109 protein-coding genes and 6 pseudogenes (2 of these 115 cut by a window edge) are annotated in these 115,343 nt (G+C 28.2%); 65 read left to right on the top strand and 50 right to left on the bottom strand.

Annotated features, from left to right (window positions below; all coding sequences use genetic code 11):
• The 13 genes from QZ306_RS00610 to QZ306_RS00670 all read left to right on the top strand — a co-directional run.
• Positions 1-465: the 3' portion of a hypothetical protein gene (locus tag QZ306_RS00610; protein ID WP_295159626.1), read on the top strand. It extends 237 nt beyond the left edge of the window; 465 of the gene's 702 nt are visible here — the last part of the coding sequence; the start codon falls outside the window, past its left edge; it ends in the stop codon at positions 463-465.
• Positions 466-477: 12 nt separating this feature from the next.
• Positions 478-660, top strand: coding sequence for a hypothetical protein (locus QZ306_RS00615; RefSeq protein ID WP_295159629.1), 183 nt, complete (start codon positions 478-480; stop codon positions 658-660).
• Positions 626-1,078 carry a hypothetical protein gene (locus tag QZ306_RS00620; protein WP_363322634.1) on the top strand — a complete coding sequence of 151 codons (453 nt, stop codon included), beginning with the start codon at positions 626-628 and terminating at the stop codon, positions 1,076-1,078. Before QZ306_RS00615 ends, QZ306_RS00620 begins: the two co-directional genes overlap by 35 nt.
• On the top strand, positions 1,075-1,458 hold the full coding sequence (locus QZ306_RS00625; RefSeq protein ID WP_295159632.1) for a hypothetical protein: 384 nt from the start codon (positions 1,075-1,077) through the stop codon (positions 1,456-1,458). The genes QZ306_RS00620 and QZ306_RS00625 overlap by 4 nt, the downstream gene beginning before the upstream one ends.
• Before the next feature lie 9 nt (positions 1,459-1,467).
• The gene (locus QZ306_RS00630; protein WP_295159634.1) at positions 1,468-1,644 is read left to right on the top strand and encodes a hypothetical protein; all 177 of its coding nucleotides are present in this window, start codon (positions 1,468-1,470) and stop codon (positions 1,642-1,644) included.
• 71 nt (positions 1,645-1,715) lie between these two features.
• Positions 1,716-1,904: a hypothetical protein gene (locus QZ306_RS00635; protein WP_295159637.1), complete on the top strand. Its 189-nt coding sequence runs from the start codon at positions 1,716-1,718 to the stop codon at positions 1,902-1,904.
• A gap of 1 nt (position 1,905) precedes the next feature.
• Complete coding sequence (locus tag QZ306_RS00640; protein WP_295159639.1) at positions 1,906-2,220, top strand: hypothetical protein; 315 nt, start codon at positions 1,906-1,908, stop codon at positions 2,218-2,220.
• Between the two features lie 42 nt (positions 2,221-2,262).
• Positions 2,263-2,484, top strand: a complete 222-nt coding sequence (locus QZ306_RS00645) for a hypothetical protein (protein WP_295159641.1) — start codon at positions 2,263-2,265, stop codon at positions 2,482-2,484.
• Positions 2,481-2,648, top strand: coding sequence for a group-specific protein (locus QZ306_RS00650; protein WP_295159644.1), 168 nt, complete (start codon positions 2,481-2,483; stop codon positions 2,646-2,648). The genes QZ306_RS00645 and QZ306_RS00650 overlap by 4 nt, the downstream gene beginning before the upstream one ends.
• A gap of 72 nt (positions 2,649-2,720) precedes the next feature.
• Positions 2,721-3,647 carry a site-specific integrase gene (locus QZ306_RS00655; protein WP_295159647.1) on the top strand — a complete coding sequence of 309 codons (927 nt, stop codon included), beginning with the start codon at positions 2,721-2,723 and terminating at the stop codon, positions 3,645-3,647.
• Between the two features lie 192 nt (positions 3,648-3,839).
• Positions 3,840-4,037, top strand: a complete 198-nt coding sequence (locus QZ306_RS00660; RefSeq protein WP_295159651.1) for a hypothetical protein — start codon at positions 3,840-3,842, stop codon at positions 4,035-4,037.
• On the top strand, positions 4,030-5,025 hold the full coding sequence (locus QZ306_RS00665; RefSeq protein WP_295159654.1) for an ATP-binding protein: 996 nt from the start codon (positions 4,030-4,032) through the stop codon (positions 5,023-5,025). The genes QZ306_RS00660 and QZ306_RS00665 overlap by 8 nt, the downstream gene beginning before the upstream one ends.
• A gap of 2 nt (positions 5,026-5,027) precedes the next feature.
• Entirely contained in the window at positions 5,028-7,433 is a 2,406-nt protein-coding gene (locus QZ306_RS00670) for a S8 family peptidase (RefSeq protein WP_295159657.1), read from the top strand.
• 45 nt (positions 7,434-7,478) lie between these two features.
• Here QZ306_RS00670 and QZ306_RS00675 read toward each other — a convergent pair whose 3' ends face one another.
• Both QZ306_RS00675 and QZ306_RS00680 read right to left on the bottom strand, forming a co-directional pair.
• Positions 7,479-7,703, bottom strand: coding sequence for a DUF6290 family protein (locus QZ306_RS00675; protein WP_295159660.1), 225 nt, complete (start codon positions 7,701-7,703; stop codon positions 7,479-7,481).
• 567 nt (positions 7,704-8,270) lie between these two features.
• Positions 8,271-8,474 carry a hypothetical protein gene (locus tag QZ306_RS00680; RefSeq protein WP_295159662.1) on the bottom strand — a complete coding sequence of 68 codons (204 nt, stop codon included), beginning with the start codon at positions 8,472-8,474 and terminating at the stop codon, positions 8,271-8,273.
• Between the two features lie 260 nt (positions 8,475-8,734).
• Between QZ306_RS00680 and QZ306_RS00685 the strand changes: the two genes are divergently transcribed.
• Positions 8,735-8,902: a hypothetical protein gene (locus QZ306_RS00685; RefSeq protein WP_295159665.1), complete on the top strand. Its 168-nt coding sequence runs from the start codon at positions 8,735-8,737 to the stop codon at positions 8,900-8,902.
• A 57-nt stretch (positions 8,903-8,959) separates the two neighbouring features.
• On the opposite strand, the pseudogene QZ306_RS00690 reads toward QZ306_RS00685, so the two are convergent.
• Positions 8,960-10,822: pseudogene (locus tag QZ306_RS00690) on the bottom strand (terminase large subunit).
• A gap of 221 nt (positions 10,823-11,043) precedes the next feature.
• Positions 11,044-11,450, bottom strand: a pseudogene (locus tag QZ306_RS00700) (P27 family phage terminase small subunit).
• A 78-nt stretch (positions 11,451-11,528) separates the two neighbouring features.
• Between QZ306_RS00700 and QZ306_RS00705 the strand changes: the two are divergent.
• Positions 11,529-12,068, top strand: a pseudogene (locus QZ306_RS00705) (phage portal protein); the annotation flags it as partial.
• Positions 12,069-12,190: 122 nt separating this feature from the next.
• Here QZ306_RS00705 and QZ306_RS00710 read toward each other — a convergent pair.
• Positions 12,191-13,885, bottom strand: a complete 1,695-nt coding sequence (locus QZ306_RS00710) for a DNA repair helicase XPB (protein WP_295159670.1) — start codon at positions 13,883-13,885, stop codon at positions 12,191-12,193.
• Between the two features lie 52 nt (positions 13,886-13,937).
• On the bottom strand, positions 13,938-14,630 hold the full coding sequence (locus QZ306_RS00715) for a tetratricopeptide repeat protein (RefSeq protein ID WP_295159673.1): 693 nt from the start codon (positions 14,628-14,630) through the stop codon (positions 13,938-13,940).
• A gap of 185 nt (positions 14,631-14,815) precedes the next feature.
• Between QZ306_RS00715 and QZ306_RS00720 the strand changes: the two genes are divergently transcribed.
• Positions 14,816-15,856: a hypothetical protein gene (locus tag QZ306_RS00720; RefSeq protein ID WP_295159675.1), complete on the top strand. Its 1,041-nt coding sequence runs from the start codon at positions 14,816-14,818 to the stop codon at positions 15,854-15,856.
• Between the two features lie 92 nt (positions 15,857-15,948).
• Here QZ306_RS00720 and QZ306_RS00725 read toward each other — a convergent pair whose 3' ends face one another.
• Positions 15,949-16,695: a hypothetical protein gene (locus tag QZ306_RS00725; protein WP_295159678.1), complete on the bottom strand. Its 747-nt coding sequence runs from the start codon at positions 16,693-16,695 to the stop codon at positions 15,949-15,951.
• Between the two features lie 30 nt (positions 16,696-16,725).
• A complete protein-coding gene (locus tag QZ306_RS00730) occupies positions 16,726-17,379 on the bottom strand; it encodes a hypothetical protein (protein WP_295159680.1) in 654 nt (217 codons plus the stop codon).
• A 221-nt stretch (positions 17,380-17,600) separates the two neighbouring features.
• Between QZ306_RS00730 and QZ306_RS00735 the strand changes: the two genes are divergently transcribed.
• Genes QZ306_RS00735 through rsmA form a run of 4 tightly spaced genes read left to right on the top strand, consistent with a single transcriptional unit; the run spans position 17,601 to position 20,899 of the window.
• The gene (locus QZ306_RS00735) at positions 17,601-17,906 is read left to right on the top strand and encodes a hypothetical protein (protein WP_295159681.1); all 306 of its coding nucleotides are present in this window, start codon (positions 17,601-17,603) and stop codon (positions 17,904-17,906) included.
• Positions 17,907-17,917: 11 nt separating this feature from the next.
• Complete coding sequence (locus QZ306_RS00740; RefSeq protein ID WP_295159683.1) at positions 17,918-18,352, top strand: tetratricopeptide repeat protein; 435 nt, start codon at positions 17,918-17,920, stop codon at positions 18,350-18,352.
• The gene (locus QZ306_RS00745; protein WP_295159687.1) at positions 18,349-20,070 is read left to right on the top strand and encodes a hypothetical protein; all 1,722 of its coding nucleotides are present in this window, start codon (positions 18,349-18,351) and stop codon (positions 20,068-20,070) included. Before QZ306_RS00740 ends, QZ306_RS00745 begins: the two co-directional genes overlap by 4 nt.
• Positions 20,060-20,899: a 16S rRNA (adenine(1518)-N(6)/adenine(1519)-N(6))-dimethyltransferase RsmA gene (rsmA, locus tag QZ306_RS00750; RefSeq protein ID WP_295159690.1), complete on the top strand. Its 840-nt coding sequence runs from the start codon at positions 20,060-20,062 to the stop codon at positions 20,897-20,899. The genes QZ306_RS00745 and rsmA overlap by 11 nt, the downstream gene beginning before the upstream one ends.
• On the opposite strand, the gene QZ306_RS00755 is transcribed toward rsmA, so the two are convergent.
• Positions 20,900-21,451, bottom strand: a complete 552-nt coding sequence (locus QZ306_RS00755) for a hypothetical protein (RefSeq protein ID WP_295159692.1) — start codon at positions 21,449-21,451, stop codon at positions 20,900-20,902. It abuts the gene before it with no gap.
• A gap of 145 nt (positions 21,452-21,596) precedes the next feature.
• Here QZ306_RS00755 and pyk point away from each other — a divergent pair, with 145 nt between their 5' ends.
• The 3 genes from pyk to QZ306_RS00770 all read left to right on the top strand — a co-directional run bounded on the left by pyk (position 21,597) and on the right by QZ306_RS00770 (position 25,037).
• Positions 21,597-23,030, top strand: coding sequence for a pyruvate kinase (gene pyk, locus QZ306_RS00760; protein WP_295159695.1), 1,434 nt, complete (start codon positions 21,597-21,599; stop codon positions 23,028-23,030).
• A 162-nt stretch (positions 23,031-23,192) separates the two neighbouring features.
• On the top strand, positions 23,193-24,584 hold the full coding sequence (locus tag QZ306_RS00765) for a sodium-dependent transporter (RefSeq protein ID WP_295159698.1): 1,392 nt from the start codon (positions 23,193-23,195) through the stop codon (positions 24,582-24,584).
• A 36-nt stretch (positions 24,585-24,620) separates the two neighbouring features.
• Positions 24,621-25,037 carry a PaaI family thioesterase gene (locus QZ306_RS00770; protein WP_295159700.1) on the top strand — a complete coding sequence of 139 codons (417 nt, stop codon included), beginning with the start codon at positions 24,621-24,623 and terminating at the stop codon, positions 25,035-25,037.
• A 189-nt stretch (positions 25,038-25,226) separates the two neighbouring features.
• Here QZ306_RS00770 and QZ306_RS00775 read toward each other — a convergent pair.
• A pseudogene (locus tag QZ306_RS00775) lies at positions 25,227-25,843 on the bottom strand (PD-(D/E)XK nuclease family transposase).
• A gap of 30 nt (positions 25,844-25,873) precedes the next feature.
• Positions 25,874-26,368, bottom strand: a pseudogene (locus QZ306_RS00780) (ankyrin repeat domain-containing protein); the annotation flags it as partial.
• 185 nt (positions 26,369-26,553) lie between these two features.
• On the opposite strand from QZ306_RS00780, the gene QZ306_RS00785 reads away from it, so the two are divergent.
• The 3 genes from QZ306_RS00785 to QZ306_RS00795 all read left to right on the top strand — a co-directional run bounded on the left by QZ306_RS00785 (position 26,554) and on the right by QZ306_RS00795 (position 30,411).
• Positions 26,554-28,149: a potassium/proton antiporter gene (locus tag QZ306_RS00785; protein ID WP_295159702.1), complete on the top strand. Its 1,596-nt coding sequence runs from the start codon at positions 26,554-26,556 to the stop codon at positions 28,147-28,149.
• A 2-nt stretch (positions 28,150-28,151) separates the two neighbouring features.
• Entirely contained in the window at positions 28,152-28,736 is a 585-nt protein-coding gene (locus tag QZ306_RS00790) for a phosphoglycerate mutase family protein (protein WP_295159705.1), read from the top strand.
• A gap of 121 nt (positions 28,737-28,857) precedes the next feature.
• A complete protein-coding gene (locus tag QZ306_RS00795; protein WP_295159707.1) occupies positions 28,858-30,411 on the top strand; it encodes a hypothetical protein in 1,554 nt (517 codons plus the stop codon).
• A gap of 1 nt (position 30,412) precedes the next feature.
• Here the strand turns inward: QZ306_RS00795 and QZ306_RS00800 are convergent, their stop codons facing one another.
• Positions 30,413-31,249: a glycosyltransferase family 2 protein gene (locus QZ306_RS00800; RefSeq protein ID WP_295159710.1), complete on the bottom strand. Its 837-nt coding sequence runs from the start codon at positions 31,247-31,249 to the stop codon at positions 30,413-30,415.
• A 118-nt stretch (positions 31,250-31,367) separates the two neighbouring features.
• Entirely contained in the window at positions 31,368-31,925 is a 558-nt protein-coding gene (locus QZ306_RS00805) for a hypothetical protein (protein ID WP_295159712.1), read from the bottom strand.
• 194 nt (positions 31,926-32,119) lie between these two features.
• On the opposite strand from QZ306_RS00805, the gene kdsA reads away from it, so the two are divergent.
• From kdsA to QZ306_RS00820, 3 genes are read left to right on the top strand one after another with little or no spacing between them, the layout of a single operon-like run.
• The gene (gene kdsA, locus QZ306_RS00810; RefSeq protein WP_295159715.1) at positions 32,120-32,935 is read left to right on the top strand and encodes a 3-deoxy-8-phosphooctulonate synthase; all 816 of its coding nucleotides are present in this window, start codon (positions 32,120-32,122) and stop codon (positions 32,933-32,935) included.
• Positions 32,936-32,972: 37 nt separating this feature from the next.
• A complete protein-coding gene (locus QZ306_RS00815; RefSeq protein ID WP_295159720.1) occupies positions 32,973-33,653 on the top strand; it encodes a spore coat protein in 681 nt (226 codons plus the stop codon).
• A complete protein-coding gene (locus QZ306_RS00820) occupies positions 33,643-34,017 on the top strand; it encodes a GIY-YIG nuclease family protein (RefSeq protein ID WP_295159723.1) in 375 nt (124 codons plus the stop codon). Before QZ306_RS00815 ends, QZ306_RS00820 begins: the two co-directional genes overlap by 11 nt.
• A 109-nt stretch (positions 34,018-34,126) precedes the next feature.
• Here the strand turns inward: QZ306_RS00820 and QZ306_RS00825 are convergent, their stop codons facing one another.
• Both QZ306_RS00825 and QZ306_RS00830 read right to left on the bottom strand, forming a co-directional pair.
• Positions 34,127-34,339, bottom strand: a complete 213-nt coding sequence (locus tag QZ306_RS00825; protein WP_295159726.1) for a (2Fe-2S)-binding protein — start codon at positions 34,337-34,339, stop codon at positions 34,127-34,129.
• A 70-nt stretch (positions 34,340-34,409) separates the two neighbouring features.
• Positions 34,410-34,940, bottom strand: coding sequence for an HdeD family acid-resistance protein (locus QZ306_RS00830; protein ID WP_295159729.1), 531 nt, complete (start codon positions 34,938-34,940; stop codon positions 34,410-34,412).
• Between the two features lie 145 nt (positions 34,941-35,085).
• Between QZ306_RS00830 and rsmH the strand changes: the two genes are divergently transcribed.
• Complete coding sequence (rsmH, locus tag QZ306_RS00835; protein WP_295159732.1) at positions 35,086-36,000, top strand: 16S rRNA (cytosine(1402)-N(4))-methyltransferase RsmH; 915 nt, start codon at positions 35,086-35,088, stop codon at positions 35,998-36,000.
• Between the two features lie 2 nt (positions 36,001-36,002).
• On the top strand, positions 36,003-36,344 hold the full coding sequence (locus QZ306_RS00840) for a septation ring formation regulator EzrA (RefSeq protein ID WP_295159734.1): 342 nt from the start codon (positions 36,003-36,005) through the stop codon (positions 36,342-36,344).
• A 49-nt stretch (positions 36,345-36,393) separates the two neighbouring features.
• Here QZ306_RS00840 and hprK read toward each other — a convergent pair whose 3' ends face one another.
• The 12 genes from hprK to QZ306_RS00900 form a co-directional block, all read right to left on the bottom strand.
• Complete coding sequence (gene hprK, locus QZ306_RS00845; protein WP_295159737.1) at positions 36,394-37,350, bottom strand: HPr(Ser) kinase/phosphatase; 957 nt, start codon at positions 37,348-37,350, stop codon at positions 36,394-36,396.
• On the bottom strand, positions 37,350-37,814 hold the full coding sequence (locus QZ306_RS00850; RefSeq protein ID WP_295159739.1) for a PTS sugar transporter subunit IIA: 465 nt from the start codon (positions 37,812-37,814) through the stop codon (positions 37,350-37,352). Before QZ306_RS00850 ends, hprK begins: the two co-directional genes overlap by 1 nt.
• Before the next feature lie 32 nt (positions 37,815-37,846).
• Positions 37,847-38,626: a ribosome-associated translation inhibitor RaiA gene (gene raiA, locus QZ306_RS00855; protein ID WP_295159742.1), complete on the bottom strand. Its 780-nt coding sequence runs from the start codon at positions 38,624-38,626 to the stop codon at positions 37,847-37,849.
• A 19-nt stretch (positions 38,627-38,645) separates the two neighbouring features.
• Entirely contained in the window at positions 38,646-39,935 is a 1,290-nt protein-coding gene (gene rpoN / locus QZ306_RS00860) for an RNA polymerase factor sigma-54 (RefSeq protein WP_295159745.1), read from the bottom strand.
• Positions 39,928-43,212 (bottom strand): DUF4132 domain-containing protein, encoded by a 3,285-nt coding sequence (locus QZ306_RS00865; protein WP_295159748.1) that lies wholly within the window; start codon positions 43,210-43,212, stop codon positions 39,928-39,930. Before QZ306_RS00865 ends, rpoN begins: the two co-directional genes overlap by 8 nt.
• 76 nt (positions 43,213-43,288) lie before the next feature.
• A complete protein-coding gene (locus tag QZ306_RS00870) occupies positions 43,289-44,125 on the bottom strand; it encodes a hypothetical protein (protein ID WP_295159750.1) in 837 nt (278 codons plus the stop codon).
• Positions 44,126-44,191: 66 nt separating this feature from the next.
• Positions 44,192-44,995 carry an ankyrin repeat domain-containing protein gene (locus tag QZ306_RS00875; RefSeq protein WP_295159753.1) on the bottom strand — a complete coding sequence of 268 codons (804 nt, stop codon included), beginning with the start codon at positions 44,993-44,995 and terminating at the stop codon, positions 44,192-44,194.
• A 115-nt stretch (positions 44,996-45,110) separates the two neighbouring features.
• A complete protein-coding gene (locus tag QZ306_RS00880) occupies positions 45,111-45,842 on the bottom strand; it encodes a uracil-DNA glycosylase (protein ID WP_295159756.1) in 732 nt (243 codons plus the stop codon).
• A 115-nt stretch (positions 45,843-45,957) separates the two neighbouring features.
• Positions 45,958-47,739 (bottom strand): DNA mismatch repair endonuclease MutL, encoded by a 1,782-nt coding sequence (gene mutL, locus QZ306_RS00885; RefSeq protein ID WP_295159758.1) that lies wholly within the window; start codon positions 47,737-47,739, stop codon positions 45,958-45,960.
• Positions 47,740-47,829: 90 nt separating this feature from the next.
• Positions 47,830-49,218, bottom strand: coding sequence for a short-chain fatty acid transporter (locus tag QZ306_RS00890; RefSeq protein ID WP_295159761.1), 1,389 nt, complete (start codon positions 49,216-49,218; stop codon positions 47,830-47,832).
• A 49-nt stretch (positions 49,219-49,267) separates the two neighbouring features.
• Positions 49,268-49,939, bottom strand: a complete 672-nt coding sequence (locus QZ306_RS00895) for a 3-oxoacid CoA-transferase subunit B (protein WP_295159763.1) — start codon at positions 49,937-49,939, stop codon at positions 49,268-49,270.
• A gap of 17 nt (positions 49,940-49,956) precedes the next feature.
• A complete protein-coding gene (locus tag QZ306_RS00900) occupies positions 49,957-50,604 on the bottom strand; it encodes a CoA transferase subunit A (RefSeq protein ID WP_295159765.1) in 648 nt (215 codons plus the stop codon).
• 412 nt (positions 50,605-51,016) lie between these two features.
• On the opposite strand from QZ306_RS00900, the gene QZ306_RS00905 reads away from it, so the two are divergent.
• The 12 genes from QZ306_RS00905 to QZ306_RS00960 all read left to right on the top strand — a co-directional run bounded on the left by QZ306_RS00905 (position 51,017) and on the right by QZ306_RS00960 (position 65,649).
• Entirely contained in the window at positions 51,017-52,204 is a 1,188-nt protein-coding gene (locus QZ306_RS00905; RefSeq protein WP_295159768.1) for an acetyl-CoA C-acetyltransferase, read from the top strand.
• Positions 52,205-52,450: 246 nt separating this feature from the next.
• Complete coding sequence (locus tag QZ306_RS00910; RefSeq protein WP_295159771.1) at positions 52,451-53,227, top strand: enoyl-CoA hydratase-related protein; 777 nt, start codon at positions 52,451-52,453, stop codon at positions 53,225-53,227.
• Between the two features lie 39 nt (positions 53,228-53,266).
• Entirely contained in the window at positions 53,267-54,109 is an 843-nt protein-coding gene (locus QZ306_RS00915; protein WP_295159773.1) for a 3-hydroxyacyl-CoA dehydrogenase NAD-binding domain-containing protein, read from the top strand.
• A gap of 168 nt (positions 54,110-54,277) precedes the next feature.
• Positions 54,278-54,652 (top strand): group III truncated hemoglobin, encoded by a 375-nt coding sequence (locus QZ306_RS00920; RefSeq protein WP_295159776.1) that lies wholly within the window; start codon positions 54,278-54,280, stop codon positions 54,650-54,652.
• Between the two features lie 191 nt (positions 54,653-54,843).
• On the top strand, positions 54,844-55,731 hold the full coding sequence (locus QZ306_RS00925) for a DUF58 domain-containing protein (protein WP_295159779.1): 888 nt from the start codon (positions 54,844-54,846) through the stop codon (positions 55,729-55,731).
• Positions 55,732-55,735: 4 nt separating this feature from the next.
• Entirely contained in the window at positions 55,736-56,536 is an 801-nt protein-coding gene (locus QZ306_RS00930) for a DUF4037 domain-containing protein (RefSeq protein WP_295159782.1), read from the top strand.
• Positions 56,537-56,645: 109 nt separating this feature from the next.
• On the top strand, positions 56,646-57,665 hold the full coding sequence (pheS, locus tag QZ306_RS00935; RefSeq protein ID WP_295159785.1) for a phenylalanine--tRNA ligase subunit alpha: 1,020 nt from the start codon (positions 56,646-56,648) through the stop codon (positions 57,663-57,665).
• 55 nt (positions 57,666-57,720) lie between these two features.
• On the top strand, positions 57,721-60,144 hold the full coding sequence (gene pheT, locus QZ306_RS00940; protein WP_295159788.1) for a phenylalanine--tRNA ligase subunit beta: 2,424 nt from the start codon (positions 57,721-57,723) through the stop codon (positions 60,142-60,144).
• 22 nt (positions 60,145-60,166) lie between these two features.
• A complete protein-coding gene (locus tag QZ306_RS00945) occupies positions 60,167-60,565 on the top strand; it encodes a phosphoribosyltransferase (RefSeq protein WP_295159791.1) in 399 nt (132 codons plus the stop codon).
• Between the two features lie 127 nt (positions 60,566-60,692).
• The gene (uvrC, locus tag QZ306_RS00950) at positions 60,693-62,537 is read left to right on the top strand and encodes an excinuclease ABC subunit UvrC (RefSeq protein ID WP_295159794.1); all 1,845 of its coding nucleotides are present in this window, start codon (positions 60,693-60,695) and stop codon (positions 62,535-62,537) included.
• A 305-nt stretch (positions 62,538-62,842) separates the two neighbouring features.
• Entirely contained in the window at positions 62,843-64,879 is a 2,037-nt protein-coding gene (gene obgE, locus QZ306_RS00955; RefSeq protein ID WP_295159797.1) for a GTPase ObgE, read from the top strand.
• 212 nt (positions 64,880-65,091) lie between these two features.
• On the top strand, positions 65,092-65,649 hold the full coding sequence (locus QZ306_RS00960; RefSeq protein ID WP_295159799.1) for a flavodoxin domain-containing protein: 558 nt from the start codon (positions 65,092-65,094) through the stop codon (positions 65,647-65,649).
• 103 nt (positions 65,650-65,752) lie between these two features.
• On the opposite strand, the gene QZ306_RS00965 is transcribed toward QZ306_RS00960, so the two are convergent.
• Positions 65,753-66,523, bottom strand: coding sequence for an HAD-IIA family hydrolase (locus QZ306_RS00965; protein ID WP_295159802.1), 771 nt, complete (start codon positions 66,521-66,523; stop codon positions 65,753-65,755).
• A gap of 223 nt (positions 66,524-66,746) precedes the next feature.
• On the opposite strand from QZ306_RS00965, the gene QZ306_RS00970 reads away from it, so the two are divergent.
• Positions 66,747-68,690, top strand: coding sequence for a hypothetical protein (locus QZ306_RS00970; protein WP_295159804.1), 1,944 nt, complete (start codon positions 66,747-66,749; stop codon positions 68,688-68,690).
• Between the two features lie 1,297 nt (positions 68,691-69,987).
• Positions 69,988-70,644, top strand: coding sequence for a hypothetical protein (locus QZ306_RS00975; RefSeq protein WP_295159807.1), 657 nt, complete (start codon positions 69,988-69,990; stop codon positions 70,642-70,644).
• Between the two features lie 61 nt (positions 70,645-70,705).
• Here QZ306_RS00975 and QZ306_RS00980 read toward each other — a convergent pair whose 3' ends face one another.
• Positions 70,706-71,713: an aldose epimerase family protein gene (locus tag QZ306_RS00980; RefSeq protein ID WP_295159809.1), complete on the bottom strand. Its 1,008-nt coding sequence runs from the start codon at positions 71,711-71,713 to the stop codon at positions 70,706-70,708.
• A 60-nt stretch (positions 71,714-71,773) separates the two neighbouring features.
• Positions 71,774-72,169, bottom strand: a complete 396-nt coding sequence (locus tag QZ306_RS00985; protein WP_295159813.1) for a secondary thiamine-phosphate synthase enzyme YjbQ — start codon at positions 72,167-72,169, stop codon at positions 71,774-71,776.
• A gap of 198 nt (positions 72,170-72,367) precedes the next feature.
• Here QZ306_RS00985 and QZ306_RS00990 point away from each other — a divergent pair, with 198 nt between their 5' ends.
• The 4 genes from QZ306_RS00990 (at position 72,368) to QZ306_RS01005 (ending at position 77,702) form a co-directional block, all read left to right on the top strand.
• Complete coding sequence (locus tag QZ306_RS00990) at positions 72,368-73,756, top strand: TldD/PmbA family protein (protein ID WP_295159816.1); 1,389 nt, start codon at positions 72,368-72,370, stop codon at positions 73,754-73,756.
• Positions 73,756-75,111: a TldD/PmbA family protein gene (locus QZ306_RS00995; RefSeq protein WP_295159819.1), complete on the top strand. Its 1,356-nt coding sequence runs from the start codon at positions 73,756-73,758 to the stop codon at positions 75,109-75,111. The genes QZ306_RS00990 and QZ306_RS00995 overlap by 1 nt, the downstream gene beginning before the upstream one ends.
• A gap of 62 nt (positions 75,112-75,173) precedes the next feature.
• Positions 75,174-76,355 carry an ATP-binding protein gene (locus QZ306_RS01000; protein ID WP_295159822.1) on the top strand — a complete coding sequence of 394 codons (1,182 nt, stop codon included), beginning with the start codon at positions 75,174-75,176 and terminating at the stop codon, positions 76,353-76,355.
• Between the two features lie 3 nt (positions 76,356-76,358).
• Entirely contained in the window at positions 76,359-77,702 is a 1,344-nt protein-coding gene (locus QZ306_RS01005) for a sigma-54 dependent transcriptional regulator (protein ID WP_295159825.1), read from the top strand.
• Between the two features lie 89 nt (positions 77,703-77,791).
• Here QZ306_RS01005 and QZ306_RS01010 read toward each other — a convergent pair whose 3' ends face one another.
• Positions 77,792-78,256 carry a PTS glucose transporter subunit IIA gene (locus QZ306_RS01010; protein WP_295159828.1) on the bottom strand — a complete coding sequence of 155 codons (465 nt, stop codon included), beginning with the start codon at positions 78,254-78,256 and terminating at the stop codon, positions 77,792-77,794.
• A gap of 220 nt (positions 78,257-78,476) precedes the next feature.
• Between QZ306_RS01010 and nagE the strand changes: the two genes are divergently transcribed.
• Positions 78,477-79,931, top strand: coding sequence for an N-acetylglucosamine-specific PTS transporter subunit IIBC (gene nagE / locus QZ306_RS01015; protein WP_295159831.1), 1,455 nt, complete (start codon positions 78,477-78,479; stop codon positions 79,929-79,931).
• Between the two features lie 107 nt (positions 79,932-80,038).
• On the opposite strand, the gene QZ306_RS01020 is transcribed toward nagE, so the two are convergent.
• Positions 80,039-81,322, bottom strand: a complete 1,284-nt coding sequence (locus QZ306_RS01020) for a galactokinase family protein (RefSeq protein WP_295159834.1) — start codon at positions 81,320-81,322, stop codon at positions 80,039-80,041.
• 237 nt (positions 81,323-81,559) lie between these two features.
• Here QZ306_RS01020 and QZ306_RS01025 point away from each other — a divergent pair, with 237 nt between their 5' ends.
• Positions 81,560-83,416 carry a methyl-accepting chemotaxis protein gene (locus QZ306_RS01025; protein WP_295159837.1) on the top strand — a complete coding sequence of 619 codons (1,857 nt, stop codon included), beginning with the start codon at positions 81,560-81,562 and terminating at the stop codon, positions 83,414-83,416.
• Between the two features lie 54 nt (positions 83,417-83,470).
• Here the strand turns inward: QZ306_RS01025 and QZ306_RS01030 are convergent, their stop codons facing one another.
• A complete protein-coding gene (locus tag QZ306_RS01030) occupies positions 83,471-84,997 on the bottom strand; it encodes a phospholipase D-like domain-containing protein (RefSeq protein WP_295159840.1) in 1,527 nt (508 codons plus the stop codon).
• 235 nt (positions 84,998-85,232) lie between these two features.
• Between QZ306_RS01030 and QZ306_RS01035 the strand changes: the two genes are divergently transcribed.
• The 4 genes from QZ306_RS01035 (at position 85,233) to purB (ending at position 89,692) form a co-directional block, all read left to right on the top strand.
• Positions 85,233-85,796, top strand: a complete 564-nt coding sequence (locus tag QZ306_RS01035) for a ribosome assembly cofactor RimP (protein ID WP_295159843.1) — start codon at positions 85,233-85,235, stop codon at positions 85,794-85,796.
• A gap of 50 nt (positions 85,797-85,846) precedes the next feature.
• Entirely contained in the window at positions 85,847-87,337 is a 1,491-nt protein-coding gene (gene nusA / locus QZ306_RS01040; protein WP_295159846.1) for a transcription termination factor NusA, read from the top strand.
• 14 nt (positions 87,338-87,351) lie between these two features.
• Positions 87,352-88,263, top strand: a complete 912-nt coding sequence (locus QZ306_RS01045; protein WP_295159849.1) for a class I SAM-dependent methyltransferase — start codon at positions 87,352-87,354, stop codon at positions 88,261-88,263.
• Between the two features lie 136 nt (positions 88,264-88,399).
• The gene (purB, locus tag QZ306_RS01050; RefSeq protein WP_295159852.1) at positions 88,400-89,692 is read left to right on the top strand and encodes an adenylosuccinate lyase; all 1,293 of its coding nucleotides are present in this window, start codon (positions 88,400-88,402) and stop codon (positions 89,690-89,692) included.
• Positions 89,693-89,744: 52 nt separating this feature from the next.
• On the opposite strand, the gene QZ306_RS01055 is transcribed toward purB, so the two are convergent.
• Complete coding sequence (locus QZ306_RS01055; RefSeq protein ID WP_295159855.1) at positions 89,745-90,782, bottom strand: RluA family pseudouridine synthase; 1,038 nt, start codon at positions 90,780-90,782, stop codon at positions 89,745-89,747.
• Positions 90,783-90,950: 168 nt separating this feature from the next.
• Entirely contained in the window at positions 90,951-92,768 is a 1,818-nt protein-coding gene (gene pepF / locus QZ306_RS01060; protein ID WP_295159858.1) for an oligoendopeptidase F, read from the bottom strand.
• A 202-nt stretch (positions 92,769-92,970) separates the two neighbouring features.
• Between pepF and QZ306_RS01065 the strand changes: the two genes are divergently transcribed.
• From QZ306_RS01065 to QZ306_RS01075, 3 genes and pseudogenes are all read left to right on the top strand, one after another.
• Complete coding sequence (locus tag QZ306_RS01065) at positions 92,971-93,312, top strand: hypothetical protein (protein ID WP_295159861.1); 342 nt, start codon at positions 92,971-92,973, stop codon at positions 93,310-93,312.
• A 55-nt stretch (positions 93,313-93,367) separates the two neighbouring features.
• Positions 93,368-93,695, top strand: a pseudogene (locus QZ306_RS01070) (bifunctional metallophosphatase/5'-nucleotidase); the annotation flags it as partial.
• 47 nt (positions 93,696-93,742) lie between these two features.
• Entirely contained in the window at positions 93,743-93,865 is a 123-nt protein-coding gene (locus QZ306_RS01075; RefSeq protein ID WP_295159864.1) for a hypothetical protein, read from the top strand.
• Positions 93,866-93,980: 115 nt separating this feature from the next.
• Here QZ306_RS01075 and QZ306_RS01080 read toward each other — a convergent pair whose 3' ends face one another.
• The 8 genes from QZ306_RS01080 to mgtE form a co-directional block, all read right to left on the bottom strand.
• Complete coding sequence (locus QZ306_RS01080; protein WP_295159866.1) at positions 93,981-94,952, bottom strand: NAD(P)-binding domain-containing protein; 972 nt, start codon at positions 94,950-94,952, stop codon at positions 93,981-93,983.
• 58 nt (positions 94,953-95,010) lie between these two features.
• Entirely contained in the window at positions 95,011-96,924 is a 1,914-nt protein-coding gene (gene gyrB, locus QZ306_RS01085) for a DNA topoisomerase (ATP-hydrolyzing) subunit B (protein ID WP_295159869.1), read from the bottom strand.
• Between the two features lie 156 nt (positions 96,925-97,080).
• A complete protein-coding gene (locus QZ306_RS10630; protein ID WP_363322628.1) occupies positions 97,081-98,253 on the bottom strand; it encodes a DUF4132 domain-containing protein in 1,173 nt (390 codons plus the stop codon).
• Between the two features lie 192 nt (positions 98,254-98,445).
• Positions 98,446-98,826, bottom strand: a complete 381-nt coding sequence (locus QZ306_RS10635) for a BspA family leucine-rich repeat surface protein (protein WP_363322629.1) — start codon at positions 98,824-98,826, stop codon at positions 98,446-98,448.
• Positions 98,827-98,929: 103 nt separating this feature from the next.
• The gene (recF, locus tag QZ306_RS01095; RefSeq protein ID WP_295159872.1) at positions 98,930-99,997 is read right to left on the bottom strand and encodes a DNA replication/repair protein RecF; all 1,068 of its coding nucleotides are present in this window, start codon (positions 99,995-99,997) and stop codon (positions 98,930-98,932) included.
• A gap of 169 nt (positions 99,998-100,166) precedes the next feature.
• Positions 100,167-101,348 (bottom strand): methionine adenosyltransferase, encoded by a 1,182-nt coding sequence (gene metK, locus QZ306_RS01100; protein ID WP_295159875.1) that lies wholly within the window; start codon positions 101,346-101,348, stop codon positions 100,167-100,169.
• A 205-nt stretch (positions 101,349-101,553) separates the two neighbouring features.
• Entirely contained in the window at positions 101,554-101,694 is a 141-nt protein-coding gene (locus QZ306_RS01105) for a hypothetical protein (protein ID WP_295159878.1), read from the bottom strand.
• A 68-nt stretch (positions 101,695-101,762) separates the two neighbouring features.
• Positions 101,763-103,118 carry a magnesium transporter gene (gene mgtE, locus QZ306_RS01110; RefSeq protein ID WP_295159881.1) on the bottom strand — a complete coding sequence of 452 codons (1,356 nt, stop codon included), beginning with the start codon at positions 103,116-103,118 and terminating at the stop codon, positions 101,763-101,765.
• A 138-nt stretch (positions 103,119-103,256) separates the two neighbouring features.
• Here mgtE and pfkA point away from each other — a divergent pair, with 138 nt between their 5' ends.
• Both pfkA and QZ306_RS01120 read left to right on the top strand, forming a co-directional pair.
• Positions 103,257-104,237 (top strand): 6-phosphofructokinase, encoded by a 981-nt coding sequence (gene pfkA, locus QZ306_RS01115; protein WP_295159883.1) that lies wholly within the window; start codon positions 103,257-103,259, stop codon positions 104,235-104,237.
• Positions 104,238-104,264: 27 nt separating this feature from the next.
• Positions 104,265-104,996, top strand: coding sequence for a WecB/TagA/CpsF family glycosyltransferase (locus QZ306_RS01120; protein WP_295159885.1), 732 nt, complete (start codon positions 104,265-104,267; stop codon positions 104,994-104,996).
• Here QZ306_RS01120 and QZ306_RS01125 read toward each other — a convergent pair.
• From QZ306_RS01125 to QZ306_RS01140, 4 genes are all read right to left on the bottom strand, one after another.
• Positions 104,989-106,029, bottom strand: a complete 1,041-nt coding sequence (locus QZ306_RS01125; RefSeq protein WP_295159887.1) for a tetratricopeptide repeat protein — start codon at positions 106,027-106,029, stop codon at positions 104,989-104,991. The genes QZ306_RS01120 and QZ306_RS01125 overlap by 8 nt on opposite strands.
• A gap of 23 nt (positions 106,030-106,052) precedes the next feature.
• On the bottom strand, positions 106,053-106,952 hold the full coding sequence (locus QZ306_RS01130; protein ID WP_295159890.1) for a hypothetical protein: 900 nt from the start codon (positions 106,950-106,952) through the stop codon (positions 106,053-106,055).
• A 126-nt stretch (positions 106,953-107,078) separates the two neighbouring features.
• A complete protein-coding gene (locus tag QZ306_RS01135; RefSeq protein WP_295159891.1) occupies positions 107,079-107,936 on the bottom strand; it encodes a DUF368 domain-containing protein in 858 nt (285 codons plus the stop codon).
• Positions 107,937-108,028: 92 nt separating this feature from the next.
• On the bottom strand, positions 108,029-108,412 hold the full coding sequence (locus tag QZ306_RS01140) for a RidA family protein (RefSeq protein ID WP_295159893.1): 384 nt from the start codon (positions 108,410-108,412) through the stop codon (positions 108,029-108,031).
• Positions 108,413-108,604: 192 nt separating this feature from the next.
• Here QZ306_RS01140 and aroE point away from each other — a divergent pair, with 192 nt between their 5' ends.
• Together aroE and aroD are read left to right on the top strand one after the other, a co-directional pair.
• The gene (gene aroE, locus QZ306_RS01145) at positions 108,605-109,453 is read left to right on the top strand and encodes a shikimate dehydrogenase (RefSeq protein WP_295159896.1); all 849 of its coding nucleotides are present in this window, start codon (positions 108,605-108,607) and stop codon (positions 109,451-109,453) included.
• A gap of 24 nt (positions 109,454-109,477) precedes the next feature.
• Entirely contained in the window at positions 109,478-110,248 is a 771-nt protein-coding gene (gene aroD, locus QZ306_RS01150) for a type I 3-dehydroquinate dehydratase (protein ID WP_295159899.1), read from the top strand.
• Positions 110,249-110,304: 56 nt separating this feature from the next.
• Here aroD and QZ306_RS01155 read toward each other — a convergent pair whose 3' ends face one another.
• The 3 genes from QZ306_RS01155 to QZ306_RS01165 all read right to left on the bottom strand — a co-directional run bounded on the left by QZ306_RS01155 (position 110,305) and on the right by QZ306_RS01165 (position 112,711).
• On the bottom strand, positions 110,305-111,120 hold the full coding sequence (locus tag QZ306_RS01155) for an amino acid ABC transporter substrate-binding protein (protein ID WP_295159901.1): 816 nt from the start codon (positions 111,118-111,120) through the stop codon (positions 110,305-110,307).
• A gap of 174 nt (positions 111,121-111,294) precedes the next feature.
• Complete coding sequence (locus QZ306_RS01160; RefSeq protein ID WP_295159904.1) at positions 111,295-112,077, bottom strand: amino acid ABC transporter ATP-binding protein; 783 nt, start codon at positions 112,075-112,077, stop codon at positions 111,295-111,297.
• The gene (locus tag QZ306_RS01165) at positions 112,061-112,711 is read right to left on the bottom strand and encodes an amino acid ABC transporter permease (protein ID WP_295159906.1); all 651 of its coding nucleotides are present in this window, start codon (positions 112,709-112,711) and stop codon (positions 112,061-112,063) included. Before QZ306_RS01165 ends, QZ306_RS01160 begins: the two co-directional genes overlap by 17 nt.
• A gap of 298 nt (positions 112,712-113,009) precedes the next feature.
• Between QZ306_RS01165 and QZ306_RS01170 the strand changes: the two genes are divergently transcribed.
• The 3 genes from QZ306_RS01170 to QZ306_RS01180 all read left to right on the top strand — a co-directional run.
• Positions 113,010-113,441 carry a PepSY-like domain-containing protein gene (locus QZ306_RS01170; protein ID WP_295159909.1) on the top strand — a complete coding sequence of 144 codons (432 nt, stop codon included), beginning with the start codon at positions 113,010-113,012 and terminating at the stop codon, positions 113,439-113,441.
• 323 nt (positions 113,442-113,764) lie between these two features.
• On the top strand, positions 113,765-114,769 hold the full coding sequence (locus QZ306_RS01175; protein ID WP_295159912.1) for a C45 family autoproteolytic acyltransferase/hydolase: 1,005 nt from the start codon (positions 113,765-113,767) through the stop codon (positions 114,767-114,769).
• A 47-nt stretch (positions 114,770-114,816) separates the two neighbouring features.
• A protein-coding gene (locus QZ306_RS01180; RefSeq protein ID WP_295160009.1) for a DUF4132 domain-containing protein crosses the window boundary here: on the top strand, positions 114,817-115,343 show its 5' portion. The gene runs 877 nt beyond the window's last position; 527 of the gene's 1,404 nt are visible here — the first part of the coding sequence; it begins with the start codon at positions 114,817-114,819; the stop codon falls past the right edge of the window.

A 115,343-nucleotide genomic window follows, 5' to 3' on the forward strand; every position in this document is an offset into this window, starting at 1 on the left:
AAAGGTTATTTAAAAATAAAAATAGCTACAGAATACAAAGATAAAAAAGTTATAAGAAAGGGACTTGCCTATGACTTTGCCAATCTTAAAAATAAAATAGAAGAGCTGAAAGAAGAGGATAAAAGACTTCAAAATCTTGAAGCTCCTGTTACTGCGATATATGATGAACCTAGCTTGTTTAATGAAGATGTAGATGATAATCCGATTTATCCTGCAAAACTTTTAACAGATGATAAAGAGATAAAAGAGATAAAACTTCAAAATGAGTTTTTAGAAAAGTTCAAAAAATTGTATGAAGAATTATTGTTTGAGAAATTAGACTACTCGGCAAGAGCTCCTTATAAAATGCATTTAATAAATATCTTCAAAAACAGAGTAAATAATAATATTGATAATGCATTAGAAATTATAAAAAATGCCTTCTATAAATTACCTGTAAATAAAAAATATGATATGAAACTTTAAGACTTAGTAAAAATGGCTTTATGCCAAAAAAATGAAAGTCCAAAAAATAACATCAATAAAGAAAATAAAATACAGGAAGAAAATAAAAAATATCAAATCCCCAGCGGTCTTGATAAATTAAATTATTTATTAAATGAATTAGAGAAAGGAGGAAACATAAATGAAGCGTATGCTAAAATTGCAGACTGCGGATAGCAAATACTGTCTTCAAAGCTATAAAAAGCATTTAGAAAAACTGAAGAAAACAGCAAGTGAGGGAAAAGATCCGCACTGCACAAAATGCGATGAATACGGATTTGTAAAAACTACTAATTCAGAAATATTTTCTTCTAGAAAAAATCTAGTGCCTATTATGTGTCACTGCGTAAGCGATGAGAAAAGCAAAATAGAAAGAAAAATTGAAGCGCTTGAAAAAATAATAAAAAAATACAATGATGTGTTTGACGGCTTAGACTGCTGTATTACATTAGATATTTTTGCATACAGATTTAATAAAAGAACGCTTACTATAAGCAAAAAAGAAGATATACCTACAAATGTATTTTTAACTATGATAGATAAAGCAATAATGAAAAAACGAGAATTAGAAAATATGAGAGGCAATAAAGAATGAGAGAGTTAAACTTTATAGAAGATAACGGCTTATTCGGTATAACTTTTAAGTCAGATGATAAAAATGAAGCTAGTACTGTTATGAATGCTATACAGAGGTTTATATCAAAAAATAGCTGTAATGAAATAAAGGGAGAGATACAAATACAAAAAGAAATTGATAAAATAGAAAATAAATCTTTTGAAGAAACATTAAAAGAAAACAATGAGATAATATCTTTCAGAGAAGATGAAGAACAGTCTAATTATAGAATAGATGAGGAGAATGAAGAAGATCCATTAAGTTCAGGTGTAGATGAAGATAATATAAACAGATGGGACTTTGATACAGACGGTGATAAAGCAGATGAAGACGGTAATAAATTTCTTTTTGATGATTGAGGTTTATAAATGAAAGATATTATAATATTTGATAATACAAAAGAAAATCAAAATATTGGAAAAATCAAAGGCAGCTATGATGATATTTTAATAGGATATACAACGCTTATATGTCAAACAGCTATAAAGAGTAAGAAAAAAACCTTAAGATGTTGTTTTGGATATATTGTATACAATCAGAAATAATAAAGAAAGTTTATACAAGTTTATGAAAAAGAAAAATAAAAAGTCTTTAGAAACTGATGAAGGATTTAAATATGATTTGTAATATATGCAAAAAAAATTTTGATGAATTGCCAGAAACAACTATTCAAATTGAGTATAAAACTAAAGATGGAAAAGAAGGAAAAACAAAAGAAAAAGAATTAAATATATGTGAAGATTGTATTTTAGAAATAGCAAAGTCTGGAGTTCCTACAACAATTAAGTTTGAAGATGAGGTATGAAATGAATATTAATAAATATACTTTTAAAGAAAAGAGATTAATATCTAAAACATTCTGTAAATTATTTTTTACTTATGGAAAAGATATTGCTGTTCTAAGTTATAAGAAAGATAAAAGTATAATATTTGCTTTTACTGTTAGTAATTTTTATCCTAATAGCAAAAGCAGAGATTTTAATATAGCTTATGAAAGAGAGAAAAAGAGATTTTGTTTATATTCAAAATCATCTAAAAAACTATGTTCAAATAATAACTTAAATGAAATTATATTTTATATAAATAAAATACAAAGAAAAAAAGTTAATAATAATGATTAAAGCGTTATTAATTATAATGATGTAAATGATGAGTTCAGAAGAATGAATGATATTTTAGGTGTATTAAAATATAAATATAAAAATATTAATGTTAGTTATAAAAAAGTAATACCAAAGGCACGCACCAATAGGTGCCTACTTGGCAGCAGCGAAAATAAAAATGAACTGTTTGTAACTATTAATAATGAAAGATTAGAGTGTAATCATAGTTTAGAGTTTTATATGCAGACAGTAGGAAATATATTGAATAAGGTTATAAAATGATAGTTTATCAAATAGGTTCTATAATTTTTACAATATTCGGATTGATGTCCATTTGTATAAGTATCACATCAAAAAATGAAATCGCTAAGGCTTTTTATTTACTTTGTTTCTTTTTATCAAATATTGCTGCTTTGCTTTGTGATATAGTAATAAAATTAAATTAGGAGTTATAAAAGTTTATATTCTTTTTTATATAGTATAGACAAAAGTCTTTTATTATATTTTAAGGTATAAACATGGCTTCTAAAAAAAATAATAAATTAATAATACAAAATAGTAATATAATAAGCCAAGAGCAAGCAGAAATTCTTTACAAACAAGCTAACTATTTAAATATACTTGACTATATGAAAGAAGAGCAGCTTATAAAGACAATAGATTATGAGAGAGAGAAAGAAAACTTTTTTAAGCAATGTTCAAAAACAAAAAGCAGTCACACAAAAAGACAATATAAAAATGGACTTAAAAAACTAGAAGAATACTGCACTATGAATAATAAGAATATTTTATTTATTAAAGCCAGAGAAGCTGATGATTTTATAACAGAAGTTAATTCAAGCGAGCTTTCTAATTTAAGCATACGCGCTTTAGTTTCTTCCTGTTCATCTTTTTTTTCATTTTTAGAAAGGAGATATCCTTTTATGAAAAATCCTTTTCGAGGTACAAAAACTCGTCCGCCTGTGAAAAATAAAAAAAGACTTGAAGTACCTACTAAAAAAGAAATTGAATTAATAATAAAAGATATATCTGATCCGTTGGTAAAGATGTCCATCATTTTTATAATGGAATGCGGTGTGCGTGTCGGAGCTTTATCTAAACTAGAAATAAGAAATAATAAATATTATTCATATTCGAAAGGCAAGGAAATAAGCTGGAAAGTTACTGATAAAACTATTAGAGAATTAAAAAGATATAAATTAAATATGGTACATCCATTTATAAATAAAAGCTCTGAAGTTATTAGAAATGTATTTTATAGAAGTTCAAAGCGTTTATATGAACAAGGCAAAATAAAAGCTGCTTATTCAATTCATGATATAAGGCATTATTTTGCAGTAACTTTATATAAAAAAACAAAAGATATAGAACTTATCAGACAGGCATTAAATCATAGCAGTATAGCTATAACAGGAATATACTTAAAAAGTTTGGAGGTAGAATAATATTCTATAGTTGCGATAATTCTTGTTATAGTTTGATTGTTCATATTTTTTTATCCTATTTTTTGATAAGTATTATTATAACTATATATATTTTAATTGTCAACCTTATTCATACATCTTTTATTGAATAAAGTGGACTTTTTCAAATAAATGCTATATACTATAATTATATCAAATAAAAAGGATATCTTTATGCCAAGAGGTGGAGCTAGAAAAGGAGCTGGTAGGAAAATACAAGGTCGTGAAAAGGCTGACATAAGAGTTATGTTTAGACTCACCAAAGAAACGTATAATCTTATTAATACTTATGCTCAGAAAGAAAATTTAAGTGTTGGGCAGTACGTGCGAAATTTTACTATAAGAAATATTAAGAAGGTACATAATGAATAATACAGATATAATAAAAGATATTATTATATCATATAAAGAACGTGATGATAATAAATTTATAAATACGGTAAATAGATATATAGAAAAAGAAAAATTAAAAAAACATAATTCTGTAGTAAAAGAATTGGAACAATTATTAAACAATAAAAGTTTTGTAACAGAAAAAAGATTTAAAGAAACTGTTCCAATTCCAAGAGATTCAGAAAAAGGTTTTCAATTATTAGAAATTAAAAATTATGATTATTCTTTAGATGATTTAAAAGTAGAAAAAAATATTATGAATCAGCTATTACAAATAATATCAGAATTCAAATATTCAGATGTACTTGCAACTTATAATATGTCATATAAAAATAAAATACTATTATGTGGTCCTCCAGGTACAGGTAAAACTTTTACTGCTCAAATTATTAGTTCAGTTTTAAACATTCCATTAGTATATATAAGATTTGATACAATAATATCTTCTTATTTAGGAGAAACAGCAAATAATCTAAAAAAAGTATTTGATTTTTTGGAAAGTGATGTTTGGATTGTACTATTTGATGAATTTGATATTATTGCTAAAAATAGAGATGATTCACATGAACATGGAGAAATAAAAAGGGTTGTTAATAATTTTCTTCAAATGATGGATAATTTTAGTGGAGATAGTATTATATTTGCTGCTACAAATCACCAACAATTATTAGATCCAGCTATATGGAGAAGGTTTGATGATATAATTTATTATGATTTACCTAATGATAAAACTAGAAGAGAGCTATTTGATAAATATATAAAAATTATAAAAAGAAAAGATAATATTAATATGGAAGAATTAGTAAAAAAATCTAAAGGACTTTCAGCATCCGATATCAAAATGATAGTTACAGAAGCTATAAAAATATCAGTAATTAATTCCAAAGATGAAATAGATAACAATACTATTAACTTATCATTGAATAAATTTTTAAAGAGAAATAAAATTAGAAATGGTAAAAAATAATTATGAAAAAAGAAGAATATGAACATATAAAAATAGAAGCTACAAATTATATATTTGATAGAGATAAACATACTTTCGGAAAAGAAAAAATTGTGCGAACATCTACTGAAAAAAAATCTTTTTCAGAATCAAACATAAAAAATATAGAAAATATTATTTCTAATGCAAAATCTATAAAGGAATTAATGAATTACAATGATAATAATTTAATTTTTTGTATTCATTTAAAAAAAGATGCTTATTTAAAATCAATAGAAGAAGATTTAAATAATAGAGATATAGATATAATATCATCATATAAAAATAGCACAGGAATACAGATAATAGTAATAAATAAATCAAATTTAGATAAATTAAAAAAATATATAATTTCATATGGAAATGAAATAAATAAATATGATAATATCAATTACATAGATAGCATTGTTCCAATAACAAAAGAAGAAAAATTAGGTCATAGTCTAAAAGAAAAAAAATTAATTAATTATGAATATGTAAATATAGAACTATGGTTAGATAAATATTCCCAAGATGAGTTCAATGAAAAAATAACTATTATTAAAAATAACATTAAGGATAAAAATTGTAGAATTTCTGATAGTTTTTTATGCAAATCATTTGCAATTTTAAGAGCATATATTAATAATGATACATTAGAAAAGATTATAGATTTTCCTTATATAGCTTTTATGGATAGACCTAATTATTCATATATAAATATACACGAATACAATAATAATGTAGATATACAAAAACTTAATATAGAAGAACCACCTTATAATGCTACAGGAATATTGATTATAGATTCTGGTATAGTTTCTAATCATCCACTATTGGAAAAATGTGTAGGTGATGAAAATAATTTTCAAAATAATGAAAAAGAAGAAATGGACAAAGCTGGACATGGAACTTCTGTAGCAGGTTGTGTTGCTTATGGAGATGTAAAAGAATGTATAGAAAATAAATGTTTTATACCTTCAAATTATGTGTTTTCTGCTAAAGTTATGTATTCAGAAAAAGATTTTCATGGAAAATTACATGCTAAATATGATCCAGAAAAATTACTAGAACATCAATTTTATGATGCTATGGAATATTTCCTAAATAATAATTCAAATAATATAAAATGTGTAAATATATCCATAGGAGATAGTGATGATAGTGATATTAAATCTAAACAATTTCCTTTAGCTGCTTTAATTGATGAATTAGCATTAAAATATAATAAAACTGTTTTTGTTATATCTTCTGGAAATAAAGATCCTAGAGAAATATATGATTCTATAAGTGATATAAAAAATAATTATCCTAAATATTTACTAGAAAGTAATTTTAAAGTAATTAATCCTGCTACATCAGCATTGTCTATAACTGTTGGTTCAATATCAAATGACATAACTATACATAAAAATGGATATAATGATCATGTAGCTGAAAAAATAAAAGATCCGATAGCGACAAAAAATCATCCTTCTATATTTTCAAGAACTGGTGATCCAATAAACGATACTATTAAACCAGAATTAGTGGATTATGGAGGTAATATGATTCTATATTATGAAAATGGTCGTATACGTGAGGACATAGGAGGTAAATTAATATTATTAAATAATAATCTTGATAAATTATTTAAATATGATTATGGTACTAGTTTTGCAGCAGCAAAAGTATCTCATATAGTTGGAAAAATAGCTAATAAATTTCCAAATGCATCTTCTAATTTTATAAGAAATATATTATTGTCTGGAGCTGATTATCCTGATTTTTATACTGATGAAAAAGATTTAATTGGTAATTTTAAAAAAATCATTGGTTATGGATTACCTAATTACGAAAGAAGTATTAATTCATACAATAATCGGGTTTTATTATATGATGAAAGTTCTATAAAAATAGATAACTTTAAAATTTATACTATTAATGTACCAGATATATTTTTTAATACAAAAGGAAATAAAAAAATTATTATTACACTTACTTACAATCCAGAAACTAGAAAAACTCGTTTAGAATATTTTTCAAATAAAATGAAATGTTATTTATATCATTCTATAGATTCTAAAATAATATTTGAAAAGATGAGAAAAAAAGAAAAAAAGAATGGAGAAATAAATAATGATATTGAAGAAATAAATAATGGTATTAATAAATATGAAATAAAAATAAATAATAAAACTAAAATAAGTAATGGATGTAACCAAAAATATGTTATAGAATATACTGATAGAAAAAAGAACATTCCATCTTCTCCTATTCATATAGTACTTTTAAATGAAAATAAATGGTTGAAAGATATTGAGTTTGAACAAGATTATTGCATATCTATAATATTTGAACATCAAGAAGAGATAGATTTATATAATCAAATAAAACTTCAAAATAGAGTTAGAACTAAAATTAAATATTAAAATTGTTGCGATAACACCAATTATCGCAACACCTATAATTAATAATTATATATTTAATTCTTTTAATACAGCATCTCTAATATATTGAGATACACTGACATTTTTCTGCTCTGCTTTTTCTTTTATTAAAAGCTGTTCTTTTTCACTAACACGCATATATAATTTAATGTCAAGTCTATCTTCTATTATTCTTTTTCTTCCAGCACCTTTACGAGCTCCACCTGTATTTGCTCTAGCACCGCCTCTATTATCTTTTTTCTTTACTTCCATTTTTATTTCCTTTATTAAATAAAATTATTAATATTGTTATATTAAGACATAATGTAATAATAGAAATTATTGCCGTTATTGTTGAAAGCATACTTGACACCTCATATAATTTATATATAATAGTAAGTATGGAAGTTCAGGAGCCAAGCTACCAACTTGACTCCCTTTCATAATCAATCAAAGGTTTTAATCTTTAATTGATTTAACTACGATTATAATAGCAGACACTAAATTAATAACCGCAGTTATGAAAGTTAGAACTTCCATTTTTACCTCCTTAACTTTAAGGATAAAATTATTATACCATTTCTGATGATTTTGTCAATACTTTTTCTACAAAAAATAAATAATTTTTTAATTTTTTTTATATCAAGAATATAACTAATTTATATATTTGCTTGGCGGGGGTGGGTAAAATCCTTACAGACTTTCAATCTGTGCAACGAGTGGCTAGTCTTCTGTGCATGGCGATAACTTTTTTATTAGGGGGGTATCAATGTCATTTTTCTAATTCTTTAATTTTATTTTCTAATTCATCAATTCTTTTTACAGTTTCTTCTAATTCTTCTACTCTTTTTTTAATTTCTGCATTTCACTGCCTTTTTCCTCGTATTCTTTTTTAGCTTTTGCAACACAAGCCTGCACAAAACCTCCAAATGTAGAATTGGAAAAGTTAGAAGGATCAGCTTTAGCTTTTTCAACCATTTTAACAATCCATCTGTATAAATCCTGATTAAAATTAATTGTTATGCTATTTCTTGAATCCTGCATTTTAAAAACCTTATTTGTATTTTTGTTTATAATTATAGTCTTTTTATTAAATTTTAAAATTAAAATAGTCATTTTAAACTTATGACTTAAAAATAATCTTGTTTTGTTTGAAAAGAACTTACTATCTTTTGGCATCAAATATGCACTGTGTGACAGAGTTATTGTCACATAATAAATAAAAAGAGGTAATTAAAGAGGAAATATTAGAAACTAATAAAAAAACAGACGGACAAATAATATCTTCTTTCAGAATATACAGCATGAGAGCAGATACTAATACAAGCGATGATATTATAAATAATTATGCTGATTTTTTAGAATTATCAGCAAGATTTATGAGAAAAGAAATGAGAGAAAAAATAAATGAATTATTAGGTTATTATATAATAAAGACAGAAACAGAAATAGACAATTTGAAAGTATCATAAACCTTTTTTAATTATTTATTAATGGATACTTTATATATAATATATAAAGTATCCAGATTATAAGGTAAATACACCTTCACTTTCATAAATACTTTTAGTATCTTCAAAATGATTTTTAATCACTCTATGAAGAGCCATAATAGAGGCTGCAATTCCATCTATTCTTTTATATGATCTTCTTCTGTCAGGCTTAACAGGCAGATAATTATCTCTGCCATCCGTTTTTACTTCACAGCAGCTTATCATCCAATTAAGAACTGCATTATTACCATGTAAGAGTTTTCGTTCATCTATAGTTTTTTCAAATAAAGAAGTTCCTTCAGATAAACCGCCGACAGCAAAAGACTGCCTAACCTGTTCCATTTTGAAGCCCTCGCTTTCTAAGTGTGTTACTATTTCAATAGCTTTCCAAGGGTCGTATGCTATTTCTATAATTTCAAAATCTCTGGCATCTTTTAATATTGAAGCTTCTATTACATCAAAATCTATTATATCACCGCTTGTTAAAGTAATTAAACCTTTAGATGCCCATAATTCATAAGGTACTCTGTCCTCTTTAGAACGCTGCCTTATATTTTCTTTAGGCATAAAGAAGCGGGGCAGAAGTATATACGGACCATTATCAACAGAATCAAAACATAAAACATAGGCTGCTATATCTCTTGTAGTTGCTAAATCCAAACCGATGCAGGCCTTTCTGCCTTTCAAGTCATTTATATTTATATTTTGATGTGAATAAGATTTAATCCATCTTTCAGAAGATATCCAAACCTCGCTAGCCTGTGTCCAAACATTCAAGTTTTTTGTAAGTATATCAGTTCTTTGAATAGGTTTATCTAATCCTTCCAATAGCCTAGATTTTATATAACTGTCTTTTACAGAAACATTTATATTAGGATTAGCCTGAAAAATAATTTTATTTATTAATTCTTCCTGCTTTGAAATATCTTTTATTTGTTTCAAGCGTACAGCCTCGTTATAATCTCCTGCCGATTCTTTTAAATCGGCAGGCACTCGGCTTTCCGCTTTATTTAATTTATTTAATTTTTCTTTATATTCAGACATAAATACCCAAATATCATTGATGTCGTCAGGCTCATATATTATTGTAAAATATTCATCATTATTTAATGAACCTTGTAATACTTGCTTAGCATATTCATATTCAGAAAAACATACTGAAGATTTATCAAATCCAGCAGTTGTGATTATAAAAGTAAGAGGCTGCCTTCTAGCTCCCATACCAGATTCCAGAACATTTAAAAGTTCATTATCAGGATGCGCATGGTATTCATCTACTATAACAAGATGAGGATTTAAACCGTCTTCAGTGCTGCTGTCCTGTCCTAATGGTTTTGATTTTGATGCAGTATCTTTTTTCTTTGTAATTGTAGAAGTTTGTTTATATGTAATAGCTTCTTTATTTAAAGCTTTTGCTTTTCTTATCTGCCTTTCGCTTTCACTCCATGCAATTTTTGCTTGATCTTTTTTAGTAGCTATATAGTATATTTCAACTCCAGCCTCTGCAGGACTATCGCAGAAAAAACAGTAATTACCAATGCCAGATGTAAAAGTAGTTTTTCCATTTTTTCTGCTTACCTGAACATAAGCCTTTTTAAATCTTCTTAAATTATTTTCCTTTCTCCTCCATCCGAATATGCTTGCTATTATAAACTGTTCCCAAGGCTCTAGTATAATATTATGATTTGCCTATTCTCCTTTTGTATGTACTAAAGATTGAATAAAAGTAATAGGACGTTTAGCTTCATTATCATCAAAATAAAAAGGATAATCATTATCGCCTTTGGCGTTAGATTTTTCTATATCATCCAAATGCCTTTTCACAGATAAAAAGGCAGCTTGACATACTGGCAGTTCTTTATTTATAACTTTATTGATATATTCTTCATAAGTATACATATTATTGTTATCATTCACCGAATAGGTGCCTTGCCTACGGCACGCAGAGCGTCGGCAAACCTGCCTATAATTAGATTTATACGCTGTATAAATCTGGCAGGTTTTCATTCCTTATATATTTAACCATTTATCATTTTTTCAAGCGGATCATCCTCTTTATTTATATATAAAATAAACTCGCCTAAAAGCTCTTAATTTTACAATCAAGAGGCTCGTTTATTTTATTCGCTAAGCATCTTAGAAAGTATATCTTCTTCCTCCACAGTGTCAGGAGCAGGAACTTTCTTTTTTGAAGCAGGAGTTAAACCGAACTCGGTAAGCATTTTTGTATATGCCGTTATAGCTTTGTGATATGCTAAATATTCGCCCATAGTTTGAGAGTTTTTACCAGCTAAATATCCTGTATAGAACCTCCTTCATTAATCATAGCCTCATAAAGATTCATAGCATCACCATAATGCAGGCATAAAAGCTCAAAAGCTGATATGTCAGCAGGTCCGAGCATATTTTTTTCAGCGAAAACAGGTGCAAGTTCTTCCCACTTTTTTAGAGAATACCCATAAAAATATTCTGGCGGAGTTGGTATTATAACAGCTTTTTTCGGCTTATTTTTGGCTTTATTGGGCATTCATACTCCTAACAGTATATTTTAGTTAAAAATCTACATTAATAATAAGTAATATAATATTTTATAATCATTGTACTTTTTTCTAACGGTGTTAAAAAAGTCACTATTATTTCTCATCCTGCAAGATTTAATGCAGATGCTAAAAAGAACTTAAAAGAGAGTTTCAGAGAGGCTTGGGAAAAAGATATTGTAGTTCTTGAAGAAGACATGAAAATAGAGCCTGTAACGATGAACTTGTCAGATGCTCAGTTTTTAGAAAGCAGAAGATTTTCAGTAGAAGAAATATGCAGGGTGTTTCGGGTACCTCCTCATTTAATAGGTGATTTAAGCAGAAGTACAAATAATAATATAGAACATCAAAGTATAGAGTTTGTAACGCACACAATAAGACCGTGGTGTGTTCGTATAGAAAAAGCATTGAATGGATATTTATTAAATAATTCAGAGAAGAAAAAATATAATATAGAGTTTAATTTGGATGGGCTTTTGAGAGGTGATACTCTTACAAGACAGCAAGCAAATCAAATAAAATTAAATAATGGTGTTCTTACTAGAAATGAATGGCGGATACTGGAAAACCTTAATGAAGTAGAAGATGAATACGGAGATGAGTATTTCTGCAATAATAGAATCTGAAAATATAACAAAGCTAAAAAGAGGCAGTAAATAAATACTAAATTATAAAAATTACGTGCTTGCAATTTTTATTAAAAATAAAAGTATTCTTAAAAATAAAAAAATTAATTATTAAATTCAAGTTCTTCAAATGAATCTTTATCTAATAATTCATAATGATATCCCTGTTCTGTAAGAAACAATTGTCTTTTATGAGCAAAATCTTCCTCTTTTGTATCGGTTGTAATAATAGAAAAGAAATAGCTTTTATTTTCTCCTTTTTTAGGACGCAAAACCCTTCCGAGTCTTTGGGCTTCTTCCTGTCTTGAGCCGAAAGTACCTGAAATTTGTATTAAAACATTTGCATCTGGTAAGTCAACAGCTAAATTGGCAACTTTGCTCACTATAAGTATGTTGATTTCACCCGTTTTGAACTTTTTATATATAATATCTCTTTCGCTTTGGGGAGTTTTTCCTGTAATTATTGTATATCCCGTTCTTTTTTTCATTTCATTTAATTGATCTAAATACTGACCTATTATAAGTATGTTTTTTCCTTCAAGCTTTTCTATTATCTTTTTAACTACAGTATATTTTAATATATTTTCACTTGCTATTCTAAATTTTAATTTATCGCTTGACACAACATAATCGGATCTATGTATTTCATCTAATGGTATTCTTATATCATAGCAATATGCCTCAGCAATAAATTTCTTCTCCTCAAGTTCGCGCCATGGTATATCAAATTTTTTTGGTCCTATAAGACAAAACACATCTTTTTCAAGTCCATCTTCTCTTACAAGGGTTGCAGTAAGTCCGAGTCTCCTCATACTTTGAATTTCACTTGTAAGTTTAATTATAGGGGCTGGCAGCAGATGAACCTCATCATATATAATAAGCCCCCAATTATGCCTGAAGAATAATTCAAAATGTATAAAAGGGGATTCTTTATTTTTTCTGTATGTTAAAATTTTATAAGTTGCTATAGTAATCGGTTTTATTTCCTTATTAAGTCCGTTATATTCTCCTATATCTTCAGCAGGAATATCAGTTTTATCTAATATTTCATCTCTCCATTGCCGGCAGGCTGTAACGCCCGTAACTATTATCAAAGTTTTTGTCTGAGTTTTATGCATTGCGGCTATGCCTACAATAGTTTTTCCAGTACCGCATGGAAGAGCTATTACGCCTGCACCTCCTTTAGGTTCGCCGTTTGCATAAAATGCTTCAACAGAGTTTTTTTGATAATCTCTAAGTTCAAATTCTTCTCCGTTTGATAATAGTTTTTTTCTCATATTAAATTGATAAGGTTCTCCTATTTTATACCCTGCCAAATCCTGAACAGGATATCCTATATTTATAAGAGCCAGTTTTATATGTCCTCTGTATGTGGAATCTATTTCTAATTTATTATTATTAATTTCAGTTTTTATATATTTTGACATCAGTTTATAATGCATTATTTCGTCTATAATATTTTTATCTTCGCTTATAAGATAGTATTTTTCATCTTCTTTTATTATTTTTATTCTGCCGTATTTTTCAATACTGTTTTCTATTTGCTTAACAATATTTTTAGGTATTTCATAAACTGTATATTTTTTTAAGAAGCTTATAATTTGTTCCGAAGTATAGTTTAGGCTTGCAGCATTCCATAAAGATACTAAAGTTATTCTGTAGGTATGTATATATTCGGGGCTTTTTATTAATTCTGCAAATACCAGCATAAAATTTCTAATTTCTTCAAAATGTTTTGTACTTACATCTAATAGAATAGTACCATCGCCCTGAACTATGATAGGAGCATTTTTATTCAATTTTGTTTCCTTAAAATATTAAAAAATATTGATAACAAATATTTTTTATCTATTAATAAACATTATTTTCTATTAATGAAATAGTTTCTCTAAATAAATCTAAATACTCAGTATTATTCGTATTTTGAATAATCCAAGACTTTAATGCATTCAAAGCTTTTGTTTTATCATTATTTGCTAAATAAATATCGGATAATGTTAAAGTTGCCTGAGCAAGCAGATAACTTTTAGGATATGCCTTAATAAAATTCTCTAAAGTGGAGGCAGCTTTTTTATAATTAGTTAATTCTATCTGAGTATTAGCCAGATTATAAATAGCCGTTTCCTGCAGATAAAATCCTCTTGAATTTGCAACTTCCTGATAATATTTTTCAGCTTCATTGAAATTATTTATATCATAATAAACGGAGCCTAAAGCATAGGCGCTTCTTAATTTTAGTTTTTTTCCTTTAGCGCCGTTATATACCTTTTGAAATCTTGAAGTTATATCTATTATCAAAGCAGGATCATTTAGCTGTTCTATCGGTAATTCATAATTTTGATATATATTATACAAAGCTAATGCAGATTCAAATTCAGAGTTTACAGCAGAATCCATGCTTTCTATATTAGCTTTATAAATTAAAATACCTCCTATCAGGACTATTATTAATATAAAAGCCGATATGAATATTATTCTGTTATTATATATATATGCAAATATTAATTCTGCATTTTTCTGCATTTTTTTTGTATTTTCAGACATAAATATCCTCTTAAAAAGATTTTATTAATTTAGGATATTAGATTATAATAATTAAATATAAAAAAATCAAGCATTTATTTTAATAATTATTTTCCATTTTATATGTCAAATTATTTTGCTATTGTTTATTATATAGGTTATTATATAATAACATTTATATTTTTAAGCGGGTATGATAAATAATTATGTGTCCACAAGAATTAAACTCTGATGATGAAGTTTTAGCTGTTAAAATATTAGCGGAATACAGTGATCTGAATGAATATGTATATATAGTGTTTTTTATAGATAAATATAATAATAACTTAGTAGATATTGCATTTATTATTTCAAACGATTATAAAATGCTTAATTTTTTAAATGCATATACCGATTTAGTGGAATTATATAAACATATTAAAATTTACAATAAATTAAATGAAAACAATAGCATCGCATATTACAATAAATTTAATGATGTTCTTTTGAATATCTTAAGCGAAGATAAGAATATTAACAATATTATAATATATAGCAGCGGAAATAATAAAATTTCAACAATTGATATATTTTCAGGAAGTATTAATAAATTTATGGATTTTCATATAGGCACATTTGATATAGATACTAAAACTATAGATATTAGTACTCTTAATTCTGCTGTGGAAGATATTAATAAGGAAGTTGAAAATTCAAAATCTGTAAATATGGCATACGGCAATAAAGACGGACAGTATGAATATGGAGAAGAAGCCTTAGAGAATCAGGCTCCTGCCTATAAGTTAATTAATGCTTCTTTTGTGGTAGATCCTATATCAGGTAAATCTATTAATGATATAGTGCCGGGAGATAAGGTTATAGTCAGCATTAATTCTAATACAGTGGAAGAAAATATAATATATCTTGAGCTTAACGGAAAAAAAGATAAATATTCCAGATATTTAGTTCCTGCTGAAGTATTGGAAAAGCATGTTGAAGATAAATTAATTAAAATATTATTAAAATTGATAGAGGGTTACTGCTGTTTAATAGAAGAAATAGAGCCTATTAAATTAAAATTATTTAATGTTCCTAATAAGGATATTCCAGCTGATTCTGATGCGGAAAAAAATGATAATGCAGAAAAGTCTTTATTTGAGAAGACATTTGCAAAAATTAATACTTTTAAATTAATAATGTTCGGATTGGGGGCTATTATAATATTTCTTTTTATAGCAATAATATATGTATTCTTTATACAAGTATAAAAAAGTTATTACTTCTGTTATGCTTCTATGTCAGCTGTAATCAGTTTTAACTGCCTTATTTTACTTTATGCTTTTTTGTTTCTATACTTTTATTATTTTTTTGTGCTTTTTTGAAAATAACCTGACAGGTCAATCGGAGTTTCTTCAAGCCAAGATGACATAATGCATTCGTATTTTCCTTTGCTTTTGCTTAATTTGTATATTTGATATTCTATTCTGTCTTTTCTGCCTTCTACTTTTTCTCTTGATTCTACAAGCATTTCATATATTCCGTCTCCGTCAATATCCTCAAATATATTGTCCATCTGCATAATTACTGAACTTTTCATAGAATTAATTTCTTTATAAAAAGATATATCCGCTATAAATTTAATACTTGACGCATCTATTCTAAACATATACATGTATATATCTCTGTCATTTCCGTTATCATTTATAATATAATATTTTATAATTCCTACCTCATCTTTTTTATCATAGAAATTTTCTAAATCTACAGCAGCATTATTTCCCAATTTATCCGTTTTGTATGAAAACTCTTCATTATCTTTATTATATATGAAAATTATATCTCCTTGAGAAGAAGATGCTAAAGCTATAAGTTCGTTTCCGTTTTTAGGCAGTATATCAGCAATAACTATTGAATATACTTTATATCCTTTGCCTTCTAAATTCGATTTTATATTTTCTGCCTGTATATAATCTTCATTATTTATATTTCCGCTTTTATAGTATACAATCTCTCCGTTATTTGAAAGATTAAATAAACTCTGCACATTAATGGCGTAAATAGGTATGGCTGATATTGATAATGCTATAATTAATAATATTTTTTTCATAATTTTAATATCCGTTTTAATTTTTTATTTTTAATAAGTTTTTATATTGTTAAATTCAATTTCGGAGTTTACTTTTCCGTCTGAACTTTTATATTTAATTGTTTTTGGAAGAGTATAATTACCTATTTCCTGATATAAAATATTTACATCATATATTTTAGAGTTTTTATTATAATATTCCGCCCTTTTTATTATTAAAGCGTCTTTATCTGCAGTGTAAGTTACAATATAATTATCGTTTTTGCCTTTGGCTCTTAAAGTAATTTTGTATTCATCTCTTTTATCTTCTATATTTTCAAATGTGAATTTTTTTGACAGAGATGAATAAGTATTATTATTTCCGACTAAAGCATAAAATCCCACTGTTTCCAAAGCCCCTTCAAATACAGAAAACATATTTCTATAGAAACTGTCTACATTTTCAAGTATTATTGTCGGTTTTGCCCCTTTCTCAAAAGTAAATTTTAATTTTATATCCTCTTTTGTTTTAGAATAGCTCTTAGCAGGAATAGTATCTATTTGTTTTTGTACTATTTTGCCGTCTATATATGCCTCAAATTTTTTAGGATATATTAAAGAATATTTTTCTTTTATTTGATTATATATTTCCTGAAAATTTTTATCATTGTTTTGAGAATACAGACTGCAATATAATATAATTATTATTAGAAATATTTTTTTCATATATATCCTTATATATCCTTAAAGTTTATTTTCGTAATATTTTTATTTATCAATAATAAAAAAATAATTTCTATATTTTTTACTATTTTTATTAAATAGAGTTATATATTTTTTATTATATACAGCATATACTGCAATGTAAATATACAATCTTGACTTTAATTATAAAGTTTGTTATACTTTTAACATAAAATAACAAATATAATTTATGGTAAGTATTTATGAGCGAAGAACAAAATGAACAATTGTCAGAAATAGGCATTTATTGCGCTAATTGCCGTTATTGCGTATTGTTTAGAAAAGCAAGCGGTATAGAAGGTAATCAATATCTGCTTAGAGTAAAATGTGCGCAGGAGCAATGGCGTAAAAAGCTTGGCGAAGAAAAAATGTACAAGTATTTTACGGTGGCTAGAAGAACAGTTGAAAAGTGCGACGATTATAAAGAAATGGGAGATTTAAGGAGTTTTCTTAAGGCTTTGCGTAAGAGTCTGCCAGTACGCGATGAGGTATATACTGTAAAGAAATAGTGGATTTTTTAGTGAAAAAAGGTTTTATTTTTTTAGTTATTTTTATTTTTTTATTAATTTCATGCGCTTCATCAGTTAAGATTTCACTTGAAGAAGAGAGATACCCTAAAATAATAGCTGAAAAAGCATATACGGAATTTGGTAATAAAAACTATAAAAATGCTGTGGCTTATTATCAGTACATAATAGATAATTTTGATAGAGATAATTATGCCAAAGATATAGCTTGGGCTTATTATGAAATAGGTTTCTGCTATTACTATCAGAATAAGTATAATGAAGCTTTAGATTATTTTAATATAGTAATAAATGATTTTACAGTTTTACCTCCTAGAATTTTGGCTCAAAAAGTTATGCTGGATATTTATGAAAAGAAGCCTAATTTGAAGCCTTTAGAGATAATAGAAGAGGATATAGAAGTTATTGAAGAAAATACGGACTCATGAAAAAAGAACATAATATTACTTTGTCTATTATATTAAGTTTTTTGATGCTTAGTATTATAAGTATAATTGCCATACTCATAATATATGTTTTATATACCAAAGGAGAGAATAGAAATTACTCTTTAACAACTTATATATTATATAGTTTAATATTTTATAAAAACTATATGCCGTATATAATTTCATTATCAGTTTATCTTTCATTTTTTAAATCTAAATATTTATATCAAGAAAGCATATCAAAAGTTATAGCTGTTCCGATTGCAGTTATTGTATTATTAGTATGTTTTTATTCAGTTTATGATTATTATTTTACAAATTTTTTTATGTCAAATCTTAAAAATCATAATATGATAAGAGACTCGAAGGTATATTATGAATATGAACTCAAATTAAAAAATGAAGCTTATGAAAGAGCCAGAAAGCAAATGCTTGACGGAAATTTAGATGAGGCATATAATCTTGCAGAAAATGCTTTATTTTATGATAAAAATGACGGAAACACATTGCTTTTAATAAAAACTATACAAGAAGAAAAAATGAAAAGATATAATAGTATTCATCAAAATGAAATCAGCAATATAAATAATTTAGTTAATCTCGGATCCAGAGAGTTTAGTTTGTCTAATTATGATGCAGCTAATATGCATTTTAGAAAAGTGCTTGAAATTGATAAAAATAATCCTTTAGCACTTTACTATATGAATAAAATAAGTATAGCTGTAAATAAAAAACCTTTGTATTATGGAAATACTACCGAAGAAATATCTGTATACGGAAGATTATCCGAAACTATTAACTTATATGAAAGCGGGTATTTTTGGAAGGCTTATGATAATATTTCCAAGCTTTATTTGAAAGCTCCTAATATTGCTGAGATAAATAATTATTATTCTATTATAAGAGATGCTATAAGCAGGTATGACTTTTTTATTAGAGAGGCACAAGATGTGAGGGATGCCTATATTGATAATCCTTATTTATTAAATTCTTCTTCATTTAATTATAACGGAATTAATTTAATGCTTGGAAAAAATATTTTATTGTCTTCTTCAAGCAGTGCTGTTTTTAAAAATAGTTTATATATGTTTGATATATCTATTATTGAATTTAATGATGAATTGAAAATTGTAAGATCCGATAATTTTTTATTCGGCAAGATAGCCGATTCTTACAATTCATCTAATAATATTAAAAATATAATATTAAAGGTACATTTTGATAAAAATAAAAATGAATATATTTATAATGATGCCGACAGCAGGATTATACCTATTAATATATCATACAGTACAATTGATGTTATTAAAAATTATGCCTATATAAATTTAAAATATATAAGCCTGCCTGATTTATATACATTAAAGAATGAAATAACTAAATTCGGATATTCAGATAAAAATATTAATTTAGAGATTTTAATCAAAGATATAGAACCTATAACTTATTTATTATTATTTATTATAATATCATATTATTCTTTCAGATTCAGACTTTCTACAGCTACGGAAGAATTTCATCTTTATAATAAAGTTACGGGAGTAGTAGGAACTTTACTGCTTACTTTAGTATACAGAGTTTTTATAAATTATATAGGTGTCTTAGCGTTAATTCTATCGCATATTACAATAGGAATTATTATTATAGTTTCTTTATCTTTATTTTTGATATTATTTGTTATATTCCAGATGGCAAGAATTTCCAGAGATGTTAGATAATTTATATTCCAAAAAAGAAGTTATAGAATATTTAAAGTATAAATCAATATTTCCAAATAAAAACAGAGGTCAGAATTTTTTATGCGACCGCAACATTGCATATAATATTGCAAATACGGTGCCTAATAATATGTCAAGAAGTAAATATGCATTGGAGATAGGAGGAGGACTTGGAGCTTTAAGCAGCATGCTTAATGATATATATAAAGAAAATCTTACCATAGTGGAATATGATAATGCTTTATATAATCATTTAACGGAAAAATTTAAAAATATAATTCATAAAGATATATTAACAGTAGATATATCAAATTCTGTAAATAAATATGATATTTACGGCAATATACCTTATAATATAGCAAGTCCTATAATGGAATGGCTTTTAGAAAAATCTTATTGTAAATGGAATTATGCTGTATTTATGGTTCAGAGTGATTTTGCATACAGGCTTACTGCAAAAGAAAATACGGAAAATTATTCGGCACTAACTTTATTTGCAAATTTTATGTCTTATGTTAAAGTTGAATATAATATTTCTAAAGATGTTTTTTATCCTATTCCTAAGGTTGCATCATCTATTATAAGTATTTTACCAAAGGAAGCTGATATTGATATAATAAAAATATTTAAAAATGTATCAAAAACTTTATTTCATAATAGAAGAAAAACTGTAAAAAATAACTTTATTAATTCCCCGTATTTAAGTATAGATAAAGAAAAAATAGACGAAATATTAAAAAGAGCAGATATAGATTCTAATATAAGGGGAGAAACTTTAAATATAAATAAAGTTAAAGAACTCTCTTATATAATAAAAGAATATATTTAATTACAGATTTGTATTATTTTCTATTATTCTTACAGACTTAATAATATTATTTATCTCTGTACCGTCTTTTTGGCTGTTTGCATTATACATGCACATTATCTGAAGTATGCCGTTTTCATGCAGCATTAAAAATGATTTATGATAAGTTTTATTCGGTCCGTAATAGAAACTGCTTAAAATCTGATAAGAATTAGGCATATCTTTATATATTTCTTCAGAAACCAGCTTAAAATCTTTTACAGCATTATGATTTTTAAGTCCGTTTATCACATTGTTTTTTGCATTTTCTAAATTTATTATTCCGCTGTATGCGCTTTTGTATTTTGTATATACTATTGTATATATTGCCGTTCTTCTTTCAGCTCCGTAAGATTCATTAAACGCTACTGTATTATCGGCTGCTACTGTATTATTTAAAAATCCGGGGGTAAAATCTTCGGGTACATCTATAGCTATATTAGTTATAGTGATAGTTTTATTTTTTTGACCGCAGGAAGATAATGAAAATATTATTATTAATAGTATTGATATATTAATAGCAGCTTTATTCATACCGTTATTATATATTATAATATATATTTTTAAAGTATATTTTTTTATAAAAATTAAAAAATATTCTTACATTGTTTTATTATTTATTATATATATAATAAATAAAATCAGAGTAAATTAATATAAAATAAAAAGGGAAAATAAAATGAGAAGAACTAAAATAATAGCTACTTTGGGACCTAGATGGTCAGATGAGTATATTGTAAAAAAAATAATAGAAAACGGCGCCGATGTATGCAGATTAAATTTTTCATTCGGAACTTATGAAGAGCATTTAAAAAGAATCAATATAATAAGAAAAGTTTCAGACGATTTAAAGAAGCCTGTTGCAATACTTGCCGATTTGCAGGGTCCTAAAATAAGAATAGGCAAATTAAAAGAACCTATAACTGTAAAAGAAGGCGATATTGTAAAATTAAGCGGATATAAAGAAACAAATGATGACAGCATAATTCCTACAACACATTCCAACATAGCCCATGATGTAAAAAGCGGTTCAATGCTTTTAATAGCCGATGGTACTATACAGTTAATAGTTGAATCAAGCGATGAGGCTTCAAAGCTTGTTGTATGCAAAGTTATAACAGGAGGCAGTATATTAAGCAGTAAAGGAATTAATTTACCTGGGGCTCATGTAACAACAGAAGTTTTAACCGAAAAAGATGTAAGCGATGCTTTATTTTCAGCTGAGAATGGAGTTAATTATTTAGGTATGAGTTTTGTAAGATGCGCTGATGATGTTGTAAGACTTAGAAAAATATTAGATGATAATAATTTTCATAATGTAGGTATTATATCAAAAATAGAAAATACAGAATCATTAGAAAATTTAGAAGATATAATAAAGCATTCTGACGGTGTTATGGTGGCTCGCGGAGATTTAGGCGTTGAAATACCTTTCGGAGAGGTTCCTGTTTGGCAGAAAAAAATATTGAAAATGGCTAATGCTATGGGTAAAATTACAATAATAGCAACGCAGATGCTTGAAAGTATGACTAAAAGTCCTGTACCGTCAAGGGCTGAGGCAAGCGATGTTGCCAATGCTGTTTTAGATGAAAGTGATGTTGTAATGATGTCTGCAGAAACTGCTTCTGGAGATTATCCTATAGAATCAGTTAAAGCTATGGTTTCTATAATCAAAGCCGCTGAAAAATCCGCCGTTAAAACTTCTCATAATAATATTGCTTATATTGATACAGGAGTAAATGATGCTTTATCGGACAGCGCTTCTTATTTATCATACTGTTTGGATAATAAAGTTATTATTGCCCTTTCAAAATCGGGGCATACCGTTAAAAATTTATCTAAGAAAAGACCCAAAACTCCTATTGTTTTTATGTCTGCCGACCCTGATTTATGCCGCAGACTTGCTATATGCCATAATGTTTATACAATACTTATGCCTGAAGATTTAAATTTTAGTTCAGGTATCAGTCATGGCGGACAGATTGATATACTTGAAGATACTTTAGTTAAGCATAATTTGGCTTCTCATGGAGATACCGCTATACTTGTCAGCGGAAGCAAATGGCAGGGAAGATGGCAGGAGAACAGTGTTCGTGTTGTAATTATACACTGATTTTTATATTTTTTATATAAAATATTTTTTGTTTCAAATGTTTTGTTTTATCATATTTTACGCATTAAAAAATATAACAAAACAAATAATATTTTTATTACTGCTTGAAGTAATATATTAATAATGTATAATATTTTTATTAATTATTTCGGAGTTATGAATATGCATATTGAAAAAAGAGAGAAGCTTTCTAACAGGCTTGGTTTTCTGCTTGTATCTGCAGGATGTTCCATAGGTCTTGGAAATATATGGAGATTTCCTTATATTACAGGAAAATACGGAGGAGCTCTTTTTGTTCTTATATATTTAATTTGTTTAGCCGCAGTCGGTATTCCTATACTTATTATGGAGTTTAGTATAGGAAGGGGAGGTCAGAGGGATATAGCAGGTTCCTACAGGGTATTAGAGCAAGAAGGTTCTAAATGGCATTTAATAGGTTATATTCAAATGCTTGGCTGCTTAATACTTATGATGTTTTATACAAGCGTTACAGGCTGGACAATTACTTATTCTTATTATATGGCATCTGGTTCAACTTTAGGATTAGGTCCTAACGGAACGGAGCAATTTTTTGCCGATATGCTTTCTAATCCGAAAATTATGATTTTTAGCTTATTTATAGCCGTATTTTTAGGTACGATTATATGTTTTAAAGGTCTTCAGTCGGGAGTTGAGAAATCATCAAAATTTATGATGTCTTCATTATTTGTTATAGTGATAGTACTTATTATAAGGTCTGTAACTTTAGATGGAGCATTAGAAGGAATAAAGTTTTATCTGCTTCCAGATTTATCAAAAATGTTTAAAGGAGAAATAAAAAATTTTTTTGAAGTCGTTTATGCTGCGGTAGGGCAGGCATTTTTCACATTGGGGATAGGCATAGGCAGTATGACCATATTCGGAAGCTATATAGGAAAAGAAAAATCAATAACTAATGAGTCTGTGATAATAGTTATGCTTGATACATTGATAGCTTTGCTTTCAGGTCTTGTAATATTTCCCGCATGCTTTGCTTTCGGAGTAAATCCTGGAGAAGGGCCGGGACTTGCTTTTGTAACATTGCCTAATATATTCGATTCAATGCCTCTTCCGAGATTATGGGGCACATTATTTTTTATATTTTTATCTATGGCGGCTTTAACTACCGTTGTTACAGTATTTGAAAATTTAATTGCATTCACTATGTCGGAGTTTAAAATAGAGCGTAAAAAAGCTTCGGTTATAGTTGGAATAGCTGTATTTATATGTTCGCTTCCTACAGCTTTGGGATTCAATATTTTATCTTTTATACAGCCTATGGGTAAAAATACAAGTTTTTTAGATTTATTTGATTTTATAGTAAGTTATAATTTAGTGGAGCTCGGAGGAATATATATTATAGTATTCTGTGTATCTAAATACGGTTGGGGATGGGATAACTTTTTATATGAGGTTGATTTAGGAAGCGGTATAAAGTTTCCTAAACGGTCAAGAGTTTATGTAACATATATTCTTCCTGTAATATTATTTGCTATGTTTATTATAAATTATATATATAAGTTTTTTATTAATTAATAAATAAAAGTTTTTAATTAAGGAGTTAATATCAATATGAGTAATGAAGAGATGATAAAAAAAATAAAAAGCAGATTTAAATCTCAGGATTTTTTATCTTTTGTCGGAATGGAGCTTGAGCATATAGAGAAAGGCAAAGTTTCGATATCATGCAGAAATAAAAAAGAATTTTCTCAATATTTAGGATATATGCATGGAGGTATGGTTGCTTCATTAGCTGACACGGCGGGAGGTCATGCAGCCGCAACTATGCTTGAAGACGGTTATAAAATAGTAACTTCGGAATTAAAAATTCACTTTTTAAAGCCCGTTGTTTCAAAAAAGATAATAGCCACAGGAGAAGTTATAAGTGCTGGAAAGAAGCTTATTATAGTTGAGTCTGCTGTAAGAGATGAAGAGTCCAATATGCTTGCAAAAATGATTGCTACTATGTTTGTAATAGAGCCGTCTTAAAATTATAATTTTATAAAAATTTCAGCATTATTATTTTGCTTATGCTTTTTAGTTGTTTTGGTATTATTATTTTCAGGCTGTTCTATTTTTTGCAGGAAATTATTAAAATTTGAATAATTTTTTTATTTCTTATTTATTTATAAAAAAATTATTCACATAAAGTATCTGATAAGTAAACTTATCAGATGTTCATAATTTTTTTATTTCTTCTGTGCTTAATCCTGTTAATTCGCTTATTAGGTTTATATCCATATCTTTATTTTTCATATTTTTAGCCAAAGAATATTTTTATTTTTTTTACTCATTTTTCAATTCCTTCTTCAACCCCTTCTTTTCTTTCTCTTCTTAAACATTATTTCCTGACCATATAGAAAAGCCTCTCTGTCATAGTATTCCTGCATAGTTTTCTTACTCGGAAGTGAATAATTCATATTTTTCTATTACTTTATTCATAATAGGATTTACCTCCTTTAATTTAGTTATAACTTTTTCTAAATCATCTGTAGTAAAAAATTCAACCCAAGATAATATATAAATTCTTTTCAAAAAAAATCTATTTCCAAATATCTGAAACTCTATAATTATTTTTTTATTATCTTTAGTTATAGCTTTTACATCTAAAATAGATTTTTTAAGTTTTCATTTTCTTTTAAATTGTAAGGATTTAAAATTTCTAAATTAGAAACTTGTTCTAATACCATATTATATAATACAGCATTAACTATATTTTCTAATATATCCTCATTACCTTTATTAGCAAAAAGAAATCTTATAAAATAATCATTTAGTACATTAATTTTTGTTATATAAATATAATACAAAAATAATATAAATTATCAAAAATTAAAAATAATATGCTGTTTAACATAGTTATATATTTTCAAATAATATTCCAAATTGCTAGGATTATTTAAATTATGAAGTGCTGATTTATCATCATTTTCTATAACAATATCCATAGCTGTTTTTCCTTCATTATTTTTAATATTATAATCAGCACCCATATTTACAAGTACTCCTAAAATACCATAATTTGTACATTGTACAGCAAGTATTAATGGAGTATATCCGTTATTATTTTTTTTATTTACATCAGCACCGTTTTTTATCAAATAATAACAAACATCTGTTCCAAACACAGCTTTACTTACCAAATATGTTAAAGGAGTATAGCCGTATCCGTCTTCTAAATTTATATCAGCACCCTTTTCTACTAAAAATTTAACCATTGTCTTATCATTCCTAGCAGCAGCTAAACCAAGAGGTGTAATTTTATCATATTGTTTATTCAAATCTGTATCATCTTTTATAAGTTTTTCTAATGCTTTCATAAAATTATATAAAATTTCTATATACAGATTATTAATTTATTTAAATGATATAAGCGAGTTTATAGCTTGCAATAATAAAAAATAAATATTGTTGATAAAGATTATATTTTTTGTATAATATAGCATACAGAAAATATTTATATTACTGTCTAATTAAGTTTTTTAGTTTATATATCGGGTTTTTTATGAATGTATCAATACTGCTTTCTTCTATAATAATTATTCTTTGTATAATAGTCAGTAAAATTTCAACCAAAGTGGGAGTTCCGTCTCTCCTGCTTTTTTTAATTTTAGGTATGGTATTTGGTACTGACGGACTTTTAAAAATAGAATTCAGCAATTATAAAGTTGCAGAGCAGCTATGCACTATAACATTAATATTCATTATATTTTACGGCGGATTCGGAACGAATTGGCAGGCTGCAAAACCTGTTGCAAGTAAAGCTTTTCTTTTATCTTTTATAGGCACATTTATAACATCTATGATAACAGGAGTTTTATGTTATTATATTCTTAAATTCGGTTTTTTTGAAAGTTTTTTAATAGGATCTGTTATAGGATCAACAGATGCCGCTTCGGTGTTTTCAATACTTCGTTCCAGAAATTTGAATCTTAAAGATGGTTTAGCTTCATTATTAGAGCTTGAAAGCGGAAGCAATGACCCTATGTCATATATGCTTACTGTTATATTTTTGGGACTTATAGGAAAAACCTTAACTAATCCTTTATCTATTATATATATGGTTTTTGCTCAGATAGTTTTTGCTTTGCTGATTGCCGCATTTGTATCATTTATGGCTTATAATATGCTTAAGAGATTTAGATTTCCTGTAAGCGGACTTGATACTATATTTGCGCTTGCGGTGGCTCTGCTTTCATATTCTCTTTCTTCAACTATAGGAGGAAACGGATATTTAACAGTTTATATAGTAGGAATAGTTCTTGGAAACAGCAATATTAAAAATAAGGTTACTTTGGTGCATTTTTTTGACGGAATCACAGGACTTATGCAGATGGTGCTTTTCTTTATGCTTGGTCTTTTATCCTTCCCTTCAAGAATGTTTAATATTGCGCCTACTGCAATATATGTGGCATTATTTATAACATTTGTGGCAAGACCTATAGCAGTATTTTCAATATTAACTCCATTTAAAATCTCATTAAAAAAACAGCTTCTTGTTATGTGGGCAGGACTTAGGGGAGCTGCTTCCATAGTATTTGCAATATTTGTTATAGTGAATGACAATTCCGTCAGTTATGATATATTTCATATAGTATTTGTTCTTGCTATTATATCTGTATTATTTCAAGGGACATTATTGCCCGTTATAGCTAAAAAACTTGATCTTGTAGATTCAGGAGAAAATGTACTTAAAACATTCAATGACTATGTTGATGATTCGGATATGGAGCTTATACAGGTGAAGATTCCTAATAATCATCATTGGGTGGAAAAACCTATAATGGAAATAGATCTTCCTGAGGAATCAATTATTGTAACAATAGAAAGAGGAGATGATACTATTATTCCTCATGGAAATACTGTTATTGAAAGGGGAGATATTGTTATACTCAATGCTAAAAGAACAAAATATTATGATATGAGTTTAAAAGAGATACATATTAATAATAATCATCCTTGGAAAGATAAAGAATTAAAAGATTTAAATCTTCCGAAAAATAATCTTATAGTTATGATAAAAAGAGAAGGCGGAAGCGTTATACCTAGGGGAAATACTCTTATTAAAGATAAAGATATTGTATTAATTAAAGAGGTGTAAATATGCATATAATTAAAGAGACAGCCCAAAATAATAAAAAAAAAGCTTTAGCAATCATAGAAGAGCTTAATATTTACAATGCTTTTAAAAATATTGGGGCAAGAGTAAATCTGATAGGTTCTTTGAAGATGGGGCTTTTAATGAAAAATAAAGATATAGATTTTCATGTATATACTTTTCCTATTGATATTCAAAAAAGTTTTTCGGCGGTATCAAATATAGCTTTAAATAAAAAAATAGAAAAGGTATCATATAATAATTTAATAGATACTGAAGAGCATTGCATAGAATGGCATTTATTTTATAAAGATTATGATATGAATGATATTTGGCAGATAGATATAATACATATATTGCAGGGTTCTTATTATGACGGATATTTTGAAAAAGTTGCAGATGATATAATAGGTATGCTTAACGAAGAAAAAAGAAATATAATATTAAAACTTAAATATGAAACTCCTGATAATATGAAAATAGCATCAATGGAATATTACAAGGCTGTATTAAAACATAATATCAGTACATTTGATGAGTTTATAAAATGGAGGGATAAGCAAAACTTTAAATGCATAATAGATTTTTAAATATATGATTGCTGTAATCTATAATATATTTTTTATATGAAAAATTATTAAATATATAAAAAATATAGTTTTAATATTTAATAAAGTGAAGTATAATATATCGTGATTACTTGGACTATTTATGAATAATAAAAAAATTACGGCTAATATATCAATACTGCTTTTAATCATATCCGTCTGCCTGACTGTTTTCACAAGGATTTATTCTTTTCCTAAGGCAGGAACGGATTTTATAGATTTTCTTACTCATTTTTATGATATGAAAAAGCATTATGACAATAACACAATTCCTAAAGTAGGCGCCAGATTTCAAATGGGACCATTAACTCAGGAAATAGCTCCCCGTGTTCCCGGAGGTTTTTTCTATCTGTATTATTTAATATGCTATAAATTAGCCGATGAAAATATAGAATTGGCAAGGGTATTTAATTTTATTACAATGTTTCTGCCTGCAGTTATATTTTTGTTATGGGTTTATAAGAGATTCGGACTTTCCGTAATGTCTGTATTATCAGTATTAACATTATTTAATATATATTTTGTATATACCAATAATATATTTTATAATCCTAATATAACGCTTTCTTTCTCTTTTCTTCTTATACCTCTGCTTGGAGAATATATTGCGGGAGATAAACCGTATATTCCTGCTATTATGTTTTTTCCTTTGCTTGCCTTGATGGGACAGGCGCATTTTGCAGTTTACTATGGTATTGTTCCTGTAATAATTGTATATCTTATTATAAGATACGGATATACTGTCAGAAATATCAAGGCTATTTCTGCGGGTGTTATTTTAGCATTTTTAACATATTTGCCTTATTTGGTATATGAAATAAGAAACGGTTTTTATAATACAAATAAGATGATTAATTTTTCATCAAAAAGCGATTTAAGGCATGTATTTCCTTTTCCTCAGGTGCATTCTTTACTGATGTTTCCTACTAATGAGTTTTCAGTAATGTATCATGCAAATAATTTTAAAAAAATAATGAGTTTTTATTTAAATGATAATCCTTTTTATATATTTACATTAGCCGTACTTATAATATCTGTAATAATTGTATTTGCAGCTTTTTTATATTCTGTTATAGATCTTTTTAAAAATAAACATTTAAGATTTGATTCAAAAAATAATGATAAATCGCTGATGCTTATAAAAGAATTGATGCTAATATATTTATTATATTTTCCCGTAACCATAGCTGTAACATTTTTATTCAGAGGAATATCTGGTCAGTTTAGATACCATTTCGGGGCTTTTGCATTATCTTTCATACCTATGATTTATTTATTATATAATTTAAATATTAATTTAAAATATAAATATATTAATTACATTTCAATATTTTATATACTGAGTGCATTGGCTATGACTTTTAATATAATTATATTTTATAAAAATTATCAGGAGCCTTATAAATGGAAAAGCTATATTGATACCGTTCGAAATATATCTGATGATGCGGCGGGAGAACAATTTATTATAGAGAATGGTTCTCATAGTTTTAGTTTGATGGGATTTGTTTACAGTAAAAACGGTTGGAATGAAGCTACTAATAATGCGCATATTATTTATTATTTAGAAAAATCTGAAAATAATACAAATATAATTAATTTGCCTATTGTATCAAGCAATAATATTTATATTGTTTATAAAAAAATACTGCAGTAATTTATTTTTTATTTTTATAAACATTTTCTTTTTTTGATATATTAAATTTTGAAAGTATATAAACTGCGCCTATTAGAAATCTTATAAAATACATTGATATTGAGTAAATAGGGCGGGATAATAATTTTTTATATTTTCCGTTTTCTATGTACACACCTATATATCTGTAGAATATACCGAATTGTTTTTTAGCGGTTTCATCATGTCCCCATTTTTTGAAGTAGTTATCAAAGTTTGATGCATAATAGCTTTTTTTTATGATGTATTCTTTTAATGTATGATTTTCATGATGATATAGCGGAGATTTTATTATGGATACTTCTCCGATATGTCTTATCCGTCTGTCAATATCCCAATCTTCAGTGCCGTTTAAACTTAAATCAAAGCCTCCTATTTGCATAAAGCTTTCTCTTCTGAAAAACCTTACAGCATCTATTACAGTGGCATCATAAAAAGAACGTTCAAAGCTTCTTACTCTGTTAAAAAAACTGCTTCCGTATATTTTCTCAGGTATATATACAGCTTTCACATTTTTATTATTTTCAAAAATCTCCAAGCATTCTGTAATAACATTTTCAGATAAAGTCATATCAACATCTAAGAATCCTATTATTTCTCCGCCTGAGATTTCAGCTCCGTAGTTTCTCTGAGCCGAGCGTTCAGGACCTTTTATAAAAGTTTTTACTCCTAATGATTTTGCTATCTCTACAGTTTTATCGTCTGAGTTATTGTCTACTAATATTATTTCGGTATCTTTATAATTTGAATCTTTTACGGCATTGATGCAATTCTCTATAAAATTTTCAGAGTTCTTTGTTGTTATTATTATGCTTACCATTTATTTTAATTGTCTAAAGATATTTATTTATGATTAAAAAAATTAATATATAAGTTTTTTTATATATTATGAAAATAAAAAACAAGAGGTATGCCTGCCCCTTGTTTTTTATAAATAATTAATTGTTTTTAGCTCTCCAAGTTTCTTTTTCAAACTCACCTTGTATAGGTATCAGAGATTCGTCTAAATCTATTTTTAATACCGCATTAAAATTATTAGTGGCCATCATCTGAGCTGCAAATCCCACTATTACAACTATTTCACAGTCGCTGAAATGTTTTTTAAGATTATTCATAAGCTCATCGGTTACTCCGTTAGGATCTTTTACCATCTGCATGCCTAATTGCGATAATAATTGTTCTTTTTCATCTAATTTAAGATTTTTAGGATCATCTCCTATTGCTTTTAAATCTCTTATAAAAAATAATGAGCAAAGCATACAGCCGTTAGTTGTGGATACGGAATGAGCCAGTATCATAGCGGCTCTTTTTCCTACAACTTCGGCTAATCTTTCAAAAGAAATATACCACCCCATAAATGCTTCATAAGTGGCATAATCGTTTAATAATGCTTTTTTCATATTTGTAACACTTCCGCTTTTTTTTAATTGATAATCGAAAGCCTCTTTTACTTTACCCTGAGCTTCTTCATATTCCATAAATTTAACTCTAGACATAATTAAATACTCCATTTTTTAATTAACACTAATATTTAAATATATAATGATTTCTAAAAATAAATAATGTTTAATTCAGTATAACATATATTATTAATAATATAAATACTTTATTCAGTAAAAAATATTTATTTTATTGACTTTAAGTATTAATATTATATTATATCATTTATAATTATTTTAAGGATAATATAATGATTTTTGATTATAAAGGCATAACTAATAAAAATAAAGATTTGATATTTGTTGCAGGTCCATGTGTTATAGAAAGCGAGGATATGACAATGTCTATAGCAAAGAAACTTAAAGAAATAAAAGATAAATTAAATATACAGCTTGTATTAAAAGGCAGTTTTGATAAAGCAAACAGAACATCTATTTCATCTTTCAGAGGCTTGGGAATTAAAGACGGATTAGCCATACTTAAAAATGCGGGCAAAGAATTTAGTCTGCCTACTTTGACAGATATACATATTCCGAAAGATGCAGAAGAAGCCGCCGAATATGTTGATTTTCTGCAGATACCTGCTTTTTTATGCAGACAAACAGATATGCTCAGAGCGGCATGCGAAACTGGAAAGGCTGTTAATGTAAAAAAAGGTCAGTTTATAAGCGGATATGACTGCAGATACATAGCTGATAAATGTTCTGATGCTGTTAATGAAAAAAGATTTTTTTTATGCGAAAGGGGTACTATGTTCGGATACGGAAATTTAATTGTTGATATGAAGAATATTGAAATAATGAAAAATTATGCTCCTGTCATGTATGATGCCACGCATTCTCTGCAGATGCCATCCGCCGATAACGGAATATCTGGAGGGGCTAGGGAATTCATACCAGCTTTACTTAAAGCAGCAGTCTCTTTGGGAATAGATGCCGTATTTATGGAAGTGCATCCTAGTCCTGATAAAAGCCCTTCCGATTCGGGTACAATATTTGATTTAAATAAAGCTGAAGAATTATGGTCTCAGATAATAAAAATTAATGCTTTGGTGAAGAATATATAGAATATAATTAATATCTGCTTCCTATAAAATTGAAATTATGAAAAAAATAGTTATTATACTTGCATCAAGACTTGGTTCTACAAGACTTCCTCAAAAGGCATTAAAGAAAATGGCGGATTGCGATACTATGCTTGAACTTATAATTAAAAGATTGAGAAGTTCAAAAAAAGCTCATAATGTTGTAACGGCCACGGAAAATAAATCTTATAATGCCTTTAAGAATATATTTGATAAATTGAAATGCGGATATTTTGTAGGAAGCGAAAATGATGTTCTTGACAGATATACAAAAGCTGCGGAAAAATTTAATGCCGATATTTTAGTTCGCGCTACTGGAGACAATCCTTTAGTGAGTATAAAAGCATTGGATATGATTATTGATTACCATATAGAAAAAAATGCCGATTTAAGTCATTATAATTTGCTTCCATACGGCAGCGGGGTTGAGGTGATAAATTATGATGCTTTGAAATTTGCTAATGATAATTCCGAAGATGCTTTTGAACATGAGCATATAACACAGTATCATTATAGAAATCCTGATAAGTTCAAAATAGAAAATCCAAATGCGGCGGAAAATTTTGCTATGCCTGAACTTAGAACTACAGTTGATACTATGGAAGATTATAATAATGTATGCAGAATTTTTGAAAAATATAATAATGACATATATGTTGATATTGATACTGTAATAAGCGACATAAAAAATGGAAGATAATAAAGTCTGGTATGTTTATATAATACTTTGCGAAGATAATTCATATTATACGGGAATTACAAATAATCTTATAAATAGATTTAATAAGCATTCCAATGGAATTGGGGCTAATTATACTAAAGTTCATAAACCTTTGAGATTTTTATCCGCTTGGAAAGTTGAAAATATTAATATTGCATTGAGTATAGAACATTATATAAAAAGTAAGGATAAAAGTATAAAAATTTTATTTACCGTTAATAACAGGCTTCTTAAAAATTATTATATAAAATATATGAGAACTAAAAAACGCTTCAATTCAAAAATAAGTATCAGAAGCGTAAGTAAAAAAGACATAGATAAAATAAATAGTTCTTTTATGTAGTTAATTATTTTAATAAAAAGCGGTTTTTTATTTATGCTGTACTTCTGCAGGCCTTTAACCTTAAGGCTATGCAGCTTGCAGTAACTTTATTATTGCTGAGTAAAAATTATTATTCCTTTATTCTTATATTTCCAGTCTTCTTGTATTCGGCAAGTAAATCTTTTATATCTCCGCGGCAGCTCCAGCATGTTATTCCTGCTTTAGTTCTATGCATAACATCTTCTAAAGTTTCTAATTTATTGTCTTTTATGGCATTTATAATTTCTTTGTACTTTATATTTTTGCAGAAGCATAAAGTACTTCTTGAAGTTTTTTCAAGCATAAATTTCTCCAGGCTATATTAATAATTTGATGTATTTTAACAGAATTCTCAATAAAATCAATATTTTATTTTATATTTGAAAAAATTTACCGTAGGCAAACCATAACTGAAGCGTTATAATTCCATAAAATATTAATCCCAAACCTAATATTATACTTACATAAATAGTACCCAATATAGGATTAAATGTTAAAATAACACCTGCAATCAAAGTGAGTATTCCGCTTATCATTGAAAGTCCCCATTGATTATATCCGAATTTTTTCAGTTCAATGGAAGATGATATTGCAACAACTCCTCTTACTATAACAAAAAATGCCGCCATATAGGGTATGAAGGCTCCGCTTATTTTTAAATTAGAGACAATAATGATTCCGCATACTGCAGATACTATTCCATCTAATAATATTAAAGTTGAGCCCGATTTATGCCGCATGCTGAAAAAATAAAATATTGAACTTATCCCAGAGAATATTGCCAATAAACCTATTATATATGCTATCATTAAAACCGTTTCTGCAGGATTAAACATTGTGGCTATTCCTGATATTATTAATAATATTCCAAATATTAACCATAAAACTCTTCCTAATTTTCCCATAATATAAATCCTTTTTATAAAAATTTATAATAAATGATAATGAAATACATTAAAAATGTCAATATGAAAATAAATAATTTGAAATATTTTTTTAATAAAATTATACCTAATCAAATTAATTATAATTGTTCCGATAATATCAGTAATGAGCGGAGATGTTAAATTAAATATAGTTCATACTCCTGTTATGATTAAAGAAGTTTTAAGCTTTATTCCTGAAAATGCAAAAATAGCGGTAGATGCTACATTAGGAGAGGGAGGGCATACTAAAGCTATGCTTGATTCAAATCTTGAAGTTCATAGTTTTGAAAGAGATACTGTGATACTTGATATAGCTAAAAGGCGTCTTAAAGATTACAGAGGTTTTCATTATTATCATAATACTTATGATAAAATGACGGAATGTCTTGACAGCAGAGTAATAGGCAATACAGATTTTATGATTTATGATTTAGGAGTATCTTTATTTCATTTTAAAAAAGCAAAAAGAGGTTTTTCTTTTAGAGATGATGCTCTTCTTGATATGAGGCTTGGTATTAATGATAAAAGCGCTTATGATATTATTAACGGATACAGTAAAGAGGAGCTTGAGAGGGTATTTAGAGATTACGGAGAAATTTATAATGCTGAAAAAATGGCAGGAATAATAGTTAGGGAAAGAAGTAAAAGAAAAATAGAAACTTCAAAAGATTTGGAAAATATTATATTTCATAATACCGATAAAAACCATAGATATGGAAAAATTCATCCTGCGACTTTGATTTTTCAGGCAGTAAGAATAGAAGTTAATGATGAGATTAATATATTGGCAAAATCTATATTGAATATACCTAATATACTTAAAAATAAAGGTGTTGTTGTTATAATAAGCTATCATTCTTTGGAAGACAGAATAGTAAAGAGATTTTTTAAAGAAAATGAAAAAACTAAAAATAAAGACGGTATATTTAAACTGCTAAATAATAAAGTTAAACTTCCGACAAGTGAAGAAATAAAATTAAACCCCGCAAGCAGAAGCGCAAAAATGAGGGTGGCTCAGAAATATGATGCTTTGGAGTAAATATGAATAATAAAGATACTGAAAAAATATATAAAGAAAAAAAAACATATTCTATAGGTTCTGTTTTTATTGTTATTGTATTATTTATAATAGTAATAAGTATTTTTACTTTTGCAAGAAATGTTAAAGCTAATGAGATACTTATAGAGATATATAATTTAGACAGAGAAATAGAATATTTAGAGAAAGAGTTGAAAGTATTAAGCGCTGAAGAGGCTGAATATTCTTCTCCGAACAGATTTATAGAAACGGCTATAATAAATGGATTTATATCGGTAAGCGGTGATAATAATGATATATTGTATTTAAAAATAGAAAATAATGATAAAATTAAAGACGATTAATTAAAAATATACTTAAATTTTTATAAAAAATATTATTGGCTTCATACAATTATCTTTTTGAACCTCTTTTCTTTTCTATTTGATCTATCAATGCTTTATCTAATTCTTTAGCGCTGTTATATCCCATTTGCTTTAATCTGAAATTTTTAGCGGCTGTTTCTATAAGAATGCATATATTTCTTCCCGAACGCACAGGTATTTTTTGATAAGGAACATCTGTATTTAATATACTGTATGTTTTATCAAACAATCCCATTCTGTCATATTGCTCATCATCTTTCCAATGCTCAAGCTCTATTATTAAATCTAATCTTTTTTTATCTCTGATAGCACTCATGCCTAAAAGCCTACTTATATCAACAACTCCTATACCTCTTACTTCCATATTATGTCTTATGAATTCATTTGTTCTTCCTATTATTCTTCCGTTTTTTAACTTTTTAAACTCTACTATATCATCGGATATAAGTCTATGACCTTTTGATATAAGCTCTAATGTGGCTTCGCTTTTTCCAACGCCGCTTTTTCCTAGTATTAATACTCCGACACCGAAAACTTCAACAAACCCGCCATGTATGGTGAAAGATTCTAAGAATTCTTCTTCTATAAGAATTTCTATAGCTCTGATAATATCTGATGTTTTTAATTCGCTTATTATAACGCAGATATTATTTTTTTTGGCAATTTCTAAAAATGATTCAGGAGGATTTATATTATAAGTGAATATGCATATGGGTATTTTATAGCTAAGCATTTCCTCTAATACATCTGTTTTTTTTTCTTCATCAAGCGTAATGATATAGTTAGCCTCTCCCTTTCCTAATATTTGTATTCTCTGATATGCAAAATCTTTAAAGTATTTGAATAATACCATACCAGGTCTGTTTATGTCATAACCTGTTATTTCATTTTCCATACCTGTGAATCCTGTTAATCGTCTTATTTTTAAAATGTTATTTTGATTTTCATTAAGTTCAAGGAATTTTTCCACAGTAATTTTAGGCATTATATTTTCATTTCCTCTTTAGCAATAAGCTCCATAATTTCCTCAGGTTTTTCAACATTAATTATTTTTTCTAAAAAATGAGGATTATCTCTAAGTATTTTAGCAATAGCAGTAAGAACTTTTAAATTTTCGCTTGCGGAAGATTTAGGAGCAAGAAGCATAAAAACGGCAAACACCTTTTTCTTATCAACAGATTTATAGTTAATACCATTTTTTATTGTAGCCACGCTGAGAATAATATTTTTCACAGCATCTGTTTTAGCATGCGGTATTGCTATTCCGTTTCCTACTCCCGTACTCATTAATTGTTCTCTGGCTATAATAGCATGTTCTGCATCATTTTTATTTATAAGCAATTTACATTCATCTAATCGCTCAACCATTTTAGAGAGAAAACGTTCTTTATCTGTTTCATGTACATCTATCATTATAGAATCTTTATTTATATAATCTATTAAACTCATTATTGCCTCCAAAACGGTTTTATTACAATAAATTAAATATCAAACATTCTTATTAAAACAAAAGAATTATCGGATTCTTTATACAGAGCTTCCGCTTGTTCGGTTATGCTGCTTATATATACGATGAATTTTTTATCCGAGTTTTCTGTGAGATAGTTTACAGCTTCGCTCACATTATATTCTTTTATTAAATAGTCTTCGCTTTTACCTGCATCTATATTGTTATCGGCAGTTATGCTCACTTCATCTATATTCCAATGCCCTTCATTACTGTTGTATATTTCAAATGTTTTATTGTCATTTCCTCTGAATAAGAATACTGGAAATTTACCTATTTTTATGCTGTATAAATCCTTTCCCTGTTTTATAGGCATATAGGCTAAATACGGCTTTTTATCAGAATTGAAATGCATTAATGCATCCAACTCATCTAAAGGTTTTTCATATATTCCAACGGAGTTAATATAATAGGAGCTGTCATTATTTTCTCCTATCTGCACGCTTTTATCAACAACGGCTCTTTGACTTCTGTCAATATTTTTTTCTTTTGACTTTCTTATTTCCCTCTCTATTTTTTGAAACATAGAATCTATTGCCGCATATAAATCTTTTTCTTTTTCTTTATCATGAAACACTTTTTTTCCGAAGGCAATAGTTCCCTGAACCGTATATTCTCCATGCATATATTCGCAGATAATATTTGCATCTATTATTCTGTCTGCATGTATTTTTATATTTTGCATCTTATTTGCTATATGATCTCTGACATTTTTAGTAATTCTTACATTCTTTCCGATTATATTTTGATGCATAAAATCTCCTTAAATAGTTTTATCTGTTTCTTGATGAAAAAATATTCATACTTTTTCTATATTTAGCCACAGTTCTTCTTGATATATCAATACCTTCGCTTTTTAGTATAAGTCTTATTTTTTCATCGCTTAATTTTGCCTGAGAGTTTTCTATAATTCTTTTTATAATTTCTTTAACGCTTCTAGAACCGAGCCCGCCGTTAATAGCTCTAGAAAAAAAGTATTTTATAGAAAAAGTACCCCAAACAGTGTTAAGATATTTGCCGTTAGATATTCTGCTTATCGTAGATTCGCTTAAATTAACCTCCGAAGACATATCTTTCAATGTTAATGGCTTCATAAACTCTTTTCCGTACTCAAAGAAATCAAGCTGAAATTTAATAAGAGCTTTTCCTATCTTAAGCAGAGTTTTTTTTCTTTCATTTGATGCATTTATGAGGCTTTCAGCTTCTTTCTTTTTTTCTTTTAAAAAGTTTATATTATCTTTATCTATGTCTAATAGTTTAATATATTTTCTGCTAATTTTCAAGGGGGCTATATAGGTTTCATCTGTTTTTACAATCCATACACCGTTTTCTTTAAGTATAAATAATTCTGGCACTATATATTTTACTGAAGATGCATTATATTCTCTTGCAGGGTACGGCTCCAAAGTTTGTATTAGTTTTAAAGCTTTTATTACCATACCTTCTTCTATATTTAAACACGAAGCTATAATATTGTATTTTTTCTTTGACAATTCATCTAAATAGTTTTCTGCTATATTAATTGCCGTATCGTACAGATTTCTGTCAATTTCCCTGCTTTCTTCTTTTTTTATTTTTAATTGTATGGAGAGGCATTCATTAATATTTTTTGCACCTACGCCGTAAGGATCAAATGTTTTTATTATATATACTATATTTTCTATTTTTGTTATATCGGTATTAAGTATATCTGAAAGCTCTGAATATTCAATTGTAAGATATCCGTCTTCATTTATAAAACTGCATATCTGCTCTGCTAATTCTATTTCTTTTTTATCACTGAATGCAATATCTATTTGGCTTTTTAAATGAGAGAATAAACTTTCCTTGCCGTTTTCTATTGTATTTTCTATTACGGAATTAATATCTCCTGAGTACTTTGAATAATTATTATCTTTAAAATCATACTCCAAAAAAGGATTTTCTTCCATTGTCTTTTCTATTTTTTCTTTAAGTTCTGAAGCAGAAGAGGATATTACATCAAGCCAAACTTTAGTCTGATAATTAAGCCTCAGATCATTTTTAACAGATGTTCTTAATGATAAAGATGTATTGTTAATCATAAAAACCAAGTGATAAATAATAAAATATTGTGCTTATAAATCTTTTTTCTATATAAAAAGGAGAAATTATTTTTCCGAATTTATTATGATTTTCTAATCGGTAGAATTTTATATTATCTATTATAATATCTTCATCATAAATACTGCAGTTAATTTCGCATATTATTTTTAATAAATTATCAGGCATATAATATGATACTTGTTCATTATAATATTCTGTTTTTATATTTAACTCATCTGATAATTTCTGCATATATTCCAATGATAATTTTTGACCTCTTAAGGAAATTACCGAGTTGTCCTCAGCATCATGTTCTTTTAATTCATATCTTTTTATTTTCATTTGTTCTATAGGCTGCTGTATTTCGTATAATTCTAATTGATAATGCCAAGTTTTATAATAGTCTTCATCTGAATCAATAGGGTGATATAATGTTATATAATATTTATTTTGCTTAGGAAGTTCATATAAGTCTTCATCTATGGAAATCAATGATCCGTCTTCCAAGTATCTGAAACAATCTATTAAATTACCGTCTTCATCATAAACTCCCCATACAAATGCAAGCGTAAAATACTGCATAATAGGGTTTTCTACAAATACTTCAAAAAATGTTTCATAATCCCATTTTCTTCCATTGAACATAACTTTTTTTAACTGTTCTTTTTGATATGATATAATAGCTTCCAATGATTTTTTTGTATTAATTAAATCTCTTTTTATCTCTTCTGCTTCCTCATCTCCTTCAGATGCTTCGGGCAATTCTTTTATTATTTTATGATTTGCATTGTCCAATATTTCTAAATATAAATCGCTTAAAAGCTGAAGTGTAAAACTTTGTTTTCCGTAATTTATTATTTTATTTCTCTCCATACTGAAGCCTAAATTGGGTATAACTTTATCAAATAAATTATCAATAGGTATGTTCAGACATTCTGATGCCTTTTTAAAAGACTCTATAGCGGCATTTTTTAATGTTTTATTTTTAGACATATATATAATATTATTTATTATCATCAATGCAAATTTTTTACCGTTCATTGCTATTGCAGTTATTATATACGCCGCCAAAGATGATTTGAAATTATCATGCCAATACTCTATTTTGTCATATAAATTAGCTATCTGATTATAATCCGCATAAATACAGTATGGTATAATAATATTTTTTTTATTTTCATCGCAATCATCATCCGACCAGTATTTGTATATTTTTTCAAATGTATTTCTAACAGAATCTATGTCAAATAGATCTATCATTTTATCTATATCTTTTATCCTGAGCGGCTCTTCAAGAAGCATATACTCCGATAATATATATTTCATAACTTTTACTGGAACTTTTATATTTTTATCATTTCTAAGCAGTACGGAGGATATTAAATTTTCATCTATAAAATATATTAAATTTTCATAATCTTCATCATAATAATCATCTATATACATATTTATATCTTCAAGAGTTTTGAATTTAAATCCTTTTCTATTATAATTCCATTTCTTTATTATATTTTTTAATTCAAATTGAATATCTTTTCTATATGCATGTATGCTGCTTTCAATATAGCCTCTTGAATTATATTCATCTTTTTCTATTAATTCTAATGCGCATTTTGTAATTTCTTTATTTTTTAAATGCAATGTATAGCATAATATTGAATAGTTTGTAAATGCCGCTTTATCTTTTCTGTATAAAAGCTCTAAAAAATCTATTAAAGCATAACTTTTATATGAAGCTGCTTTTAAAAATATTTTATCATTAAACATATCCGTAATATAATCAGGATTTTTATTAACCAATTTTAATATATATTTGGGATTGAATATATAAATAGGGTAGGTGTATAAATAAGTTATGATTAAGTCTTTTAAATCTAAATCATACCCTTGCAAATATTCTAGTATATCCTTTAATTTTATGTTATAGAACTCTTTTTTGTCTTTAATCATTAAAGGTATAGCTAAATTATACGGCAATGCCTTTAATAAAACTCTTACTATTGTTCTAGCCTTTTCATTGTAATCATACATAAGAATTATAATTTTTGCACTGAATACAGCTTCATCAGTTATATTTACGGAAATATTATATTTGTCTATTTTTTTATTTTCTAATAATTCAAATATATTATCAGATTTTATATCATATATTTTTTCAAGTTCTTTTTTAAGATTTTCTATAAAGTAATCTATGCTGTTATTCAGTACAGATATATCGGCATTATCATCTTTCATATTTAAAAGAATGCAGTTTAATATTGTTTTTATTTCTATGATATAAGGTATTTCAACTTCTTTTAGTATGCCTGAAAGCTTATAAAAAGAATCCTTATCATTATTGTATAGATTTTTTATACCTTCAAATATTTTATTAGAGCTCATAATAAGATTAGTATCTAAATATTTTATAAGAAAAATAAAATATTTAGGTATATTAAAGTCCGATAAATCGTATATAAACTCCTCAAAGCTTTTGTTCTCAAATTTTTTACTGAAATTTTTTCTTGTTAAAAAGAACAATCTTATTAAGTATGCAAAATTAATAATTAATTTTTTATTTTCATTTAAAATATTATCTTCAAGAAGTTTTGAAAACATTTCCATTATATTGCCGTTAGTATTTATAATGATAAGAAGAGAAAGAATACTGTCTATATAATTAACTTTTTTTGAATATTCAAGCAGTACATTTATTTTACTGTAATCTCCTTCATATATTTTTACAGTTAATGCCATCATAGCAATTAATATATTATCATTGTATTCTTCAATTACTTCATCTATATTTGACAGGCATATACTTTCAATATAATCTTCAGTCTCTTTAGGAAAATATTTTATGGCATAATAATAATATATAAGTATATGTATCTTGGCATTCATTATTTCATTTGAAACAGGATTAACATTATACGAATGTCTTTTATACTCTCTGTTCCAATTGCTGATTTTTTCAGATGAAATGCATTTTAATAATGCTTCTTTTATATTTAATCCTGATATTATATTTATTATAAGTATTTCAAAAATATATATATTTTCTATATTATGCATAGATATAACTTTGAATAACTTTATTATTCTGTCATTTTCTTTATCATTTGAATATAAGTCTAATAGATTTGAATATATAATATGATTATTTGATATTTTATAATTTATTTCATTCGGATTAAAATTTATATCATTATTTTCACTATAGATGTATTTTTTTATATCTTCCTTATAGGGATGATTTTTAAAAATTTTGTCTATATAACTATATTCAGCATTCATCAGACACCAGCCATAAAGTATATATCGGATACTATATCATATTTTCAAAAAAAATGAATAATAAAAAATAATAAAATTAATCAATTATAAATACAACTTTGCAGTTTTTTATAGCACTTTTGAGGTTCCTGCTGCTCATAATAATGCTTGCATCTTCATTTCCTATAATTAAATCGCTTGAGAATCTTCCCTTTGAACCCCAAGCAACTATATTGTACGGTTTTTCCCCTATTATATTTTCTATATTTTGATTTGTAAGAAAAGAGTTTGTGGAATATTTAATATAACCGTTTGCAGAAGCCGCTTTTTTATTTATATAAGCTATATTATATATTTCGTTTCCGTCTTCATCATATATTGTAGGAAATAATGATGGTATAAATCCTATATTTCTGGCATCTATTACCAAACTGTCATAATCCGTTCCCGTGTCAAAATATGTTACTATAGGTTCGGGTTTATATATATTTATATTATTTATCAAATCAGACATAAGATCATTTGTTGTTATATCCAATGCCATAATAACTTTTACGCTTGTTCTTGTAGGATATGATATCCCTACCAATCTTGAATTATTCATATAGCTTACTACTTTTTCTTTTAACGGTATATTATCTTCCATAATGTTATATATAGTGTCTTCGCTGTTTATAGGTATATTTCCAAGCGTATCATATAATGTTTTAATAGTCTCTTCTTCTGCTTGCTGCTGAAGTATTAATAAAGCCTCAGGATGCAGACGGGTATCCGTTAAAAAATCTGCCGTAGCATCTGCATATATTGTATAAGTAGTATAATCAACTCTGCCTTCTCCAGTATTTACCAATATATTATTATTAGTTATAGAAATATACTGAGGAAAAAGAAGCATATTTATAGTAATAAATAGTATAATAATCTTTATATTCATAGAAACTCCGATATACTGTAAATATTCTCGGTTTATAAAAAAAATACTTAAAGATATTTTTATTAGTTAATTTCTTTTTTCTAATTTTTGTAAGTAATTTGATACATTTATATATCCGTTATATTTCATAACTTCATAAGCTTTTAACCCTATTGAATTTACCTCTGTATAGTTTATTTCATTATATATAAGGTATCTGGCTATATCTATTTTTGTGGCATAAAATACTGCGTTTTGCCCAAAATCATCTTTTTCATTTATATTAACTTTTAAATTTTCTATTAAATATTTTATCATAAGCAGATGTTCATTTTCAACTGCATATATCAGAATAGTTTTTCCTAAAATATCTTTTTTATTTATATCTGCATTATTTTTTATAAGAAGTTTTACGGAATATATATCTCCGTATCCGCATGCATAATGAAGAGCAGTTTTTCCTTTATTATCCGAGTTGTTTATATCGGCATTATTATTTATAAGCAGGTTCATTATATAGGGGTACTGAGCAGATAATATTAAAGCATTTTCCCCATTATTGTTTGTAATATTAATATCTGCTTTTTTTTCAATTAAATAGTCTGCTAAATCATAATAGCCTATAGAAACGGATTCCATTAATAATGTATTTCCGTTTTGATTTTTTATATTTATATCTCCGTTATTTTCAAGATATTTATCAATTTTTTCTATGATGCTGATTAATTTATTATCATAGCTTATATAATCAAATATGGTAGTTTTTTTAGGTATGTTGGAATTTTTTATTTCTGTATAGTATGTATAATCCGTATTATATCTAATATCAGTAAATGCGCCCGCTTTTAAGCTGCCGTATATTATTAATATTAATATAAAATACTTTTTCAAATACTTCTCCTGTGATTTTATCACTGCTGCTATACTCTGTCTTCTTTGTCAGCTATAATCAATTTCAGCTTCCTCATTTCGCTTTTATTATCAGTTATAAATTCGCTTATAATACTTAAGAATTATTATTTATGCTTTCTAATTCTCTCAGCATAAACTCCAAATCTGATATAACTTTTGCTTCTTCTTTTAGATTTCTAAGCACATAAGCGGGATGATAAGTTGCTATTACAGGCACATCTTTACCATTATTATTATAATAATGAACTTTATTTCTGGCTTTCCCGAATGGTGTTTTTAAATCAAAATTTATTAAATTTCCAAATCCATGCCTTCCTAAAGCGCATATTATTTTCGGATTAAGTATTTGGAGTTGTCTTACAAAGAAATCTCTGCAGTTTGATTTTTCTTCGGGTGCGGGATCTCTGTTTTCAGGAGGTCTGCATTTTAAAGCATTCATGATATAATATTTTTTTTTATTTATATCAAGTTTTTCTATCCATTTATCAAGTAGTTTTCCGCCTCTTCCTACAAATGGAAGTCCTTGTTTATCTTCATCGACTCCCGGAGCTTCTCCTACAAATACTATATCGGGCTCTTCATTTCCGCGTCCGAATACAGTATTTAATCTGCTGCTGCATAGTGCTTCGCATTTCATGCATTTTGCAACTTCATTATATATTTTTTTTAATTCATCATTTTTTATTTCCGTCATAATCTTACCATCTTTCTTAATATTATTTTTTTTAGGATTTCTTAATATTATTTTTTTATTATGCAGATTGCATACAATATTAGAAAACTTTATTTTATTTTGCTGTAAAAAATAATTTTCTATTTTTTTCATATTTAATAAATCCCAAATATTGTTTTTTATATTATATAATAAAATAATATTTTTTAAAATATTTTGAGCATTAATTTTTTATAATATGCATTTTCTTAATTTTTTTTAAATATTATCACCTAAAAAACTTTTTATCCAAATAATCTTTTGAAAGCCTTAGTACAAAAGGTCTTCCATGCGGGCAGTTTGTAAGTATATTCTCCTCTTCAAGCAAATCTAATAATTTCTGCATATCGCCGTTTGATAGCTTATCTCCTGCTTTCGGAGAATATTTGCATGATATTGTAGAGCATGTATGCTTTATAATTTTTTCTAAATTATTATTGTAGCCTTTGATAATATATATATCCAAAATATCTTTTATTATTTTTTCAATTTTATTATTTTTAGGTATGTATATAGGTATTTCCTCTATTATAATACTATGTTTTGAATTAGCTTCAAATTTTATTCCTATAGATTCTATTGATTCCTTTGAAGCATTTAAAATATCTATTTCATAATCTCTGTATTCTATTTCGCATGGTATAAGAAGTTTTTCATATTCTATTTTTTCAGATATAAGAGTTTTATATATTCTTTCATAATTGAGCCTTTCATAAGCGGCATGCTGATCTATTATATACATTTCATTTCTGCATTCGGCTATTATGTATGATGAAAATATCTGTCCTATTGCTCTTGTATATTCTCCGAACTCTGTATTGTCATGTATGCTGTAATGATTTTTATATAAATTTATTTCTTCTCTGTCTTTAATATTTTCATAACTGATTATATCTTTTACACTGTATTGATTATTGACATAATTATTATACTTTGATTCATTGTCAGCATTATTTCCGCTTTGAATTGGAAAAGTGTTTGTAATGTCAGTTTCTATATTAACGGCTTCAAAAGTATTTACTGCATTTATATTTTTTACTATTGCATTATAGAGCATTCCAGATATTTCTCTTTCATTTTTTATTCTTACCTCTTTTTTGCTTGGGTGTACATTAACATCTATTTTACTGCCGTCAATATTTATATATAAAAAGAAAAATGGATATCTGTCTTTAGGTATTGTATTTGAGTATGCATTTTTTACGGCATAAGAAATAACTCTGTTTTCTATAGGTCTGTTATTTAAAAATATAAAGTTATTTTTTCTTACGGATTGGCTTATTTTAGAACTTGAAAACAGTCCGTAAATTAATATATCGTCTTTTTTTATTTCGATTTCTATTAAATTTCTGAATATATTTTCATCAGATAAATAGCTTTCAATTCTTTCTTTTATGCTATCAGTTTTAATATATGAAATTACTGTTTTACCATTATTTTTTAATTTCATAGCAATTTTAGGCTGTACTAAAGCTTCCGTATCAAATACTTCTTTTACTAAAAAAAACTCCCTTGAAATATGCTTTAAAAACTTATATCTGGCAGGTATATTGAAGAATAAATTTTTAGCTATAATTTTTGTACCCTGCGGTGCAGCTGCTGGCTTATGTTCTATTATTTTACCCGCTTCCGATATTATTTTTCCGCCGCTATTTTCTTCTATGTTCTTAGAAACTATTTCTAAATTTGTAACATCAGATATTGATGCCAATGCTTCTCCTCTAAAGCCTAAAGTATATATAGAATCCAAATCTTCTATTGAATGTATTTTACTTGTAGCATGATGCATTATGGCAAGAGGCAGTTCTTCAAATCTGATTCCTCTGCCGTTATCTTCTACAATCATAGATTTTATTCCTGCTTCCTCTATATATACTTTTATATTGTCGGCCCCTGAATCGACGGCATTTTCGAGAAGTTCTTTGAGCATAGAAGCGGGTCTTTCTATAACTTCTCCTGCTGCTATGCGGTTTGCGACAGAATCAGGAAGTTTTGTTATTATATTATTCATATAGTGCATTATATATGAATTTAAAAAAAATAACAGATTAGAATAAATAAATTCTAATCTGTTTATTTTATTTTTTATATATTCTTTAATTTAAGACGGAAACGGTATCAGCAATCCTGCTGTTATTATTATACCGACTACTACTAAAACTATTAAAGTATATCCCATTATGTCTTTAGCTCCAAGCTTAGCTATACCAAGTGCAGGAAGAGCCCAGAAAGGCTGTATCATATTTGTCCAGCTGTCTCCGTAAGCTATTGCCATAGCAGCTTTGGCAGGATCAACTCCTATTTTGGCAGCAGCAGGCATCATTATAGGACCTTGAACTGCCCATTGTCCGCCTCCTGACGGAACGAAGAAATTTACTATGCCTCCGCTTAGGAAAGTAAATAATGGGAAGGTAGTTTTAGTTGAAATGTTTACAAACACATTACTTAATTCCATAGCAAGAGAAGTTCCTGTCTGAGCAGATACTCCTGTCATAAGTCCCATAATTCCTGCATAAAGAGGAAACTGCAGTACTATACCTGCGGCTCCTCTTGTTGCTTCCGAAAATGCATTAAGCAAACTTCTAGGTGTTTTATGAAGCAGTATTCCAAGCATTAGGAATATTAGATTTACAATATTCAAATTCAAATCCAATTTTCCTGAAGATACAAAATAATATATTATATATATAAAACCTAAAACAGATAATATTAAGTTTATAACTATGCTGTTTTCTATTTTTTCCGCAGGAGTCATTTTAGCAAAATCTTCTTTTGTAACTTTCTTAACTTCAACTTCCTCAAATAATTTAGGATCTACTGATATAATATCTTCTTCTCTTTTAGGATGCATTAGAGCATTTATTATAGGAAGTACAATAAAAGTTGCCAATACTATAAATAAATTATATCCTGAAAATAAAGTCTGACCTACAGGAACTGCTGCTGATAATGATCCGCCTGTAGCTTTTAAATCTCCTCCTGCCAAAGTTAATGGAATGGATCCTGAAAAACCCGCATGCCATAAAACGAATCCTGAATAAGCGGAAGCTATTAAAAGTCTGTAGTCTATCTTCTGCGTTTTTTTTGCTATTTCCTTAGCATAAATTGCACCGATAACAAGTCCGAATCCCCAGTTTAATATACAAGCTATGTATGAAATTATAGTAACGAATACTATTCCCTGTGTAGGAGTTTTAGGTAAATCTGATAAACTATCCAGTAATTTTCTAAACGGAGGAGCTAAAGCCAAAGTATGACCTGTAACCAGCACCAAAACCATCTGCATACTGAAAGCTAAAAGCGACCAAATACCGCCTCCCCAATGTTTTACGGCAGCAATAAAAGACTGCTTAGTTACAAAAATTACAGCTATAAATACTATGAAAGTTAATATAGCCGCAAAAATATAGGCATCAGGTAAAAACTTCTGCATAACCTGCGTGGAAGCATGGGCTATGCTTTCCAGAAAACCTCTTCTTTTTTTTTCCATAAAAAATACTCCTAATTATAAATTTATTTAGATACTATATATTCATACTTTACAGAACATCTACTTTTTTTAAGTTTTCAGATATAATAAGTTCAGCTTCAGTATTAGCCTGTATATCTTCAACACTGGAAGTAGAAAATATTTCCACCAATTCTATGCCTTTATCGGTAATATTCATAACACCTTTTTCAGTTATAATTTTATTCACTTGATTTTTAGCAGTTAGAGGAAGTGTGCAGTTTTTAAGTATTTTTTTACTTCCTTTAGCGGTATGCTCCATAGCTACTATAACCGCTTTAGAACCTACCACTAAATCCATAGCTCCGCCCATACCCGGAACCATTTTGCCAGGAACCATCCAATTTGCCAAATTGCCTTTTTCATCAACTTCCAAAGCTCCAAGCACGGTAACATTAACATGTCCTCCTCTTATTACAGTGAAGGACATAGAACTGTCAAAAAATACTCCACCGTTTTTTACCGTTACGAATCCCCCTCCTGCATTTGTAATATTAGGATTTTCTTTTCCTTTTTCAGGAGCAGGTCCCATACCAAGCATTCCGTTTTCAGACTGCAGTATAATATTTATATCTTTAGGTATATAATTTGCAACTTCGGTCGGCAAGCCTATACCTAAATTAACAACATCTCCATCTTTTAATTCTTTGGCAACTCTTTTTGCTATAATTTCTCTAATTTTTTCTTTGCTTAATTCTGCCATTTTAATACTCCTTAAAATTATTCAGCCTTAACTATGTAATTTACAAATATAGATGGAACTATTATGTTATTAGGGTCTAAACAGCCATCTACTATTTCCTTTACCTCTGCAATAGTTGTTTTGCATGCCATAGCCATAAGAGGGTTAAAGTTTCTGGTAGTGCCTTTATAAGCTAAATTACCGTATTTATCGGCATAGTCCGCATATATCAACGCCACATCTCCATGTATAGCTTCTTCAAGTATATATTCTTTGCCTTGAACTTTTACTATCTGCTTGTTTTCCTGAACTATAGTGCCAAGTCCTGTAGGAGTCAAAATGCCACCTAATCCTGCTCCTGCAGCTCTTATACATTCAGCCAAACTTCCCTGAGGCATTAATACAACTTCCATTTCCTTATTGTTCATTTGTTTTCCTGTTTCAGGATTTGTTCCTATATGAGAAGCTATAACCTTTGAAATTTGCTTATTAACAACCAATTTTCCGCATCCTCTGTCAGGAAAAGCTGTGTCATTAGATATTAAAGTTAGATTTTTTACACTTTTTGTAGCCAGCATATCTATAATCGAATTAGCCGAACCGCATGCTAAAAAGCCTCCAACCATTACTTTCAAGCCGTCTTTAATAAAACTGCAAGCTTCTTCTTTTGAAATTATTTTAGCCATATTAAAATATCCTTGATTTTTATTTTTTTAGAGTGAAAAACTCTTATTAAAAACATCATGTATCTTGAGCTTTAAGGTGTAAATTTAATTTATTTTGTCAATATTTTAGAAAAGTACTTACATCCATTTGAAATTATTTAATTTTATAGCTTCAATATACCCAATATTACAGATGTATCTAAAAATATTATATTTGTATTTTTTAGTATATACAAAATAATTGTTTTGTCAATAAAAGTATTTATCAAATTTATTTTTAATTATTTTTTAATGATCATAAACATAATAAATATCTGTAATAAAAAATTATTAATTTAATTGAATTTGAAAAAAAAATGTACTATACTGAAGACAACGCACTAATATTGTAAATAAAAATGCGGGAAAATTAATAATTCTTTGGAGATTAAGTATGTCTAGAAAAATAGTAATAGCAAGTGCTTGCCGTACAGCAATAGGCAGCATGGGAGGAGCTTTAAGTACGGTTTCTACTGCCGAATTAGGATCAATAGTTATAAAAGAAGCTTTAAACAGAGCTAAAGTTGCGCCGAATCAGGTTGATATGGTATATATGGGCTGTGTTATACAAGCTTCATTAGGACAGAATGTTGCTCGTCAATGTTCTATAAAAGCAGGATTGCCTGTTGAAGTTCCTGCTATGACAATCAATGTTGTATGCGGCTCAGGTCTTGATGCCGTAAATATGGCTGCTAATATGATAGCTTCAGGAAATGCTGATATAGTTGTTGCAGGCGGTACAGAAAATATGTCTTCAGCACCTTATGCACTTAAAAAAGCCCGCTACGGCTATAGAATGGGTAATGATACTATAATGGATACTATGGTTAATGATGCTCTTTGGGATGCATTTAACAACTATCATATGGGTATAACAGCAGAAAATGTTTGCGATGATTGGAAACTTACAAGAGAAGAGTTAGATGCATTCGCCGCTAATTCTCAGCAGAAAGCTGTTAAAGCTCAGGAAGCAGGCGCTTTCAAGAAAGAGATAGTTCCTGTTACAGTAAAAAATAAAAAAGGCGATATAATTGTAGATAAAGATGAAGGACCTAGAGCAGGTATTACAGCAGAATCTTTAGCTAAATTAAAACCAGCATTCAAGCCAGACGGAGGAAGAGTAACTGCAGGTAATTCTTCAAGCATTAATGACGGAGCAGCTGCTGTAGTAGTAATGAGCGAAGAAAAAGCTAAAGAATTAGGAATTAAGCCTATGGCTACTTGGATTGCGGGCGGTTTGGCCGGCGTTGAGCCTAGAATTATGGGTGTAGGACCAGTTGCGGCAGTTAAAAAATTAATGGCTAAAACAGGATTAAAAATTACAGATTTTGATATTATCGAATCTAACGAAGCTTTTGCTGCTCAGTCAGTTGCTGTCGGCAAAGAATTAGGCATAGATGTAGAAAAACAGCTTAACCCTAACGGAGGTGCTATATCTTTAGGACACCCAGTAGGTGCTTCAGGATGCCGAATTTTAGTTACTTTGCTTCATGAAATGGAAGCTAAAAATGCAAAAAGAGGTCTTGCCACACTTTGCATAGGCGGAGGTATGGGCTGCGCTACTATAGTAGAAAGAGAGTAGTATATACATTAAAAAATAGTGTTATGAGTTTGATTGTTTAATAATGATTTAACTTTTTAATGAGGTTGTTAAATAATATAGCCTTTGTATTTAATACAAAGGCTATAATATATAATTATTGATGATTTTTTATTTTATGATTAAGAATTGATATTTGATATAATTTTTTATAAAATAAATAGTACGAAATAATTGTATTTAACTGTTATCTCAGCTAAGTTTTTATATTTAATTAAGGAGAAATAGATGGAATTCATTAAATATGAAGAGAAGGGCATGATAGGTATTATTACTATCAGCAGAGAAAAAGCTCTTAATGCCTTAAATTCTCAAGTTTTAGATGAAATAGAAAAAACTTTTGATGCTGTAAATCTTGATGCTATAAGATGTTTAATATTAACTGGAGCAGGCGATAAATCTTTTGTTGCAGGTGCTGATATAGCTGAGATGAGCACAATAAATAAATCACAGGGAGAAGCTTTCGGTAAGAAAGGCAATGATGTATTCAGAAAAATAGAAACTTTTCCTATTCCTGTAATAGCGGCTATTAATGGTTTTGCTTTGGGCGGAGGATGTGAAATAGCTATGAGCTGCGATATCCGTATTTGTTCCGATAATGCTATGTTTGGTCAGCCCGAAGTTGGGCTTGGAATTACTCCTGGTTTCGGAGGTACTCAAAGACTTCCTAGAATAGTGGGAGTTGGAATGGCTAAGCAGATGATTTATTCGGCTAAAAATATTAAAGCTGATGAAGCATTAAGAATAGGTCTTGTTAATGCCGTTTATACTCAATCGGAACTTATGGCTCAAGCTGAAAAATTGGCTAATTCTATAGCTTCTGCTGCTCCTATAGCTGTTAGAAATAGTAAAAAGGCTATTAATGACGGATTACAAACTGATATGGATAAGGCTATAGTTATAGAAGAAAAATTATTTGGAAACTGTTTTGAAACAGAAGATCAAAAAGAGGGTATGAAGGCTTTCTTGGAAAAAAGAAAAGTAGAAAAATTTATTAATAAATAATATTTTTAAAACTACAAATAAAAAATTAAGGAGTTAAAAATGAAAGTAGGTGTAATTGGTGCAGGTGCTATGGGTTCAGGTATAGCCCAGTCTTTTGCTCAGACAGAAGGCTATGAAGTTTATTTATGCGATATAAAAGAAGAATTTGCTGCGGGCGGAAAAGATAGAATAGCTAAAGGTTTTGCAGGAAGAGTTTCTAAGGGTAAAATGCAGCAGGCTGATGCCGATAAAATCTTATCTAAAATTTCTACAGGCTTGAAAGAAATTTGTAAAGATGCAGATTTGATTGTTGAAGCTGCTTTTGAGAATTTAGAAGTAAAAAAAACAACTTTCTCAGAGCTGCATAAAATTTGCAAACCTGACTGCATATTTTCTTCCAATACTTCTTCTCTTTCTATTACTGAAATAGGCAATGGAATAGGCAGACCTGTTGTAGGAATGCATTTCTTTAATCCTGTTCCTATTATGAAATTAGTTGAAGTTATTGCAGGCATTAATACTCCTAGAGAAATTGTTGATAAAATTATTAAAATATCTCAGGATATAGGAAAAACTCCTGTAGAAGTTAATGAAACTGCAGGCTTTGTTGTTAATCGTATATTAATTCCTATGATTAATGAAGCTATTGATTTATACTCTATGGGTATTGCTTCTGCAGAAGGTATTGATAATGCTATGAAACTAGGAGCTAATCATCCTATGGGGCCTTTAGCTTTAGGAGATTTAGTAGGACTTGATATAGTTCTTGCAATTATGGAAGTTCTTCAAAAAGAAACTGGAGATCCTAAATACAGACCTAGTGCTTTGCTTAGAAAAATGGTTCGCGGCGGATTATTAGGCCAGAAAACAGGCAAAGGTTTTTACGATTATACTAAAAAATAATATTTATTATTGCATAATATTATAAAGCGAAGATTGTTTTTTTACTTTCTTCGCTTTATAAATTTAAATATATATTAAAAAATAGCAAAAACTTTCCGTATCAATAATTGTAATTAATATTATTTTATTGTATAGTTTATATTGTATTAATGATTTAAGGATAATAATATGAAATATACCGAAATAAATGTTGAAGGTATAGAAAAATTGATGGATATATTCTATGCCAGAATAAGAACACATGAACAATTAGGTCCTATATTTAACGGTGCTGTAGGTATAGATGATGAATCTTGGGAAAGGCATAAAGAAAAAATATCAAAATTTTGGCGCACTATGCTGCTTAATGAAAGACTATATATGGGAAATCCTGTTCAGCCTCATATTAATTTACTGCCTTTTGATATTAAAATGTTTGATATTTGGCTTTCTTTATTTAAAGAATGCCTTAATGAAGTATTTGAAGAAAAAGCTGCTGATAAATATTATGAAGTTGCAGATAATGTAGGAAAAAATTTCAAGGCTGTATTATTTCAGCAATAATATTATAAGCCAAAGTTTTTAATATAAGCCTAATCTCATTATTACTATATAGTTATTATAGTTGTTCCGTAAATAAAAATTATATGAAGCGGCCTTTAAATTTAAATGCCGTATTTTTATATAAATAATATTGTTTTTTATTTTATGATAATGTAATATTTATTAAATTATCATAAAATAATAGGTTTTTAATGTTTAAAGATAGCAATATAACAACTAAAGATTTACTAAAGTCGGTAAGACAGATAGAAATAAAAACTTCTAAAATAGTTAATTCATATTTTGCAGGACAGTATCATTCCGCTTTTAAGGGGCATGGCATAGAGTTTGATGAGGTTAGAAAATATATTATAGGCGATGATGTAAGGGCAATGGATTGGAAGGTAAGCGCCAGATACAATGAACCTTTTATAAAACGCTTTAAAGAGGAGAGGGAGCTTAATGTTGTAATAATTGCCGATTTTTCTGCATCCACAGATTTTGGATTTACTAAGACAAAACATAATCTGATTGTAGAGCTTAGCGCATTGCTTAGTTTTTCAGCTTTGAAGAATAATGATAAAGTAGGTCTTTTGATATTTACAGATACTATGGAAAAGTTTATACCCCTTAATAAGGGCAAAAATCATATACTTAGAATAATAAGAGAACTTATTGAATTTGAACCTAAAAGCGTAAATACAAATGTTGCTAATGCATTAGAATATTTTAATAGAATACAGAAAAGAGAAAGCATTACTTTTTTAATAACAGATGTATGCGCTGAACTTCCTAAAAAAGAAATAGATATTACAAGAAAACGCCATGATTTTATTGTATGCTTAGTTAATGACAGTTTAGAATATCATCTGCCGAATTTTGGCGGTACTTTGGTATTATCAGATTTAGAAAATAATGATTATGTTTATTTTGATATGTCTAATAAGAAGATAAGAGAAGAATATTTTAATGAGCAGAATAAAATTATGGAAGAAAGGCTTGACTTTCTAAAAAGAAATTCTATAGATAAAATTATTCTTGATACTTCAGGCGATTATATTAATGATGTCATGAAGTTCTTTCTTAAAAGAATAAGATAAAATTATGAATATAAAAAATATTATAAATGATTATATAGAAATTATAGTTAAAAATAATGATGTTGATTCTGTTGTTTTATCAGGTTCAAGAACAAGTTTGATTAATGATGACATGTCTGATTATGATATTTATGTTTATTCAAAAGATAGAATTGATTTAGAATCCAGAATAAAATTTGCTGAAAAGTATGCCTCTTGTTATGATATAGGCATCAATTATTTTGAGTATGGAGATGAAATATTATTAAATGACGGCAATATATGTTTGGATTTCATGTATAGAGATTTATTTTCTATAGATAAGGAAATTGAATATGTATGGAGAGACTTTAATGCAAAGATAGGATATACTACAGCTTTTTTATATAATATAAAGCATTCTAATATAATTTATGATAAAAACGGCAGATTTAAGATTTTTCAAGATGAATTAAATAAAGAATACCCTGAAAAATTAAAAAATAATATAATAGAAAAAAATTATAATGTTATGTATGGAAAAAAAACGGCATCTTTTTATGAACAGTTGGAAAAGGCTGTGAAAAGAAACGATATAGTAAGTATTAATCATAGAACGGCATCAGTATTGTCATCATATTTTGATATTTTATTTGCCTTGAATAAAGAGATGCATGCAGGCGAAAAAAAGATTTTAAATTATGTGTTGAGATTATGCAGAGTAATCCCCGATGATTTTGAAAAAGATCTAAAAAATGTTATATTTCATACTATAGATGATATGCATAACGGAAGTATTTTAGAAAAAATAGAAAATCTTATTAAAAAGATAGAAAAAATTATATAGATATTCTGTAATAAAATTTATTAATGATTGTATTTGTTTATTATTGTATTGAAAATAATTTTATGATATAATAGAATAGTAATTAACTTTTTATTATAGGAAAAAATCAATGGATAATCTAGAAGAGCTTCATAGCTTTTTAAAAAACAGCATAGAGAATGCAGATACTCAATCGGAAATAGATGATATAAGAATTAATTACTTAGGACGCAAAGGTAAAATTACGGAACTTTTAAAAGGTTTATCTTCTATAAATGATATTGAAGAGAAAAGGGAGTTGGGTAAAAAGATTAATGAAATAAAAAATTACTGTGAAAGTTCTTTATTAGAAAAAAAGAATATTATATCTGAAAGAGAATTTCTTGCATCTTTAGAAAAAAATAAAATAGATATAACCATGCCGGGCAGAAGACCTAAATCTGCGGGAGTTAATCTGCTTACAAAAGTAGAGGAGGAGATAGTTTCTATTTTAACTGAAATAGGGTTCAGAGTTGCTGAAGGTAATGAAATAGAAGATGAATTTCATAATTTTGAGGCTTTGAATATTCCTTATTATCATCCTTCCAGAGACAGTCATGATTCATTTTTTATATCTAAGAATCATGTTCTTAGAACCCATACATCTGGTATGCAGATAAGAACTATGCTTGAAACTCAGCCTCCTATAGCCGTTGTTTCTCCCGGAAAATGCGCTAGAAGAGATGCTATAGATTCAAAACATTCTCCTGTATTTCATCAAATTGAAGGAATTATGGTTGATACAGGAATAAGTTTTAATGATTTGAAGGGAATATTGGAATTATTCTGTAAAAAAATGTTCGGAGATAAGACCGAGATTCGTTTGCGACCTGATTATTTTCCATTTGTAGAGCCAGGAGCCGATTTAAGCGCTACTTGTGTAATATGCGGAGGAAGCGGATGTAAAACCTGCGGGGGAGAGGGATGGCTTGAACTTATGGGAGCGGGCATGATTCACCCTAATGTATTTAAACATGTAGGATATAATATAAATAAATATACGGGATTTGCTTTCGGTATGGGTATAGAAAGGGTTGCTATGATTAAATATGGAATAACTGATATAAGAATGTTTTATGAAAATGATATAGATTTTTTGAAACAGTGGTGATTATTTTTTGCATAAATATATTTTTTTATAAGTGAATTAAGTTGAGGATATAATAATGAGAGTTCCATTAAGTTGGTTGAAAGAATTTGTTAATTTAGACGGATTTGAAGTTGAAGAGATTGATAGAAAAATAACTTTTGCAGGAAGTGAAATTTCATCTATAGAAACTACAGGAGGAGATATACCAGGCGTCATTATAGGTAAAATAATATCGGTGCATAAACATCCTGATGCAGATAAACTGAGTGTACTGAAGGTTAATGTCGGTGACGGAGATATACTTTCAATAGTATGCGGCGCTTCTAATGTAAAAGAAAATATATATGTGCCTGTTGCTGTGATAGGTGCAAAACTTCCTAACGGGCTTACTATAAAAAAGGCTTCTATACGTGGATTTGAAAGCAGCGGCATGATATGTTCCAGAACAGAATTAGGTTATGATGAAATAGACGGCAGATACGGAATTTGGATATTAGATGAAGATATAGAAAAAGTAAACGCAGACAAAGACAGTATGCTTGGCAGTTCTCTTTCCGCAGTAGTTGGAAGCGTTGATCATATATTTAATGTTGAAATTACAGCCAATAGGGGAGATTTGGTAAGCATAATAGGTTTTGCCAGAGAATGTTCTTTGGTTTTAGAGAGGAGGGTGAGTATACCTTCTGTTAATACTTATGATTCTGCAGGCGGAAATATAGATATAACTGTAGAAAATCAGGAAAGCTGTTATAAATATGTCGGCAGACTTATAAAAGATGTAACTGTGGGACCGTCTCCATATTGGATGCAGAAAAGATTAAAAATGTGCGGAATAAATCCAATTAATAATATAGTTGATATTACAAATTATGTAATGCTTGAATATGGTCAGCCTCTTCATGCTTATGATTTTGATAAAATAAAAGACGGTAAAATTATAGTAAGAAATGCTGTAAAAGGAGAAAAAATTAAACTTCTTGACGGAAGAGATATTGATCTTACAGAAGATGTTTTAGTTATAGCGGACAGCGAAAAGCCAATAGGTGTGGCAGGAGTTATGGGAGGAGACTCTACTAAAATAGAAAATGAAACTAAAAACATATTAATAGAAAGCGCTTATTTTGATCATATAGCCGTAAAAAAATCAACAATAGCAATAAATACTAAAACTGATGCCTCATACAGATTTGAGAGAGAAATAGATCATACTTTAACTCTTGCCGCTTTAAATAGAGCCGTTGATTTGATTATTACTTTAGATAATTCATGTAAAATAGCTTCAAGATCCAAAGAACTTAATGTTAAGCAGTTTGAAGCTAATATAATATTATTTGACTGCGGATTAGTTAAAAAATACTTAGGTCTTAATATGAACAGAATGGAAATATCATCTGTATTTAAAAGATATGGATTTAAAGCTGTGGCATTGGGTGAAAATACTTTAAAAGTGGAAATTCCTTATTACAGGCATGATTTATCTATACCTGAGGATTTGATAGAAGAAATTGCAAGAGTTTACGGATATAATAATATAGCTTCAAATGTGCCTCATATAAAATGCAATCCTATAGACACTGATTATTCTGAAATTAGTTTTGTTAAACACAGAATGGCATCTTACGGGCTTTATGAAACTAAGCAGTATTCTATGGGAGACAGCAGTATATTTAAATCTATAGGAATAGAGGAGGAAAAATTAATAAATGTTGAAAATCCATTAACCAGCGAAATGGATGTTTTAAGACCTACAACTTTGGCTTCTCTTCTTAACAGCGCCGCTTATAATCAAAATCACAGACATAAAAACGGAGCTTTATTTGAAGTCGGTAATATTTTCTATAAAGAGAATGGAGGCTTTAAAGAAGAAAAGCATCTTTCAGCAGTTATGTTCGGTCTTTATCAGGAAAAATTATGGAATAAAGAAGCCAGAGCTTATGATTTTTTTGATATGAGCGGAATTATTGAAGAGCTTTTAATAATAGATTTTAAATGCTCTGATTATAATTTAATACCTAAAGAGCATAAATGGTTTATACCTACTATGTCTGGAGAAATTATAATATTTGGAGAGAAAATCGGTATTATAGGCAGACTTCACCCGAATATTTTAGAAAAATTTGATATAAACGGCGAAGTATATTACTTGGATATTGACATTAGAAAAACTTTAAAGCTTATAAAAGAGAGAGTAAAAAAACAGAAATTAAAAGGTATAGGTAAATACCCAGCTGTATTCAGAGATTTAGCTTTAGTCTGCGATAATAATATAGAGTTTAATAAAGTTATAAAATCTATAAGTAAATTTAACAGTATTATACAAAATGTTGATGTGGTTGATAGATATGTGGGCGAACAGATAGGCAAAGGAAAACAATCCATTGCTATATCTATTACATATTATGATCCTAATAAAACTTTGAGAGAAGATGATATTAATAATATTGAAGCGTCTTTGATTGAGATGCTTAACAGCAGATTTAATATAAGCTTAAGATCCTAATTTAATATGGGAGTTTTTTATAATGGAATATGATGTAATTTCTTGGGAAGATATAAATAAAGCTATTGAAATTATAGCTGAAGAGATAAAAAAATCTGATATTAATTATGAGGTTATTTACGGACTGGCACGCGGCGGCTTGATTCCTGCCGTTATGCTTTCTCATAAACTTAATATTCCTATGGTTCTTAATATGGAAGAAGTTTGGAGATTAAAGGTAAAAAATAAAGCTGTTCTTATAATTGATGATATATCCGATACTGGCGAGACTTTAAGATATTTTTATGATCAGAAGTTTGATATTGCCGCTTTATATGTAAGAGAACATACAAGCAGGATAATACCTAAATACAGATATAAAAATATTAATCATAATGATTGGCTTTTATTTCCTTGGGAAACTAAGTCTTCCAGTAAATAATTTTTTTATTTCTTATTATATATACATTATAAAATGATTGAAAATCCGTAAGTACTCAGTTTAAAATACTGATAATATTGTTAAATGAATTAATAAAAGAAACTTATATAAATAATAAATAAAAATTATGAACAATAATGAAGTAAAAAATTATATATATGAAAAGTTAAAATATATTCCTGATAAGTCTGGAGTATATTTTATGAAAGACGGCAAAGGAACTATAATTTATATAGGTAAAGCAAAATCCTTAAAGAAAAGAGTGTCTTCTTATTTTAATAATTCAAATAAAGATGCAAAAACAACCGCACTTGTTGATCATATAAGAGATATAGATTATATACTTACGGAAAATGAAGTTGAGGCTTTGATATTGGAAGCAGATATGATAAGAAAGCACAGACCTCATTATAATATACTTCTTAAAGATCAGAAATCATTTCCTTTTATAGCGGTAACAAACGAGAATTTTCCAAGAGTTATTAAGGCTAGAAATGTTATTGATAAAGAGAATTCTGAAAAATATAAAAAATATTACGGTCCTTATGTGTCTTCTGAAAAAGCTGATAATATAGTGAAATTTATAATTGATAATTTTAAGATTAGAAGATGCAAATATGATTTTCCATTGAAAAGACCTATAAGACCTTGCCTTTATTATCATATAGGAAAATGCAGTGCTCCTTGCGCCGATTTAATAAGCGAAGAAAATTATAATAAAAATATTGAAGATGCAGCAGATGTGCTTGATGGAAATGCCGATGAGGTTATTTCAAGATTAAAACATAAAATGTATGAATATGCCGAAAAACTTGAATTTGAAGCCGCTAAAGATTTGAGAGATAAAATTGATTTGCTTAAATATATAACTGTGGAGCAGAGTATATATATTCCAGAGAGTGACGACATTGATATAATAGGAGCTTACGGGGAAAACGGCAATTATATTATTATTATTATGTCGGTTAAAGGCGGAAAGCTTACAGACAGAAAAACTTTCAGTATGCATTCTCCCAATAATGATGAATACTATGAAAATACAGGAATATCAAAATATTCCGAAGTGCTTTCCGCTTTTTTTACACAATACTATACTCATGCAAATTTGATTCCTGCAGCCGTATCTACGGATTTTCCTCTTATAGATATTGATATTATAAAAGATTATTTAAAGCGTATTTGCAAAAGAGATGTTGATATAAGGCTTGATAAAAGCGGAAAAGGATTAATATATATAGCGAATGAAAATGCAAAGCATCTATTTAAAGAGAAAGCGCTTATCAGAGAAATTCCTCTTGGTATAGCAAGACTTCAGGAAATATTTAAATTAAAAAAATCTCCGACTGTAATAGAATCTTTTGATATAGCTCATATTCAGGGAAGCTATACTATGGCTGGTATGGTGCGCTTTGTTAATGGAGTTTCCGACAATAAGAATTACAGAATATTTAATATAAAAACAGTTGAAGGTATAGATGACTTTGCTTCTATAAAAGAGGCTGTATATAGAAGATATAAAAGACTTAGAGATGAAAATTTAACTTTTCCCGATTTGATACTTATAGACGGCGGCAAGGGGCAGCTTAATTCGGCAGTAGAGGCATTGAAGGAACTTGATATAAAAGGTCAGCCTATAATGGCGCTTGCTAAGAAGTTTGAGGAAATATATCTTCCCAACAGAAACGAACCTGTAAGATTAAGCGATAATGAGCCTGCAAGACTTTTTTTGCAAAAGGTGAGAGATGAAACGCATAGATGGGTTAATACAAGTCATAGAAAAAAGAGAAGCAGAGAGATGATTAAAAGCGAACTTGAAGGCATAGAAGGTCTTGGGAAAAAAACTATAGAAAAATTATATGCGCATTTTATAAATATAGATAATATTAAAAATGCATCATTTGAAAATATCAGAAATATACCTGGTATCAGCTATAAGGCTGCAAATAATATTTATGATCATTTTCATAAATAATAATAAAGTTATTTTAATATTTATTACAGCTTTATAGATGCAGACAGCATTAATTATAAAATGAAATATTTAAATGTATTACATAATATAAAAATAAAAAAACTTTAGTTTATAATACAGCAAATTATATTATAATGCAGATTATATCCTGCAGTATAAACCTCTCCCATTATGGCTTTTTAATTAATATATTAATATATATATTGAAACTACAAAATAATATATCGGCATTGATAAAATGATTTTTTATAATATAATAAACATTAAAAAATAATTGCAAAATAACTTATAAGGTAATAATAAAAATGGATCAATTTATAGATGTGGTAAGTTTTGAGATAGAGGCGGGACATGGAGGTGCAGGAAGCGTTAGTTTCAGAAGAGAGGCTCATGTACCTATGGGAGGACCTGACGGAGGAAACGGAGGAAACGGAGGAGATGTTATTGTAAAGGCAGATGCTAGGATAAATAGTTTCGGAAAGATAAAAAGCAGAAAGAGATTCAAAGCTGAAGACGGAGAGCAGGGAAAGTCCAGACTTAGTGACGGTAAAAAAGGAGATGATATTGTTATAAGGGTACCTGCAGGCACAGTAATTTATGATGAGGATAACGGCAGTATATTGGCTGATTTGCTTGAAGACGGACAAAGCTATACTGCAGCCAGAGGAGGCATAGGAGGAAAAGGAAATAAATTTTATGCCACAGCTACGAATCAGGCGCCCGATTATGCTCAGCATGGTTTATGCGGAGAAAAACTGAATATAAGGCTTGAAGTAAAATTAATAGCCGATATCGGTTTTGTAGGCATGCCTAATGCAGGCAAATCCAGTCTGCTTGCCAGACTCACGCGGGCCAATCCTAAAATAGCTTCATATCCTTTTACAACACTTACCCCTAATTTGGGAGTATGTTATTTGGATTATGAGAGAAGTTTTGTTATTGCCGATATACCAGGTATTATTGAAGGAGCAAGCGGGGGAGCGGGACTCGGGCTTACTTTTTTAAGGCATATTGAAAGAACGGGAGCTTTATGCTTTGTTATAGATTTGACCGATGAAGATGTTTTAGATACTTATAAAAAATTAAGAAATGAATTAAAGCAGTATAGTAGTAAATTAATAAAGAAAAAGTCTGTTATAGTATTAAATAAAACAGATATGCTTGAAGAACATGAGATAAAAGAAAAAATAAAGTCTATAGAAAATACTGTAAAAAAAGAGTATAAAAATAATAAAGATGCATATTATGAAGAGCCTGAAATATTTGCTTTGTCAGTATTCAGTTTGGAAGGTAAGACTCTTGATAATCTTATAAATGCATTTTATAAGGCAAATGAGAATAGATATTATAATACCGAAAAACAAATAAAAGAGCCTCTTCTTATTAATAAAGATAAATCAAAACTTAAAACTAAAAGAGTGTTTGGTCCTGTTGTATCAAAAAGACTTGGCAGATCTTTGGGAATAGATGTCATACCGCATAAAACATGCAGCTATAACTGCATATATTGTCAGCTTGGCTATGAAGATAATACAAAAACAGTTTCATCTAATTATTATTCTGCTGATGAGATAATATATGAATTGAAAGAGGCTTTGCTCAATAATAAAAATATTGATTATATAACATTTGCAGGTTCAGGAGAGCCCACTTTATATAAGGATTTAAAAAAACTTATTTATGAAATAAAATGTATAACGGATATTCCAGTATGCATTATAACTAACGGATCATTGCTTTATAAACAGGAAATGCGTTCCGATTTGCTTATGGCTGATTTAGTAATACCGTCTCTTGATGCGGGCAATATTGATACTTTTAAATTGATTGACAGACCCGATAAGGAAATAGATTTTGATAAAATGGTTAACGGGCTTATAGAGTTCAGACGCATATTTAAAGGCGAGTATTGGCTTGAAGTATTTTTACTTAAAGGCGTTAATGACGGAGAAGAGGAGCTTGACGATATAATAAAAATAGTGAACCGTATAAAACCCGATAAAGTTCAGCTTGTTACTGCAACCAGAAGAACAGCCGATAAAAAAGCTGTTGCATTGAATAATGAAGAATTAGAAATAATAAAAAAATACTTTAATAAGTATTGCAGTATTGAAATAGATATTCCGAATATTTCAGAAAATACTAAAGGAAATACAAAAGAAATTACTGAAGATGATATAATAAATTTCTTAATAAGGCAGCCTGATACAGCTTATATGATAGCAATAAGTTTTAATGAAGATGAAAAGAAAGTGAGCAGATTATTAAAAAAATTATCAGAAAGCGGAAAAGTGAGAGAAGAAATAGTTAATGGCTCCGTATCTTATGCAGCTAATGTTTAATATTATTTTTTATTAAAATTATATTTTGACAAAAAGACTTATTTTAATTATAATTTAAATACAGCAAAGAGTAATATGTTATTTGTATTAATAAAATATATGCATTTTATTAATGCTTTCATATTAAATAAAATATTATATATTTAATAATAAAACAGTACTCTTTTAGTATTGATGAAATATAAAACTTTAATAATAGGAATAAAAATATTATGTCAAATAATACTGCCGTGCTTTATAAAAGTAAATATGGAGCCACAAGAACTTATGCTAAATGGATAGCGGATAAGCTTCATGGAGATCTATATAATATTGACAATGTGACTATTGGTAATTTAAATAATTATGATTTTATTGTATTTGCAGGGGCACTGTATGCAGGAAAACTGTCTTGCGCTAAAGCAATAAAAAGGTTTTATAATAAATTAAAAGAAGGTAAGCATTTATACTGCGTTATTGTTGGTATTGGAAATCCTGATAATAAAGAGCCTTTCAATATAGCGGTTAATCAAAATTTTAATCCCTATATAAAAGAAAATATGAACTTTTATTTTTTAAGGGGCTGTATTGATTTTGATAAATTAAAACTTCATCATGCTTTGATGATGCTTATGCTTAGAAGAATAATATCAATAAAAACTGTAAAAACGGAAGATGAAAAACTTTTATTAGAAAATTACGGTAAAAAAATAGATTTTATAAAAAAAACTTCTATTGAAGAAATAGTTTCTGATATAAAAAATAAAAATAAAGAATTTCAAAATAAATAATATATATATAAGTTTATAAAAAATAAATTATATTTTTAATATTTATATGCATATTATTTATATTGCTTTTTATAAAATTATAATAATATGCATATTAAGTTTTTTACAGTTCATCTACATTTATTTCGGCAACCGAATTTAAAATATAATTAGGTCTGTATGGGAATTCTTTTATCATTTCTCTTGTAGTAACTCCTGAAAGCACAAGACATGTCTTCATACCTGCGCCAAGTCCTCCCAATATGTCGGTATCCATTCTATCGCCTACCATCACTGTTTCTTCGCTATGAGCATTTATTTGATTTTTTGCTATAGACATCATAATAGGATTAGGCTTGCCTACTATATACGGTTTTCTTCCTGTTGCGGTTTCTATGGCAGACAGTATAGGTCCTACAGCAGGTATTAATTCTCCGTTTGGGGCAGGATCCACTATATCAGGATTGCATCCTATAAACTTGGCTCCTTTGTTTATAAGATGAACTGCTTTATTAAGCATATCAAAATTAAAAGCATTTGTTTTTCCAACCACAACATAGTCAGGGTTAATATCATTTATACTGTATCCCACATTATAAAGCTCGCTTACAAGTCCTCCAGTTCCTATAACATAAGCTGTTCCGTTTGCAAGCTGTCTTTTAAGAAATATGGCAGTAGCCTGAGCCGCCGTAAAAAAATGTTTTTCTTCCAAACCGTTTATGCCTAATGATTCTAATTTTCTTTTTAAGTCTATAGGAGTTTGTTCGGCATTATTAGTTAAAAATATAAAAGGTATATTTTTATATAATAACATTCTTATAAAATCTTCCGCCCCTTCTATCAAATTATTGCCTCTATATATAACTCCGTCCATATCAGATATTATACTAATCATTGATTTTCCTCTCTTAAATTTATTTTAAATTGTAGATATTTAAATAATAAAGTAAATGCATACAATTTTTATTTTAACACATAAATTGTATAAATATAAAATAAAAAGTCAATGATAATTTTATATTTTATTTGTATAAAATTATGATGCTTGTAAAAAAAGATATTTTATATATAATAACAGCAGTAAAAATATTTTTGCAGGAATGGATTATGGGGGTATTATGTTCAAAAAAATATTTTATTTTTTATTTTTTATATTGATTTTTTTCAGCTGTCATAAAACTTCGGAAAATTCTTCAGGTAATCTGAACACTAATTATATAAATTATAATGATATGGAAAAACAAAATTCATTCTTTGATATGAAATATGTTTATAAAGCTGTTAGAACTGATAAATCTAATTTCAGCAATGCCTTGATGAGCTATTATCAGGATTCATATTACAGTAATATTATAAATAGAAATAAAGAATTTCTTAATAAAAAAATTGTGGGCGATAATGACATAAAAAAATATGCTGTGGATTTTATATCCAACACATATCATAACGGATATTCAGATAATTTGTCTTTAACTGATTTGTATAACGGCGATTTCAGTTCATATTACGCATCCGAATATAATTATGTAGAGCAGAACTTAGCTTTAAAAAAGGCTAGAGACTTACTTTTAAGCCTTAAAAATAAGGATGCTGAAGTTTATTTAGCTTTATTTTTATCTCATATTGCATGCGACTCGCTTTATTATTTTTATGATATGCAGAATTATTTAAAAGAGTGGGAAAAATTTAATTCTACAAATATAAGCATTATGATAGGAATTATAGGCGAAGGCAATAATATAAATAATGTTTATTCAAATAAGATGAGATTAATAAATTATATAATTGATGCGCCTAAAGATTTAACTGCTGAAAAGTTAATTGCCGATGCCTATGAAAATAATTTTTTAAAAGATATATCAAAAAATACTGGTTATTTGGATATTTATAATGAAAATAATTATAATCTGTCTTCTATAAGATATGAAAGTGCAGCTCAGATATATTATTTTGCCGTCATAAAAGATATAGTAAATACTAATATAATGAATAAATATATGGAAACTTATGCTGATAGGGCTTTGAGTAAAGACAGACTTCATTCTGATGTTTATTATGAAAATTTTTATTCTCTTGAAAATGCATATTCTGATGAAAAATATGATGAGTTTTCAGATATGTATTTTTTAGAGTTTAATAAAAACACATTTGTTTATTCTGTATTTCAAAATAAGCTTAAAGATGTTTATTATTTTAATCCTCTGTTTATAGGAAATACTAAATATGCAAGTTATGAAATAGATGAGACATTTAATTTTTATCTCGGAGATGATTCAAAATTGAGCGCTTCTGAAATTAAGGGTATTAAAACTTCGGATTTGAAAAATGTAGCTGAGGATTCCAAGTTTATATCGGACGGGAAGTTTTTAAGAGATGAATATTTAAAATATTTGAATGAAATATTATCTTTTCCTATATATAATCCTGAGTTTTTCTTATGCGACATAAATAATGATGGAATCAAAGAAATAATGATTAAAGGCAGCTATAAATATTCAGTGAAAAAAGGAGAAACGGCATCATATACTTTGCTTTTGAAAGATAATTTGGAAATAAATTTAGAAAGTACTATAGGAAAATCTATAAACGGAAGCGGGGGTCAGGGATTGAATGATTTTCAGATAATATATGAAGAAGAAGGTAAAAATAAAATACTTCTTATAGATTATTCTGCAAATACCGCTTGGGATATATTTTCGTATAATCAGGTAGTTAATGTTGATCAGTTTACATATAAATCTTATTCTTTTAAGCCTGTATTATTATGGAAAGGAAATATAAAAAACGGACTTCCCGAAGGAGCTTTAAAAACAGATGCAGGTTTTGATATGTATAAAGCGGAAAGCGATTCCGATAAAGCTATAATATCTGATAAAACCTTAAGAATAGCGGATAAATTATTAGCTTACAATTATAATGTGCAGCGAGAAAAATTAAATGAAGATGGTAAAGAAAAACTTTTGGAAAATAAGCGTTTTGAAATAAAAACTATTCAGGATATGCATGGAGATATATCTCAAATAGAAAATGAAATGCTTAATATATTAGGTACAAATAGTTAATGTCGGATAATATAAAAATCTCCTCTGATAAAAACATAATTAGGAGTTTTAATATTATTATAGGCATTAGTTTTATATTGCTCACTTCAGCTTTATATATTACTTATATATTAAATATTAATATTCCTGCATTAAATTCAGATTTATCTGAATTAGAAAATATTATCAGCAAAAGAATTGTTTTTTATATAAGAATATATTTATCTTTTTTTATTCCTCTGACATTTTTTATATTTACTTTTCTCTTTACGCTTAATCCGATAAATGTTAAATCTTTATTAATATCTTTTATATTTATTTTTTTAACCGCATTTTATTTGTACAGGCTTCCATATAATTTACTTATTAATCCTTTTGAAAATACAAATATATTATTAAAATTAATAGTTCATATTATATCTGCTTATATTATTATTATTTTTAATACAGGAATGTCCTATATGAAATATGATTTAAGAAATACCAATCATTTATATAATTTTTATACTATGATAGCCGATATGGTAATATGGAGTTTTTTAATATTTTTTATAATTTTTATTATATTTGCCTTTATATCGTATGTATTTTATTTTAGATCTGAATTTCATATCAAAAGGATTGCAAATTTTTTAATAAAAAATAATTTTAGGAACTTAAAGATAATTTTATGCTTATTTGCAGTATTAAAAGTCTCTGTAATATATTTTTCTTATGTGCTATACAGTAAAATGATTAATACAAGATTATCCGTAATTGTTTCAAGAACAGTTTCTTTATTATTCTGCTTAATATCTGTTTTTATTATGATATTAAGTTTTAAATATAGTATATTTAACAATCATTATAATATAAAATTTTTATTATATTTTTTGTTTATGACGCTATTTATATTTAATATGTTTTTATTTAGAATAGATATTAAACATAATTATATTGAATATTATATATATATTTTTTCAAATATAATAGGAGCTGTATTTTCCATATTTTTGATTTATATCGGCTTCAATAGAATTGCTTATTTTTTTATTTTAAATATTATTATAGCTGTAAATTTTATTTATAATGTATGCGTATCTCTTTTTAAAAGTAATATAAAGTTCATATTTGCATATAATTATATATATATAATATTCTTTGCTGTATTGCTGTTTTATTGACCTAATGTTACATATAGTATATAATATTTATGATATTTAAGTGGTAAGTGAGCTTTTGATAACTTTAGTTGAGGGCGGTTCTGTGTTTGTAAAATGACGGTGCTTATTTTAAATATTACAATTAATTTTAATAAAAATTATTAGGAGGTTTTTAAATGAAAAAACTTGTTGTATTATTAAGCATATTTTTTTCATTCAATGTTGTGTACTGTGCAGATTTTGTTGCAGGTGTTGTTGGGCGTTTCGGCGCAAGTAGTGCTACTACGGATAAAGGTAAAATATTTAATACAGATTTCAGAGATTTTGATGTTTCTGTTTCTTTTCAGCCTGGTGTATTCTGGGGGCATAATGATTTATTGTCAACAGCTTTTTTATTTGATATAGGGTTTAATGATGATAAATACGAAATAAGGCATAATATTGACGGAAAAAGAGTTTTAGAAAATTTTAATTTTAAAAGCTTATCTGTAGGTTTATTTCCAAGACTTAATGTCGGATTTATTTCCATAGGATTGGGAGGAGGTATCAAATTGCCTTTAAATTTAAAATATTCTAGAGAAGGCAATAAACATTCTTATGATTTCGGTGATATAAGAGACTCTTTTAAAACAATTTATATACCTTATGTTAAAGCATCCGCAGATTTTTTAATAAAAAATAATAAAAGGATGATTACATTGGGAGTGTATGCTAATTATGATTTTCCTATGGATATAGATAAAAACGGACTTTTGAAAGATGTTTCTATTACTAAGGGTTCTTTGGCGTCTTTTGATATAGGCTTTCAGATAGGTATGTATTTTATCAACTGATATTAATTTTTTTGTAAGGAAAAAAAGAAAGGGCTTTATTTTTAAGCTCTTTTATTATGTCTTAAATCAAACCGAATTTATATATTGTTCTGTGATTATATTCTCTGTCAGGATAAAGTATAATGCTTGGAAAATGATTAAAGTTTAGAGAGCATGATAAATACTGAGCCTCTAAGCAAAACGCTTCATGTTTATTCAATATCTGATTTCTTACTTTGCAGTTATTAAGAGAATTAGCAGTATAAAATAGTATGGAAGGCATAGTGGTAAATACTTCCAAACTAATAGATGTTTTTTCGGATATTACTTTAACTCTTTGCTTGTTTATGTCATTATCATCAAATATAAAGCATGTGTCGCATCCTTCTTTGGCTTTTATTATTTCATCTATTTTTTTTGATTTAGTAAAATCATAAGGCGTATTTTTAGTTTTTAGTATTTCTCCTGAAGTTATTTCGTTTTCATCATCTGCAAGATAGTATTCGGCGTTTATATATATTTCATGATCATTTATTTTTCCTCCTCCATTTAAATTAAAGTATGAATGATTCATAATATTTAAAGGAGTCGGTTTATCTGTTGTGGCAATATAGTCTATTATTATTTCATTTTCATTTGTCATAGTATATTTTACCATAAGATTTAAATTGCCGGGATATCCTTCCTCTTTATCTTTTGAAACATAGGAAAATAATACTTCATTATCTTTTTTTTGATTTGAATTATATATTACATAAGAAAGTCCGTTTATTCCGCCATGCGTATGGTCTGGATATTTGTTAGGAGTTATATTATATTCTCTGTCATCTATTTTAAATTTAGCACCTATAGTTCGTCCTGCAGTCCTTCCAACGGTAGCGCCCATATGTCCGTTTTTGACTTTATTGCTGTAAAACTCTATATCATCTGAACCAAATGCCGTTTCTATTTCATTTCCGTTTTTATCTTTAAAAAATATACCCGTTATACTGGCGCCAACTTCCGCAAGTTTTACCTTTAATCCGTTATCATTTTCCAATGTATAAAGATATGAATTTTTTCCAAAGTCTTCTCTTTTTGATTTGAACATACTAATATCCTTATAATTATTTTTATATATTATATATAATTTTTATTTGTTTGAGTATGATTATTTAGAAATTATCTGCACATAAACTTTTCTGTTTCTTGAACCGTCAAATTCAAAAAAATAAATATTCTGCCAAGTTCCTAACACTATTTTATAGTTTTCTATTATCACAGTTAAGCTAGGAGCAATAAGGGAAGACAGAACATGGGCTTGAGAATTTCCTTCTCTATGCTCATAATTATCATGCTGAGGCACCAATTTATTAAAAGCATTCTTCATATCAAAAACCACGTCTGGGTCAGCATTTTCATTTATTCCTACAGCGGCTGTAGTATGAGGTACAAATATTAGGGCAATTCCATTTTCTGTATTTTCTTCATCAACGCATTTTTGAACTTCGTTTGTGATATCCTCTATATCAAATCTTGCTTTAGTTTTTACATTTATGGTATGCATTATTATATCCTTTTATTTTTATATTAAATTATAACAATATGTTTGTCAACTTTGCTCTATTTATTATAATAAAAATATTTTTTACATATAGAAGTTTAATTGTTTTATAATAATAGATGAATATAAAACATAGAACTATTGAAAAACTTACTTTAAAACATTATACTAATGATGTAATATTAAATTATGAGGTTATAGATGAAATATTTTAATTTTGATAAGGATTTTCTGCATACTATATTGGAGGAAGCTTTAAAAAACGGAGGCGAGTATGCAGATTTATTTTTTGAAGATACAAAAGTTAATTCATTATCCTATTTAGATTCTAAAGTTGATGATATGAGTCTAGGCAATAATTACGGAGTTGGTTTAAGGGTTATAGTTAATAAAAAAACAATATATTTATATACTAATGATACAGGCAATGACAGTCTTATAAATTTAGCAAAAAGTGTCTCCTCTATTGTAAATGATAAAAGGCATATAGTTAAAGATTTTATTCAGTCAAATGAAAAAGATAATCATCGGCCGCATATAAATCCTTTTGACATTAACTTTGATGAAAAAATACAAACGCTTTCATATTTGGATAAAACAGCAAGAGGCGTATCTGATAAAATAAAGCAGGTTAATCTGAGATACAGCGAAAAGCGCAGGAATATTTTAGTATGCGCAAGCAATGGAATATTAAAAGAAGATTCTCAGACTTATGTCAGACTTGTTATGGTGTCAATGGCTTCTGACGGAATTAATACACAGACATCGGGCAGAACTAAGGGGGCTTTGGACGGATATCAGGTTATAAGAGATTTAAACTTAAAAGAGATGGCCTTATCAGCCGCCGATTCGGCAATAAGAATGCTTAATTCTAAATATCCTAAATCAGGTAAATATCCTGTTGTTATAGATAATGCATTCGGAGGCGTGATATTCCATGAAGCCTGCGGACATGCTTTAGAAGCCACAACCGTTGCGGATAATGCAAGCGTATTTTGCAATAAATTAGGCGAAAAAATAGCTTCGGATACAGTTACAGCCATTGATGACGGTACTATAAAAAATGCTTGGGGAAGCTATAATATTGATGATGAGGGAAATGATGCACAGAGAACGGTATTAATAGAGAATGGTATATTAAAAAGCTATTTGGTTGATGAACTTGGAGCTATAAAGATGAATCATAAAGTTACAGGAAGCGCCAGAAGAGAAAGTTATAAATATCCTCCTACCTCAAGAATGAGAAATACATTTATAGATAATGGAAATTCAAGTTTTGAAGATTTGATTTCGGGTATAGAATACGGGCTTTATGCCAAAAAAATGGGCGGCGGTTCTGTGGATCCTGCCACAACAGATTATAATTTTTCTGTTTCGGAAGGATATTTAATAGAAAACGGTAAAATTACAGAACCTGTAAGAGGCGCCACACTTATAGGACGCGGTTATGAAACTCTTATGAATATTGATGCCGTATCATCAAACTTGGAATTGGCTGACGGTATTTGCGGAAGTATTTCAGGGTCTGTGCCTACTACGGTTGGGCAGCCTTCCATAAGGGTAAAAGAATTAACGGTCGGAGGAAGATAGTGAATAGTTTTGTAAGTAGAATTAAAGAGATATATAATGTTGTCAAAAATAAAGCTAAAGATATTGATGAAATAGAAGTATATATGTCTGAAAGCGGAGAAGAATGCTTCAGTGTGAGAGAAAGGGATTTGGATATGTATACATTTGCAGAATCGGGAGGTATAGGCTTAAGACTTATAAAAGATGGAAAGGTTGGAATAAGTTTTACTGAAAAAATTGATTCAGATATCAGCGGCGTCAATATAGAAAATCTTATTAAGAATGCAGAAATATCTTTGTCTTATGCAGAATCCGAACGGGATTATAATGTTTTAATAGAAGAAGATGATGAAAAAACTTATGATATGACAAATAATGATATTGAAGGCTTATCTAATGATGAATTGAAAAAAATATCATTATCCATAGAAGATAAATTATACTCTCTTGACAAAAGAATAGTCAATATACCTTCCGCAGGTTTGGAAAAGTATAATTTTATAAAATGCATAATAAACAGCAATGGAATATGCAAAGCTGAGAAGCAAAACAGCATAGCATATTATGCCGAAGTAATAGCAAAAGACTCAGATTCCACAAAAACTTTTTATGACGCTTATTATTCAAGAAATGCTGTATTTGATATAAACTCTTTTACAAAAAATATAGCCGATAATGTTATAAATAAACTCGGCGCAAAAAACATAGAAAGCGGAAAATATAAAACTGTATTTACCAGCGAAGCTATGAGAACCATTATAGGTGCTTATTTATCTTTATTCTCATCGGAAGCCGTACAAAAAAAGATGTCTCTGTTTGATGGTAAGTTAAATAAAAAAGTGGCAAGCAGTATTATAAATATAAAAGATATTCCAATATTTGATAATGGACTTGCAAATACTAATTTTGATGGTGAAGGCTCTTCAACAAAGGAGCTAAGTATTATAACGGACGGAATACTGAATAGTTATTTATATAATAATTATACTGCAAGAAAGGAGAATAGAAAAACAACATCGCATGCTTCAAGAGGATTTAAAACTTCTATAGGCATATCATGTCATAATTTTATTTTAGAAAACGGAAATAATAAGAGGGAGGATTTAATTTCTCAGATAGATAACGGAGTTTTAGTAAACTCTTTAACGGGTGTTCATTCGGGAGTTAATGTATTAAGCGGCGATTTTTCCCTACAGGCTGAGGGAATAAAAATAGAAAAAGGAAAATTATCATATACTGCAAATCCGTTTGTAGTTTCGGGCAATATATTGGACTTTTTAAATAATATAGAAATACTGGCAGACGATACTGATTATCATCATTCGTCTATATATGCTCCAAGCGCTTTAATTAGGGATATTTCGTTTGCTTCATAAATTAATTTTTATGCTGTTTTTTCAGTATTGAAGTTTTTTTTATTTTTATTATACTTTATAAAATGAATAGAACCAGTCAGTTTTTTGATAAAATTCTGCAGAACTTCAATAAAGTTTCTGATGATGAAAAAAAGAATATGTTTCAAAGATTATGCACTCTTTTATATTCTCAGAATGCTATTATAGAAAATCTTGAAGAGGGCATAATAGCAATAGATAATAAAGACATTATACAGGGAATAAATAAAAAGGCATGTTTTTTATTTTCAATACCTAGAAATTGCGAAGGAAAGCCTATATTAAAATATATTAATTCCAGCGATATATTAAATACAGTATCAGAGCTTATCAATAACAATAACAGAAAAACTAAGCTCCTGAAAGACAATGATAATGAAAGAATACTTCAAGTAAATATACTTCCGATAGGCGACAGCGGAAGAATTATAGGCACGCTTATAAAGGCATCGGATATAACTAAAACTTATGAAAGCGCTCAGAAACTTAAAAGAGCCGAACAGTTGGCTTCTCTTACAACTCTTGTCGCAGGTGTTGCTCATGAAATAAAAAACCCTCTCGGATCTATTTCAATATATGTCCAGCTTATAGATAAAATCATAAAAAAAAATATTGATAATGACTGCCAATGCTATAAAGATTTTAAAGAATATTCTGATATTATAAAAGAAGAGATAGGAAGGCTGGAAGAGACTATCAATTCATTTTTGTTTTCGGTACGCAAGCTGGAACTTAATATCGAAGATGTTAATATTAATGAGCTTATACTTTCTACAGTATCATTTTTAAAATATGAAATAGAAAAAAATAATATCAATATAGATATAAAATTTGACAGGGATAATTTAATATTGAAATTAGATGAGAAGTATATAAAACAGTCGCTTATTAATATAATACAAAATGCAATAGATGCTATGAGCTATAATAAAAATAATAGGAAAAAAGAGATTTATATAAAATTAAAAACTATGGATAATTATGCAGTTATAAGCATAAAGGATACGGGTATCGGAGTTAAGGAAGAAGCTTTTAATAAAATATTTGAGCCTTATTATACTACAAAAAGACATGGAACAGGATTAGGACTTACAAATGTTGTCCGTATAATAGAAGCACATAATGGAAATATTAAAATAGAAAGCAGATACGGAAAGGGAAGCAATTTTATAATCAAGCTTCCTTTAAAAGAAGAGAATCAAAAATTTTTAAATACGGATTTATAAATTATGCCTAAAATATTAGTAATAGACGATGAAAAAAATATAAGAGACGGTATTAAAAAGTCATTGGAGTTTGAAGGTTATGAAGTTGCAGTTTCAGAAAACGGAGATAAGGGTATAGAAATAGTTTATAAAGGGGGAATAGATTTAGTTATAACGGATTTAAAAATGCCTGAAAAGACAGGAGAAGAATTTTTAAAAGATGTTTTAGATTTTGACAGACATATACCTGTTATAATATTAACTGGACATGGCAATGTTGAAACTGCTGTTGAGATGATGAGGCTTGGAGCTTATGATTTTATGACAAAGCCTTTTAATCTTGATAAAATGCTTCTTATAATAGCGAGGGCTTTAGAGAGCAGAAATATAAAAAAGACAAAAGAAACATTAGAAAAAAGAGTTGATTATAATGAAAGCTTTTACGGTATGATAGGTCATAGTCCGAAAATGCTTAAAGTCTATGAGGCGGTAAAGCAGGTTGCAAGAACTAAAGTTACGGTTCTTATAGAAGGTGAAAGTGGTACTGGAAAGGAATTGGTGGCTAATGCCATACATCAGATATCGGATAGATCTAAACAGCCTTATATAACGGTTAACTGTGCGGCTCTTTCAGAGGGTGTTTTGGAAAGCGAATTGTTCGGACATGAAAAAGGTTCTTTTACTGGAGCTATTGATAAAAAGATAGGAAGATTTGAAGCCGCAAATAAAGGCACAATATTTTTAGATGAAATAGGAGAAATAAATCAGTCCGTTCAGGTAAAGCTTTTAAGAGTTCTTGAGGAGAGAGTTATTGAAAGAGTAGGGTCAAATAACCCGATAGATGTAGATATAAGAGTTATTGCTGCTACAAATAAGAAATTATCTGAAGAGATAAAAGAAGGAAAGTTCAGAGAGGATTTGTATTACAGACTTAATGTTATAAAAATAGAAATGCCTCCTCTCAGAGACAGAAGAGAGGATATACCGATTTTAATAGATAATTTTATAAGAGAGTTTTCTAATGTTCACTCTATAGAAATAAAATCTGTTGATAAAAAAGTGTATAAAATATTATCATCATTGAAATGGGAAGGAAATGTAAGAGAATTAAGAAATACTATAGAAACTATGGTTGTTATGTGTAAGGACGGCAATATTGATGAAAGCAATATACCAGATTGGGCATTAAAAAATACCGTTAATTACGGATTTAAAGTTGATGGGAATGTTTCTTTGGAAGAACTTGAGAGAATGTATATTAATTATCTTCTTAGCCATAATAATTTTAATAAGGCTCAAGTTGCTAAAATCTTGGGTATTGAGAGGGCTACATTATACAGAAAACTGAAGGAAGATACTAAAGAATAAATTTCAATACTGCTGCAGAGTTTTAATAAATATATAAGTATTATATAAATAATAAAAGTAAAATAATAGTTTGCTCAATATATAATTTCTTATTTTACTGCAGTCATAATTATATCGCCTGCGGATACATCTCTGAAATCAGTTTTATCTAATGATTTTAATTCTGAAAAATTAGGTATTATGATAGGCGAAGTAATATCATATTCTTTTTCTACTTCTGATTTTTCAAATTCTATTAATAAAGTGCCTGCTTTAACTTTATCGCCTTCTTTTACATGAGCTTTGAAATACTTACCGCCTAATTTAACTGTATCCATTCCAATATGTATAAGTATTTCAACGCCTTTAGATGATAAGCCTATTGCATGATTACTGTCAACCATTGTGATAACTTCTCCGTCAACAGGCGAATATACTTTGCCTTCAGAAGGTATTACAGCCATTCCGTCACCTAATGCTTTGCTTGAAAATGCCTCATCTTTAACTTCCGTAACATCAATTAATTTGCCCTTTATAGGACTTTTTATTTCTATTTTTTTAGAGAATAATCCCATATAATGCCTCCTAATTTTTTATAATTTTATCATAAATATTTTTGAAAGTAAATAACTTTATTTGAAAAAATTATGTATAACTAATTTAATATGGTTAATACTTGATAATATCAAAAATAAGTATTATACTAATAATAGGTAACAAATTGCAGGATTTCAAAAGCCTGCAATTTGTTAATAAATAATATGAACTATTATTTTGTATTTTTATGGAGGATATATGTTTAATTATCTACAAAGGATAGGTAAATCCTTAATGGTTCCTGTTGCCGTATTGCCTGCGGCTGCTATTTTATTAGGTATTGGTTATTGGATAGACCCTAACGGCTGGGGGGGGGAGAGTCCTGTTGCGGCATTCTTTATCAAAGCGGGCGGTTCTATTATTGACAATATGCCTATATTATTTGCTATCGGTGTTGCATTCGGAATGTCTAAAGATAGAAACGGAGCCGCAGCATTAGCAGGACTGGTTGCTTTTTTAGTTGTAACAACTCTTTTAGCTCCAGCTACGGTTGCTATGATTCAAAATAAAGATGTTTCTGAAATTCCTCAGGGTTTTGCTAAAATAGATAATCAGTTTATTGGAATACTTTGCGGAATAATAGCAGGGGGATTATATAATAAATTTGCAGATATAAAACTGCCAGAGTTTTTAGCATTTTTCAGCGGAAGAAGATTTGTACCGATAATTACTTCCGTAGTTATGATGGCGGTATCTTTTATTTTAATGGCTGTATGGCCTGCAATTTACGGAGCTTTAGTAGGATTCGGCAAAGCTATAATAGGTCTTGGTCCTATAGGTGCTGGTATATATGGATTTTTTAACAGACTTTTAATTCCTGTAGGTCTCCATCATGCCTTAAACTCAGTATTCTGGTTTGATGTTGCTGGTATTAATGATATACCTAATTTCTTAGGAGGTCAGTCTTCTATAAATACAGGTACTGCAACTATAGGTGTTACAGGTATGTATCAGGCTGGTTTCTTCCCGATTATGATGTTCGGACTTTTAGGTGCCTGTTTGGCATTTGTAAAAAATGCTAAGCCTGAAAATAAAAATAAAATTAAATCTATAATGATAGCCGCAGGTTTTGCAAGTTTCTTTACAGGAGTTACTGAGCCTATAGAGTTCTCATTTATGTTTGTGGCTCCTGTATTATATGTGATACATGCTTTATTAACATGCATTTCTTTAATTATATCCGCCAGTATGAAATGGATAGCTGGTTTCGGATTTTCTGCAGGTTTTATAGATTTAATTCTTTCAACTAAAAATCCTTTAGCAACTCATTGGTATATGCTTATAGTACAGGGTATAGTATTTTTCATATTGTATTTTGTCATATTTAATTTTGCCATTAAAAAATTTAATCTTAAAACTCCGGGAAGAGAAGAAGATGATGAAGCTGAAGTTATATCTTCAGGCGATTCTTCATACGAGCAAAAAGCATTACTTCTTCTTCCTCTGCTTGGAGGTGCTGAAAATATAGTGGATATTGATAACTGCGCCACTAGATTAAGATTAGAAGTAAAGGATAATACTGTTATACAAGCCTCTGAAATTAAAAAAATATTTCCAGGTGTATTAACTCCCGGAAAAACTTCTGTACAGGTAATTGTCGGTCCTAAAGTGCAGTTTTTAGCTGATGAGTTTAAGAAAATAGCTAAAAAATAATTATTAAATATATAATAAAATTATAAGGCTTGCAGTATTATTAATTTACTGCAAGTCTTTTTATTATGCATTTTATTTTTTATAAAAAATAATATTTACAGATTATTTCAGATTTCGCATACAGGCGATTGTCTTACTTTTATTTTTACAGCACTTCCTTCTCCGAATACGGCATTCATATATTTTTTATATTCTTCGGTTTTATCTAAAGGTATTAAAGCCTGTATAGTTCCAGCAAAGCCTCCGCCATGCACTCTATATGCTCCTTCGCCTTTTAGGAAATCTTTTGTAAGACAAATAGCAAGAGCAACTCCCATATTTTTTGAACTTGTAATAGAATAGCAATTTTGCAGATACATGAAGCTTGAAAGTCCTGACTCGTTCATAAGTTTTATATATGTGTTTATATCATCATTTTTTAAAGCATTTATTTGATTAATTACTCTTTCATTTTCTTCCAAGAAATGATAAACTCTCATCATAGCTCTGTCTCCCGCCTTTACCCTTAATTTTGAAGCATTATCTGTTAAATCTTTTTTGCTTATTTCCCTGCATACTTTTTTACCGAAATATTCTGCAACAGCATTCATCTCTTCTCTTATTGCGGCATATTCATTGGTAAGAGAAATATGATCTCCTTTAGTATCTGTTATTATAATGGCATATCCTCTGCCTTCAAAATCATACTCCACTTTTTCTATAATAGGATTTTCATTATCTTTAAAATCTATAGAAATAATGCCACCTATAGAGCAGCCCATTTGATCCATAAGTCCGCAGGGCTTTCCGAAATAAATATTTTCAGCATACTGTCCTATCTTTGCTATATCTACTTTACTTATTTTTCCGTTATTGTATAAAGCATTCTGTATTTCTCCGATTAAAGATTCAAAACAGGCGGAACTGCTTAAACCGCTTCCAATAAGAACTTTATTATTTAATGATACGGTTAATCCTCCTATGTTGCCCCCTTTATTTTTTATTCCTGCACATACGCCTCTGATTAAAGCATTTGATTTTCCGTATTCATTTTTATTTATTTCCAAATCATTAATTTCTATAATATCAGGGTTTTCAGAATAATCAGTATAAACTACTATTTTATTATCATCTCTTTTTGAAACAGCCGCCAATTTATCCAAATTTATAGAAGCTGCTAATACGCATCCGTTATTATGATCCGTATGATTTCCTGAAAGCTCAGTTCTTCCAGAAGCGCTGAATATATATACTTCTCTGCTTTTTTCTTTATATTCAAGATGTTTTAATGTATTATCTAATCTTATATATGCCTCTCTGATGCTTTCTTCGTCTCCGCCGTATATTGAATAAAACTTTTCATCCATTTTTTTTTCTTTTAATATCTCTTTTAACTCTGATATATTATACATATTTAATCCTTAATACTGATTATGTATTGCTATGATATATAAATATATATATTTTGTCAAAGAAAAAATATTAAAAATATATTTTTCAGAAAATATATAGCAAATATATTTTTGCTTTTTGTAAAAAAATATAGTTTTTTATTGTTTTTTTGTAAAAAATTATTACATTACTATAGACTTTTTAAATTTTTATATTATAATACTATAAAAATCATTCATTTATTTACAGAGGTTTTTATGAAATTTACACAGACTTTAAAATTTAAAATGCCTTTTATTATTATATCATCTGTAGCCTTAATGCTTATTACTCTTATGATAGTAATAGTATCCGCTTCGGCTATATTTATAGAAAAAACTGCTTTAAGAGGTTTTCAAGAGACTGCTGACGGTTATAGAGATTTGGTTACGGTATGGCTGAATGATCAAAAAGATCTTACATCTATAATAGCTAAAGAATCTGAATTTTTAAATTACTTTATAGATCCTAATGATTTAACTCTTGCTGTTGCCAAATCCGAGCTACAAGAGGTATGTAATGAATTAAACACCTATGTTGCATCTCTTTCTTTATATGATTTAAATGGAAAATTTATTGCAGACAGTTCAAATGGAAGCACCATACAAAACGATATATCAAAAAGAAATCTATGGGAAAGATTTATATCTACAGGATATCAATATTCAATAGATGACGAGATAGAGTTTTTTCCTAATGACGGGCAGTATGTTCTAGCTATATTGGTTGGAATATTTGACAATAGCGGAAAACCCATAGGCGTTTTAGCGTCTGAATTGAAATGGGATAATTTTTCTAAAAAATATTTTTCTGAGATTACTATAGGAAAAACAGGAAATATTTATGTGGTAGATGAAAACGGCAATAGAGTGGCTCATGGAGATTCTAATAAAATTAATACAATATCCGAAGGTTCTAAAAGTGCATTGCAGGCGGCTTCAAGTCAGAGGAAAGGAACAATTCATTATGAAGATGACGGAGATAAGGTTATGGCTTTTTCAAGACTTGACAATATAGATTGGATAATGTGTGTTACTATGCTTGACAGCGAGTTTTATTATGATAGAAATATTCTTATAATGATATCTATAATATTAAGCGTATTGCTTTTGATTGTAACATCAATAATAGTTATTATTTATATTAATGTTAATATATCAAGAGTTTTATCAAGATTGGCTAATGATTTAAATAGATTAGGCAGAGGAGATTTAACCGTATCAGCACCTGCTAAATTTTTAGCTAATAAATATCAGAATAATGAGTTCGGTATAATATCAAACGGATTTAATAATGCTATAGAACAGTTGAAACATATAGTAAGCAGTATAATGGATTCTTCAAATAATATAGAATTAACCTCAAAAGAGCTTGAAAGCGGCAATAATGATTTGGCATTGAGAACTCAGTCTCAATCATCTTCATTGGAGCAAACAGCCAGTTCTATGGAGCAAATGGCATCAACTATAAAGAATTCCGCCGAAAAATCGGTTATAGGAAATAATATGATGAATGATTCCATAAAATCCGTAGAGGAAGCGGGACTTATAATAGACAGCACCACAAAAAGTATGGAGATGGTTTATGAGGCAAGCAGAAAAATCACTAATATAACAAAATTAATAGAAGATATTGCTTTTCAGACTAATATATTAGCATTAAATGCATCTGTAGAAGCAGCCCGTGCAGGAGATCAGGGAAGAGGTTTTTCTGTGGTAGCGTCTGAAGTCAGAACTTTAGCTCAGAATACTCAAACTTCAGTTAAAGATATAACTTCATTAATAGCGGATTCCGATGAAAAAATAAAGTTGGCCACAGAGGCTGCCAGAAAATCTCAGGAAATATTTGCAGAGATAAAGGATAAAATAGAAAATACAGCAGATATAATGAAAGATATATTGGATAGAGCGGTAGAGCAGCAATCTGGAATAGAATCGGTTAATCAGGCTGTATTAAAAATGGATGCAAGCACTCAGAAAAATGCCAGTTTGGCTGAGCAGTCAAAGAATGCAAGTATGACATTAAGCAGCGAGGCTCAAAAATTAACTGAGGTTGTAAGCTACTTTAAATTATAATATATATTAAACGGTTTTTATAATGAGCCTGATTTATAATTCGGGCTCATTTTTTTATAAAACCGGTGCTATTATTCTGCATGCAGAATTTCTAAGTCTTATTAATGTAGGCTGTTTTTTATACTCTTCCGATGTTATTTTATGAGAGTTTAAAGCATCTTTTTTAAAGATATTTTCAAATTTTTGCGCAATACTATCATTATATATAACGGCGTTCATTTCATAATGCAGATAGAAGCTTCGTATATCCATATTGCAGGTTCCGCATGACACTATTTTACCGTCCATTATGCAGAATTTACTATGCAGAAATCCTTTTTCATAAAGGTAAATATTTACTCCTGCTTTAAGCAAAGTTTCAAAATAAGTTTGGGCTACCCACCAAGCCACAAGTTTATCAGGCTTTCCAGTTATCATTAAATTTACATTTATTTCAGATAAAGCTGCATTTTCTAAAGCAGCTAAAAAACCTTCATCAGGAATAAAGTATGGACTTTCTATATAAATACTTTCTTTAGCCTCTTCTATCATTTTTAAATATACTTTTTGTATGCTGTCCCATTTAGAATCGGCGCCTGATGTTATTATTTGTACAGGCAGAAAATTATCGGTGGCTGCCTGAGGAAATAGATCCTTTCTTATTATTGAAAATTTATTCTTGTCTAGATTTTTATTTATATATTTTAATTTTCTTGTAATGTTATATCTTTTTTCTTTAATATTAAAAACTTCTAAATCTCTTCCTCCTGCATTATACCAATCACATACAAACACATTCTGTATAAGATTGCAGGAATCTCCTACTATTCTCATATGCACATCTTTCCAAGATTCGAATCGCTTTCCTCCGTCTATATATTCCTGTCCAAGATTCATTCCGCCCATATATGAAACAATTCCATCAACTACAATTACTTTTCTATGATTTCTGTAATTAATAAATCTAGTCCATAATATTGAAAAAGGATCATGATAATATAAAAATTTTATCCCATTTTTTTTTAATTCTTTTCTGTATTTTCTGCTTATGCTCATTAAAGAACCGACGCCGTCAAATATAAGTCTTATTTCAACTCCCTGATTTGCTTTTTTTATAAGAATATCTTTAATTTTTTCTCCAAGTTTGTCGCTTCTCCATATAAAATATTCCATATGTATAGTTTTTTCAGCTAATTTTAAATCCTGAATAACGGCATCAAAAAGTTCTTTGCCGTCATCAAATACATAAACTTCATTTTGAACGGTAATTGGAGAATATCCGCTTCTTATTGCAAGCTTAACTAAATTTATATGCCTGCTGTAATTGCCTTGAAGATTATCAAGTATTTTTATTTGTTCTTTGAGCATTGAAGAGAAATATTTTTTTATCATATCTTCAGGAAGTTTAGCCGAAATTTTCTTTTTAGATTTTTTCCAATCCATACCTAAAAATATATAAAATATTACTCCTATATACGGTAAAAATACCAATACTGTAAGCCATGCTATAAATGAATAGGGAGGTCTGTTTTCAAGAAGCATTTTTACAGCTATAGATACTACATATAAAAAAAATATAATGGTTAATATATAAAATATCATTTTTTCCCGATTAAAAAAAATAATTGTTTTCTAATAATATAAAAAATATAATAAAAGTCAATATAATCAATATTAACATAATAAATTTGTATAATACACTTGACAAAAATCATTAGTAGAGTAAAATATAAAAACTTCCGAAAATATTTGTAATGAAGGGCGTTGGTTTTCTTTCCCGAAAGAAGCCGACTCTCTTTTTTTGTTTATATAGGAAAATTTAAAAGCAGTGTTTTTTATGAATAATAAAATTAAGCCTCAGAAGCAGAAAGAATACGGCAGAGAGCCTAAAAAAAAGAAATTCAAAAAAGAAAAGCAAAATAAAGAAAACAATATAATAGATGAAGTTTTATTATTTAACGCCGTAAAAAATATATTGGAAGGAAACGGTATATATTTGCTTGATTTGAAGGTAAGAGCAATATCCGATAATAAAAAAGTTTATGCCGTAATTTTTAAAAAAAAAGAAAGCGTATCTCATACTCATTGCATAGAAACTACAAGAAAGATTCAAGACTGCATAAAGCAAAACGGATATGATGATGGAGATTATACCATAACGGTTTCTTCCGCAGGATTTAGATGGAAATTTAACAGCAGATATGAATTATTTGAAGATATGCCTATAAAGATTAAATATAAGATAGATGATGAGTTTATTATATGCTCTGCCGTATTAAAAGAAACTTATGATGATTATATTATTATCACTGTTTTTGATGAAAATAATATGCTTAATGATAAAAAGAAAAATATAAAAATATTAAAAGATGATATTATAAAGGCAAGATTAAATTGCTGATATATAAAATTATGTAATTAATAAAAATAAAATAAAAACGGAGAATCAAAATGTTTGAAAATGTCGGAACTTATTTACAGCAGCTTTCTGATGAAAAAGATATCAGTGTGGAGCTTTTAAAAGAAGTTATAGCTTCCACTATGAAATTAGCTTTGGAAAAAAAATATGGAAAACATATAAATTTTCATATTCATTTTGATAATAGGAATAATCCCACCGTATATAGAGGGGCTGATGTTGTAGAGGAGGTAAACGATCATAATAAAGAAATATCTTTGGAGGAAGCTAAGAAATTGGATCAGGATATTAATTTGGGAGATGAGGTTTTAATACTTGTAGACCAAGTTGAAGCTTTTGGAAGAATAGAAAGCACAGTTGCAAGAACTGCATTCTTTCAAAAAATTTCCGACCTTGAAAAAAATATTATATATAATGAATTTAAGAGAAGAGAGAATCAGCTTGTAAACGGATATTTTCAAAGAGAACATAGAGGCACCATTTATATAAATCTAGGAAAAACTGAAGGAGAACTTCAAAAGAAAGATCAGTCTCCAAGAGAACATTATGCTGCTGGGGATAGAATAAGAGCATACATATATGAAGTAAGAGGCGGCAAAGATAAAAGCGGCAAAGAAATTCCTACTAAAATATTATTAACCAGAACAAAAGCAGATTTTATTAAAAAACTTTTTGAACTTGAAATACCTGAAATAGCTGACGGTACCATAGAAATAAAAAATGTGGTAAGGCAGCCTGGATTAAAAATAAAAGTTGCAGTTGCATCTAATAAATCTGAAGTGGACCCTATAGGAGCCTGTATAGGACAGAAGGGAATACGCATACAGTCTATAATTAAAGAGATAGAAGGCGAAAAGATAGATGTTGTAAAATGGTCTAAAGATATAAGGGAATATATTGCCGAAGCTATAACTCCAGCAAAGCCTATTAGAATTATTATTACAGATCCTGAGAAAAAAGAGGCAATGGTTATTATACCAGATGAGCAGCTTTCTTTAGCACTTGGTAAAAGCGGCTATAATGTAAAGCTTGCTTCTCAGCTTACAGGATATTATTTTGATATAAAAACTGAAACCGATATTAAAGAAAATCCTGAATTGCTTAAAGATATAGTTCCTTTAAATCAGATATTCTCTGATAATGCAGGAGATACGGAAACTGCAAATGATGATGAAGATGCAGCAGAGATATTTGAAAGCAATCTTTATTCTCTGCATGGAATTGATGAAAATATTATAAAAACGCTTATTGATAATAATATTAATTCCATAGAAGAATTATATAATATGTCGGCTCAGGATATTATAGAAAAAACTAATCTTGAAAAAGATACAGTTGATAATTTGATACTTGTTATGAAAGATGTCGTTGAGGTTGTTGAAGCTTCCGATGATGAATATGAAACCACTTCGGAAGAGGTTGTGGAAGAGATAGAGGTTTATGAATGCCCTAACTGCGGATCCAGTATTACAGAAGATATGAATAAATGTCCTAAATGCGGTATTGAGCTTTCTTTTGAATAATTGAGTATTATTTTATGTTATGCGAAGTATGCGGATGCAGATGCTTTACCGAAATAGGGATTATAAAAAATATATGGGACAGCGATAAAAAAGTTTATCAATGCAAATGCTGCAAACTGTACTTTATAGAGATTCCAAGCGATGATGAAATATACTTTTTGTATAAAGAACAGTATCATAATAATATAAAAAATAAATTATTTGAAATTGCTAAAAGTAAAATGCGTTATGCCAGAAGCTTATCTCAATTTAATTTTATAAAAAAATATATTGACTTTAAAAATAAATCCGTATGCGAAATAGGAGCTTTTGACGGGTTGCTTTTAAGCATATTTAAAAATAACGGATGCAGTGTTTACGGATACGAACTTAATGATAATGCCAGAGAATATGCAAAAAAAAAATACGGTATTGATTTGAAAGCCGATTTTTCAGAAAGTAAAAATAAATATGATATTATAATACTTTCTCATGTTATAGAGCATTTAAAAAATCCTTATAATATATTGTTAAAAATAAAAGATATGCTGAACAATAAAGGCTGTTTATATATTGAAGTTCCAAACTCGCCTATGATAGATCAATGCAGTTATGAAAATCTTATTAAGTATTTATCTACCGAACATATTGTTAATTTTAATAAAGATAATTTAATAAAATTTGTTGAAAAATCCGATTTTGATATTACAGTATGCATGTATAATAATTATAAAATTTCTGTGCATAATGAAAAACTTAGAGCTAATATTTTAGAAGGTTCTATTCCAAGTATTAATAATTTATTTTCTTTTATTATTTTTGCATTGAAAACATTAATATCCCCAAATTCTGTTTTTATAAATTATGATGATAATAATAATATATGGAGCTACGGCGAAAATATAAGAATGATATGCAGATTAAATAATAATCCTTATAAGTTTTGATTTTTATTAATTAATAATCGTCAAATAATTATTAAGTTAAGGATTTTGATGCATTATGATTTATTTATTATTGCTAAATTTTTATATATATAATATTATAATAAATAATTTAATGTTTTATATTTAAGGATAATCTATGATAAAAAGATATACCAGAAAAGAAATGGGGGAGCTTTGGAGTTTGCAAAATGAGTTTCAAGTAATGCTTGATGTTGAGATTGCCGCCTGCGAAGCTATGGCTGAAATAGGAGAGATTCCGAAAGAGGCATTAAAAAATATTAAAGAAAAAGCCTCTTTCACAGTAGAAAGAATTGCCGAAATAGAAAGAGAAACTAATCATGATATTATATCATTTGTAACCGCAGTTCAGGAGAATGTAGGAGATGGAGGGCAGTATATACATAAAGGATTAACTTCAAGCGATGTTAAAGATACCGCTTTGGCTGTGATGATGAAAAGGTCTGCAGAAATTATACTGGACGATTTAAAAAGATTATCCGAAGTCTTATTAAGACGGGCTAAGGAACATAAATATACTCCTTGTATAGGACGCACGCATGGGATACATGCTGAACCTATGACATTAGGATTAAAGTTTATATTATGGTATGATGAGAATGAAAGAAATATTAAAAGAGTAAAAGAGGCTAAAAAACAGGTTTCTGTAGGAAAGCTTTCAGGAGCTGTAGGCACCTACAGTAATATTGATCCTAGAATAGAAGAGATTGTATGCAGAAAGCTGCAAATAGAAGCGGATAAAGTTTCAACTCAGATAATACAAAGGGACAGACATGCTCAGTATCTTACTGTTTTGGCAATAGTTGCTAGTTCATTAGAGAAATTTGCCACAGAAATCAGAAACCTTCAGAGAACCGATATAAGAGAGGCTGAAGAGTATTTCAGTGAAAAACAGAAAGGATCATCTGCTATGCCTCATAAAAGAAATCCTATTACATTAGAAAGAATATCGGGCTTGGCTAGAATTGTGAGAGGCAATGCTTTGGCTTCTATGGAAAATATTCCGCTTTGGCATGAAAGAGATATAAGTCACTCGTCGGTAGAAAGAGTAATACTTCCAGATTCTGCAATTGCAGTTGATTATGCTATTAATAAATTTATTGATATAGTTGATAAGCTTTTAATATATCCTGATGCTATGAAAGCTAATATTGAAAAAACGGGCGGTTTGATATTCAGTCAGAGAATATTAATAAAATTAGTTGATAAAGGTATTGACAGGGATAATGCCTACAGATGGGTTCAGAGAAATGCAATGAAGAGATGGATTAATAATGAAGATTTCAGAGAGAATATTCATAAAGATGAGGATATAACAAAATATTTAAGCGCTGCAGAAATTGACGATTGCTTTAATTATGAGTATTATCTTAGAAATATTGATGTTATTATGAAGAGATTTGGAATATAATAAAATTAAAATACTGAAGAGCCGTTAATACAGCCTATTTTTTGTATTAATGTTAATCATTAGTTTTTTTATTTTGTATATTTTTTATAAGCTTTTTTAAGTCCTCAGGTATGGGAGCTTTAACTTTAATTATTTTATCTGTAATAGGGTGATTAAATGTTAATGAGTATGCATGCAAAGCCTGTCTTTTAAAAAATCCTTCAGGCATAATATTTTTTTCTATAAAATTGTCAAAAACTACAGGACCGTACCTGCCGTATATTTTATCTCCAACCATAAATAAGTTTTTAGAATATAAATGAACTCTTATCTGATGCATTCTTCCTGTATATAATCTGGCCATGACAATTGCATAATCTCCTATTTTTTTTATGGTTTTAAAAGCTGTTTTTGAATATTTAGAGCCTTCAATATTTTCTTTATGAAGCGTCTGAAATCTTCTGTAATATTTATGTCTGCTTTCAAGCATATATCCTTCAACAATAAATTTATCTTCTATATCTTTTGCATTTTCAATTACAGCAATGTATATTTTTTTTATTGAGTTTTTTTTATATTGCTTTGCATTTATTTTTCTTCCCGCAAGCATAGCGCAGAAATTTGATGCTGCTTTGCTGCTCCTTGAAAGAACTACGCATCCGCTTGTTTCTCTGTCTATTCTGTTCAGCATATTAACGCTGCATCCGAGCATATTTTTTACAATAGTATGAAGCGTATTATGATAATATTTTCCAGACGGTATCACGGGTAAGTTTGCAGGCTTATTTGCCACAATTAAATCCCCGTCATCATAAACTATATTAACATTTCTATCCGCTTCAGGCTCTTTCATGTCTATAATATGATAAGCAATTTCATCTCCTTTTTTTACGAATCTTGTATATTTTACTTTCTTATTATTAAGAAGAACTAAGCCTCTTCCTATTAAATCCTGCCATTTATTTCTGGAATAATAAGAGAATCTGAAGCCCATATATTTATCAAGTCTTGTATTTTCTTCAATATTTTCTTCTATGCGGCATCTTCTTATTACTGATTTTTTATATAATTCTTCTGTATTTTCATTCAATCTGTTCTTTTTCTTTCTCATAATATGATTATACTAATAGTAAAAAAATTGTCAAAGTTTTATTGTGTTTGCTTAAAAATAATATATATTAAAAAATCGGTTAAGCTAATACTTTGGTAAAGTCTTAAAGAGAGGCAGATATATGATTCCAATGTTCCTTAATAAGGAAATTTTATTAACTGACTATAATTAATTTAAAGATTTCAGCTCCTCAACTTCTTTGGCGAATAGTTTCAAAGCACTTTCAACAACTTCTCTTTTGGTCATATCAATACCTGCAGCTTTTAAATTTTCTATAGGAGTTCTGCTTCCTCCGCTTTTTAAAAATTTCAAATAATTATCTCTGTTTGTATAGTCTCCTTCAGAATTTCCCTGAATAACGCCTTTAGATAAAGCTACCGCTGCTGACATACCTGTCGCATATTTATAAACATAAAAAGAACGGTAAAAATGAGGTATTCTTAAAGCCTCTAAATCGCTTGCCTCTTCAAAAACAGCTTTATCTCCGAAATATTTTTTTAATAAATCTTTATAAACTTTTCTTATAAGTTCTAATGTTGCAGGTTTTCCCTCCTCCGCTTCTTTATGCATTATATGCTCAAACTCTGCAAACATTGTTTGTCTAAATACAGTTGCCACAAATCCGTTTATATCCTTATTAAGGAGAAATGCCTTAACTTCTTTTTTATTTTCATTTTGCATTAAATAATTAAATAAAAGTTTTTCATTAAAAGTTGATGCAACTTCTGCTTCAAAAATAGTGTAATTATTATGCTGAAAAGGATTATTCTTTCTGCTGTAATAACTATGCATACTATGTCCTGCCTCATGAGCTAATGTAAATACGGATTCAATACTTTCTTCTCTGAAGTTCATTAATATATAAGGCTCCGATACATAACAGCCTGAAGAAAATGCCCCGCTTATTTTTCCTTTATTTTCATATTTGTCAACCCATCTTGAATTTAAACCTTTATTTAAAACTGAAATATATTCATTGCCTAGAGGAGACAGCGCTTTATATAATAAGTTTACCGCTTCGTCAAATGTATGGTGTATTTTTATATCTTTAACTACAGGCGCATATTTGTCATACTGTCTGAAACTGCTAATTCCTAATTTTTCAGCGCAGTATTCATAGTAGCTGTGAACTGCAGGCAAGGCATTATGAACACTTTCAATTAAGCTGTCATAAACACTTACAGGTATATCGTCTGCAAATAATTCCATTTCCCTTACGCTGTTATAGTTTCTTATTTTAGCGTCAAAAATATCCTGTTTTATCTGACTTGCATAAAGTTCGGCTAAAGTATTTTTATGCTTATCATATTGTTTATAAAATTGATTATAGCTTTTTTTTCTTATTTCTCTGTCATGGCTTTCTTGGAAGCTTGAGAATGATGCATGCGTTAATGATATTTTTTTACCATTGTATTCCAATTCTCCGAAATCTAAGTCTGCGTCATTTAAAGTGTCAAAAACATTTGAGGCTGTTGAAGATAATTCTTTTTGAAGCGCCAATATTTTTTCTTCTTTTTCAGATAATGTATGAGGCTTGTATTTCAGTATATTATTAAGATATATTAAATAATCTTTCAATACATCATTTTTTAAGAAGCTATTGAGCCTTTCAGCGTCTATACTCATTAATTCGGGTTCAAAATAACTTAAATTGGCTGAAAATTCCGCATAAAGTTTTGTAAATCTGGCGGCTTTTATATTTGAATCATTGTCGGTTAAATCTTCAGTTTGTTTTAAGGATGCATAAGTGCCTAATTTTTCTAAAATTATTGAGGCTTTCATTATACTGTCTAATATATTTTTTAATTCATTTGCTGACTTTGATAAGCTTCCCTTAAATTTTGCGGCATCTTTTGAAAACTCTTCAATTGATTTGAAGTCTTTTTCAAACTCTTGATCGTTTTTATATAATAAGCTTAAATCCCAAGTGTCTTCTGTTTTTACATCTTTTCTTTCTATTAAAGCATTTAGTTTATTTTCATTCATATATTACTCCTTTAATATTTATATTATCTATTTTGAAGAATTATTTTTTTATATTGTTATTTTTTTATAAAAAATATATTATAAATTATATTTTTGCAACTTCTTTTATGTTATATTTTATAATATAAAAGGCTATATAATTTTACAAAACTTTAGTATTTTCAAATATTTATTTTAATAATAAATACAGGATATAAAAATTATGAAAAATTTTAATTTAAATGACATAGAACAGATAATGACTTTTTATTTGATTTTTAATTTTATAATACTTGCCTGTTTAATTTACATAATAATATCTTTAATTTTCAGATTATTTTTTAAAGATAAAAAACAAGAAAAAATCAGTAAAAATAATAAAAGAAAGAAGAAAGATATTATTGATTTATTTTGGACTGAAAATGAATCAGATAAAAATAAAACTGTTTTTAAAAGAATATTTTTAATAGTTTTTACAATATTCACATTTATTTATATATTTAATTCTATAAATTTTATAATAAAAAATATTAATATAGTAAAAAAAGTTTTAAAAATAGAATAATTTGTATGCTTTTTTTATATTTATATTATACTTATAGCGTAATATGATAAATAAGATGTTTAATAATAGGAAGTTTTTATCGGTATCACTTGACGCATCATTTAGCAAAGTATATGCTGAAAGCGAAGTTAATTTTACTATAGTTCAAACTACCTATATTCATGGAATGATTTTTCCATATAATTTTATTACAGGAAAGATTACAAATACTTCTATTGCCCATATATTATCTTATATTAAAAAGTTAAAAAGCGGAGGCAAAGCTGTTTTTATTATTAGATAACGGATATTCTCTGCAGAGTCAGCCTACGGTTTATTATTATAATTTTGTTGCAATTAATGAAAATCATATATGGTCTGAAGTTTTAAATTATATGAATTATGTATTTAGTTTTAAAATCCACAGATAATGATTTAAGATATTATTAAATTGTTTGAAAGTCAGAAAGGTATTATTACAATAGAAAAACTTAATAATTGGAAAGCGGTTCCAGAGGATTATATTAAAGCTGGCAGAGAGAAAGACTATAAGCTTTTATATCAGGATAATTAATTTTTTGCTAACTTAAAAACAGATTTTAATGTATATTAAAGCAAATTTAATATATTTAGTTTTCCCGATTGCTTGACGGCTCGCAGTCGCTTTTATTAGCAATAATAAAAAATTATCATTTATTTTCGTTTTTCATTAATTTATGAATATGATTTACTATATCAAATCCTGCATTCAGAGCTTTGGCTATAGATCCTCCTGATTTATATAATATATCTCCCGCTATAAATAAATTCTCAACAGAACTTTCATGCTTATCATTAATTATAGGAACTCCGCTTTCATCTAGCTTTATAGAGCATCTTTTTAAAAAATCTACAGGAGCAGATCCTCCCAATGCATATATTACTCTGTCATAAATATCATCAATGCCGTCAGTATAATGAACTAATACTTTTCCGTCTTTATCTTCTATAGATTTTATATCAACTCCTAATCTTGCTTTTACTTTTCCGCTTGCAATATCTTCTTTTATAGTCTGTAAATTTTTTTCATTAGGTCTTGTAAACTCTGATTTTCTGTAATTAATAGTAACATTATTGTCTTTTCCAAGCAAATAAGCATATTCAACAGCCGAGTTTCCTCCTCCAACTACAAGTACCTTTTCATTTTCTTTGCATTTATAAATATTAAAATTTACTGCGGTATTTAGGCTGGAAGGTATATTATAATCGGGTTTATTAGGTTTTCCCATTTTTCCTATAGAAGCCACTACATATTTTGATATATATTTTTTATTATCTGATGTGTTTACTTCTAAGTATTCTCCATTTTTTTTGATGGATTCTGCTTCCGTATTAAATACTGCCTCTATATAGTTTCCAAATAAGCATTCGCTGAATAAATCTAATACATCACCTTTAGTTGCAGTTTCAAATTTAATATTTCCCTTTAAATCCAAACTTTCGCCTTTATAATCTTTATCAACTCTTTTATCATCTTTATAAAATTTTCTAATTGTAGTAGAATGATTGTCTCCTTTTTCTATTAAAAGCACTTTAGATATTTCAAGTATGGCAGCCTCAACGGAAGCAGCAATTCCGCCGGGACCTCCCCCCACAATAATTAAATCATATTTATTATCCATAAACTTTACTCCCTAATTTTAAAAAATTAAAATATAAAATTTTTAATAAAAATACAGATTAAACATCTAAATTTCTTACATATCTTGCATTAGATTCTATAAAGTCTCTTCTTGGTTTTACTTCATCTCCCATAAGCATAGAAAATAATTGATCCGCTTTTTCAGCATCTTCGGTCAATACCTGATACATAAGTCTTGTTTCAGGATTCATAGTAGTTTCCCATAACTGATCTGCATTCATTTCCCCCAATCCTTTATATCTTTGTATATTGTATTTTTTATCTTTATTTTCCTCAAGTATTTTATCTCTTTGATCATCAGAATAGGCATATACAAAATTTTTCTTATCAAAACTTATTTTATATAGAGGCGGAACAGCTATGAATATATGACCTAAGTCTATTAAAGGACGCATATATCTGAAAAAAAATGTTAAAAGCAAAGTTCTTATATGCGAGCCGTCAATATCTGCATCAGCCATTATAATAATTCTTCCGTATCTTATTTTAGATATGTCAAATGAAGATCCTACCCCGCAGCCTAATGCGGCAATTATAGGCTTTAAACTTTCATTATCTATTATCTTATCAAGTCTGGCTTTTTCAACATTTAATACTTTACCTCTGAGAGGCAGAATAGCCTGAAAATGTCTGTCTCTTCCGCCCTTAGCTGTACCGCCTGCAGAATCTCCTTCCACAAGATATACTTCGCATTTATCAACTTCCTGTTCCGAACAGTCCGCTAATTTTCCTGGTAAAGAATCGCTTTCTAATGCATTTTTTCTTCTTGCTAAATCTCTTGCCTTTCTTGCGGCTTCTCTTGCCTGTGCGGCGGATATAATTTTTTCCAGTATAGCTTTTATAACCTTAGGATTTTGAGAGAAATAATCGTTTAATCCTTCAACTACAAGCTTTTCCGTTGCAGTGCGTACTTCAGTATTTCCTAATTTAGTTTTTGTCTGTCCTTCAAACTGAGGATTAGGTATTTTTACAGACACTACGGCAACTAAACCTTCTCTTGTATCTTCTCCCATAAATGTTATTTTATTCTTTTTATCTAGTTCAAGTTTTTTAGCAAAATCGCTGTAAACTCTGGTTAAAGCGGTTCTGAAACCTACCAAGTGACTACCGCCTTCGGTAGTATTAATATTATTGCAGTATGTAAATATATTTTCATTATAAGCATCAACATACTGCATAGCAACTTCAACATCGGTTTTATTTTCATTTTTATGCAGATATATAGGCTTATCATGCAATGCTTTTTTATTCTCATTAAGATGAGCTATAAACATTTCTATACCGCCCTCATAATAAAATTCGCTGCTTATAATGCTGCTTTCTCTTTCATCTGTAAGAGTTATTTTTATTCCTCTATTTAAAAAAGCCAGTTCTCTAAGTCTGTTAGCCAATATTTTATAATCATAGAGCGTAGTTTCAAATATTTCGCTGTCAGCTTTGAATGTTACTTTAGTACCAGTTTTTGTGCTCGTACCCACTTCTTTTACAGGCTCTTCGGATATGCCTCTATGATATACCTGTCTGTATAGCTTGCCGTCTTTACTGACTTCTGCAATAAGCTCCGTACTTAGAGCATTAACCACAGATACGCCGACGCCATGCAAACCTCCTGATACTTTATATGTTTCATTATCAAATTTACCGCCTGCATGAAGCTTGGTCATAACTACTTCTAAAGCGGAAATTTTAAGTTTCGGATGCATATCCACAGGTATTCCTCTTCCGTCATCTTCCACTTCCATTATATTATCTTTTTTAATGGTAACATTTATATTTTTACAGTATCCCGCCATAGCTTCGTCTATACTATTGTCCACAACTTCATATACTAAGTGATGCAGACCCTGAGCACCTGTTGAACCTATATACATACCAGGACGCTTTCTAACAGGGTCCAGTCCTTCTAAAACTTGTATGTTTTTCGAGCTATATGTTTTTTCTGCGGCAGCCATATTTGTAATTTTCCTCTTATAATATTTTATTTTCAGATTTTAATGTATTATACAATGAATATAATAATATTACAAATTTAAATTACAGCAACACCAAAGGCGGACAGCGTAGGCGAACATAGCAGCAATAAAAAATTATAAATCCTTTTTTAATTATTAAAATAATTCTGTTAATCTGAAATCCCATATCATAAGCATCAATAATCCGTAAACAAATCTGTCTGATGCTTTTTTATTATCAGTATTAGAAAATTTAATATTTATTTTTACTTTGTCTCTATAATCTACATATTCGTCTGTATTTATACTTATATTAAAATAGTCTCCGTTATCTAATTCTAGATAATAGTCTCCTATTATGCTGCATCCTATATAACTGGCTATCATAGAATATCTTGCTCCGAAAGATTTAAAAGTACCGTAAGCTATTTCAGCATTCTGCAGTTTCGCTATCTCATTTATCAAATTATTTTTATCTAATTTAATAACAGGCAATTGATTTATAGTCTGAGAGATTTCATAATCTTCTAACTGCTGTTTCCATTTGCTTATAGTCTCTTCATCCATTTCTGCAGGACTTGCTAAACTTATAAAACCGTCTTTATTAATTTGTATTTCTTCATCATCAGCATTTGAATAGCTTCCGTCATTAGTATATCTGAAAAGAGTTATAAAATTATTATCTTTGTCATATAGATTCCAGACAAGAGAAGAAGAAAATTTATTCATTATAGGATTATCAATAAATACTTCTTTGAAAAAACTATAATGATATTTTTTTTCATATATCAATAATGTAGTTAAATTTATAGAAAGTTTTTTTATAATATTTTGTATTTCTTTTTTTAAATATTTAATTTCATCTTTTATGCTTTTTGATAAATCTTTTGGTACCGATTTTAAAACTTTATTATTTTTTATATCAAATACATTTACAGAACAATCATTATTTAGAATCAATTTATAATTATTATCAATAACTTTTTCTCCTCTTGCATCAAATCCGAAATTTGCTCTATATTTCAAACATAAATCATCAATAGATAATCCTTCTTTTTCTGATATTTCATTTAATGAATCTAATACAGTTTCTTTTATTTCATATTTTTTTGTTTTTAAATATATTTCATATAATGATTTTACAGCATAGTTATTATACATATTTATATTAAGTATTATTAAAAAGAATTTAGAATCTTTTTCTTTTCCGTATATTTTTCTTAAAGCCTCATCTCCTCCGCATAAACTATAAACTACTGCAGCAGCTTTTTTATATGTTTCTATGTATATATTTTCTGCAAAACTTGAAAAACTTTCTTTATCAAGCAAATTAATAATAGAATCTATTTCAGGGATATTATAAATATTTCCTTTTAAAGACGAATATTTTGAGTATATATATCATATGACTTTTATATTAACTTCTCTCGATTTATCTTTTATTAATACATTACAGTCTTTTATATAAGCAGCTTTCTTTTCATCTTCTTTGCTTAATTTTTTATTTATAGCTTCTTCATATTATTCAATAGTTTCAAAGAGTTTATAATCAAGCAGTTCTTTTAAATCATCATAATAAAGATTTTCTAATTTATTTTTGGTATATATAATTTTTTTATCTTTACTTTCTAAAGCTATTTTATAAATTTCTTTTATATTTTTTTCTAAAACTTTTGTAACATTGATATTAGAATAAGCATATAAATATAATATCCATTTCAGACTTAAATAATCAACAGTTTCATTATTAAGAGGCTGATTAAAATTCTGGCATCCGTTAAACATACCGCTCATATTTGTAACATTGGAAGTATTCCATTTCTCTATACCTGAAAAATCTTTTCCTCCAATATCATAAAAATAAAATATTTCGCTCATATCAGTTATTAAACTTGTGTCAATATCTCATAAATAAATATTTTTATCTTTTACTAGATTTTGTAATTCTTTTTTTGTTTTAGGTTGGTATTTCATTTTTCTGTTTTTTCTCCCTAAATTATGATTTTTAATTTTTTATATTCGGTATATCAAAGATTTTGCCGTTTTCAAAGTTTTTTACCTTTTCTTTTTCTGTAACTGTTATGAATACTTGTCCTAATGTTTTAATATATTCAAGTATACTGCAGCGTTTTATATTGTCAAGCTCAAGCATAGCATCATCAATCAACAGAATAGGGGATTTTTTTCTGTATTCTGATAATATTTTTTCGCTTGCCAATTTCATTATAAGCGTAAACATTCTCTTCTCTCCCTGAGATGAAAATTTTTTTGATAGAGAATCTTTATAAAAAAATTGATAATCCGCTCTATGTATGCCGAAGTATGTTGTATGCATTCTTATTTGTTCTTTCAAAGTGCATTCTAGTTTTTTTATATACTCGTTTTCATTTGATATGTCTTCTACAGTGGACTGATATTTTATTGCATAAGGGTTTTCATTTTTAAAAATATTTTTATAAATTTCATTCATTTTTTCTTCTAATATTTTTGAATATTTTTTATTTTCATCAGCTATATAAATAGAAAGTTTTGCAATATCATTATTATAAATATATGCTTCATTGGGTTTTGTATTGAGGCAGATATTTCTCATTTTAAGAAGTTTATTATATTTTATTAATGCAGATAAATATTCTCTGGATACTGACGATATAAGCATATTAAAATAATCGCGCCTTAATTTAGGTTCATTTATTATCAAATCGGTATCATTGGGCAGAAATATGACATATAGTATTCTTCCTATTAAGTTTTTTCTTGATGCAATTTCCTTTTTATCAATAAATAGTTTTTTTAATTTTTTTTGATATGCTATTTCTATATTTGTATCATAATTTAATTCGGCTTCTCTGAAAATACCTCTTAAAAAATAATTATCTTTTTCATTTTTTATAAGCTCTCTGTCAAGTCTTGTTCTGAATGATACGCCGTTTCCAAGCATATAAATGGCTTCAAGTATATTAGTTTTTCCGCATCCGTTATGTCCGTATAATACATTTATTTTATCTGAAAATTCAAATATATTCTCATTATAATTTCTAAAAGAACGCAATGTAAGTTCTTTGAGTATCATTTTGATTTAAGCCTTTAATTTATTAGTGTAATATATTATATATTAAAAACTTTAAAAATAGTAGTATTTAGTGTTATACGATTAAAAATAAAGCTTGTTAATAAAATATCATTAACAAGCTTTTTAAATGTTTAAAACTTTTCTAATTTTTTATCTCTGATATAAATTATCAGGCATTGGCAAATAAATCTTTTATATCCGTTTTTTCCCAAGTAAACTCTGGAAGTTCTCTTCCGAAATGTCCGTAAGCGGTTGTCTTCTCATATATTGGTCTTCTCAAATCAAGTTTTTTTATTATGCCCGAAGGAGTTAAATCAAGCTCTTTAGTAATTATATTGGCTAATACTTCATCATGTACTTTTGCTGTTCCGAAAGTATTGACATATACAGATAAAGGCTCTGGTACTCCGATAGCATAAGCAAACTGTACTAATGCTCTGTCTGCTATGCCGCTTGCCACTATATTTTTAGCAATATATCTAGCCATGTAGCAGGCACTTCTGTCTACTTTTGTGGGATCTTTTCCGCTGAAAGCCCCGCCGCCATGAGCTCCATGTCCGCCGTAGCTGTCTACTATAATTTTTCTGCCTGTTAAGCCGCAGTCTCCCATAGGGCCGCCTACAACAAATGAACCTGTAGGGTTAATATAGTATTTAGTATTTTCATCAAGCATATCCTGCGGACATATTTCATTAATAACATATTTTTTTATGTCAGCTTCTATCTGCTTATGCTCAACTCCTGCTGCATGCTGTGTGGAAATAACAACTGCATCTATTCTTGAGGCTTTGCCGTCTTTATATTCAACTGTAACCTGACTTTTTCCATCCGGTCTTAAATAGTCAACAGTTTTGTCTTTTCTGATTTTAGTTAAGCATTCCGCCAATCTATGAGCTAAATGTATAGTCAAAGGCATAAATGTTTCAGTTTCATTTATAGCATATCCGAACATTATGCCTTGATCTCCTGCACCTTCCGAAATATTTAAAGTTTTGGAATTAAATAAACCCTTTCCAGCACTTACTCCCATATCTATATCAGGAGATTGTTCTGCAATAGATTCCATAACTGCGCAAGTGTCTGCATCAAATCCCATATCACTGCTTGTATATCCTATTCGCCTTACGGTATCCCTGGCGATTTTTTGATAATCCAATCTAGCTTTTGTAGTGATTTCCCCTGCTATAATAAGCATTCCTGTCTTTGCCAAAGTTTCGCAGGCTACTCTGGAATTAGGATCTTGTTTTAAACATTCGTCTAAGACTGCATCGCTTACAGCATCGCAGATCTTATCAGGATGGCCTTCTGTTACTGATTCAGAAGAGAAGTGATAATTTTTTATCTCAGCCATAGTTTTACCTCTTATTAAAATATAATCGTTATATTTTATAGTAGTTAATATAAATAGTCAAGAAAATATTTTGTCTTTATGCCTCATTATCTAATATTAAAAATTCTATATTGCCTATTTCAGTTATGATAAGAGAATCGTCTAATATATATTTTAATAGCATTCAGTATTATATCAGAACTTACTACTGCAGAAACTCCTATTTCTAAAATTTTTTAGGCTTATACTGTATTATTATTCCATTAAAAAAATATTTCTGTTTATCTGACATTTCATATAATTTTATTTTTGATATTATTTCATCAAGAATTACAGTTTTGATTTTTTCAGGATTCTGTATCTTCATAAATTACTGCTAAATATAATGTCTCTAAAAGAATTAGAGCAGATGTACGGATTTAAAAAATTAATTTGCTACCTGTTTAATATAGCTGCGGATATTAATAAATATATAGCAGTTCCTATTATATCGCATATAGAAGCCACAAGAGGCACGCTGCTTGTGGTAGGATCTTTTTTCAGCTTTACAAATAAAAAGGGAAGGCATAATCCTATTAAACTTCCTATTACTACAACCAATATCATAGAAATCGATACCGCAAAAGCAATTATTAATCCGCCTCTGAAAACAGCTATCAATGATACGGCAATGCTCATAGTAATGCCTAGTACCACAGATACTAATGCCTCTTTTCCAAGCATAAAAAGCCAGTCTGTATTTTTTACATCTCCGACCGATAAGCTTCTTATTATAAGAGTTGAAGACTGAGCACCTGCATTACCTGCACTGTCTATTAAAAGAGGCAGGAAAAATATTAAAGAAACATATCGGCTTATAGTTTCTTCGAAAAGCCCTATAACATAACCTGATATAATATTGACGAATACTAAAATAAACAGCCAAAGTATTCTTTTCTTATATAATATTAAAGGATTAGCTTGTTTTATATTACCGTCAAAATCATTATCAACGCTTATGGCTCCCAATTTATGAAAGTCTTCAGTATCTTCTTTCTCGGCAATATCAAATATATCATCTATTGTAACTATGCCGATCAAAGCGTTTTTAGAATCAACTACAGGTATGTAAAGCAGATCATACTTTCTTCCTACACGAACGGCTTCCTCCTGATCTGAATATACGGATAGATATATTATATCAGTATGCATAAGATTTTCTATTTTTTCATTATGAGAGGCAAATAATAAATCTTTTAATAATATATATCCTAATAATGTGCCGTCTTTATCTACTATATATATAACTTCAAAAGTTTCGGAATCTTTTCCGTATTTTCTGATATATTCTAAAGTCTGCTTAACGCTGTAATCAGGGTACACATCAATATATTCAGGCGTCATTATACGCCCTATGCTGTATTCAGGATATCCCAATAATTGTCTTGTAATATTAAGATCATTTTCTCCCATAAGGGAAAATATCTTTTTAGTGATGTCTGCAGGAAGTTCTTCAAAAAGAGATGTTCTGTCGTCGGGACTCATTTCATGTATAAGTTCTTTTAATTCATTTTCATTCATAGAAACTATAATTTTTTCCTGCTCTTCAGTTTCTAATTCAGAAAATACATAAGCTGCAGTTTCTCTTGATAATAATCTGAAAACTATGCTTCTGTTTCTGTCTCCGTCTAATATCCTTATAATATCAACTATTTCGGCGGCATGCATATTGGACAATAAATATTTTAGCTTGTCCCATCTTTGATTTTCTATTACATTTATAATTTCCGTATATTCTTTATTTTCAGACATATTTTTTATAATATTTTTTATATTTATATATATCAATTGTTTTATTATTATTATATAATATAGGCATTATATAATAATAATAAAAAAAATCCAATAATGTATTTTAATATAAAAAATAGGTAAAGGAGTTATTTTAATATGGCTGATATAAAAAAGATCGGAGTGTTAACAAGCGGAGGAGATGCTTCAGGAATGAATCCCACTATAAGAAGTGTAGTAAGGACTTCAATAGCTAATGGTTTGGAAGTAGTAGGAATAAAAGAAGGCTATCAAGGTCTTATGTATAATGATGTATATACTATGACAGCGGGAAGTGTAGGAGGTATAATTAATCAGGGCGGTACTATATTATTTTCTGCAAGATCTCCTGAATTTCAAACAGAAGAAGGTATGAAAAAAGCCGCTGATAATATGAGATATCATGGTATGGACGCTTTAATAGTAATAGGCGGAGACGGAACTTATAAAGGCGCTTTAGATTTTTATAATCATCATCCTGAATTTCCTATAGTTGCCATACCTGGAACTATTGACAATGATATATTTGGTACCGATTATACAATAGGTTATGATACTGCAGTTAATGTGGCTATGGACGCTATAGATAAATTAAGAGATACAGCCACTAGTCATGGCAGATGTTTTGTTGTGGAGGTAATGGGAAGACATGCAGGCTATATTGCCTTAGAGGTGGGAATAGCTTCTGGTGCAGAAGATATATTAATACCAGAAACTATTACAGATATAGATAAAATAGTAGAGGAGCTTCAGATAGCCAAAAAAAGAGGTAAAAAATCTTCTATAATAGTGGTAGCGGAAGGAGACGAGTCAGGCGGAGCTATGGAAGTGGCTAAGCAGATAGAGGGAAAAACAGGCTTTGATACAAGAGTTACTATTATAGGACATATGCAGCGCGGAGGAACTCCGACTTCAAGAGAGCGTTTAATGGCTGCAAGATTTGGTTATATTGCCGTAAAAGCTCTGCTGGAAGGTAAAAAAAATGTTGCTGTAGGTATTTGGAAGGGAGAATATACTTATACTCCTCTTACGGATGCAGTTAAAAAAGTTCCTAAAGTGGATCCTATAGATTTAGCTTTATGCAGAACCCTTGCTATATAAAATAATAAAGTAGAGGCTATATTTATTATGATAGAAAATAAATCCATTTTGGGAATCAGAATAGATAATTTCAAAGTAAGTCTTGAAGAAATATTCGATTACTTTAAATATGGAAAAAATATACTCATAATATACTTGGATGTGCATCATCTTTTAAAGGCAAGGCATAATAAAAAATTAAAAGAAATAATAAAAAATGCTTCTTTTGTAATTGCTGCACATCCTTTTATAGCTAAGGCGTATAAATTTATATACAAAGAGGAATTAAAATATATAAATGAATTTATTTTATTTTCTAAAATATTGGATTATATAGAACAGAAAAATATGTCTTTGTTTTTATTCGGAGATTATGAAAAATATTTCTTCACAATATCGGAAAAAATTAAAAAAGTTTATCCTAAAATATATATGCTTGGTAATTATAAAAATACAAAGGATAAAGGAGAGCTTGATAAGGCTTTCATAGGATTTAAAAAGATAGAACCTGATGTTTTTCTAATACATATGAGTTTTAAGAAAGCATTGTATTGGTTTGATTTAAATAAGCAGAATTTGGATATGAAATTCTGCATACCTTTTAAAAGACCATTGGACAGTTTTGCTGGTAAAATAAAGCCTCCTAATATGGAAATGCTCAATAAAGATAAAAAATATTTTTACATTTTACAATCTCCAATCTTATATATACAATTTTGGATATTAGTTCTCTTTGAAAAAATATTCGGCAGTAAAATTAGTAAAAATGCTTCTAATTAACGGCAATCAAGGTTTCTTCTAAAGCCTGCATATATTCTCTGGCTCTTGAGACATTCGGATTTACAGGATATTCTGAAACAAATATGTCTAAAGCTTTATAAGAATCTGAATATCTTCCGACTTTAAAATATGATAATCCTATATAAAGCAAAGCTTCAGAATCTAAAGTATAAACATTATTAAGCCTTACTCTGCTGTAATATTCAATAGCCTTATTATAATTCTTTTCATTATAGTATGACTGAGCTATTTTAAATAAAGCTTCTTCTGCATATTCCGTTCTAGGGAATAATGCTGCTATTTTTGTATAATACATTCTCGATTTTATATAATTGGTTTCCGTAAAAGTTTTATGCGCCATAGCCGGAACTTGTATTAAATATGTTCTTACAACTTCATTATAATATATGCTTGTTTTATTATATTTAAGAAAATCCTCATAGGTTTCAAAGGCTCTGTCATATTCGTTCATATTGAAATAAACTCTTGCTCTTCCGAGAACTGCTAATTCTCCGTCATATCTTAAAAAATAACTTAGTGCTTCGCCGTATTTTTTCTGTAAAAATAATTGATATCCGTATTGTATATTTATCTTTGATGCTAAAATAGGATCCGTTATTTTCAGATTCTCCTGAAGCTTAGATATTATATAAGGATCCGCATTATTTTCCAATCTGGATATGTCGGCATAAGCTAAAACGGCATTTATAGAGTACTGTGCAAAATTAGGATTGTTAATTATGCCTGCAAGTCTTTCCTTTGCCAAAGAATATTTTTTCAGTCTTTTTAAAGAATCAGCCACCATAAAATAGGATTCCGCTATATTATTTACAGGTCTTGACTTGCTGTCTATAGATAGGTATTCATTTAAATTGTTAATAGCTTCATTGTAGTTTTCTATCTCATAGCTTCTTTTTCCCTTTTGAAAATATCTTTCAGGAGAAGATAATTCTGAAACTTTAGTTATAAACACCCCTATTAATATTGCCACTATAGTTATAACAGATGCTAAAACTGCCGCATAAGTTTTCATAAAATTATTACCGCCTTTTTACATTATAAATCGCTCAAAACCTGATTAATCCAAAAATTAACCTCTTTGGAATTATAGTTTTTTATGCGATTAAGAGCATCTAATGCATCCTTTTTCCTTCCTAGATATTTACAGCATTTAGCCAAAAGTAAATTAATATCATAGTACAAATTTTTATTTACATTATTTCCAGATAATGGAGATAATATAGAATATGTCTGTAAATAATTTCCTCTTTTAAACTCTGCCAATGCTCTGTTATATTCCGATTTATGTCTATTATAATTTGCATTATTATTATTAATTGTATTTGTAACCGTATAAATATTTGTAACGAAATATGTATTTGTAACTAAAATAAAATTGGTTGCATATTTTAAATTATTATTATATGCATTTTCTGTATTATTAGTATTAATATTATAATATGACGATCCTTTATTATCGGATATTCCTTCAAATAATACGGATAAGGTATCAATATTTTCTTCGCCATTATAAAAAACTAAATCTCCCATATATGAAACCACAGCATAATAATATTTAGATGTAATTACAGGTCTGTCTAATATTGTATATATTTTTGATGTATTGCTTGCCTTTATATAATCCACAACCTTAGAATCTATTAATGAAGATTTGCCTATTATGGGGCTTGTACTTCTGTAAACATAATACACCAAATTATTATCGTTTATTCCTTCCCATTGTATAGATACTATATTGCCGTTTGCATCTGAAACGGAAGCATTTATTTTTGTTACAAATTTTTCGGCATTAGGCAAATCATTAATTAATGCTTCATCATAATATGCAGATGAAGTCTGGGTATATAAAATATTAATTGATATATAAAAAAATATTATGCTTACGAATGCAGATAATATGTAAATACTTGTTTTTCTATTACTTTTTTTATTCATACAATTATCCCATATTTGCTTTTAAAATTTTCGGAAATTAACTATATAAAATTTAATAATTAAAAAACAATATGTTAAACTATTTATATGTTATAAAAATACGGAAAATAAAATCATATAAAAATATTATATTTTTTCCATTCCTATGGCAGTTAAAAATCCAACGCACATAGATATAACCGCAGATGCAAGCATAGGCATGCTTAAAGATGTAATATTGGGCCATAAGCTTAAAAATGATATTATTATAATACCTAGTACAAATCCGAATAAAACAGATTTATATTTTTGAATTAATATAGTTACAAGTTTTGATATTGCAAATATTCCTATAATAATCCCTAATCCTAAAAATACTAAAGGTATTAAAAACTGCAAATTAAAAGTATCAAAAAATGCCGATATAAAGTAGGATATATTTTTATATTCTCCGAGTATAAGTAAAAGCAAAGAACCTGATATTCCTGGTATAACCATAGCCGCAGCTGCTGCAATACCGCATAGAAATAATTTAATGCCGTAAAGTATTGAAAAGCCGCCCATATATGTAGTTTCTCCTACTGAATTATTTATATCAAAATATACAAATATAGCCATAATAAAAGCCCCTGCAAAAAATGCAGCAAAAACTTTAAAATTAAATTTTTCTACCGTTTTAGTTATAAAAGGTAATGAACCTAGTATAAGACCTGCAAAAAATATTTTTGTGGGTATGGGATAGTAGGTAAATGTATAATTGATAAGTTTCAGAAATAATGCTATGGAAATAGCAGCCCCTAAAGCTATAGGAATTAATACTTTTAAGCTTTCTTTAATATCGTTCCATTGTAATTTTATTAATGCTGTCGGAAGAACGGATATTGAATATGTAAGCTTTTCATATATTCCAAGTACAAAAGCTATAGTTCCTCCTGAAACTCCAGGAATGGCGTTTGCAATGCCTATTGCCATTCCTTTTACAAAATATGATATGTAGTTTTTCATGTTTTCCTCTTAAATTAATTATAATTTTTTTATGGTATAAAAAAGCCATGAATATAAAAAATACTCATGGCATTTTGTATAAATATTAATAATCAGCTTATAACGGCTATTATTTCAATTTCGATTAAAGCGTCTTTCGGCAAAGATTTTACTGCAATCGTACTTCTTGCAGGCGGATTTTCATGGAAATATGTTCCGTATACTTCATTGAATGATGCAAAATTATACATATCTGTTAAAAAACAGGTGGTTTTTATAATGTTGGCCATAGTTAGATTTTCTGATTCTAAAAGACCTTTAATATTTTCCATTACTCTTTCAGTTTGTTTTTTTATATCGTTTTCAGCCATATTGCCGCTTACAGGATCCAAAGGTATTTGACCTGAAGCAAAAATGAAATTTCCGCTCTTTACAGCTTGAGAATAAGGTCCTATAGTCTGCGGAGCTTTATGTGTTTTTATCATTTTTTTATCCATTTCTTAATACTCCTTTTATGATATATATTAAAAAAAATCTTCAGTTTTTATTATGTTAATTATAATTATTTTTTGATAAAATATCAAGTAATTTATATGCTGTTTTTATATTGAATAAATATAAATATTTATATTTGACAATAATAAAAATTATATTAGTATATGCAGTAATATTATTAAAGGTTTTTATTTATGAAAATAGATTCTTACACAATATTAACGGCTTTATTTGCATCTCCCTGCAGGCATAGTATTTCGCCTATTATGCATAATGAAGCTTTTAATAAGCTCAGTCTTAATTATGCATATTTGTCATTTGAAGTGGATAAAAATAATTTGGAAGATGCTGTAAATTCAATAAGAACTCTTAATATGAGGGGGGCTAATCTTTCAATGCCTAATAAAAAAGAGGTAATAAAATATTTAGATAAATTGTCAAAATCAGCAGAGCTTTCGCAAAGTGTTAACACCATAGTAAATGATAATGGAATTCTTATAGGATACAGTACAGACGGAGAGGGCTTCATAAAATCATTAGAAGAAGAACAGGTATTTATAAAAAATAAAAATATTGTAATATTGGGTATTGGAGGAGCTTCTATTGCTGTAATATCTCAGGCAGCATTATATGGAGTAAAAGAAATATCTGTATTTAAAAGAGATACTAATTGGATAGAACAAAAAAATATTATTGACAATATTTCCGATAAAACAGGCTGCAGTATAAAACTATTCTCTTTAGAAGATAAAAATATATTAAAAAAAGAGATTGATAAAAGTTCTGTACTAATTAATGCTACAAGCGTGGGAATGAAAGAAAATACATCTTTAATAGAAGATAAATCATTTTTCAGAAATGATTTGATTGTAGCAGATTGTATTTACAGTCCTGCTAAAACTAAACTGCTTCATATAGCGGAAAAAGAAGGATGCAGAATTATAAACGGCATGGGTATGCTGTTATATCAGGGGGCTTTGGCTTTTGAGCTTTGGACTAATGAAAAAATGCCTGTGGAATATATAAAAAGTATTATATTTTAATAATTATTGAGGTATATAAGCAGCATGGAAAACATAGTAAAAATAAGAAATATAAAGCTTGGAGAAGGAATCCCTAAAATATGCATACCTGTAATTGAAAAAAATGAAAAAGATATAATAAAGTATATAAAAGAAATAAATAAACTTCCTGCTGATATTATTGAATGGAGAGCCGATTTTTATATAAATGATATTTCAAAATATGATAATAACTTTGACGATATAGCAGCATTTTCAAAGGAAATACAAAAAACATCAAATAAACCAGTAATATTTACATTAAGAAGCCTGAAAGAGGGAGGAAATATAAAATATAATATATATGGAGATATAATGAGCCTATACAATATAATTATAGAAAGCAGATGTTTTGAATTGATAGATTTGGAATTATTTTCTTTTAAGGAAAATGATATTAAAAACTTAATAAAATTATCAAATTTTAATAATATAAAAACTATAATATCGAATCATGATTTCAGTAAAACACCTTCAAAAAAAGAAATAATATCAAGAATAAAAAAAATGATAAAATTAAAATGCGACATATCTAAAACTGCTTATATGCCTAAAAACAGGAAAGATGTTATAACTTTATTAGATGCATCAAGCGAAATAAAAAATTTTCCCGTAATAGCAATATCTATGGGGGAAATAGGAGCTATTACAAGAATATTCGGTTCCGTATTAACTTTTGCATCAGCCAAGCGCTCATCGGCTCCAGGGCAAATAGAAACTATGAAATTAAAATATATATTAGACAGTATATATACAAAAAATAAAATACATTTATAAAAATAAAAAAGCGTATATTATTTATTTTAATATATACGCTTTTTTAATAAAAAATTTTATTTTAAAACTATATTTTTTCCGAACCATTTTGAAGATATTTCAGCCGCACTTCCGTCTGCTCTCATTTCATCTAATATTCTATCAACTTCAGCTAAAAGCTTTATATCGTATTTTCTAAATCCTATACCGTAAAGCTCGTCTGTCAAAGGACTATTTTCCACTACAACAAAAGGAACTTGTTTATCTGCAATATAATACTGAGCTGCAACCTCATCTATAATAACCGCATCTATTCTTTTTGCCTGTAAATCTAAAAATGCATTAACATTAACATCATATCTTCGGATTTCTTTAGCGGATTTGCTTGAAGGATCTGCGCTTAATGCCTCATCGTTGCTTCCTACCTGAACGCCCAATATTTTGCCTGAAAGATCTTCTTTAGAATTAATTGATGCATCATCTTTATATTTTACTATGACAAGTCTGTTATTAAGATAAGGCTTAGAAAAATTAATCTGCTGTTTTCTGGCTTCATTGATGGTAACTCCATTCCATAAAACATCAATATCGCCTTTATTAAGACTTAATATTGAACTAGACCATTCTATAGGTTTTATCTCCAATTCAACTCCGAGTCTTTTTGCAGTTTCTCTTGCCAAATCAATATCAAAGCCCACAACCTCTCCGTTTGCATCTCTAAATCCCATAGGAGCAAAAGTATCATCTAAGCCTAAAACTAATTTTCCTGAATCTTTAACTTTTTGAAGAGAAGTATCTTCTGATGTGTTATTTGATGCATTTTCTTTATTATTACAGGAGCTTATAATAAATAAAAAAAGAATTAATAATAAAGATTTTAATGTATGTTTCATAATTTTTTCTCCTTAAAAATAATTTAATAATTTTTTATATTATAAAACTTCGGCAGAATAAAATTCCTGATTTTAATTATTGTTAAAAAACAATAGCATATACAGAAATATTATATATTCTGCAACTATTTATAAATAGTAATACTATTTAAGAAAATGTCAATACAAAATTAATTATTTATGAAAAATCTTATTTAAAAAATCTTTAATTCTTTCATTGTCTTGATTATTAAAAAAATTATCCGAAGTATCCATAGCAATTATTTTTCCCGCATCCATAAAGGCAATATTTGTTGAGAGTTCATATACAAAGCTCATTTCATGGCTTACAATTATCATAGTCATTTTTTCTTTAGCAAGTTCTTTTAATACAGTTAAAACCTCTCCTATAAGTTCAGGGTCCAATGCCGATGTCGGCTCATCACAGAGAAGTATTTCAGGCTTCATAGCCAAAGCCCTAGCAATGGCAACTCTCTGCTTCTGTCCGCCTGATAATTCATTAGGATAACTGTCTCTTTTATGCTTAAGACCGACACTGTCAAGTAATTTTAATGCTTCTTCTGAAGCTTCTTCTTTATTTTGCTTCTTTACTATAACTGGAGCTTCTATTATATTTTCTAATGCTGTTTTATGCGGAAATAAATTAAAATGCTGAAATATCATTCCTATTTTTTCCTTACGCTTCATAAAATCAGAATGCATAATATTTAAAGATTTTTCTCCTTCTTTTCTGCAAAATAAAACCTCATTATCTATATAAACTTCTCCGTAATCTGGTTCTTCTATTTGTATAATATTTCTAAGAAGCGAGCTTTTGCCAGCACCTGAAGGTCCTATAATGGAAAGTATATCTCCTTTATTAACTGTAAGCGACACTCCGTTTATAGCAGGGGTATCTTTATAATATTTTTTTATATTTACCGCTTTTAAATTAATTTCTTTAGTTCCTAATGACATATTTTTTCTCCAATTGTCTGAATGCAAACACAAGCACATAAGTAAACAGCAAATATATAATGGCGGCTATTAAAAAAGGAAGCAATTTGTAATCTCTTGTAAGTATCTGCCTTGCATGCAGCATCAAATCTCCTATGCCAAGAACTATAACTAAAGAAGTATCTTTTATTAGATTGATAGCTTCATTTGATAGAGGCGGCAATACTCTTCTAAATGCCTGCGGAAGAATTATTCTAGTCATAATCTGTCTGTAGCTTAGATTAAGGGCAAATCCTGCTTCATACTGTCCTTTTTCTATACTTTCAATACCTCCTCTGAATATTTCCATAAGATAAGCGGAATAGTTAAGTATAAAAGTTATTGCAGCTGATGTAAATGCAGGAAAAACTATTGTATTATTGGTTATAAGAGGAAGCCCGTAATAAAAAAATATAAGCTGAAGTATCAAAGGTGTTCCTCTGAATATCCAAGCATATATATCAAAAATATATCTTAAGAACTTAGGTGCGCTGAACTGCAAAGCAGCAAAAATCATAGATAATGGAAGCGAAAATACTGCAGTTATGAAGTAAAGACATAATGTTATGTATGTTCCTTTAAGAAGATATAAAGTAGTAGATATTACATAATCCATAAATACAGCCAATAATTATTTTTTATTAAATTAATCAGAATGCCATTATAATACTATTTACAAAAATATCAATATAAAAGAATTTTTACTGTAAATAATATTTATATATATTTTAATTTATTATCATAAATAAAAAATCTATGTATTAAATGTATTGTAAAATATAATAAAGAATATAATTTAAGTAAATTTTTTGTAAATTTAATGTAAAATATATTGACAAAATCTTCGTTTGAGTTATGCTAATAATTGTAAAGATAATTTACATAGATAGCAAATTTATTAAGGAGATTTTACTATGACTAAAAAATTATTCGCTTTATTAATAACTTTAACAATATTTTCATATTCAAGCGCTTTTGCAGACTGGATAGTTCCTGCTTCTTCACTTCCTCAGAATGCCAGAAACTTTATTAATCAGGTTTATCCTAATGCCCAGATATGGAAAGTTGAGAGAGACGGAGGAAAATTTGAAGTTAAATTGTCAAACGGCTGTGAAATAGATTTTTTCTATAACGGAGAATGGGAAAGCATAGACGCTAAATATAATACAGTTCCTTTCAGGGCTTTGCCTCAGACGGTTGCTAATACCGTTAAAAATACTTATCCTCAGGCAGTAATAATAGATGCTGAAAAGGAATGGGGTAATTATAAAATAAAATTAAATAACTTTATGGAATTATTTATAACCTCAGACGGTCAATTGATGGGACAGAAATTTGACGATTAATAATAAATTATATACTTAAATATTATAAAAAATACTTAATTAAGAGAGGGTTGTAAAAAACTCTCTCTTAATTTTTATATATAAAAATAGGCATAGATTTAATAGAAGCTTATACGCCGATTGATTTTATAAAACTTTTTGTATTTACTTAAAATTTTTATTATGCTATTCTTTGCCTGCATAATTTTATAATAAAAAATTATGAATGTATGACAAACTTATTCAGCAATTAAAAAATAACAAAGCGGGCAGCGAACCTATAACAATTTTAATTTATATAGTCTGTCATTGAGTTTTAAGGATAACAGCAAAAAGGAGCAAAAATGTATCATTCAAGATTCAAAGGTCGGCATTATGAAGCAGGCTTTAAATACGGAAAAATACTTGCTAAAAATAATATAAATCCGTTGGAAAAAATAAAAATATCTGAAGAGAGAAAATATTTCTGTAGAAAATGTATGCCTGTATATGAATATTTTTTTCCTGAGATAATAGATGAAATAAAAGGAATGTCTGAAGGATTAAATCTAAACAACAATATAAAAATTAATTATATAAATATATGCGAGTTCTTATTTACAATATATTCATTTACTTTTGATAATAAATGCTCATCTTTTGCATTCAAAACAGATGATGATATAATACTGTCAAAAAACAGCGATTTTTTAATTAGTATATCAAAATATTCAGACAGCACATATTATAAATTGGATAATTCATATTCTTTTATAGGAAATACAACATCATTTATAGAAATTGAAGACGGAATAAATGATAAAGGACTTGCCGCAGCATTAACTTTTGTATATCCAGTAAAAATAAATTACGGTTTTAATGCAGGAATGATTATCAGATATATTTTAGAAAAGTCAGGAACAGTTAATGAAGCTTTGAAATTCTTAAAAGAAATTCCCATATCATCAGCGCAGAATATAGTATTGGCGGATAAAAACGGAGATATTGCTTTAATAGAATGCAACTGCGAAAGAACTGAAATAATAAAAAATGATTATGTTTTTTCATCAAATCAGTTTATGAGCGAATCTATGAAAAAATATCAAACTAATTTAGAAGATGATATTCATTCAAATGACAGATATATTACTATGAAAAATGCATTTAAAGATTATGGGCATAATTTAGAGTTTGCAGAAAAATTGCTCAAGGGTAAATATGGTTTTTTATGTCAGTATAATAGAAAAAAAGGTTTTGATACAATTTGGTCTTCAATATACTCATTAAAAAATAAAAAAATATATATAGCTCATGGAAATCCCATAAGAAAAAGATTTATAGAAGATAAAAGATTAATATTTAACTATTGATTTTTTATACAAGTAATGTATACTATATAAAAATATTTTAAGGAATTATTATTGTGCTTTCATTAGAAGAAATTAATGATATAACAGAAAAAAATTATAATAAAAAATTTGATAAAACCACTTCATTTATAGACGATTCTATAATATCAAATGTTCTTATAAAAGACAAAAGCAGTAAGGTATCAAGCAAGGCAATAAGATATATTTTAGGTGAATATTTGGAGATAAAAGAAGCTTACAGAGTAAGAAATGCGGACTTAATCGGATATTCTTTAGATGATGAGAGTTTTATAGAAGCGCTTGAAAATATATATAATGTATGGAATGATGATAATAAAACAAAAGGTATACTTTATTCTTATTGTATATTCGGAGGAAATGCTCAGCTTGATAAGCTTTATCAGAAAGCAAAAGATATTGCAAGCGACAGATTCAAATTGGCATGTTTTATGCTTGGTGCTATAGCATTAAATGCTACAAAAAAAGGATTTGGATTGGTATATGAAGCATCAAAAAAATTTAAGCAAAGCAGCGTAAGAAGCGCTTGTTCGGATATTTTAGATGATACTTCAAA

Origin of the sequence: uncultured Brachyspira sp., assembly GCF_910588665.1 — a bacterium.
Lineage (GTDB): Bacteria > Spirochaetota > Brachyspiria > Brachyspirales > Brachyspiraceae > Brachyspira.

What these genes read in the sequence shown, in the direction of transcription:
- QZ306_RS00670 (WP_295159657.1), top strand. Translation starts at nt 5,028, where the DNA reads ATGAAAAAAGAAGAATATGAACATATAAAAATAGAAGCTACAAATTAT.
- nusA (WP_295159846.1), top strand. Translation starts at nt 85,847, where the DNA reads ATGTTTGAAAATGTCGGAACTTATTTACAGCAGCTTTCTGATGAAAAA.
- QZ306_RS00910 (WP_295159771.1), top strand. Translation starts at nt 52,451, where the DNA reads ATGGAATTCATTAAATATGAAGAGAAGGGCATGATAGGTATTATTACT.
- QZ306_RS01135 (WP_295159891.1), bottom strand. Translation starts at nt 107,936, where the DNA reads ATGAAAAACTACATATCATATTTTGTAAAAGGAATGGCAATAGGCATT.
- QZ306_RS00645 (WP_295159641.1), top strand. Translation starts at nt 2,263, where the DNA reads ATGAATGATATTTTAGGTGTATTAAAATATAAATATAAAAATATTAAT.
- QZ306_RS01140 (WP_295159893.1), bottom strand. Translation starts at nt 108,412, where the DNA reads ATGGATAAAAAAATGATAAAAACACATAAAGCTCCGCAGACTATAGGA.
- rsmH (WP_295159732.1), top strand. Translation starts at nt 35,086, where the DNA reads ATGAGCGGAGATGTTAAATTAAATATAGTTCATACTCCTGTTATGATT.
- mgtE (WP_295159881.1), bottom strand. Translation starts at nt 103,118, where the DNA reads ATGTCTGAAAATAAAGAATATACGGAAATTATAAATGTAATAGAAAAT.
- QZ306_RS00900 (WP_295159765.1), bottom strand. Translation starts at nt 50,604, where the DNA reads ATGGCTAAAATAATTTCAAAAGAAGAAGCTTGCAGTTTTATTAAAGAC.
- QZ306_RS01160 (WP_295159904.1), bottom strand. Translation starts at nt 112,077, where the DNA reads ATGTCATTAGGAACTAAAGAAATTAATTTAAAAGCGGTAAATATAAAA.
- QZ306_RS00945 (WP_295159791.1), top strand. Translation starts at nt 60,167, where the DNA reads ATGGAATATGATGTAATTTCTTGGGAAGATATAAATAAAGCTATTGAA.
- QZ306_RS00850 (WP_295159739.1), bottom strand. Translation starts at nt 37,814, where the DNA reads ATGAGTTTAATAGATTATATAAATAAAGATTCTATAATGATAGATGTA.
- QZ306_RS01130 (WP_295159890.1), bottom strand. Translation starts at nt 106,952, where the DNA reads ATGAATAAAAAAAGTAATAGAAAAACAAGTATTTACATATTATCTGCA.
- QZ306_RS00890 (WP_295159761.1), bottom strand. Translation starts at nt 49,218, where the DNA reads ATGGAAAAAAAAAGAAGAGGTTTTCTGGAAAGCATAGCCCATGCTTCC.
- QZ306_RS01025 (WP_295159837.1), top strand. Translation starts at nt 81,560, where the DNA reads ATGAAATTTACACAGACTTTAAAATTTAAAATGCCTTTTATTATTATA.
- QZ306_RS01035 (WP_295159843.1), top strand. Translation starts at nt 85,233, where the DNA reads ATGAATAATAAAATTAAGCCTCAGAAGCAGAAAGAATACGGCAGAGAG.
- QZ306_RS00895 (WP_295159763.1), bottom strand. Translation starts at nt 49,939, where the DNA reads ATGGCAGAATTAAGCAAAGAAAAAATTAGAGAAATTATAGCAAAAAGA.
- QZ306_RS00735 (WP_295159681.1), top strand. Translation starts at nt 17,601, where the DNA reads ATGAGCGAAGAACAAAATGAACAATTGTCAGAAATAGGCATTTATTGC.
- QZ306_RS00930 (WP_295159782.1), top strand. Translation starts at nt 55,736, where the DNA reads ATGAATATAAAAAATATTATAAATGATTATATAGAAATTATAGTTAAA.
- QZ306_RS00925 (WP_295159779.1), top strand. Translation starts at nt 54,844, where the DNA reads ATGTTTAAAGATAGCAATATAACAACTAAAGATTTACTAAAGTCGGTA.
- QZ306_RS01165 (WP_295159906.1), bottom strand. Translation starts at nt 112,711, where the DNA reads ATGGATTATGTAATATCTACTACTTTATATCTTCTTAAAGGAACATAC.
- QZ306_RS00965 (WP_295159802.1), bottom strand. Translation starts at nt 66,523, where the DNA reads ATGATTAGTATAATATCTGATATGGACGGAGTTATATATAGAGGCAAT.
- QZ306_RS00630 (WP_295159634.1), top strand. Translation starts at nt 1,468, where the DNA reads ATGAAAGATATTATAATATTTGATAATACAAAAGAAAATCAAAATATT.
- QZ306_RS00985 (WP_295159813.1), bottom strand. Translation starts at nt 72,169, where the DNA reads ATGCATACCATAAATGTAAAAACTAAAGCAAGATTTGATATAGAGGAT.
- QZ306_RS00725 (WP_295159678.1), bottom strand. Translation starts at nt 16,695, where the DNA reads ATGAAAAAAATATTATTAATTATAGCATTATCAATATCAGCCATACCT.
- QZ306_RS00795 (WP_295159707.1), top strand. Translation starts at nt 28,858, where the DNA reads ATGAATAATAAAAAAATTACGGCTAATATATCAATACTGCTTTTAATC.
- QZ306_RS00665 (WP_295159654.1), top strand. Translation starts at nt 4,030, where the DNA reads ATGAATAATACAGATATAATAAAAGATATTATTATATCATATAAAGAA.
- QZ306_RS01105 (WP_295159878.1), bottom strand. Translation starts at nt 101,694, where the DNA reads ATGAAGATACAGAATCCTGAAAAAATCAAAACTGTAATTCTTGATGAA.
- QZ306_RS00755 (WP_295159692.1), bottom strand. Translation starts at nt 21,451, where the DNA reads ATGAATAAAGCTGCTATTAATATATCAATACTATTAATAATAATATTT.
- QZ306_RS00840 (WP_295159734.1), top strand. Translation starts at nt 36,003, where the DNA reads ATGAATAATAAAGATACTGAAAAAATATATAAAGAAAAAAAAACATAT.
- QZ306_RS00825 (WP_295159726.1), bottom strand. Translation starts at nt 34,339, where the DNA reads ATGCTTGAAAAAACTTCAAGAAGTACTTTATGCTTCTGCAAAAATATA.
- QZ306_RS00720 (WP_295159675.1), top strand. Translation starts at nt 14,816, where the DNA reads ATGTGTCCACAAGAATTAAACTCTGATGATGAAGTTTTAGCTGTTAAA.
- QZ306_RS01065 (WP_295159861.1), top strand. Translation starts at nt 92,971, where the DNA reads ATGAAAAATTTTAATTTAAATGACATAGAACAGATAATGACTTTTTAT.
- nagE (WP_295159831.1), top strand. Translation starts at nt 78,477, where the DNA reads ATGTTTAATTATCTACAAAGGATAGGTAAATCCTTAATGGTTCCTGTT.
- QZ306_RS00990 (WP_295159816.1), top strand. Translation starts at nt 72,368, where the DNA reads ATGAAATATTTTAATTTTGATAAGGATTTTCTGCATACTATATTGGAG.
- QZ306_RS00785 (WP_295159702.1), top strand. Translation starts at nt 26,554, where the DNA reads ATGAATGTATCAATACTGCTTTCTTCTATAATAATTATTCTTTGTATA.
- QZ306_RS00865 (WP_295159748.1), bottom strand. Translation starts at nt 43,212, where the DNA reads ATGAATGCTGAATATAGTTATATAGACAAAATTTTTAAAAATCATCCC.
- QZ306_RS00640 (WP_295159639.1), top strand. Translation starts at nt 1,906, where the DNA reads ATGAATATTAATAAATATACTTTTAAAGAAAAGAGATTAATATCTAAA.
- QZ306_RS00870 (WP_295159750.1), bottom strand. Translation starts at nt 44,125, where the DNA reads ATGAATATAAAGATTATTATACTATTTATTACTATAAATATGCTTCTT.
- QZ306_RS01175 (WP_295159912.1), top strand. Translation starts at nt 113,765, where the DNA reads ATGTATCATTCAAGATTCAAAGGTCGGCATTATGAAGCAGGCTTTAAA.
- QZ306_RS01010 (WP_295159828.1), bottom strand. Translation starts at nt 78,256, where the DNA reads ATGGGATTATTCTCTAAAAAAATAGAAATAAAAAGTCCTATAAAGGGC.
- QZ306_RS00815 (WP_295159720.1), top strand. Translation starts at nt 32,973, where the DNA reads ATGAAAAAAATAGTTATTATACTTGCATCAAGACTTGGTTCTACAAGA.
- QZ306_RS00915 (WP_295159773.1), top strand. Translation starts at nt 53,267, where the DNA reads ATGAAAGTAGGTGTAATTGGTGCAGGTGCTATGGGTTCAGGTATAGCC.
- metK (WP_295159875.1), bottom strand. Translation starts at nt 101,348, where the DNA reads ATGGCTGAGATAAAAAATTATCACTTCTCTTCTGAATCAGTAACAGAA.
- kdsA (WP_295159715.1), top strand. Translation starts at nt 32,120, where the DNA reads ATGATTTTTGATTATAAAGGCATAACTAATAAAAATAAAGATTTGATA.
- hprK (WP_295159737.1), bottom strand. Translation starts at nt 37,350, where the DNA reads ATGCCTAAAATTACTGTGGAAAAATTCCTTGAACTTAATGAAAATCAA.
- QZ306_RS00620 (WP_363322634.1), top strand. Translation starts at nt 626, where the DNA reads ATGAAGCGTATGCTAAAATTGCAGACTGCGGATAGCAAATACTGTCTT.
- QZ306_RS00635 (WP_295159637.1), top strand. Translation starts at nt 1,716, where the DNA reads ATGATTTGTAATATATGCAAAAAAAATTTTGATGAATTGCCAGAAACA.
- QZ306_RS00980 (WP_295159809.1), bottom strand. Translation starts at nt 71,713, where the DNA reads ATGTTCAAATCAAAAAGAGAAGACTTTGGAAAAAATTCATATCTTTAT.
- QZ306_RS01125 (WP_295159887.1), bottom strand. Translation starts at nt 106,029, where the DNA reads ATGAAAACTTATGCGGCAGTTTTAGCATCTGTTATAACTATAGTGGCA.
- recF (WP_295159872.1), bottom strand. Translation starts at nt 99,997, where the DNA reads ATGATACTCAAAGAACTTACATTGCGTTCTTTTAGAAATTATAATGAG.
- QZ306_RS00975 (WP_295159807.1), top strand. Translation starts at nt 69,988, where the DNA reads ATGAAAAAACTTGTTGTATTATTAAGCATATTTTTTTCATTCAATGTT.
- QZ306_RS00830 (WP_295159729.1), bottom strand. Translation starts at nt 34,940, where the DNA reads ATGGGAAAATTAGGAAGAGTTTTATGGTTAATATTTGGAATATTATTA.
- QZ306_RS00655 (WP_295159647.1), top strand. Translation starts at nt 2,721, where the DNA reads ATGGCTTCTAAAAAAAATAATAAATTAATAATACAAAATAGTAATATA.
- QZ306_RS01005 (WP_295159825.1), top strand. Translation starts at nt 76,359, where the DNA reads ATGCCTAAAATATTAGTAATAGACGATGAAAAAAATATAAGAGACGGT.
- pyk (WP_295159695.1), top strand. Translation starts at nt 21,597, where the DNA reads ATGAGAAGAACTAAAATAATAGCTACTTTGGGACCTAGATGGTCAGAT.
- pheT (WP_295159788.1), top strand. Translation starts at nt 57,721, where the DNA reads ATGAGAGTTCCATTAAGTTGGTTGAAAGAATTTGTTAATTTAGACGGA.
- QZ306_RS01155 (WP_295159901.1), bottom strand. Translation starts at nt 111,120, where the DNA reads ATGAAACATACATTAAAATCTTTATTATTAATTCTTTTTTTATTTATT.
- QZ306_RS00615 (WP_295159629.1), top strand. Translation starts at nt 478, where the DNA reads ATGGCTTTATGCCAAAAAAATGAAAGTCCAAAAAATAACATCAATAAA.
- QZ306_RS01120 (WP_295159885.1), top strand. Translation starts at nt 104,265, where the DNA reads ATGATAGAAAATAAATCCATTTTGGGAATCAGAATAGATAATTTCAAA.
- QZ306_RS01020 (WP_295159834.1), bottom strand. Translation starts at nt 81,322, where the DNA reads ATGTATAATATATCAGAGTTAAAAGAGATATTAAAAGAAAAAAAAATG.
- rpoN (WP_295159745.1), bottom strand. Translation starts at nt 39,935, where the DNA reads ATGATTAACAATACATCTTTATCATTAAGAACATCTGTTAAAAATGAT.
- QZ306_RS00920 (WP_295159776.1), top strand. Translation starts at nt 54,278, where the DNA reads ATGAAATATACCGAAATAAATGTTGAAGGTATAGAAAAATTGATGGAT.
- QZ306_RS00650 (WP_295159644.1), top strand. Translation starts at nt 2,481, where the DNA reads ATGATAGTTTATCAAATAGGTTCTATAATTTTTACAATATTCGGATTG.
- QZ306_RS00770 (WP_295159700.1), top strand. Translation starts at nt 24,621, where the DNA reads ATGAGTAATGAAGAGATGATAAAAAAAATAAAAAGCAGATTTAAATCT.
- aroD (WP_295159899.1), top strand. Translation starts at nt 109,478, where the DNA reads ATGGAAAACATAGTAAAAATAAGAAATATAAAGCTTGGAGAAGGAATC.
- obgE (WP_295159797.1), top strand. Translation starts at nt 62,843, where the DNA reads ATGGATCAATTTATAGATGTGGTAAGTTTTGAGATAGAGGCGGGACAT.
- QZ306_RS00820 (WP_295159723.1), top strand. Translation starts at nt 33,643, where the DNA reads ATGGAAGATAATAAAGTCTGGTATGTTTATATAATACTTTGCGAAGAT.
- raiA (WP_295159742.1), bottom strand. Translation starts at nt 38,626, where the DNA reads ATGCATCAAAATATAATCGGAAAGAATGTAAGAATTACTAAAAATGTC.
- QZ306_RS00715 (WP_295159673.1), bottom strand. Translation starts at nt 14,630, where the DNA reads ATGTCTGAAAATACAAAAAAAATGCAGAAAAATGCAGAATTAATATTT.
- QZ306_RS01000 (WP_295159822.1), top strand. Translation starts at nt 75,174, where the DNA reads ATGAATAGAACCAGTCAGTTTTTTGATAAAATTCTGCAGAACTTCAAT.
- mutL (WP_295159758.1), bottom strand. Translation starts at nt 47,739, where the DNA reads ATGAATAATATAATAACAAAACTTCCTGATTCTGTCGCAAACCGCATA.
- QZ306_RS00905 (WP_295159768.1), top strand. Translation starts at nt 51,017, where the DNA reads ATGTCTAGAAAAATAGTAATAGCAAGTGCTTGCCGTACAGCAATAGGC.
- aroE (WP_295159896.1), top strand. Translation starts at nt 108,605, where the DNA reads ATGAAAATAGATTCTTACACAATATTAACGGCTTTATTTGCATCTCCC.
- QZ306_RS00685 (WP_295159665.1), top strand. Translation starts at nt 8,735, where the DNA reads ATGAGAGCAGATACTAATACAAGCGATGATATTATAAATAATTATGCT.
- QZ306_RS00745 (WP_295159687.1), top strand. Translation starts at nt 18,349, where the DNA reads ATGAAAAAAGAACATAATATTACTTTGTCTATTATATTAAGTTTTTTG.
- QZ306_RS01080 (WP_295159866.1), bottom strand. Translation starts at nt 94,952, where the DNA reads ATGGATAATAAATATGATTTAATTATTGTGGGGGGAGGTCCCGGCGGA.
- QZ306_RS01030 (WP_295159840.1), bottom strand. Translation starts at nt 84,997, where the DNA reads ATGATATTTTATATATTAACCATTATATTTTTTTTATATGTAGTATCT.
- pheS (WP_295159785.1), top strand. Translation starts at nt 56,646, where the DNA reads ATGGATAATCTAGAAGAGCTTCATAGCTTTTTAAAAAACAGCATAGAG.
- pfkA (WP_295159883.1), top strand. Translation starts at nt 103,257, where the DNA reads ATGGCTGATATAAAAAAGATCGGAGTGTTAACAAGCGGAGGAGATGCT.
- QZ306_RS00805 (WP_295159712.1), bottom strand. Translation starts at nt 31,925, where the DNA reads ATGTCTAGAGTTAAATTTATGGAATATGAAGAAGCTCAGGGTAAAGTA.
- QZ306_RS00730 (WP_295159680.1), bottom strand. Translation starts at nt 17,379, where the DNA reads ATGAAAAAAATATTTCTAATAATAATTATATTATATTGCAGTCTGTAT.
- QZ306_RS00790 (WP_295159705.1), top strand. Translation starts at nt 28,152, where the DNA reads ATGCATATAATTAAAGAGACAGCCCAAAATAATAAAAAAAAAGCTTTA.
- uvrC (WP_295159794.1), top strand. Translation starts at nt 60,693, where the DNA reads ATGAACAATAATGAAGTAAAAAATTATATATATGAAAAGTTAAAATAT.
- QZ306_RS00765 (WP_295159698.1), top strand. Translation starts at nt 23,193, where the DNA reads ATGCATATTGAAAAAAGAGAGAAGCTTTCTAACAGGCTTGGTTTTCTG.
- QZ306_RS00800 (WP_295159710.1), bottom strand. Translation starts at nt 31,249, where the DNA reads ATGGTAAGCATAATAATAACAACAAAGAACTCTGAAAATTTTATAGAG.
- QZ306_RS00880 (WP_295159756.1), bottom strand. Translation starts at nt 45,842, where the DNA reads ATGAAAAAAATAGAAAATTATTTTTTACAGCAAAATAAAATAAAGTTT.
- QZ306_RS00675 (WP_295159660.1), bottom strand. Translation starts at nt 7,703, where the DNA reads ATGGAAGTAAAGAAAAAAGATAATAGAGGCGGTGCTAGAGCAAATACA.
- QZ306_RS00625 (WP_295159632.1), top strand. Translation starts at nt 1,075, where the DNA reads ATGAGAGAGTTAAACTTTATAGAAGATAACGGCTTATTCGGTATAACT.
- QZ306_RS01045 (WP_295159849.1), top strand. Translation starts at nt 87,352, where the DNA reads ATGTTATGCGAAGTATGCGGATGCAGATGCTTTACCGAAATAGGGATT.
- QZ306_RS00660 (WP_295159651.1), top strand. Translation starts at nt 3,840, where the DNA reads ATGCCAAGAGGTGGAGCTAGAAAAGGAGCTGGTAGGAAAATACAAGGT.
- QZ306_RS01055 (WP_295159855.1), bottom strand. Translation starts at nt 90,782, where the DNA reads ATGAGAAAGAAAAAGAACAGATTGAATGAAAATACAGAAGAATTATAT.
- QZ306_RS00970 (WP_295159804.1), top strand. Translation starts at nt 66,747, where the DNA reads ATGTTCAAAAAAATATTTTATTTTTTATTTTTTATATTGATTTTTTTC.
- QZ306_RS00960 (WP_295159799.1), top strand. Translation starts at nt 65,092, where the DNA reads ATGTCAAATAATACTGCCGTGCTTTATAAAAGTAAATATGGAGCCACA.
- gyrB (WP_295159869.1), bottom strand. Translation starts at nt 96,924, where the DNA reads ATGGCTGCCGCAGAAAAAACATATAGCTCGAAAAACATACAAGTTTTA.
- QZ306_RS01170 (WP_295159909.1), top strand. Translation starts at nt 113,010, where the DNA reads ATGACTAAAAAATTATTCGCTTTATTAATAACTTTAACAATATTTTCA.
- QZ306_RS00680 (WP_295159662.1), bottom strand. Translation starts at nt 8,474, where the DNA reads ATGCAGGATTCAAGAAATAGCATAACAATTAATTTTAATCAGGATTTA.
- rsmA (WP_295159690.1), top strand. Translation starts at nt 20,060, where the DNA reads ATGTTAGATAATTTATATTCCAAAAAAGAAGTTATAGAATATTTAAAG.
- pepF (WP_295159858.1), bottom strand. Translation starts at nt 92,768, where the DNA reads ATGAATGAAAATAAACTAAATGCTTTAATAGAAAGAAAAGATGTAAAA.
- purB (WP_295159852.1), top strand. Translation starts at nt 88,400, where the DNA reads ATGATAAAAAGATATACCAGAAAAGAAATGGGGGAGCTTTGGAGTTTG.